Raw genomic sequence first — 113,686 nt, 5'->3', positions numbered from 1 at the left:
AAGCCCAAGCGGCAAGCGTCTTGCGGTATACTGCCGGGTTTTAGTCGCATATCCAGCACAGGTGAAATTCGTGAGCCAGACTACGCCCGCCGTGCCCACCTTCCAGGACCTGATCCTCGCCCTGCAAAAATACTGGGCCGATCAGGGCTGTGTGGTGCTGCAGCCCTATGACATGGAAGTTGGCGCCGGCACCTTCCACACTGCCACCTTCCTCCGCGCCGTGGGTCCGGAAACCTGGAACGCGGCGTACGTGCAACCCAGCCGCCGCCCTACCGACGGCCGCTACGGCGAGAACCCCAACCGCCTGCAGCACTACTACCAGTTCCAGGTGGTCTTGAAGCCCAACCCGGAAAACTTCCAGGAACTGTATCTGGGCTCGCTGCAGGCCATCGGCATCGATCCGCTGGTCCACGACATCCGTTTCGTCGAGGACAACTGGGAATCGCCGACCCTCGGCGCCTGGGGCCTGGGCTGGGAGATCTGGCTGAACGGCATGGAAGTCACCCAGTTCACCTACTTCCAGCAGGTCGGCGGCATCGAGTGCTACCCGGTCACCGGTGAGATCACCTACGGCCTGGAACGCCTGGCCATGTACATCCAGGGTGTCGACTCGGTGTACGACCTGGTCTGGGCCGACGGCCCGTTCGGCAAGGTCACCTACGGCGATGTGTTCCACCAGAACGAGGTGGAGCAGTCGACCTACAACTTCGAACATGCCAACGTCGAGAAGCTGTTCGAGCTGTTCGACTTCTACGAAAGCGAAGCCAATCGCCTGATCGAGCTGCAACTGCCGCTGCCGACCTACGAGATGGTCCTCAAGGCTTCGCACACCTTCAACCTGCTGGATGCCCGCCGCGCCATCTCGGTGACCGAGCGTCAGCGCTACATCCTGCGCGTGCGCACCCTGGCCCGCGCCGTGGCGCAGAGCTACCTGCAGGCCCGCGCCCGCCTCGGCTTCCCGATGGCCAAACCCGAACTGCGTGACGAAGTACTGGCCAAGCTGAAGGAGGCCGAATAATGAGCGCGAAGGATTTCCTCGTCGAACTGGGCACCGAAGAGCTGCCACCCAAGGCGCTGAAAAGCCTCGGTGAAGCCTTCCTGGCCGGCATCGAGAAGGGTCTCAAGGCCGCCGGCCTGACCTACGTCGCCGCGCGCTGCTACGCCGCGCCGCGCCGCCTGGCCGTGCAGATCGACCAGCTCGCCGTGCAACAGCCCGACCGTACCGTGAACCTCGACGGACCGCCGCTGCAGGCCGCCTTCGACGCCAGCGGCAATCCGACCCAGGCCGCCCTGGGCTTCGCCAAGAAATGCGGCGTGGACCTGGAGCAGATCGACAAGAGCGGCCCGAAACTCAAGTTCAGCCAGAGCATCGCCGGCCAGCCGGCCGTGGGCCTGCTGCCGGGGATCGTCGAAACCTCGCTGAACGAGCTGCCGATTCCCAAGCGCATGCGCTGGGCGGCCCGCCGTGAAGAGTTCGTGCGCCCGACCCAGTGGCTGGTGATGCTGTTCGGCGACGAGGTCGTCGACTGCGAGATCCTGACCAGGAAGGCCGGCCGCGAATCCCGTGGCCACCGCTTCCACAATCCGGGCAACGTGCGCATCTCCAGCCCGGCCAACTACCTGGAAGACCTGCGCAGCGCCCACGTGCTGGCCGACTTCGCCGAGCGCCGCGAGATCATCGCCAAGCGTGTCGCCGAACTGGCTGCTGAGCAGAAGGGCACCGCCGTGGTTCCGGCCGACCTGCTGGACGAAGTGACCGCCCTGGTCGAGTGGCCGGTGCCGCTGGTGTGCTCCTTCGAGGAGCGCTTCCTCGCCGTGCCGCAGGAAGCCCTGATCACCACCATGCAGGACAACCAGAAGTACTTCTGCCTGCTGGACGCCAACGGCAAGCTGCTGCCGCGCTTCATCACCGTGGCCAACGTCGAGAGCAAGGCGCCGGAGCACATCGTCTCCGGTAACGAGAAGGTCGTGCGTCCGCGCCTGACCGACGCCGAGTTCTTCTTCAAGCAGGACCAGAAGCAGCCGCTGGAAGCCTTCAACGCCCGCCTGAAGAACGTAGTGTTCCAGGCCCAGCTCGGCACCGTGTACGAGAAGGCCGAGCGCGTTTCCAGGCTGGCCGCCTACATCGCCGAGCGCATTGGCGGTGACGCTACCAACGCGGCGCGCGCCGGCATCCTCTCCAAGTGCGACCTGGCCACCGAAATGGTCGGCGAGTTCCCGGAGATGCAGGGCATCGCCGGTTACTACTACGCTACCGCCGGTGGCGAAGCCAAGGACGTCGCCCTGGCACTGAACGAGCAGTACATGCCGCGCGGTGCTGGCGCCGAGCTGCCGGGGACGCTGACCGGCGCTGCCGTGGCGGTGGCCGACAAGCTCGACACCCTGGTCGGCATCTTCGGTATCGGCATGCTGCCCACCGGTAGCAAGGACCCGTACGCCCTGCGCCGTGCCGCCCTGGGCGTGCTGCGCATCCTCATCGAGAAGCAGCTGGATCTGGATCTGGTCGACACCATCGGCGTGGCCGTGGCCCAGTACGGCGACAAGGTGAAGGCCGAAGGTCTGTCCGAGCAGGTGCAAGACTTCGTCTTCGACCGTCTGCGTGCCCGTTACGAAGACGAAGGCGTGGACGTGGCCGTGTACCAGGCTGTGCGTGCAGTCAAACCGACCGCGCCGCTGGACTTCGACCAACGCGTGCAAGCCGTGCAGGCCTTCCGTCAGCTGGCGGAAGCCGAGGCCCTGGCCGCCGCCAACAAGCGCGTATCGAACATTCTGGCCAAGGCCGAAGGCGAAGTACCTGCCGCCGTCAACGCCAGCCTGTTCGCCGAGACCGCCGAGAAGGCACTTGGCAGCGCCGTGGCAGCCGCCGAAGGTGAAGTGGCTCCGCTGGCCGCGGCTCGCGACTATCGCGCTGCCCTGGCCCGTCTGGCGGCCTTGCGCGCGCCGGTCGATGCCTTCTTCGAGGAAGTGCTGGTCAACGCAGACGACAACGCCGTGAAGGCCAACCGCTACGCGCTGCTGTCCAAGCTGCGCGGGCTGTTCCTCGGCGTCGCCGACATCTCGCTGCTGGGCTGATGCCCGCCTGAAAGCCGGGAGTTCGCAACGGTTCGCCGTGGCGGACTCCCGGCTTTTTCATTTCCGACTTTGAAGCCTGTGAACTTTCCCAGCATGAAGCTACTGATCCTCGACCGCGACGGTGTCATCAACCAGGACTCCGACGCCTACATCAAATCCCTCGACGAGTGGATTCCGATTCCCGGCGCGATCACCGCCATTGCCCGCCTGAGCCAGGCCGGCTGGACCGTGGCCGTAGCCACCAACCAGTCCGGCATCGCCCGCGGCTATTACGACCTGGCGATTCTCGACAGCATGCACCAGCGCCTGCGCGAACTGGTGGCGGAGCAGGGCGGTGAACTCGGCGTTGTCGTCTATTGCCCCCATGGTCCCGACGAGGGCTGTGACTGCCGCAAGCCGAAACCCGGTATGCTGCTGCAGATTGCCCAGCACTACGGCGTGGCATTACGCGGTACCTGGTTCGTGGGTGACAGCCGGGGTGACCTGGACGCCGCGCTGGCCGTCGATTGTCAGCCAGTGTTGGTAAAGACCGGCAAAGGCGAGCGAACCCTGACCAACCCGTTACCCGAAGGCACGCTGGTATTCGACGATCTGGCGGCCGTAGCCGACCAACTTCTTTCCTGAGGACCCATCTCCCATGTCGATAGTGCAGGCCATCAGAACCGTTCTCTTCTACCTGCTGCTGTCGTCCAGCGCTTTCGTCTGGGGCACCCTCAGTCTGCTCATTGCGCCCTTCCTGCCGTACCGCGCGCGCTACCGTTTCATCGCCCAGGCCTGGTGCAAGTTCGCCGTCTGGCTCGCCAGCTGGGTGGTCGGCGTGCGATACGAACTCAAGGGCGTGGAAAACATCCCCGACCAGCCCTGCGTGATCCTCGCCAAACACCAGAGCACCTGGGAGACCTTCTTCCTCACGGGCTACTTCGAGCCGCTGGCTCTGGTGCTCAAACGCGAGCTGCTGTTCGTGCCTTTTTTCGGCTGGGCCATGGCGCTGCTCAAGCCCATCGCCATCAACCGTGAACAACCCAAGGTGGCCCTCAAGCAGATCGCCAAGCAGGGCGATGAGTGCCTCAAGAAGGGCGCCTGGGTCCTGATCTTCCCGGAAGGTACCCGCGTTCCCACCGGCCAGATCGGCAAGTTCTCCCGCGGCGGCGCCTCCCTCGCGGTCAACGCCAACCTGCCGGTACTGCCAATCGCCCACAACGCCGGGCACTGCTGGCCGAAGAACGGCTGGGCGAAATACCCCGGCACCATCCAGGTGGTGATCGGCCCGGCGATGTACGCTGAAGGGGAGGGCGCACGCGCCATCACCGAGCTGAACCAGCGCGCCGAGAACTGGGTCATCCAGGCGCTGCGCGATATGGGCGAGCTGTCCGCGGGCTCGGCGCCTCAGGCGGTAGCCGAAGCCTCCTGATACTTTCCTCAGACAAAAAGAAAGGGCCCCGAAGGGCCCTTTCTTTTTGCCTGGCTATATCTGAACAGCATCAAACGTCCAGGTTGGACACCGCCAGGGCGTTGCTTTCGATGAAGTCGCGGCGCGGCTCCACTGCGTCGCCCATCAGGGTGTTGAACAGCTGGTCGGCAGCGATGGCATCCTCGATGGTCACCTTCAGCATGCGGCGCACGTTCGGGTCCATAGTGGTTTCCCACAGCTGATCCGGGTTCATCTCGCCCAGACCCTTGTATCGCTGGATGCTGTGGCGCTTGGTGCCTTCGGTCATCAGCCAGTCCAGGGCTTCCTTGAAGCTGCTGACGCTCTTCTTGCGCTCACCCTTCTGCACGTACGCGCCTTCTTCCAACAGGCTGTTCAGCTTGCCACCCAACTCGGTTACCGCGCGGTAATCGTTGCTGGCGAAGAAGTCGCGGTTGAAGGTGACGTAGTTCGACAGGCCGTGGGCGACCATTTCGACTTCCGGCAGCCACACGTGACGTTCGCGGTCTTCGCGCAGGCTGACCTTGTAGGTCAGGCCGGACTTCTCGACAGCCTTCAGGCGTGCCTGGAACTGCTCTATCCAGGCCTGCATGGTGGCCTCGTCACCCAGCTTGTCGGCCTCGATACGCGGCAGATAGATGAAGTGCTCGGTCAGGTCCTGCGGGTACAGACGGGACAGGCGGGAAAGGGTGCGCATGACGCCGCGGTACTCGTTGACCAGCTTCTCCAGCGCTTCGCCGGACAGACCCGGAGCGCTTTCGTTGACGTGCACGCTGGCTTCCTCGAGGGCCGACTGGGTCATGTACTCTTCCATGGCCACGTCGTCCTTGATGTACTGCTCCTGCTTGCCACGCTTGACCTTGTACAGCGGCGGCTGGGCGATATAGATGTAGCCGCGCTCGACCAGCTCCGGCAGCTGACGGAAGAAGAAGGTCAGCAGCAGGGTACGGATGTGCGAACCGTCGACGTCAGCATCGGTCATGATGATGATGTTGTGGTAACGCAGCTTGTCGATGTTGTACTCCTCGCGACCGATACCGCAGCCCAACGCGGTAATCAGCGTGCCGACCTCCTGGGAGGACAGCATCTTGTCGAAACGAGCCTTCTCGACGTTGAGGATCTTGCCCTTGAGCGGCAGGATCGCCTGGGTCTTGCGGTTACGGCCCTGCTTCGCAGAACCGCCCGCGGAGTCACCTTCCACTATGTACAGTTCGGAGAGGGCGGGGTCCTTCTCCTGGCAGTCGGCGAGCTTGCCCGGCAGGCCGGCGATGTCCAGCGCGCCCTTGCGACGGGTCATCTCACGGGCCTTGCGCGCGGCCTCACGGGCGCGAGCGGCGTCGATCATCTTGCCGACCACGGCCTTGGCTTCGTTCGGGTTCTCCAACAGGAAGTCGGCAAAGTACTTGCCCATCTCCTGTTCCACGGCGGTCTTTACCTCCGAGGAAACCAGCTTGTCCTTGGTCTGCGAGCTGAACTTCGGATCCGGCACCTTTACCGAAATGATGGCGGTCAGACCTTCGCGGGCGTCGTCGCCGGTGGTGGCGATCTTGAACTTCTTCGCCAGACCTTCCTGCTCGATGTAGTTGTTCAGGTGACGGGTAAGGGCGGAGCGGAAGCCCGCCAGGTGGGTACCGCCGTCACGCTGGGGAATGTTGTTGGTGAAGCAGAGGATGTTCTCGTTGAAGCTGTCGTTCCACTGCAGGGCGACTTCCACGCCGACGCCGTCTTCTTCGCGCTGGCAGTTGAAGTGGAAAACCTGGTTCACCGCGGTCTTGTTGGTGTTCAGGTATTCGACGAAAGCGCGCAGGCCACCCTCGTATTTGAACAGCTCTTCCTTGCCGGCGCGCTCGTCACGCAGGACGATGCCGACGCCGGAGTTCAGGAAGGACAACTCACGGATCCGCTTGGCCAGGATGTCCCAGCTGAAGTGGATGTTGTGGAAGGTTTCCGGGGACGGCTTGAAGTGCACCTCGGTGCCAGAGCCATCGGTATCGCCGACCGGGCGCAGCGGGAACTGCGGCACGCCGTGGTGATAAACCTGTTCCCAGACCTTGCCTTCGCGGCGGATGGTCAGGCGCAGCTCGTGGGAAAGCGCGTTCACCACCGACACACCCACGCCGTGCAGACCGCCGGAAACCTTGTAACTGTTGTCGTCGAACTTACCGCCGGCGTGAAGGACGGTCATGATGACCTCGGCCGCGGAAACCCCTTCTTCCTTGTGGATATCCACTGGAATCCCGCGGCCATTGTCGCGCACAGTGATGGATTCATCGGTGTGAATGGTGATGCTGATCTCGCTGCAATAGCCCGCCAGCGCTTCGTCGATCGAGTTATCCACGACCTCGAAAACCATGTGGTGCAGGCCTGTGCCGTCGTCGGTATCACCGATGTACATGCCCGGACGCTTACGTACGGCATCCAACCCCTTCAGTACCTTGATACTGGAAGAGTCGTAGGTGTTCTCGCTCATTCTTCACTCCCGATGGTAGTGTCCTGAGAGACGCGCCCATGTTCCACGTGGAACATCGACACCGGCGTTTCCGTTTGCCAGCCGTCTTTCAATAAGTGCGGGTCGACGCAGGTGATGAATACCTGGCAACCCAGATCTTCGAGAAGCCGGCACAAAGACAACCGGTGCTTCTCATCCAATTCGGAGGGGAGGTCATCGACCAGATAAACGCATTGGCCGCGTTTGGACTGGTTGATCAAATGCCCCTGGGCGATCCGCAATGCGCAGACCACCAGTTTCTGTTGTCCGCGGGAAAGAATCTCCGCGGCGTTGTGCCCTCCCAGGCGAATTCTCAGGTCCGCCCTTTGCGGCCCCGCCTGGGTGTGTCCCATCTGTTGATCACGCATCAGACTGGTCGACAACACTTCGCTCAGGTCACGATCCTTGTCCCAGCCCCGGTAGTAGCTGAGCGTCAGATCATCGATCTGGATCAACTCGGCCAGAGTCCGCTCAAACTGTGGCTTGAGAGCCTGGATATAGGACCGTCGATACGCATCGATTTCATCGCTCGCCGCACACAATTCGCGGTCCCAAGCAGCCTGCGAAGCACCGTCCAGTTTACCATGTCGAAGCCACGAGTTCCGCTGCCGCAGGGCCTTCTGCAACCTCTGCCAAGCAACCATGAAGCGTTGTTCCACGTGGAACACTCCCCAATCGAGGAACTGCCGGCGAATCTTCGGCGCGCCTTCCAACAGGCGAAAACTATCCGGATTGATCAACTGGAGCGGCAAGGTTTCAGCAAGCTGAGCAGCGCTGCGCGCGTTCTGCCCGTCGATACGAATCTGGAATTCGCCCTGACGATCACGTGAAACCCCCAGGCTGCTATCGAAGCCGTTACCCAGGCGTACCTGACCGAAAACGGTGCAGGCCGGTTCTTCGTACTGGATAACAGGCTGCAGGCGCATGCTGCGGAAGGAGCGGGCCAGGCCGAGCAGGTAGATGGCTTCCAGCACGCTGGTCTTGCCGCTGCCGTTTTCGCCGTAGAGGATGTTGATGCGGGGAGAGGGGGAGAAGGTCACCGGGTGCAGATTCCGCACCGCAGTGACCGAAAGGCGGGTAAGGGACATCGATACGCGTCAGAGGCGCATCGGCATGACGACGTAGGCAGAATCGTCGTTGTCCGCTTCCTGCAGCAGCGCACTGCTATTGGAGTCGGAAAGGATCATGCGCACCTGCTCGGTACCCATGACACCGAGGACGTCCAGCAGATAACTGACGTTGAAGCCGATTTCCAGGCTCCCGCCGTTGTAGTCGACTTGCACTTCTTCTTCCGCCTCTTCCTGCTCCGGGTTGTTAGCCTGGATTTTCAGGAGGCCATTGGAGAGCTGCAGGCGAATACCGCGGTACTTCTCGTTGGACAGAATCGCAGTACGGCTGAACGCTTCGCGCAGCACCTGGCGATCGCCCAGCACCAGCTTGTCGCCGCCCTTGGGCAGTACGCGCTCGTAATCGGGGAACTTGCCGTCCACCAGCTTGGAGGTGAAGGTGAACTCGCCGGTGGTCGCACGGATGTGGTGCTGGCCGAGAACGATGGAAACCTCGCCGTCCTGTTCGGTGAGCAGGCGAGCCAGTTCGAGGATGCCCTTGCGCGGCACGATCACCTGGTGGCGATCCTGCGCTTCCGGCACGCCGTTGCTCAGCGAGCACATGGCCAGGCGGTGACCGTCGGTCGCGACAGCGCGCAGGGTGCCGCCGCCTACTTCCAGCAGCATGCCGTTCAGGTAGTAGCGAACGTCCTGCTGGGCCATGGCGAAGCTGGTGCGATCAATCAGACGGCGCAGCTTGCTCTGCACCAGGCTGAAGGTCAGCGACCCCGGGCCTTCTTCCACGGTGGGGAAGTCATTGGCCGGCAGGGTGGACAGCGTGAAGCGGCTGCGTCCTGCTTTCACCAGCAGCTTCTGTTCGTCGACACGGATGTCGATCACGGCGTCGCTGGGCAGGCTCTTGCAGATATCCATCAGCTTGCGCGCCGGCACGGTGATTTCGCCCGGCTCGGCAGCATCTTCTAGAGTGACGCGACCTACGAGCTCGACTTCCAGGTCGGTACCGGTCAGCGACAGTTGCTGGCCTTCTACGACCAGCAGGACGTTGGAAAGAACCGGCAGCGTCTGGCGGCGCTCGACGACGCCAGCGACCAGCTGCAGGGGTTTCAACAGAGCTTCGCGTTGAATGGTGAAATGCATGGTCTAGTCCCTTGCCTCGTGAGGCTGCGTCAGGTGGTCAGAGTACGCAGCAGGTTCTTGTAGTCCTCGCGGATATCCGCGTCGGATTCCTTGAGTTGAGCGATCTTACGACAGGCGTGCAGCACCGTGGTGTGATCCCGACCGCCGAAGGCCACGCCGATTTCCGGCAGGCTGTGGTTGGTCAGTTCCTTGGAGAGTGCCATGGCAACCTGGCGCGGACGGGCCACCGAGCGCGAGCGGCGCTTGGACAGCAGGTCGGCGATCTTGATCTTGTAGTACTCGGCGACGGTGCGCTGGATATTGTCGATGCTGACCAGTTTGTCCTGCAGGGCCAGCAGGTCCTTCAACGACTCGCGGATCAGTTCGATGGTGATGGGCCGGCCCATGAAATGGGAGTGGGCGATCACCCGCTTGAGAGCGCCTTCCAGTTCACGCACGTTGGAGCGGATACGCTGGGCGATGAAGAACGCGGCGTCGTGCGGCAGCTCCACCTTGGCCTGTTCGGCCTTCTTCATCAGGATCGCCACGCGGGTCTCCAGCTCCGGCGGCTCCACCGCCACAGTCAGCCCCCAGCCGAAGCGCGATTTCAGGCGCTCTTCCAGGCCTTCGATTTCCTTCGGGTAGCGGTCGCTGGTCAGGATGACCTGCTGGCCGCCTTCGAGAAGGGCGTTGAAGGTATGGAAGAACTCTTCCTGGGAACGCTCCTTGCGGGCGAAGAACTGGATGTCGTCGATCAACAGCGCATCGACCGAGCGGTAGAAACGTTTGAATTCGTTGATGGCGTTGAGTTGCAGCGCTTTCACCATGTCGGCGACGAAACGCTCCGAATGCAGGTATACAACCTTGGCATTGGGGTTTTTCTTCAGCAGATGGTTGCCCACCGCATGCATCAGGTGGGTCTTGCCCAGGCCGACGCCCCCATAAAGGAAGAGCGGGTTGTAACCGTGCTTGAGATTGTCCGCCACCTGCCAGGCCGCCGCGCGGGCCAACTGGTTGGATTTACCCTCGACGAAGTTCTCGAAGGTGAAGGTGCGGTTGAGATAGCTGGTGTGCTTGAGCGCACCTTCTACCTGGACATTGCGTTCGGTACGCACGGCAGCCGCCGGCATGGCCGCGGCCAGCGGATCAATGCCCGGACTGGACTCGTCCAGATCAGCAATGGCCTGAACCGGCGCGACCTGAATCGGCTGAGGCTCGGCAACCGACAGCATAACCGGCGCGGGAACAGCAGGAGGAGCAGGGGCCGCGACGGGCTGCGCGACCGGAGCTACGTTGACTTGCGGCGTCGGCACCAGGGCAGGGCGCGGCGTGCGGCTACGGCGGCTGCCGATCAGCAACGAAATCGCTGGAATCTGGCCATTGCCACGCTCCCCCAGCAATTCCAGCAGGCGCCCCATGTACTTCTCGTTGACCCAGTCGAGTACAAAGCGGTTGGGTGCGTAGACGCGCAACTCCTCACCCTCGGTCTCGACCTGCAGAGGCCGGATCCAGGTGTTGAATTGCTGGGACGGCAGCTCATCGCGCAGAAGCTCCACGCACTGCTGCCAAAGTTCTACGGACACGGATATCCCCCAAAAGAAGTCGCAAAGCGAAACAGGCGGCTATTGTATCCCCACCGGACCAACTTATCCACAGTTAAGCGCGCCGGGATGCAAGCAAAATCAAGGTGTTAATGATTTTACCGGCGGTCGGGTAATAGCGTCATGAACCTTGTGGATAACAGCTTGATGGGGCAGGGGAATACCCTGGTGATGCTCCTGTGGAAAAAATCCCTGTGGAAAAAACCGCATTCCATACCCAGCTTTCCAACCGTCTCCACACAAGCACCGCACCCCTTTCCGACAGGGTTATCATTTGCCCCGGGCCGCCTGTTCAAAGGCCCGAACCGAGTTATGCACAGGTGTCCGCCGACCTAAACATAATCATCGCTTCAATCTCTTAAAAAGAAATTTCCCTCCTTTTTATAGATTTTGTATCCGGGTCTGGTTGGAAATTGACCTGACCGCCTGATTTCACTAGAATCGCCGGTCTCTTTAAACGGGGTCACTGCGACCTCATGTCGTTAAACCCAGGTACCGAATCATGAAACGTACTTTCCAACCCAGCACTCTCAAGCGCGCTCGCGTGCACGGTTTCCGCGCTCGTATGGCCACCAAGAACGGTCGTCAGGTTCTGTCGCGTCGTCGCGCCAAGGGCCGTAAGCGTCTGACCGTCTGATTTGTCAGACCCAGGTGGTGAGTCGAGATTTCAGCCGGGATAAACGTCTTCTGACAGCCCGGCAATTCACAGCAGTCTTCGACTCCCCCACCTCCAAGGTTCCCGGCAAGCACATCCTGCTGCTGGCGCGCGAAAACGGTCTCGATCACCCCCGTCTGGGCCTGGTGATCGGCAAGAAGAACGTCAAGCTCGCCGTCGAGCGCAACCGCCTCAAACGCCTTCTTCGTGAATCCTTCCGCCACAACCAGCAGAAGCTGGCTGGCCTGGATATCGTGGTGATCGCGCGTAAAGGCCTCGGCGATCTGGAGAATGAAGAATTGCATCAGCAGTTCGGCAAGCTCTGGAAACGTCTGTTGCGCAACCGGCCCAGCCCGGAACCTTCGACAGAATCTCCGGGAGTGGCCGACAGTTCCCATGCGTAGACTGGCGCTGTTGCTGATCCAGTTTTACCGCTACGCCATCAGTCCCATGATGGGCAGGCACTGTCGTTTCTACCCCAGCTGTTCCTGCTACGCGCAGGAAGCCATCGAAACCCATGGCTTCCTGCGTGGTGGCTGGCTGGCCGCTCGTCGCCTAGGCCGCTGCCACCCCTGGCATCCCGGTGGCTACGATCCGGTACCGCCAGATCCTTCCAAGCCCGCCCCTTCCTCGACGGCCGAGTAACCATGGACATCAAACGTTCAATCCTATTCGTCGCCCTGGCAATCGTGTCCTATGCGCTGGTACTCCAGTGGAACAAGGACTACGGCCAGCCCGAACTGCCGGCACAGACCGCGACCTTCAATCAGACTGAGGGCCTGCCGGACACTTCCGTGCCTGCCGGCAATGCAGCCAACGCCGACGTACCCACCACGCAGAACGCCCAGGCCAGCCTGCCCAACGAGCAGAAACCGGCCGCCGCCAGCGAACAGCTGATCCGCGTGAAGACCGATGTCCTGGACCTGACCATCGACCCGCGCGGTGGCGACGTGATCAAGCTCGGCCTGACCCAGTACCCGCTGCGCCAGGACCACCCTGATGTACCGTTCCCGCTGTTCGAACGTGACAACCAGCGCACCTACCTGGCCCAGAGCGGCCTGACCGGCGCCAACGGCCCGGACGCCGCCGCCAGCGGTCGCCCGCTGTACGCCTCGGCCAAGCCCGTCTACGAACTGGCCGACGGCCAGGACCAGATGGTCGTCGATCTGACTTATGCACAGGACGGCGTCAGCTACATCAAGCGCTTCACCTTCCACCGCGGCCTGAAAAACGACTGCACCGAGAAGGAAAAGGCCCAGAAGAAGCTCGAGTGCATCAACCCCAATGCCTATCAGGTCGGCGTGACCTACCTGATCGACAACCAGAGCGACAAACCGTGGAACGCGTCGCTGTTCGCCCAGCTCAAGCGTGACGCCAGTGTCGACCCGTCCTCCACCACCGCTACCGGCGTTTCGACCTACCTCGGCGCCGCGGTCTGGACCCCTGAAAAGCCCTACGTGAAAGTGTCCATGAAGGACATGGACAAGGAACAGTTCAAGGAAACCGTCCAGGGTGGCTGGGTAGCCTGGCTGCAGCATTACTTCGTCACCGCCTGGGTTCCCGCCAAGGGCGATACCCACAGCGTGATGACCCGCAAGGACGCCCAGGGCAACTACATCGTCGGCTACACCGGTCCCAACCTGACCGTAGCACCGGGTGCCAAGGGCGAAACCAGCATGACCCTGTATGCCGGCCCGAAACTGCAGGCGTACCTGAAGGAACTGTCCCCGGGCCTGGAACTGACCGTCGACTACGGCCCGCTGTGGTTCATTGCCCAGCCGATCTTCTGGCTGCTGCAACATATCCACAACCTCGTCGGTAACTGGGGCTGGTCGATCATCCTCCTGACCATCGTCATCAAGCTGGCCTTCTTCCCGCTGTCCGCCGCCAGCTACCGCTCCATGGCCCGCATGCGCGCCGTGTCGCCGAAACTGGCTGCCCTGAAGGAGCAGCATGGCGACGATCGCCAGAAGATGTCCCAGGCGATGATGGAGCTGTACAAGAAGGAGAAGATCAATCCGCTGGGCGGCTGCCTGCCGATCCTGGTGCAGATGCCGGTCTTCCTCTCGCTGTACTGGGTGCTCCTGGAAAGCGTCGAAATGCGCCAGGCCCCGTGGCTGGGCTGGATCGTCGACCTGTCGGTGAAGGATCCGTTCTTCATCCTGCCGATCATCATGGGCGCCACCATGCTGGTTCAGCAGATGCTCAACCCGACGCCGCCGGACCCCATGCAGGCCAAGGTGATGAAGCTGATGCCGATCATCTTCACCTTCTTCTTCCTGTGGTTCCCGGCCGGTCTGGTCCTGTACTGGGTTGTGAACAACTGCCTGTCCATCGCCCAGCAGTGGTACATTACCCGTCGGATCGAGGCTGCCGCGAAGAAGGCTTCCGCCTGATATCGCAGCCTGACACCGATCGACAAGACGCCCCCTCGTGGGGCGTTTTGCTATGTGGATAACTTGCTTACCCGCGAGCCACGCCAACCACCGCGAGACCGCCGACATGAATGCAGCCCGTGAAACCATCGCCGCCGTCGCCACCGCCCAGGGCCGGGGTGGGGTGGGCATCGTCCGCGTCTCAGGTCCCCGTGCGCGCGCCATGGCCATTACGCTGAGCGGCCGGGAGCCTCAAGCTCGCTATGCCCACTACGGGCCATTCCACGCCGATGACGGCGACGTCATCGACGAAGGCCTGCTGCTGTACTTTCCCGGCCCGAATTCCTTCACCGGTGAAGACGTCCTCGAGCTTCAGGGCCATGGCGGCCCGGTGGTCATGGACATGCTGCTGCAGCGTTGCCTGGAACTGGGCGCGCGCCAGGCCCGCCCCGGCGAGTTCAGCGAGCGCGCCTTCCTCAACGACAAGCTCGACCTCGCCCAGGCCGAGGCCATTGCCGACCTCATCGAAGCCAGCTCAGCCCAGGCCGCACGCAATGCCGTGCGCTCGCTGCAGGGCGAGTTCTCCAAACGGGTGCACAGCCTGACCGACCAGTTGATCGGACTGCGCATGTACGTCGAGGCTGCGATCGACTTCCCCGAGGAAGAAATCGACTTCCTCGCCGACGGCCACGTTCTTTCGCAACTGGATGCGGTGCGCGCCGAACTGGCTTCGGTACTGCGCGAGGCGGGCCAGGGTGCGCTGCTGCGCGACGGCATGACCGTGGTGATCGCCGGTCGCCCCAACGCCGGCAAATCCAGCCTGCTGAATGCCCTGGCAGGGCGTGAAGCAGCCATCGTCACCGACATCGCCGGCACCACCCGCGATGTGCTGCGCGAACATATCCACATCGACGGAATGCCACTGCATATCATCGATACCGCCGGCCTGCGCAGTACCGATGACCATGTGGAAAAGATTGGCGTGGAGCGTGCGCTGAAAGCCATCAACGAGGCGGATCGCGTCCTCCTGGTGGTGGACTCCACTGCCCCAGAGGCCAGCGATCCCTTCGCGCTGTGGCCTGAATTCCTCGACAGCCGCCCGGACCCGGCGCACGTGACGCTGATTCGCAACAAGGCGGATTTATCCACAGAGAACATCGGGCTCGAAGAAAGCGCCGACGGCCACGTCACAATCACTCTGTCCGCCCGTTCCGGCAATGGACTGGATCTGCTGCGCGAGCACCTCAAGGCCTGCATGGGCTTCGAACAGACCGCAGAGAGCAGCTTCAGCGCTCGCCGGCGTCATCTGGAAGCGCTCCGCCAGGCAGGTGAAAGCCTCGAGCACGGCCGCGCACAGCTCACCCTGAGCGGCGCAGGCGAGTTGCTGGCCGAAGACCTGCGTCAGGCCCAGCAGGCGCTGGGCGAGATTACCGGTGCCTTCACGCCGGACGACCTGCTGGGACGCATCTTCTCCAGCTTCTGCATCGGCAAGTAATCCACAACGCTGTTTTCCCCGACCGGTGACGGGTCCGTCTCGCCACCGTGCCTCCTGCTGCCCGGCGATCTTGGTCCCAGGTATCTATCCACAGCCGGAATTTCTCAGAGATACCCTTCATATGGGGCTTACAGGGCTGAAATCTGATATTCCACAGGCCTCGATGAACCCTGTGGAAAAGTCACGTACAGATAGGTTAACAAACCCTGCGCCTGCGAGTGGATAAATCCGCCTGTGGGTAACCTTGCACTTAATCCACAAGGTAGACACGGGAGATCCCCTGCAACCGTACAGAATCGACACAGGGTTGTTAGCCGCTGGAACGCAACCAGTGTCTGGCCTGCAAGCGGTTATCCACAGAAAACGGCTTCACCATACATAAACACAAGCTCTAAAAAGATTTAAAAAGATTCCTCTCTCTTTATTTTCTATAGAGGCATACAGCACCGACTGGCTATTTTTTGTTCAGGCGCCTTCAATCGAAAGCCCTTACCCCCTATACTGTCCGGCTCTCTTCTTTCTCCTTGATCAACAGGCACGAGGTGCGTGGTGGATTTCCCTTCCCGTTTTGACGTGATAGTGATCGGCGGCGGCCATGCCGGCACAGAGGCCGCACTAGCGGCTGCACGCATGGGCGTGAAGACGCTGCTGCTCACCCACAACGTGGAAACCCTTGGCCAGATGAGCTGCAATCCCGCCATTGGTGGGATCGGCAAAAGCCATCTGGTGAAGGAAATCGATGCGCTGGGCGGTGCCATGGCACTGGCCACCGATAAAGGCGGCATCCAGTTCCGCGTGTTGAACAGCCGCAAAGGCCCGGCAGTCCGTGCGACTCGCGCCCAGGCCGACCGCGTTCTCTATAAGGCCGCTGTACGCGAGATCCTGGAGAACCAGCCGAACCTCTGGATATTCCAGCAGGCCTGTGATGACCTCATCGTCGAACAGGATCAGGTACGCGGCGTAGTGACCCAGATGGGTCTGAAATTCCATGCGGATAACGTCGTCCTCACTGCCGGTACTTTCCTTGGGGGACTTATCCACATCGGCCTGGAGAACTACTCCGGTGGCCGGGCGGGTGATCCGCCTTCGATCGCCCTGGCTCGCCGCCTGCGCGAACTGCCGCTGCGTGTTGGCCGCCTGAAGACGGGCACTCCGCCGCGCATCGATGGCCGCAGCGTCGATTTCAGCGTGATGACCGAGCAACCGGGCGATACGCCAATCCCGGTGATGTCTTTCCTCGGCTCCAAGGAAATGCATCCGCGCCAGGTCAGTTGCTGGATCACCCATACCAACACGCGGACCCACGAGATCATCGCGTCGAACCTCGATCGCTCGCCCATGTACTCCGGCGTGATCGAAGGCGTTGGCCCGCGTTACTGCCCGTCGATCGAAGACAAGATCCACCGCTTCGCCGACAAGGACAGCCATCAGGTCTTCCTCGAGCCCGAAGGACTGACCACCCATGAGCTGTACCCGAACGGTATCTCCACCTCGCTCCCCTTCGATGTGCAACTGGATATCGTCCGCTCGATCCGCGGCATGGAGAATGCCCACATCGTCCGCCCGGGCTACGCCATCGAGTACGACTATTTCGATCCGCGCGACCTGAAGTACAGCCTGGAGACCAAGGTCATCGGCGGTCTGTTCTTCGCTGGCCAGATCAACGGCACCACCGGTTACGAAGAAGCCGGTGCCCAGGGGCTGCTCGCCGGCGCCAACGCCGCACTGCGTTCGCAGGGCCGCGAAAGCTGGTGTCCGCGTCGCGACGAGGCCTACATCGGCGTACTGGTCGACGACCTGATCACCCTCGGCACCCAGGAGCCGTACCGCATGTTCACCTCGCGCGCCGAATACCGGCTGATCCTGCGCGAGGACAACGCGGACCTGCGCCTCACCGAGAAAGGCCGCGAACTGGGCCTGATTGACGACGAGCGCTGGGCAGTCTTCGAAGCCAAGCGCGAAGGCATCGAACGAGAAGAACAGCGCCTGAAGAGCACCTGGGTTCGCCCCAATACACCGCAGGGCGATGCGATTGCCCAGCGCTTCGGCACTCCGCTGGCTCACGAATACAACCTGCTGAATCTGCTGGCGCGCCCGGAAATCGACTACGTCAGCCTGGCCGAAGTGACCGGTGCCGGCGCGCAGGACCCGCAGGTCGCCGAGCAGGTCGAAATCCGCACCAAGTACGCCGGCTACATCGATCGCCAGCAGGAAGAGATCGCGCGCCTGCGGGCCAGCGAAGATACCCGCCTGCCTGTGGATATCGACTACCAGTCGATTTCCGGGCTGTCGAAGGAAATCCAGCTCAAGCTCGGTAACGCCCGGCCGGAAACCCTCGGCCAGGCGGGACGCATCCCGGGCGTGACCCCGGCGGCGATCTCCCTGCTGCTGATCCATCTGAAAAAACGCACCTCCGGCCGTCAGCTGGAGCAGAGCGCCTGATGTCCCTGATCTCTTCCCGCCACGCCGAAGAACTCGCGCATGGCATCCAGACGCTCGGCCTGGATATCGACGCTGCCACCCAGCAGCGCCTGCTGGACTATCTGGCCTTGCTGGCCAAGTGGAACAAGGCCTACAACCTCACCGCCGTGCGCGATGTGGATGAAATGGTCTCCCGTCACCTGCTCGACAGCCTGAGCATCGTCCCGCAGTTCGAAGCCGCAGGCGGCGAGCGCTGGCTGGACGTGGGTAGCGGCGGTGGAATGCCCGGTATTCCACTGGCCATCCTGTTTCCCGGTAAATCGCTGACCCTGCTGGACAGCAACGGCAAGAAGACCCGCTTTCTGACTCAGGTTAAGCTGGAGCTCAAGCTCGAAAACCTGCAGGTTATCCACAGCCGCGTGGAAGCCTTCCAGCCCGAGCAGCCATTCAACGGCATCGTCTCCCGGGCTTTCAGCAGTCTCGAAGACTTCACGAACTGGACACGCCACCTGGGCGACACCCAGACCAACTGGCTGGCCATGAAAGGCGTACACCCCAGCGACGAGCTCGCGGCACTTCCGGAAGATTTCCGCGTCGAAGCCGAATGCGCTCTGGCGGTGCCGGGTTGCCAAGGCCAGCGCCATCTGCTGATACTGCGCCGCACTGCATGACGGGGAGTGGGGAAAACCATGGCTAAGGTATTCGCGATCGCCAACCAGAAGGGCGGCGTCGGCAAGACCACGACCTGTATCAACCTCGCGGCATCGCTGGTCGCCACCAAGCGCCGCGTGCTGCTGATCGACCTTGATCCACAGGGCAACGCCACCACCGGCAGCGGTGTGGATAAGTTGTCCCTGGACCATTCCATCTACGACGTACTCACCGGCGAATGCGACCTGGCCCAGGCCATGCAGTTCTCCGAGCACGGCGGCTACCAGCTGTTGCCCGCCAACCGCGACCTCACCGCGGCGGAAGTGGTGCTGCTGGAGATGGACATGAAGGAGCACCGCCTGCGCCACGCGCTGGCGCCGATCCGCGAGAACTACGATTTCATCCTCATCGACTGTCCGCCGTCGCTGTCGATGCTGACGGTCAACGCCCTGTCGGCCTCGGACGGCGTGATCATTCCGATGCAGTGCGAGTACTACGCGCTGGAAGGCCTGACCGACCTGATGAACAGCATCCAGCGCATCGCCGAGAGGCTGAACCCGGCGCTGAAGATCGAAGGCCTGCTGCGCACCATGTACGACCCGCGCATCAGCCTGACCAACGACGTCAGCGCGCAGCTGCAGGAACACTTCGGCGACAAGCTCTACACCACAGTGATCCCGCGCAACGTGCGACTGGCCGAGGCGCCCAGCTTCGGCATGCCGGCGCTGGTCTACGACAAGCAATCCCGCGGTGCCCTCGCCTACCTGGCGCTGGCCGGCGAGCTGGCGCGCCGTCAGCGCGCCGCCCGTACCACCGCCCCCGCCTAAGAGATTAAGGAACCCGCATGGCCGCCAAGAAACGAGGTCTCGGACGCGGGCTGGATGCCCTGCTCAGTGGCTCCAGCGCCGCTACGCTGCAGGAAGAAGCCGTTCAGGTGGACAGCAGGGAGCTGCAACACCTGCCGCTGGACCTGATCCAGCGCGGCAAGTACCAGCCCCGCCGCGACATGGACCCGCAGGCCCTGGAAGAGCTCGCCCAGTCCATCAAGGCCCAGGGCGTGATGCAGCCGATCGTGGTACGCCCGATCGACAAGGGCCGCTACGAGATCATTGCCGGCGAGCGCCGCTGGCGCGCGAGCCAGCAGGCCGGCCTGGACAAGATTCCGGCCATGGTCCGCGAAGTGCCGGACGAAGCCGCCATCGCCATGGCGCTGATCGAGAACATCCAGCGCGAGGACCTCAACCCCATCGAGGAAGCCGCCGCGCTGCAGCGCCTGCAGCAGGAATTCCAGCTGACCCAGCAACAGGTCGCCGACGCCGTGGGCAAATCCCGGGTGACCGTGGCCAACCTGCTGCGCCTGATCGCCCTGCCGGACGAAATCAAGACGCTGCTTTCGCATGGCGACCTGGAAATGGGTCATGCCCGTGCGCTGCTCGGATTGCCCGAGGATCGGCAGGTTGAAGGTGCGCGACATGTTGTCGCACGGGGCTTAACGGTGCGTCAGACTGAAGCACTGGTGCGCCAGTGGCTCAATGCCCCCGAGGATCCTGTCAAAGCGGTCAGGACCGACCCGGACATCAGTCGCCTGGAACAGCGCCTGGCCGAGCGCCTGGGCGCTCCGGTGCAGATTCGCCATGGGCAGAAGGGCAAGGGCCAGTTGGTAATCCGCTACAACTCCCTCGATGAGCTCCAGGGCGTCCTCGCCCACATACGCTGATACGAACGTAGCATGTAGGGGTCGTCGGAAATCACTACCTGACGGTTGAATGGGTATGCGGCGCCCCCTATACTCTGCGCGCAATTTTGTCGGCACAAAGTATGCCAAGTTGTTGATTTGTGAAGCCGACACCAGAGGACTGTGAGCTCGAGATGGAACCCCGCAAGCCCAATCGTTTGCCCTTCCATCGTCAACCGGCGTTTCGCCTGTTGCTCGTCCAACTGGTGGTGCTGCTTATCGGTGCAGCAACCCTGTGGTTTGCCCAGGGATCGGTCGCTGGCTATTCGGGATTACTCGGAGGCCTGATTGCGTGGTTGCCGAATCTGTACTTTGCTCGCAAGGCGTTCCGCTACAGCGGTGCGCGTTCTGCCCAGCTGATAGTCCGGTCCTTTTATGCCGGTGAGGCGGGAAAACTGATTTTGACGGCAGTGCTCTTCGCACTGACGTTTGCAGGTGTGAAGCCCCTGGCGCCCCTGGCGCTGTTCGGCCTCTACCTGCTGACCCTCGCGGTCAGCTGGTTTGCACCCCTGCTGATGCGAAACACATTTACAAGACCTTAGAGCGATTGAGGCAAACATGGCAGCAGAAAGCGCTTCGGGTTACATCCAGCACCACTTGCAGAACCTGACCCTGGGTCGTCTGCCGGATGGTTCCTGGGGGTTCGCCCACACCGCCGAACAAGCCAAGGAAATGGGCTTCTGGGCATTCCACGTTGATACCCTGGGCTGGTCCGTATTCCTCGGCCTGGTGTTCATCCTTATCTTCCGCATGGCAGCCAAGAAGGCCACCAGCGGTCAACCCGGCGGCTTGCAGAACTTCGTCGAAGTTCTCGTGGAGTTCGTCGACGGCAGCGTGAAGGACACCTTCCACGGCCGTAACCCGCTCATCGCACCGCTGGCGCTGACCGTGTTCGTCTGGATCTTCCTGATGAACCTGATCGACCTGGTGCCCGTGGACTTCCTGCCGCTCGCGGCCCAGGCCGTCACCGGCAACGAGCACCTGTTCTTCCGCGCCGTGGCCACCACCGATCCGAACGCCACCTTCGGCATGTCGATCGCGGTCTTCGCGCTGATCATCTTCTACAGCATCAAGGTCAAGGGCATCGGCGGCTTCCTCGGCGAACTGACCCTGCACCCGTTCCACAGCAGCAACATGGTGGTTCAGATCATCCTGATCCCCGTGAACTTCCTGCTGGAGTTCGTGACCCTGATCGCCAAGCCGGTATCCCTGGCACTGCGTCTGTTCGGCAACATGTACGCCGGCGAGCTGATCTTCATCCTGATCGCCGTGATGTTCGGTTCCGGCATTCTCTGGCTGGGCGGCATGGGTGTTGTGCTGAACTGGGCGTGGGCCGTGTTTCACATCCTGATCATCACCCTGCAGGCCTTCATCTTCATGATGCTGACCATCGTCTACCTGTCGATGGCCCACGAAGACAGCCACTGATCCAAAGATTCTATGCGCCCACTCCCCTGCGGGAGTGGGCGTAAGAAGAGCTTCACCACCTTAACTTGCTTCACCTTTAACCAACACGACAAAAAAGTCGGGAGGAAAAATGGAAACTGTAGTTGGACTCACTGCTATCGCCGTTGCTCTGCTGATCGGTCTGGGCGCTCTGGGTACTGCCATCGGCTTCGGCCTGCTGGGCGGCAAGTTCCTGGAAGGCGCTGCTCGCCAGCCGGAAATGGTTCCGATGCTGCAGGTCAAAATGTTCATCGTCGCCGGCCTGCTCGACGCCGTGACCATGATCGGCGTTGGTATCGCTCTGTTCTTCACCTTCGCTAACCCGTTCATTGCTCAGGTTGCCCAGTAATTTCCGCAGCGCGGAAATCTGTGACTGAACAACGAACGAGCGAGGTATTGGCGTGAACATTAATGCAACTCTGATCGGCCAGGCCATCGCGTTCGCCATCTTCGTCCTGTTCTGCATGAAGTTCGTATGGCCTCCGGTCATCGCGGCTCTGCACGAGCGTCAGAAGAAGATCGCCGACGGCCTGGACGCTGCCAACCGCGCGGCTCGTGACCTGGAACTGGCCCACGAGAAAGCGGGTCAGCAACTGCGCGAAGCCAAGGCTCAGGCAGCCGAAATCATCGAGCAGGCGAAGAAGAGCGCTAACCAGATCGTTGACGAAGCCCGTGATCAGGCTCGTGCCGAAGGTGATCGCATGATCGCCCAGGCCAAGGCCCAGATCGAACAGGAACTCAACAGCGTCAAGGACGCCCTGCGTGCCCAAGTGGGTGCCCTGGCTGTCTCCGGCGCCGAGAAGATCCTGGGTGCTTCGATCGATGCCAACGCGCAAAAGCAGCTGGTTGATCAACTGGCCGCCGAGATCTAAGCAGAGGGCGATATGGCAGAACTGACCACATTGGCTCGTCCATACGCGAAGGCGGCTTTCGAGTACGCCCAGGCTCATCAGCAACTGGCCGACTGGTCCGCTGCGCTGGGTGTGCTGGCTGCAGTGTCGCGGGACGACACCGTGCGCCAGCTGCTCAAGGAGCCCCAGCTGACCGCGGCAGCCAAGGCTGACGCGCTGATCGACGTGTGTGGCGACAAGCTCAATGCTCCGGCCCAGAACTTCGTCCGGACTGTGGCTGAAAACAAGCGGCTCGACCTGCTGCCGACCATCTTCGTGATGTTCGAGCAACTCAAGGCCGAGCAGGAAAAGCTGGTCGAGGTCGAGGTCACCAGTGCCTTCGCCCTGGACCAGGAACAGCAGGACAAACTCGCCAAGGCTCTCAGCGCCCGGCTCAGTCGCGAAGTGCGACTACATGCGTCGGAAGACGCGAGCCTGATCGGCGGCGTGGTTATTCGCGCCGGTGACTTGGTAATCGATGGCTCGGTGCGCGGCAAAATCGCGAAACTGGCCGAAGCGTTGAAATCTTGAGTTTGAAGGGGCAGCGGCATGCAGCAACTCAATCCTTCCGAAATTAGTGAAATCATCAAGGGGCGCATCGAGAAACTCGACGTCGCCTCGCAAGCGCGCAACGAAGGCACCATCGTCAGTGTTTCCGACGGCATCGTGCGCATCTTCGGTCTGGCCGACGTCATGTACGGCGAGATGATCGAATTCCCGGGCGGCGTCTACGGTATGGCGCTGAACCTGGAGCAAGACTCCGTCGGTGCTGTGGTACTGGGTGAATACCAGGACCTCAAAGAAGGCATGAACGCCAAGTGCACCGGCCGCATCCTGGAAGTACCGGTTGGTCCGGAACTGCTGGGTCGCGTTGTCGACGCCCTGGGTAACCCGATCGATGGCAAAGGCCCGATCGATGCCAAGCTGACCGACGCAGTCGAGAAAGTGGCACCGGGCGTGATCTGGCGTAAGTCGGTAGACCAGCCGGTGCAGACCGGTTACAAGTCGGTCGACGCCATGATCCCGGTTGGCCGTGGCCAGCGCGAGCTGATCATCGGTGACCGTCAGATCGGTAAGACCGCTCTGGCCATCGACGCCATCATCAACCAGAAGAACAGCGGCATCCGCTGCGTCTACGTTGCCATCGGTCAGAAGCAATCGACCATCGCCAACGTCGTCCGCAAGCTGGAAGAAAACGGCGCCCTGGCCAACACCATCGTGGTGGTTGCCAGTGCTTCGGAATCCGCCGCTCTGCAATACCTGGCTCCGTACTCCGGTTGCACCATGGGCGAATACTTCCGCGACCGCGGTGAAGACGCCCTGATCGTGTACGACGACCTGTCCAAGCAGGCCGTGGCCTACCGCCAGATCTCCCTGCTGCTGCGCCGCCCGCCGGGCCGCGAAGCTTACCCGGGCGACGTGTTCTATCTCCACAGCCGTCTGCTGGAGCGCGCTTCCCGCGTTTCCGAAGAATACGTAGAGAAGTTCACCAACGGCGAAGTGAAAGGCAAGACCGGTTCCCTGACCGCCCTGCCGATCATCGAAACCCAGGCTGGCGACGTTTCTGCGTTCGTTCCGACCAACGTGATCTCCATCACCGACGGTCAGATCTTCCTCGAATCCGCCATGTTCAACTCGGGTATCCGTCCGGCCGTCAACGCCGGTATCTCGGTATCCCGTGTCGGTGGCGCGGCCCAGACCAAGATCATCAAGAAGCTGTCCGGCGGCATCCGTACCGCGCTGGCCCAGTACCGTGAACTGGCGGCCTTCGCCCAGTTCGCCTCGGACCTGGACGATGCGACCCGCAAGCAGCTGGAACATGGTCAGCGCGTTACCGAGCTGATGAAGCAGAAGCAATACGCGCCGATGTCCATCGCCGAGATGTCGCTGTCCCTGTATGCCGCCGAGCGTGGCTTCCTGCAGGACGTCGAGATCGCCAAGGTGGGCGCCTTCGAACAAGCGCTGATCGCCTACTTCCAACGTGAGAACGCCGCTCTGCTGGCGAAGATCAACGAGAAGGGTGACTTCAACGACGAAATCGACGCGGGCATCAAGGCCGGCATCGAGAAGTTCAAGGCCACCCAAACCTGGTAAGCCGCAGCGGGGGTCGTTAACGGCCCCCGCCTGCTAAACCGATAGGTGTGAAATGGCAGGCGCAAAAGAGATTCGCAGCAAGATTGCGAGCATCAAAAGCACGCAAAAAATCACCAATGCCATGGAAAAGGTGGCGGTGAGCAAGATGCGCAAGGCACAAATGCGCATGGCGGCCGGCCGTCCCTACGCGGAGCGCATTCGCCAGGTGATCGGCCATCTGGCCAACGCCAACCCGGAATACCGTCACCCGTTCATGGTCGAGCGTGAAGTCAAGCGCGTCGGCTACATCGTGGTGAGCTCCGACCGTGGCCTGGCTGGCGGCCTGAACATCAACCTGTTCAAGGCGCTCGTCAAGGACATGAGCGGGCAGCGCGATCGTGGCGCGGAGATCGACCTCTGCGTGATCGGCTCCAAGGGTGCATCCTTCTTCAAGAGCTATGGCGGCAACGTGGTTGCAGCTATCAGCCACCTGGGCGAAGAGCCGTCGATCAACGATCTGATCGGCAGCGTCAAGGTCATGCTGGATGCCTACCTGGAAGGTCGTATCGATCGCCTGTACGTGGTTTCCAACAAGTTCGTCAACACCATGACCCAGAAGCCGACCGTGGAACAGCTGATTCCGCTGGTGGCCGAGGACAATGCCGAGCTGAAGCACCACTGGGACTACCTCTACGAACCCGACGCCAAGGCCCTCCTCGACGGTCTGCTGGTGCGCTACGTGGAATCCCAGGTGTACCAGGCCGTGGTTGAGAACAACGCCTGTGAGCAGGCGGCCCGGATGATTGCAATGAAGAACGCTACCGACAACGCCGGTGATCTGATCAGTGGTCTGCAACTGATCTACAACAAGGCACGTCAGGCGGCGATCACCCAGGAAATCTCGGAAATCGTCGGCGGCGCTGCCGCGGTGTAAGAACAGGTTCAAAATTCAGAGGAACCAGACATGAGTAGCGGACGTATCGTTCAAATCATCGGCGCCGTGATCGACGTGGAATTCCCGCGCGATGCCGTGCCGAGCATCTACGAGGCCCTGAAGGTTCAGGGCGTCGAAACCACCCTGGAAGTTCAGCAGCAGCTGGGCGACGGGGTGGTTCGTTCCATTGCGATGGGTTCCACCGAAGGCCTCAAGCGTGGCCTGAACGTGGAAAGCACCGGCGCAGCCATCTCCGTCCCGGTCGGCACCAAGACCCTGGGCCGTATCATGGACGTGCTGGGCAACCCGATCGACGAAGCCGGCCCCATCGGCGAAGAAGAGCGCTGGGGTATTCACCGCGACGCTCCGTCCTACGCTGACCAGGCTGGCGGCAACGACCTGCTGGAAACCGGCATCAAGGTAATCGACCTGGTCTGCCCGTTCGCCAAGGGTGGTAAGGTCGGTCTGTTCGGTGGCGCCGGTGTCGGCAAGACCGTAAACATGATGGAACTGATCCGTAACATCGCCATGGAGCACAGCGGTTACTCTGTGTTCGCGGGCGTGGGTGAGCGTACTCGTGAGGGTAACGACTTCTACCACGAGATGAAGGATTCCGGCGTACTGGACAAGGTAGCCCTGGTTTACGGCCAGATGAACGAGCCGCCGGGCAACCGTCTGCGCGTTGCACTGACCGGCCTGACCATGGCCGAGAAGTTCCGTGACGAAGGCCGTGACGTACTGCTGTTCATCGACAACATCTACCGTTACACCCTCGCCGGTACCGAAGTATCCGCACTGCTGGGCCGTATGCCTTCCGCAGTAGGTTACCAGCCGACCCTGGCCGAAGAGATGGGCGTTCTGCAAGAGCGCATCACCTCCACCAAGAAAGGCTCGATCACCTCGATCCAGGCCGTATACGTTCCCGCGGACGACCTGACCGACCCGAGCCCGGCGACCACCTTCGCCCACCTGGACGCCACCGTCGTACTGTCCCGTGACATCGCCTCGCTGGGTATCTACCCGGCAGTTGATCCGCTGGACTCGACTTCCCGTCAGCTGGACCCGCTGGTCATCGGTCAGGATCACTACGACACCGCTCGTGGCGTGCAGTACGTTCTGCAGCGCTACAAGGAGCTGAAGGACATCATCGCGATCCTCGGCATGGACGAACTGTCCGAAGCCGACAAGCTGCTGGTGGCCCGTGCTCGTAAGATCCAGCGCTTCCTGTCCCAGCCGTTCTTCGTGGCAGAAGTATTCACCGGCTCGCCGGGCAAATACGTCTCCCTGAAGGACACCATCGCTGGCTTCAAAGGCATCCTCAACGGCGACTACGACCACCTGCCCGAGCAGGCGTTCTACATGGTCGGCGGCATCGAAGAAGCCATCGAGAAAGCGAAGAAGCTGTAATCCGTGCGCCCGGCAACGGGCGCTTACGTGAGGCAAGGGTATGGCTATTACTGTCCACTGCGACATCGTCAGCGCCGAAGCGGAGATCTTCTCCGGTCTGGTCGAGCTGGTCGTAGCGCACGGCTCCCTGGGCGATCTGGGTATCGCTCCGGGCCACGCGCCGCTGATCACTGAGCTCAAGCCGGGTCCGATCCGCCTGGTGAAGCAGGGTGGCGAGCAGGAGGTGTACTACATCTCCGGCGGCTTCCTCGAAGTACAGCCGAACATGGTCAAGGTTCTCGCCGACACCGTGATTCGTGCAGGCGACCTCGACGAAGCGGCTGCCCAGACCGCACTGAAGGAAGCTGAGAAGGCTCTGCAAGGTAAAGGTGCAGAGTTCGACTACAGCTCCGCCGCAGCCCGCCTGGCCGAAGCCGCAGCGCAACTGCGCACGGTCCAGCAGGTTCGCAAGAAGTACGGCGGCTGAGCCGCGAGGTCCTTCGGACTTCAGCGACAAATGGGAAAAGGGTAGCCTTGGCTACCCTTTTTCTTTTTATACACTTGGTCTTTTCCCGCTCACCAGGACGGTCCCTCACTCATGTCCCTCGAAATCGTCATTCTTGCTGCTGGCCAGGGCACCCGCATGCGTTCGGCCCTGCCGAAAGTCCTGCACCCGGTTGCTGGCAAACCGATGCTTGCCCACGTGATCGACACCGCGCGCGGCCTCAGTCCGTCGCGTATCCATGTGGTGATCGGCCATGGTGCCGACCTGGTGCGCGAGCGCCTGCAGGCGGATGACCTGAATTTCGTGATCCAGGAACAGCAACTGGGCACCGGCCACGCCGTGGCGCAGGCGGCTCCGTTCCTGAGCGCCGACAATGTGCTGATCCTGTATGGGGACGTCCCGCTGATCGAGCAGCCGACCCTGGAGCGCCTGATGGCCCAAGCCACGCCGCAACAGCTGGCGCTGCTCACCGTCAAGCTGGAGGATCCGACCGGCTACGGCCGCATCATCCGAGATGCCAGCGGCGAGGTTCGGGCCATCGTCGAGCAGAAGGACGCTACCCCCGAGCAACGCGCTATCCAGGAAGGCAACACCGGTATTCTTGCCGCGCCTCGCGAACGCCTGCTGGGTTGGCTGTCGCGACTGTCCAACTCCAACGCCCAGGGTGAGTACTACCTCACCGACGTGATCGCCATGGCGGTCGGCGACGGCCTGCGCGTGGCCACTGCACAACCCCAGGTGGCGATGGAGACCCAGGGCGCCAATGATCGCCTGCAGCTCTCCGAGCTGGAGCGCTTCTTCCAGCAGCGAGTGGCCCGTCGCCTGATGGCCCAGGGCGTGACCCTGATCGACCCGGCTCGCTTCGATGTGCGCGGTGAAGTGAGCGTTGGCCGCGACGTCAGCATCGATATCAACGTGATCCTCGAAGGCCAGGTGGAGATCGAGGACGACGTGCAGATCGGTCCGAACTGCTACATCAAGGACAGTACCCTGCGTCGCGGCGCCATCATCAAGGCCAACTCGCACCTGGAAGGCGCCCACGTCGGCCCGGACAGCGATGTCGGCCCGTTCGCTCGCCTGCGTCCGGGTAGCGTGCTGGAGCGCAAGGTGCATGTGGGCAACTTCGTCGAACTCAAAAACGCCCATCTGCAGGACGGCGTGAAGGTCGGCCACCTGACCTACCTGGGCGACAGTGAAGTGGGTGCACGCACCAACATCGGCGCCGGCACCATCACCTGCAATTACGATGGCGCGAACAAGTGGCGCACCACCATTGGCGAAGATGTCTTCATCGGCTCCAACAATTCGCTGGTAGCGCCTGTGGATATCGGCACCGGAGCCACGACTGGCGCGGGCTCGACCATCACCGCCGAGGTTCCGGCCGGCACCCTCGGCGTTGGTCGCGCCAAGCAGCGGGTGATCGAAGGCTGGAAGCGTCCGGAAAAGATCAAGAAACCCTGATGCAGCTGCCGCCGCCCTGTGGATAAGAACATGGCCGCAGGGCGATCCCCTATCGTTATTCACAGGCCATCCCGCGAACCGCGGAATGGCTGGTTTTGCTGGAGTCTTCCCGGTCATGCTTGGCGTCGCCATCCTGATCTTTCTGATCACCGACCCGTTCGGCAACATTGCGGTATTTCTCGCCGCTCTCAAGTCCGTTCCCGCCGAACGCCGTCTGAAAGTGGCGCTGCGCGAGCTGCTGTTCGCCCTGGGTCTGCTGCTGCTGTTCCTCACCCTGGGCGAGCACATCCTCACCGGGCTTGGGCTGTCCAAGGAAGCCACCGGCATCGCCGGCGGCATCATCCTGTTCGTGGTTGCCATGCGCCTGATCTTCCCCACGCCCCAGGGTGTGCTGGGCGACATGCCGGACAATGAGCCGCTGTTCGTGCCGCTGGCCACTCCCGCGGTGGCCGGGCCCTCCGCGCTGGCGATGCTGATCACCTTGCGCAGCACCTACACTGGTCCGTTGTGGGAGCTGTACCTGGCGGTGATCCTCGCCTGGGCGGCCACCGCCTTCATCCTCATGCAGGCGGCCTTCCTCCAGCGCTTCCTCGGTCTGCGCGGGCTGATGGCCGTGGAACGTCTGGCCGGCATGCTGCTGATCATGCTCAGCGTGAACATGCTCCTGCAGAACGTGCGCAGCTTCCTGCACATCGCTGCCTGATTCGAGACCGCCATGAGATTGCGTGCCCTGACCTTCGCCTTCCTTGCCACCTTGCTCGCCGGCTGCGCCGACAAGGGCCTGCAGATCGATCGCGAACACGTGTCGAGGAACCAGGACAGCCGCATTCAGTACGTCATCGTCCACTACACTTCGGCCGATCTGCCGCGCTCGCTGGCGCTGCTGACCCATGGCGAGGTGAGTGCGCACTACCTGATCGGTGACAACCCGGCGACCATCTACCAGCTGGTGGACGAGAACCGCCGCGCCTGGCACGCCGGCGCCAGCGAATGGCAGGGGCGCACCTGGCTCAACTCCACTTCCATCGGCATCGAGCTGGTGAACCCCGGCTATCGCGATACCCCCAGCGGGAAGATCTGGTATCCCTATCCGGATGCGCAGATCGATGCGCTGATCGCCCTGCTCAAGGACATCACCCGGCGCCAGGGCATCACCCCGGAACACATCCTCGGCCACAGCGATATCGCGCCGCAGCGCAAGGTCGATCCAGGCCCGCTGTTTCCCTGGAAGAAGCTCGCCGAAGCCGGCCTGATCCCCTGGCCGAAACCGGGTGAGCTGGCGCGTCGCCTGACTGAGCTGAACGGCCAGTTGCCGGCTCCGGGCTGGTTCCAGCAGCAGCTGGCGCGCCACGGTTATGCGGTGCCGCTCAATGGGGTGATGGACGAGGAAACCCGCAACGTGATTGCAGCGTTCCAGATGCGCTTCCGCCCGGAGCGCTTCGATGGCGAGCCGGACCTCGAAACCGCCGCACTGCTCTTGGCGGTACCGACGTCCTAGACCGGCAGCAACAGGTAGAAGCGCGAGCCCTTGCCTTGCTGCGAACGCAGCGCGATGCGTCCGCCGTGCAGTTGCACGATTTCCCGACATAGCGCCAAGCCCAGTCCGACACCGCCTTTCTTGCGGCCTACCTGCACGAAGGGTTCGAAGATGCGGCCCTGTTGGCTGAGCGGGATACCGTCGCCGCTGTCCTCCACGGCGATAGCCACACGCTCTTCCTGGCAGCGCGCCTGAAGACGGATGGTGCCGCCTTCAGGCGTATGACGCAGGGCGTTGCCGATCAGGTTGTCCAGTACTCGTTCGATCTGCGTGCGGTCGATATTGATCGGCGGCAGACCCTCGGCGATCTCCAGGTCCAGCTCGATATGCTTGTCCGCGGCTTGACCGACAAAGCGATGGTGCGCCTGGGTCAACAGCCCGCCGACGTCGCACAGCTGCAGTTCCAGCTTCTGGGTGCCGCTCTGGTAGCGCGAGAAATTCAACAGATCGTTGATCAACCGCACCAGGCGGTGCATCTCCTCGTCGACCGTGCGCACCAGGTCGCGCTCGCGTGATTCCTCGGGGAACTTCAGGCGCTCGGCGAGCAGCCCGAAGGCCATGTGCATGCCGGTCATGGGGGTGCGCAGCTCATGGGAGGCGCGAAGCACGAAGTCGTTACGTACGCGTTCGAAAGCGCGTTGCTCGGTGACGTCGCGCACCACCATCACCGCACCTATATTGCGCCCATCGTCATGGCTGACCGGCGACATGCCCCAGGTCAGCAGCCGGCTTTCGCCGCTGACGTCCACGACCAGGTCCTGTGGCGTTTCCTCCAGCAGGTTGCCGCTCAGGACGCGCTGTACCGCCTGGGTCAGCGCCGGATTCTGCAGCAGCGCGCCCAGTTCCTGGCCCTGGGGGTCGCTTTGCGCGAACAGTTGGCGCGTAGCGACGGGGTTGGCGTGCTCGATGCGGCCGTGGCGATCGAGGATCACCAGGCCGTCGTCGATGCTGTCGAGCACCGCCAGCAGGCGCTTGCGACCCGAACCCAGCGCCTCGGTGTTGCTGGCGCGATAGAGGCGCAAGGCCTCCGCCATCAGGCCGAAGCGGCGGCTCAGGGAGGACATCTCGGCGACGCCGGAAACCGGCAGGGTGACGTCAAAGTCGCCCTGGCCAATCTTGTCGGCAGCCTTGGCCAGCGTCTCGATGGGGGCGCCGAAGCGGCGTGCGATGCTGTGAGCGGTGATGAAGCCGACCACCAGGATGGCGATGCCGATCAAGCTGAGCAGGCCGGTGACCAGCAGGACCCGGTCGCGGGAAGCGCGATCATCCTCGCTGATCCTGTCGATGGCGTCTTGATGCAGGGCCTGCAGGCGGCTGCGCAAGTCGTCTAGGGTGCGGCTCAAGTCGCTGTCCGCCAGCAGCTCCGGGCGGCCGGGACCGGGGGTTTCGGTGGCCTCGACGAACAGCCGGTGCGCGTCGGCGATCTCGCTCATGGCCAGCCGCTGGCGGCCGTTGTGCGCCAACAGTCGGCCGCGTTCGAGGGCCTGTGCGAAATGCAGGCGTGCCGCTTCCAGATGTTCCGCGCTCGGGCGCGCGCTGAGGACCTGGACCAGTTCGTCGCCCAGTGCCTGGCGCAAGCGCTGGCTGACCTCAATGGCAGCGAAGTTGCGCTGAATCAGCTGAGCCTGTTCGCGGGCGGTCAGCATCACGCTGAACAGCCCGAGCAGCAGCCCCAGCAACGCTACCGTGATGAGCGCCGAGATGCTCACGAAGAGCCGGGTCCGCAGCGTCATCGGAATCGGCAGTTTCACAGGCTGTACTGCTTGCGCTTGCGATACAGCGTGGAAGCGTCGATCCCCAGGGTCTTGGCCGCCTGGTCAAGGGTGGCGCTGGAGGCCATCACCGCAGCGATGTGGGCTTTCTCCAGCTCCTCCAGGCTCATGGCTTCGCCAATACGCGGAGCGGAGCTGGTGGTCTGTTCGCCAATTGCCAGTTGTTCCACGCCGATAAGCTCGTGGTTGCAGATGATGCTTGCACGTTCGATCACGTTGCGCAGTTCGCGCACGTTGCCTGGCCAGTTGTAACGACGCAGCAGGGCACGCGCCTCATCGGTAAATCCTCGAGCCGGGCGGCCGTAGTCCTTCACGAAACGGGCGAGGAAGCGTTCGGCCAGGCCGATGATGTCCTCTGCGCGCTCTCGCAGCGGAGGCAGGTTGAGCACGATCACGTTCAGGCGGTAGAGCAGGTCCTCACGGAACGTACCCTGGGCGACCATGCCGGCCAGATCGCGATTGGTGGCCGCGAGGATCCGCACATCCGCGTTGCGGGTCACCGGGTCGCCGATGCGCTCGTATTCCTTGTCCTGAATAAAGCGCAGCAACTTTGGTTGCAACGTGATGGGAAAATCACCGATTTCGTCAAGGAACAGCGTACCGCCGTCTGCCTGGCTGATGCGCCCGAGGGTGTTCTCCGTCGCGCCGGTGAACGCACCGCGGCTATGGCCGAACAGCTCGCTCTCCATCAGTTCGGCGGATAGCGAAGGGCAGTTGATGGTTACGCAGGATTTTTTCGCGCGCTTGCTCCAGCCATGGATGGCCCGCGCCAGCTCGCCCTTGCCGGAGCCCGATTCGCCCAGGATGAGGATGTTGGCGTCGGTGGCCGCCACCTGGCGGGCGGTTTCCAGCACGGCGGCCATGGCCGGGCTGTGGGATTCCAGCACATCGCCCTGCTTGCGCATTTCTCCTTCGAGCGCCTCGATGCGCGCGGTGAGCTGGCGCACCTCGAGTTGTTTGGCGGCGGCCAGGCGCAACTGATCGGGACTGCAGGGCTTTACCAGATAGTCGGCGGCGCCGGCCTGCATCGCGTCAACCGCGGTGTCCACGGCGGAATGCGCGGTGACTATCACCACGCGCATCCAGGGTGCCTGCACGCGCATCTGCGCCAGCACGTCCAGGCCGTTGTCGTCACCCAGGCGCAGGTCCAGGAAGCACAGGTCGAAGACCTGGCGCTGCAGCAGGTTCTCTGCCTGCTGCGCGCTACTGGCGGTGGCGACGCTGTAGCCCTCGTCCTCCAGGCAATAGCGGAACGAGCGCAGGATGGCGGACTCGTCATCGACCAGCAGGATGCGGCCTTGCTGTTCAGGCGTTGCGTCCATTCAGCGATTTCCTCGTTGTGTGATTCGTTGTTGTAAGGGGTGCGATTTTTCTTAGTCCAGGGTTTTTCGTGCAAGTTGCAAGAATCTTTCTGTGCCCTCGGGCAGGGTGCACAGGTTCAGGTTATGCACAGGCCATCCAACACATTGAATTACAGGAATTTTATCCACAAAAGGCACTGGCACGCGGCTTGCGGATCCAATCTTGCACCATCGTTTGACGGAGACCGCCATGTCCATGTCGCCCAATCCCAAGATCCTTGCCCTCGCTCTGAGTTCCGCATTGTTCGCCCTGCAACCGATCGCCAGCCACGCCGCCGAGGCTGGCCTGTCGGCCCAACTGGCCGAGGCGCGCCAGGAAGGCTCCATCTGGACGGCCCTCAATCTCAACCGTGAACTCAAGCCTTACACCATCAAGGTGGATGTCGAGAGTGGACGGGCGCAGCTCACCGGCGCGGTGGCCAGCGAGGAACAGAAGGCGCTGGCCGGGCAGATCGCCGGGAGCGTCGAGGGCATCAATGCTGTGGATAACCAGCTGGGCGTCGACGCTGCCCTGGCCGATGCGCAGAAGGCTGATGCCTCCAGACAGGAAGGCGCTGTACAGCGGTGGGACGACGCCACGTTGGCCGCCCGGGTGAAATCCAAGCTGCTGCTGGAGAAGCGCGGCGAAGGCCTGGATATCAAGGTCACCAGCCGGGCGGGCGCCGTCACCCTGGATGGCACCGTGGTCAGCGACGCGGCCAGCCAGCAGGCCGCACACCTGGCGGCGCAGACCGAGGGCGTCAGCTCGGTGGATAACCGTTTGAAGGTTGACCCTGATGCCACCTCGACCCAGCGCTTCGAAAAATCCGTCGGCGATGCCCAGGCCGCCGTCAGCGATGCCTGGATCACCAGCCAGATCAAGGCCGACATTCTTTCGGCCCATGCGCTGGGCGGGCTTTCCATTGGCGTGTCGACCCGCGACGGCGTGGTCACGCTCCGGGGCCAGGTACCCAGCGCCGACGAGCGCCAGCAATTGATCGATTCGGCTCGCAAGACCCGGGGCGTGCGTGATGTGGACGCCACCGCCTTGAAGGTGGCCGGCCAGGCCGCCTGACTCTCACCCTTGCTTTGCAGGAGAACCTGTCATGACCCGCACCACCAGTCAGCTCAACGAACTCATCGAGATCACCCGTGACGGCCAGCGTTTCTACCAGCATGCGATCCAGGAAGTGAAGGATGCCCGCCTGCAGCGGCTGTTCCAGTCGATGGCACAGGCCAAGACCGATGTCATCAACGCCTTGGCCGGAGAGGTGGCGGCCAACCACGAAGACCCGGCCGCCGGCGGCACCTTGCTGGGCAGGCTGCGCCAGGTCTACGCCGATACCCGCGCAACATTGGCCAGTGACGAGGCTGCGAGTTACGTCGCCCAGCTCGAGGAGACCGAAGATCGGATCCTGCATGCGTTCGAGGATGCCCTGCAGAACGGTACGCCGCAGACCCAGGCGCTGCTGCGCGCCGAACTGCCCAAGGTGAGGGCCTGCCACGACGAGATGAGCCAGCTCAAGCATTCGCTGGAGTGATGCGCTTCACAAAGGCACAGGGAGGTGCCCGGAGCTGAAATTGCAAAACGCACGACCTGGGTGGACCCATCGTGCAGGATGCGGCACAAAGGGACTTGAGTACCATATTTAACTAATTGATTTATAAGGGAAAATATCGATTCAGAAGACTGGCATGCGCCGTGCAATTCCTACTGCAAGACAGTCAACGAACCACCCGCGGTGGCGAAGAACCTGAAAGGACCGGAGGACGGGTCCGAGGTTCGACAAACAGTCCGGCGACGGGCAGGAGAAACGGGATGAACAGCGGAACCAACAGCCAAGTGCCAGTCGCGCGTATCGATGTGTGGAGCCGGATCTTCTTCGCTGGCGCCCTGCTGCTGTTGCTGATCAACCAGGTGCAGCTGCAGATGCAGGTATCCCAGGTGAAGGCTGCCAGCGCACCGGTGGCCTATGTCCCGACGGCCTCCAGCGCGCCCGGGCTGTATCGCGAAGCTTCGCGTTATCCACAGACCGCCCCCGCTCACAACCAGACTCAGGTATTGCAAACCCCGCAGGCCCAGGCCCAGACCCAGGTTCAGCCGATGGGGCGGACCCAGAGTGGCTGGGTGTTCTGAACCCGATCGCTGGCGCGCCAATGGCGTGCCCGATATGTCCGCAGTGCCCGGAAACGCCCGGGCGGACAATTCATCCGGAGGCTGCCTTGCAACCGCTCCGGAGCAGGTACCCGAAAGCGGTGCCAAACCGACAACGAGAAGAGGAGAGACCCCATGCTTAGCTGGGCACTGACATTCCTGATCATCGCCATCATCGCCGCGGTCCTGGGCTTCGGTGGCATCGCCGGCGCCGCCACCAGTATTGCCAAGATCCTTTTCGTGATCTTCCTGGTGCTGTTCATCGTGTCGTTCTTCATGGGCCGTCGCCGAGGTTGATGCCCTGAAAACCGGCTGAAAGTGGAACAAGGAGCGTAGCGATGAGCTTTACCCGCAATCTGTTGCTGTCGGTCCTTCTGCTCGGCGCCGGGGCCCAGGCCCTGGCCGCCGAGGCGGACAAGGACGCGCAGTACCGCCTCAACGAGCTGATCGCCAGCGACGAGCAGTACCGAGACACCTGGCAATCGGTAGTGAAGGACGAGAGCCGTCTGCCGGACTGGGTCATGAACCTCAGCGGCACCGCGACCCCGATGCAGGCGGTGGACGAGCAGGGCGACAAATACCTGGTGGGCCAGCTGTGCGAGCAGCACAACTGCGCTGCACAGAGGCTCTATGTGGCCTTCACCTGGGACAAGGACAAGGCCTACGCACTGTATGTGAAGGTTCCTGAAAACCTTCCTGCGGACAAATCGCCGAGCAAGCACGCCAGCTTCCGCTGGCTGGGCGAGCCGAACGATTCGGTGAAAAGGATCCTCGACGACCAGCTCAAGAGCGATCCGAACTGGTACTGATCGCCTTCATGGCGGCAGGCAGGTTCAGAGATTCGCGTACCCAGAAGGCGTACGCACGGCCAAGGGGCCGGGATGTTCGGGATGCGTCAGGTCCTGAATGACCCAGGGGTACAGGGGGTACCTCCGCAATAGCGGGCCGGGCCAGGCAAAGCCTCCGGAACCGGCGCGGGATTCTCGCGCCGGTTCCGGAGCGCTTCATTTCATGTCCGAACCGATTACGGCTTGAAGTTGGCGGCGTCGCGGGCCCAGCCGTCGAGCACCGGTTTCAGGTCGGTGAGATTCAGGTGAGTGCTGGTGTTCTCCAGCGTCTTGCCAGCACCCTTGCGCACGACCTTGGCGACCGGTTTGCTGGTCGCGCCATCCAGCGCCTCGAATTCGACGTAGACCTCAGTGTCCTGGTCCCGGGTGCCCATGGCCGTGGTCGTGGCTGCCACCACCAGGGCAATCGGGATCACTTCGTAAGCCTTGAGACCCTCGGTGGAAATGTTCACGCCGGTGATAGCGGTGCGCAGCACCAGCGTGTCGCGATCAGCCTGCTGGACGATGCGGTAGCGGCTGCCCAATTGCAGCTCCACCTGCTTCTTCAGGTAGTCGGGGATCTCGTCGAGCGTCTTTTGATCGATGTTCTCGTTCGGCTTGGGCGGCGGGTAGTAAACCGGCCGCTCGACCAGGACCGAGCTGTAGTTCTGCAGCTTCAGGTTCGGATCGACCCAGCGCAGCACCGGTTGGCCGCTGGGGGAGGTGGCGGGCTTGAGTTGCGAGTAGTCGCCGAGGAAGCCCGAGTACTGCGAGGTGTCCGGTTTCTGGCTGGAGCAGCCGGCCAGCGCCAGGGCACCGGCGAAGAGCAGGGTGGGTACTACGTAGCGTCGCGTCATGGAGCATCCTTATTCAAAGTTTCACCGCGTTGTGCTTTCACCACATTGAACAACCCATTGCTAACCCGGCTGTCGCGGCGGCGGCAGGGTAGCCGCACGCTGGCTCGAAGCCGGTCGAACTTCACTGATGTCAGTCAATTGGGGCCTTGTGGAAACGACTTACAATCACCCACCGATTCTCGTCGGGCGTTTTGCCCGATTGACGGTCAGCCACCACCTCCACAATGAAGAGCGGAGTCGAGCGACTGATCCACAGCGCCCGCGCTCCAGCCAGCCTTGCCGCCGATGGGCCCTTTGCTCGCCCACGGCCATCCCCCGACGGTCCACAACGTGACCGTACATCCGGAAACAGAAAGCCGCCGTCATCGCGCCCCGGCTTCTTCTCCGATCGATACACGCCATTGATGGCCGATTAGCACCAAGCCTAGACGGCTTTGAAGAGCGCTGCGTGACAGGCGTTGAGGAACCTGTGTCATGCAGAAAATCAAGGTTCCTTCGACCTGGAACCAAGGTTTCAGATGCCTTTTTCCATGCCGATTGTGCATGGGGTAGGCGTTTCCGGCATTAGACGGGAAAAGGGTGGGTGGGAATCATGCGCCCCTTTTTTCGCTGGCCGTCGGCATCCCGATGGCTTTGCGACCCCGACTTCCACAAGAATCAAGGGTGACTCACTATGGGCAAAGCCAAGCTCAGCCTCGCCTGGCAGATCCTCATCGGCCTGGTACTCGGAATCGCACTGGGCGCCGCGCTCAATCATTTCAGCGCGGAAAAGGCCTGGTGGATCAGCAACATCCTCCAGCCGGCCGGCGATATCTTCATCCGCCTGATCAAGATGATCGTCGTACCGATCGTGATCTCCTCGCTCATCGTCGGCATCGCCGGCATGGGTGACGCGAAGAAACTCGGCCGCATCGGCCTGAAGACCATCATCTACTTCGAAATCATCACCACGGTCGCCATCGTGGTCGGCCTGCTGCTGGCGAACCTCTTCCAGCCCGGCGCCGGTATCGACATGAGCACCCTGGGCACTGTGGATATCTCCCAGTACGCGCAGACCGCCAAGGAAGTCGAACACCACCACGCCTTCATCGAGACCATCCTCAACCTGATCCCGTCGAACATCTTCGCGGCCATGGCCCGTGGCGAGATGCTGCCGATCATCTTCTTCTCGGTGATGTTCGGCCTGGGGCTTTCCTCGCTGCCGGCACCGACCCGCGAGCCGCTGGTAAAGATGTTCCAGGGCGTGGCCGAGGCCATGTTCCGCGTCACCCACATGATCATGCGCTACGCCCCCATCGGCGTGTTCGCGCTGATCGCCGTAACGGTCGCCAACTTCGGCTTCGCCTCGCTGCTGCCGCTGGCCAAGCTGGTGGTGCTGGTGTACTTCGCCATCGCCTTCTTCGCCTTCATGGTGCTGGGCCTGGCCGCACGCCTGTTCGGCTTCTCGATCATCAAGCTGATGCGCATCTTCAAGGATGAGCTGGTCCTGGCGTATTCCACCGCCAGCTCCGAGACCGTATTGCCGCGCATCATCGAGAAGATGGAAGCCTACGGCGCGCCCAAGGCGGTGAGCAGCTTCGTGGTGCCCACCGGCTACTCGTTCAACCTCGATGGCTCGACCCTGTACCAGAGCATCGCGGCGATCTTCATCGCCCAGCTCTACGGCATCGACCTGTCCATTGGCCAGCAACTGATGCTGGTACTGACCCTGATGGTCACCTCCAAGGGCATCGCCGGCGTGCCGGGGGTTTCCTTCGTGGTGCTGCTGGCGACCCTGGGCAGCGTGGGCATTCCGCTGGAAGGCCTGGCCTTCATCGCCGGTGTCGACCGCATCATGGACATGGCTCGCACCGCGCTGAACGTGATCGGAAACGCCCTGGCGGTGCTGGTGATCTCCAAGTGGGAAGGCGTTTACGACGCGCAGAAAGGCGCCCGCTACTGGCAGGCCATGCAGAACGGCCGCGTCGAAGCCTTCCTCGAAGGCGAGAGCGCCGACGGCAAGGCAAGCCCCGCCACCCACTGACCCGGAAGGGTTATCCACAAGGCCCCGGCAGCGTCCGGGGCCTTGTCGTTTATGGCGCCGGAGGGGCTCGTGCCGCTATCATCCGGGCCATTCCAAGGGGGACTCTTCATGCTCAACGGCCTGTGGCTGGGCTTTTTCATCGTCGCGGCGGTCACCGCGCTTTCCCGCTGGCTGCTGGGTGGCGAGGCCACCGTATTCGCCGCCATGGTGGAAAGCCTGTTCGCCATGGCCAAGCTGTCGGTGGAAGTCATGGTGCTGCTGTTCGGCACCCTGACCCTGTGGCTGGGCTTCCTGCGTATCGCCGAGAAGGCCGGCCTGGTGGAAAAGCTTGCCGTGCTGCTCGGCCCGCTGTTCCGCCGCCTGATGCCGGAAGTACCCCCCGGCCATCCGGCCATTGGCCTGATCACCCTGAACTTCGCCGCCAACGGCCTGGGCCTGGACAACGCCGCCACGCCCATCGGTCTGAAAGCCATGAAGGCGCTGCAGGAACTCAACCCCAGCAGCACCACGGCGAGCAACGCGCAGGTCCTCTTCCTGGTGCTCAACGCCTCGTCCCTGACCCTGCTGCCGGTGACCATCTTCATGTACCGCGCCCAGCAGGGCGCGGTGGACCCGACCCTGGTATTCCTGCCGATCCTGCTGGCCACCAGCGCCTCCACCCTGGTGGGGCTGCTCAGCGTGGCGGTCATGCAGCGGCTGCGCCTGTGGGACCCGGTGGTGCTGGCCTACCTGATTCCCGGCGCGCTGGCGCTGGGCGGCTTCATGGCGCTGCTGGCGGGGCTCTCCGCCACCGCGCTGGCGCAACTGTCCTCGCTGCTGGGCAACCTGACGCTGTTCGGCATCATCCTGCTGTTCCTGATAGTCGGCTGGCTGAAGAAGGTGCCGGTCTACGAAACCTTCGTCGAAGGCGCGAAGGAAGGCTTCGACGTCGCCAAGAGCCTGCTGCCCTACCTGGTGGCGATGCTCTGCGCCGTTGGCGTGCTGCGTGCGTCCGGTGCACTGGAGATGGCGCTGGACGGCATCCGCTGGGTGGTTGAAGGCGTGGGCTGGGATACCCGCTTCGTCGATGCGCTGCCCACTGCGCTGGTCAAGCCGTTCTCCGGCAGCGCCGCACGCGCGATGCTGCTGGAAACCATGCAGTCCTACGGCGTGGACAGCTTCCCGGCACTGGTGGCCGCCACGGTGCAGGGCAGCACCGAAACCACCTTCTACGTGCTTGCCGTGTACTTTGGCGCCGTCGGTATCCAGCGGGCCCGTCACGCGGTGGGCTGCGCGCTGGTGGCGGACCTGGCCGGCGTGCTGGCTTCCATCGGCGTCTGTTACTGGTTCTTTGCCTGAAGGGCGTGATGGCTCGTCCGGCGTGCCGCCTGTGCCTGGAACAGCAGCCATTCGCGCTGGATCACGCTGTAGGGCACGAAAACGCTCAGGCGTGACATGCCGGCCAGTTCCGGGCGGTTCGCCGGCGGCTTGAACCCTGCCTGGAAACCGATGTTGATTCCCAGCACGCTGCCATCGCTGCCGATCAGCGGCCCGCCGGACATTCCCTTGGCAATGGCCGCGTCGTGCACGCCGTAGCGCTCGCCACTGGCCGAGCCGTCATCGACGAAGGGCACCGGCCAGACCTTGCCCATGCTGCTCATCGGGATCAACAGCGAACTGCTGCCCAGCGCGGTGACAGCCTCACCCGCGCGGAACTCACGCCATCGCGGCAGTTCGCCATCGGCCTTGTGGGCAATGAACAGCAGGTCGCAGCCAGTGCTGCAGCGATAGGCCTGGTTGCGCAGGAAAGGCGTATGGGCGGCGGTCACCGCGTAGTCCGCATTCCATTGCACCGCGGAAGCCACGATAAAGCCTGGGATCGGCGGGCCGGAGAGCACCGAGAAATAGCGGTCGGTCAGGCGACCATCGGTTTCCGGCGAAACCCAGCCGTTGCAGCCGGCCAGGAAAAACAGCAATAGCATTCCCCACACTTTGATCATCTGAAAGCTCTCCCTTTTTTGTGGGAAAAGCTAACTTCTATTTGAGGAATTTTCTTATATAAAAATAAGATTATTACTTGCGGTATTTCTTTAGGAGTTATCTCGAATAATGAAGGTTTCCTACAGATCTTTATGTAGGAAGTTGGTTTTTGAATGAAGCAAATAGTTTTTCAATTAATTTATTCGGATTTTCAAAACTGAGAAGTTGTTCGATTAAACATGGAGTCCGACGAACGGCATCGAAGCTTTCGCCAAGCTTTCAATTCCATGAAATATGGGCCTTTCAGCCATTTTCCGATTGTCGAGCCGAGGCTTTTACACATAGGGTTACAAATAAATCGCTCGTCCGTGGTCTGCCTGGCGCGGATGAGGATCATTCGATTTTCCCTCAGGGAAATCCCCCTGTAACAGCCAGAGTGATGTTCTTATGGCCTCGAACAATTCCAAAGCCAAAGCCGTCTTCCGCGTGGTGAGTGGCAACTTTCTCGAGATGTATGACTTCATGGTGTATGGCTTCTATGCCACCGCCATTGCCAAGACCTTCTTCCCGGGCGATGACCCCTTCGCCTCGCTGATGCTGTCGCTGGCGACCTTCGGCGCCGGCTTCCTGATGCGCCCGCTCGGCGCGATCTTCCTCGGCGCCTATATCGACCGCCATGGCCGCCGTCAGGGGCTGATCATCACCCTCGGCCTGATGGCCGTGGGTACCCTGCTGATCGCCTTCGTGCCGGGCTATGCCACGCTGGGTGTGGCGGCGCCGCTGCTGGTGCTGTTCGGTCGACTGCTGCAAGGCTTCTCTGCTGGCGTGGAACTTGGGGGCGTGTCGGTTTATCTCGCGGAGATCGCGCCACCCGGCAAGCGCGGCTTCTTCGTCAGCTGGCAGTCGGCGAGCCAACAGGTGGCGGTAGTGTTCGCCGGCCTGCTGGGCGTGATCCTCAACCACTGGCTGAGCCCCCAGGACATGGGCGAGTGGGGCTGGCGCGTGCCGTTCTTCGTCGGCTGCCTGATCGTCCCGGCCCTGTTCATCATCCGCCGTTCGCTGGAGGAAACCGCCGAGTTCCAAAAGCGCAAGCATCACCCGAGCCTGGGCGAAGTGCTGCGTTCCATCGGCCAGAACTTCGGCCTGGTGCTGGCCGGGACCGCCATGGTGGTGATGACCACGGTGTCCTTCTACCTGATTACCGCCTACACCCCGACCTTCGGCAGGAACGAGCTGCACCTGTCGGACTTCGACAGCCTGCTGGTCACCATGTGTGTAGGCCTGTCCAACTTCATCTGGCTGCCGCTGATGGGTGCGGTGTCCGACCGGGTGGGGCGCAAGCCGCTGCTGCTGACCGCCACGGTGCTGGCGCTGGTGACCGCCTATCCGATGCTGTCCTGGCTGGTCGCTGAACCGAGCTTCGCCCGCTTGCTGGAAGTCGAACTGTGGCTGTCCTTCCTCTATGGCAGCTACAACGGCGCCATGGTCGTGGCGCTCACCGAAGTCATGCCGGCGGACGTGCGCACCACCGGCTTCTCGCTGGCCTACAGCCTGGCGACCGCGACCTTTGGCGGCTTCACCCCGGCGGTCTGCACCTGGCTGATCCACGCCCTGGACAACAAGGCGGCACCGGGCATCTGGCTCAGTGGCGCGGCGGCCCTTGGCCTGCTCGCCACCCTGGTGCTGTTCCGCAAGGGCGCCCGCATACGCGCCGGGGCTCTGGGCGCCAGCGCCTGAGGCCAGCTGCGACCTTCTGCCTCAGCACGGTTCCGGGCAGCGTTGACCTGAGTCAGGCTCGCCCGGCATCCGCAGGAGAAGGATAGGGTCATCCCAATCCCTCTTCGCCAGCGGAGACCGCGTCATGATCACCCACACTACAGCCGAGCTCGCAGCCCTCGGGGCTGTTGGCGCCGATCACTGGATAGAAACCCTCGAAGACGGCAGCCATGTGCTGATCCGCCCGTTGCGCGCCGAAGACCGCGAGCGCGAGCGCCTGTTCCTCGAGCGCCTGTCGCCCATGACCCGCAAATTCCGCTTCCATGGCGAGGTGAAGATCGACGATCGCCTGCTCGATCGCCTGATGGACGTCGATTACCAGACCACCATGGCTTTCATCGCCCTGACCCATGTGGACGGTGAGTTGCGCGAAGTTGGCATCAGCCGTTACGCCGCTGTGGATAACCAGCAGTGCGAATGTGCGGTCACCATCGCCGATGAATTCAAGCAACTGGGTTTGGATGTCGCGCTGATGCGCCACCTGATCGACGTGGCCAAGCGCAATGGCTTCCACCAGATGTACTCCATCGACTCATCCATGGACCGCGACATGCGAGACATGGCGCGCGAGCTGGGTTTCCGCGCCCAGATCGACCCGGACGACTCCTGCCAGGTCATTCGCCGCCTCGCACTCTGAAGCCTGAAGGCGCTCCGACGGGGTTCAGCCCCGTCGGCGCCACAGCGCCAATGCCAGCAGCCCCACCAGCAACAGCGCGCCCAGGCCCGCCAGCGGATAGACCATGTCGTCATCCAGCAGCGGTTTCTCGATGCGCAGGTAACCTTCATCCTTGAACAGCTGCTTCGCCACGTCGTTGGCGTGGGCCAGGCTGACCTTCGCCAGGCGCTTGTCCTCGTCGGGGAACCTGCCGTCGTCGAAGTCCGCCAGCGCGCCCCAGTAGTAATCCGCCAGTGTCGAATTACCCGGTGTGCTCCAGGCCAGTTGTGCGCGCGCCACGCGCTGGATGCGGGCGAAGCGCTGCGGGTCGAGGCCGTCGTGACGGATCTTCTCCACCAGCTCCCCCAGGGCCTTTTGCGCCACCTCTTGCTCGTCCCGCTCGACATTCGCGTTGAGGCTGAGGAAGCCCTGGTTGGCCCACGCGGTTCGTTCGCTCCAGGGGCCGTAGGACAGCTCGCGGCGCACGCGCAGCTCGGTGTAGAGAGCATCGTTCAGGTAGGCCTGAAGCAGGTCCAGCGTGGCGCCATCGGCCTGTTCCGGCTCCGGGAAGATCCAGTGCAGCACTGCGCTTTCGCCGAACAACCCGGTGATCAGGCTGCGCTGGCGTTCGGCGCTGTTCTTCATCTGCGGCAGATCGCGGCGTTCCGGCGTGTCGTGGTCCACCAGGGCGCCATAGGTGCGGCTCAGGTAGACCGGCAGGCGCGGGTCCAGGTCGCCGACGATGATCAGGGTCATGTTGCCGGGGACGTACCAATCCTTGCGCAACTGCTCCAGCTGCGCCTGGGTGAGGTTATCCACAGGCGCGCGCTCATCGCAGGCGAGCCCCAGCTCCACGGCCAGTTGTTCCTGGCCGGCGCGGCTGACGTTCTGATGGTCCAGCCAGCGCTGCAGGTGCGAATAGTGGCCGCCGTCCTCGCGCACCAATACCTGCTTGGCGGAGTCGATCTTGCGCTGGTCGAGCTGGGTGCGGGTGATGATCTCCAGCAGCAGGTCCAGCACCTGGCGCTGGGTGGCGGCGGGGGACTCGACCACGAAGGCGGTGTCGCCCTCGCTGGTGAAGGCGTTCCATTGGCCGCCCAGGGCCTGCATGCGCGCTTCCAGGTCAGCCTCGTCGCCGCCGTCCAGGCCGCTGAAGAACAAGTGTTCCATCAAATGCGGAAGCTGGCGGTCGCGGCAGCTGAAATCGCTGAAGCCGACGCCGACTATCAGCCGGATCGACACGTGGCCCTTCTCGCGGGTTGGCTTGAACAGAACGCCCATGCCGTTTTCCAGCTGATAGGCCTCGACCGTCTGCCGTTGGTCGGCATGGGACAAGGCGCTGAGCAGCAGGGAGAGCAGGGGGACGAACAACCAACGCATGAGCGGTGTGCCTGAACGCAAAGCCGTGAGGATAGCGGATTGACCGGCTCGAACCCACCACGTTCAACCTTTGTCGGGTGGCGCCTTCGGCGATGGGCCCTGCCCCGCAGGATCACCGTGGCTATCGGACCGCGCCACTGCGCTCAGATCATCTACCCTGACTGATGGACCTGTCGTTCGCTCCAGCCCGGGGCGATCTGGAGGCTACATGCGTGTCCTGATCACCGGCGCCGCGGGGTTTCTCGGCCAGAGCCTGCTCAGTGAGCTTGCCGTCCAGCACCTGGACTGGACGCTCATTGCCGCCGACATGCAACGGATCAAGTCCCAGGGACTGCGCCCGAACATCGAGCCGGTCATGCTGGACCTGAGCGTCGCCGCGCATACGCGGGCTTGCGTGGAACACTGGAAGCCCGATGCGATCGTTCACCTGGCCGCGGTGGTCAACCCGCCGCGGGAGATGACGGCCCAGAAACGCCACTCGATCGAGGTCGGCGGCACGCGCGCGCTGATCGAGGCGGCACGGGATACTGGCGTGCAGCAACTGATAGTCACCAGCTCTGGCGCCGCTTATGGCTTCCACCGCGACAACGCCGAGTGGATCGACGAGTCGCACCCCCTGCGGGGCCATCCGCACCTGCTGCACGCGCGCTGCAAGCAGGAAATCGAGCAACTGCTGGCCAACGCACGGGAACGTTATCCACAACTCAAGCAGTTGGTTCTTCGTCCAGGCACCATCCTCGGTCGACGTGTGCATAACCCCTTGGCGGAACTGTTCGCCCGACCCACCCTTGTCGGCGTGCTGGGGCATCGCAGCCGCTTCGTCTTCATCTGGGATCAGGACGTGGTGAACGTCATTCGCCAGGGACTGGAGCGCGGCAGCGAGGGCATCTACAACCTTGCCGGCGATGGCGCGCTGTCCCTGCGCGAGATTGCCGGTCTGCTCAACAAACCCTACCGCCCGATGCCGGCCAGCCTGATGCGCATGGGCCTGGGACTGCTCAAACCGCTGGGGTTGTCGCGTTTTGGTCCCGAGCAGGTCGACTACCTGCGCTACCGGCCGGTGCTGGACAACCGCCGACTGAAGGAAGAGTTCGGCTATGAACCGCGCTACTCCAGTCGCGAGGCTTTCCTGGCCTATCTCGCTGCGCGGGGGCCGCACGGCTGAACGGAGCGCTGGGGATATCCTGTAGACAACTCTGTTGAAAACCCTGCGGACTCTCGTCTGCAACGAACTCCTGGCGATGTCGCTAACCCGCGGATTGTCGCCGTTGCTGGCGATATTCGCCTGGCGTCAGGCCGGTCCAGTGGCGGAACGCACGGAAGAACACGCTGGGCTCGGAATAGCCGAGCAAGGCGGCGATGTCCGTGGCCGGCAGGTTGCCTTCCCCCAGGTATCGTTCTGCCAGTTGCCGCCGGGTATCAGCCAGCAGCTGTTGATAACTGCTGCCTTCTTCCGCCAGGCGACGTTGCAGGGTGCGTTCGCTCAGGCCGAGCTCGCCGGCCACCGCCGCACGGCCGGGTTCGCCGCGGGTCAGGTGCTCACCGAGCAGGGCAACCACACGCCCACTGACGCTCGCGCTGGGCAGCTTGGCGAGCAGCCCTTCGGCGTGCTGGCGCAACAGGTCGCGAAGCGGCGGGTTGGCCTGTGGCAGCGGAGCGTCGATGAGTGCTCGAGGTAGGCCCAGGGCGTAGTCCGGCGCGTTGAATTGCAGCGGGCAGTCGAAGGCCTTTTCGTAGTCTGAAAGACTTTCCGGCTGGCTGTGCATGAAGCGGCAACCGGCCAGCGGCAGGTCGCTGAGCAGGGCGCGCAGCTGGCGTGCCCAGAAGCCCAGCAGCGCCAGGGCGCGGGCGCGGGTGGCCGGCGGTTCCGGATTCAGTGGGCGATAGCTGACCCAGATGATCTCGGCCTGGGCCTCGATGGACACCTGGCCGCCTTCGCCCACCAGACGCTGGTAGCGCAGCGCCGATTCGAGGGCATCGCCCATCGTGGTGCTCGACTGCAACAGGTAGCCCAGCGCGCTGAAGGATGCCGGCGACAGGGCCCGGCCTATGGCAAGGCCCGGCTCGTCATGCGGCAGGTCGGACTGGATCGCCTGCCACATACGCTCCTGCAGCGCGAAGTCGATGCGCGCATCCGGATCGGCGAGCTGGGATTCGCGAATGCCGCTGACAGCCAGCAGTGCGTCGCGGTTCAGGCCGAGACGCACAGCCGCCAGCAGGATGGCCTGGGTCAGGCTGGCGCTGACCGAGGGAGGGTGTTGGGGGTGAGTGCATGCTTCCATGGCGGCGGATTCTGCCCGAACCCTGGGCGTCGTGATATCAGGACTTTGTAGGGGCTGGCGAAGGTTCTGACAGAACGCTCGCTCAGCCCCGTCGGTCGTCAACCCGTCGCGCTGGAGCCGGGAGAAGCCGGTCGCTGGGGATCCTGTGTCGCCTCGACTTCATGCTCGACGAAGTCCTCGTCTTCCACAGGCTCACCGATTGCCGAACCGCTGGCATCGGGGTTGTCCAGAACAGCATAGGCGATGGCGCAGAACAGCGAGTTCAAGCGCTTCATGTCGCTGATCAGGTCCAGGTGCAGCGAGCTGGTTTCGATGCTCTGTACCACCTGCTGGCGCAGGCGGTCGACGTGCGAGTGGGCGAAGCGCCGTTCCTGCAGGCGGAAACGCTGCTTGGCGCGGCGCAGGCGCCTGGCGCCTTCCTGGTCGCCATTGAGGAACACCGAAAGCGAAAGGCGCAGGTTCGAGAGCAGCTGGCCATGCAGTACGGTGATTTCCTCCAGACCGTGATCGGAGAAGGAGCGGCTGCGCGAAGTCTTCTTGTCCTGCACGGCCCCGAGCATGTGCTCGATGATGTCGCCCGCCTGTTCGAGGTTGATCGCCAGCTCGATGATCTCCGCCCAGCGGCGGCTGTCCGCCTCGCTCAGATCCTCGCGGGGCATGCGCGCCAGGTAGAGCTTTATCGCGGTGTAGAGCGCGTCGACGTCGTCGTCCAGCTTGCGGATCTGCTTGCCCAGCAGCGGGTCCCCGCTGTGGATAACCTGCATCAGGTTGTTCAGCATCTGCTCGACGATGTCGCCCATGCGCAGGGTTTCACGTACCGCATTGACCAACGCCAGGCTCGGCGTATCCAGCGCCGCCGGGTCGAGGTGGCGCGGGCGCACGGTATCTTCCGGGGAATGGCGGTCGGGCATGATGCGCGTGCAGAAGGCTGCCATCTGCCCGGTGAGCGGCAGGCAGGCCAGACAACGGGTGGCGTTGTAGAGCACGTGGAAGGCGATCACCAGTTCGGCGGTGCTGAACTGCCAGTGATCGATCCAGTCCGCCAGCGGGCCTACCAGCGGCAGTACCAGCGCGCAACCGGCGACCTTGAACAGCAGGCTGCCAAGCGCCACTCGGCGGCCGGCCGCATTCTGCGAGGAAGCGCTGATCATCGCCAGGATGCCGCTGCCCAGGTTGGCGCCGACCACCAGGCACAGCGCCACCTTGAGCGAAATCACCTTGGACGCCGCCAGCGTCGCGGTGAGCAGCACGGCGGCCAGGCTGGAATAGGAAATCATCGCGAACAGCGCGCCGGTCAGGGCGTCGAGCATCACGTCGCCGGTGAGGCTGGAGAACAGCACCTTCACGCCCTTGGCCTGGGTCATGGGCTCGGCCGCGGCGACGATCAATTGGAGCGCGAGGATGATCAGGCCCAGGCCGATGAACACCCGGCCGATCTGGCCGAGTCGCGTCTGTTTGCGGCCGAGGAAGAAGATCACCCCGAAGAAGATCAGCAGCGGCGACAGCCAGGACAGGTCAAGGGTCAGCACCCGCGCCATGAGCGCCGTGCCGACGTCAGCGCCGAGCATGATCGCCAGGGCGGGAGCCAGGGCCATCAGCCCGGTCGCGACGAACGAAGTCGCCAGCAGCGCCGTGGCGTTGCTGCTTTGCACCAGCGCGGTGACGCCAATGCCGGCAGCGAAGGCCAGCGGGCGCTTCTCCACGCTGCGGCTGAGGACCTTTCGCAGATTACTGCCGTAGACCCTGAGGATGCCGGTGCGGACGATGTGTGTGCCCCACACCAACAGGGCGACGGCAGAGAGCAGATCGAGCAGTTTGAGCATGTCGGGCCCCCTCGCACTCAAGCGGGCCCGTTGGCGATGCGTCCGTCGACGGACCCTGTAACGACCTCGCCCGCGGCTCCGTACAGACAGCGCGGAGGGCCGAGAAGGACACGGCAACGCTTAGGCGATTGTCACAAGACTGTCATGGTAGACCCTCGTTCTTCCTTGAGGGTTCGCCAAATCGCTGATTTGCCGGGATTCCTGTCTGTCAGTAAAGCCGATCGAAAGCACAAGCGAGAGCCTTTGCGTCGGTTATTTCGCACGGAACGGCGGACGCCAATGTCTAGACTGCCGTCCATTTGCTGAAGAAACCCACTACAGGCCGAGGAGAAGTCCCATGCATTGGTCGTTCCCCCTGCTGGTCGCACTGGCACTCGCCGGTTGCGGCGAGAAATCCGCCCTGCCATTCACCGCCGGCACCGGGCCGCAGCCGCAGTTGCCGGAGCCCCAGAGCAGCCTGCTGCCCACCGTCAACGTCGCCACCGCCACCGGCTGGCCTGTCGACCAGACGCCACGGGCGGCCGAAGGCCTGGAAGTACAGCGCTTCGCCGACAAGCTCGACCATCCGCGCTGGCTCTTCGTGCTGCCCAATGGCGACGTGCTGGTGGCAGAGAGCTCCGCCCCGCCCAAGGAGGAATCCGAAGGCATCAAGGGCTGGGTGGCCGAGAAGATCATGGCCAAGGCCGGGTCCCAGGTGCCCAGCGCCAACCGCATCACCCTGCTGCGCGATGCTGACGGCGATGGCGTGCCCGAACAGCGCAGCGTGCTGCTGCAAGGACTGTTTTCACCCTTCGGCATGGCGCTTGTGGATAACTGGCTATATGTCGCCAATGCCGATGCGGTGGTGCGCTTCCCCTACAAGACCGGCGATACGACCATCGCCGCCAAGGCCGAAAAGGTTGTCGACCTGCCGGGTGGCCCAATCAATCACCACTGGACCAAGAACATCCTCGCCAGCCCCGATGGCCGCTACCTCTACGCTACTGTCGGCTCCAACAGCAACGTCGGCGAGAATGGCCTGGACGCCGAGAAGAACCGCGCGGCGATCCTGCAGATCGACCTGAGCAACCGCAAGGTGCGGCTGTACGCCTCGGGTCTGCGCAACCCCAATGGTTTGGGCTGGGAACCCAACAGCGGCGTGCTGTGGACAGCCGTGAACGAGCGCGACGAGCTGGGCAACGACCTGGTGCCCGATTACATGACCTCGGTGAAGGAAGGCGGCTTCTACGGCTGGCCCTGGAGCTACTACGGCCGGCATGTGGATAAGCGTGTCGAGCCGCCGCGTCCGGACATGGTGGAAAAGGCGTTGGTGCCCGACTATGCCCTCGGTGCCCATACGGCTTCGCTCGGCCTTGCCTTCTATCAGGGCAGCCTGCTGCCGGAGCGCTATCGTGGCGGTGTATTCATCGGCCAGCATGGCTCCTGGAACCGCAAGCCGCGCAGCGGCTACCAGGTGGTGTTCATCCCCTTCGGCGGCGGAAAACCCAATGGCCAGCCAGTGACGGTGCTGGACGGTTTCATCAACGACAAAAACGAAGCCATGGGCCGGCCGGTGGGCGTTGCTGTGGATAAGTTCGGTGGGCTGCTGGTCGCCGACGACGTGGGTAACACCGTGTGGCGCCTGCGGCCGGCTACCGTGAAGTGAAATCTGTAAAGGGAATGGATATGGCCATCGTTCGACGCGTCACCCTGATAGCCCTGCTGCTGGCGCTGGGCGCCTGCAGCAGTCTGTTCGGCACGCGTGATCCGCTGCGCATCGATCTGGTCGGCCTTGAGCCCGCGACGGGGCAGGGCATGGAAGCGCGCTTCACGGTCAAGCTGCGGGTGCAGAATCCCAATGACCAGGCCATCGACTACAACGGCATTGCCCTGGATCTCGCAGTGAACGGCCAACCGCTGGCCAGCGGAGTGAGCGACGCCAGCGGACAGGTGCCGCGCTTTGGTGAAAAAGTGATCAGCGTGCCGGTGAGCATTTCAGCGTTCTCCGCCTTCCGCCAGGCCTGGGGCCTGTCGGGCGGGCCACCGCGCCAGGGCATGCCCTACGAGATCAACGGCAAGCTGGCCGGCGGACTCTTTGGCACGGTGCGTTTCAACGACAAGGGCGTACTCAACTGGCCTGAGCCGGTCGCGCGTCCTTGACGGTTCCGCTGAGCAACTGTGGATAAAAAAACCGGGCTACAGCAGCCCGGTTTTTATTGGAAGCCTGTGAATAGCTCCTGTGGACTATTGCCCTGGAATGTCCTTGCGCAGCTTCACCGGGTTTTCCTTCTTCCCGCGCGCGGTGCGCATGCGGATGTTCAGCGCCTCCACGGCCAGCGAGAAGGCCATGGCGAAGTAGACGTAGCCCTTGGGTACGTGGACTTCGAAGGCCTCGGCGATCAGCACGGTACCGACCACGATGAGGAAGGACAGCGCGAGCATCTTCAGCGACGGGTGCTTGTCGATGAAGTCGCTGATGGCGCCGGCCGCCAGCATCATCACCAGCACCGCGACGATGATTGCCGCGATCATCACCGGCACGTTGGACACCATGCCCACCGCGGTGATCACCGAGTCCAGCGAGAACACGATGTCGATGATGGCGATCTGGATGATGGTGCCGATGAAGCCACCCATCACGCTCTTGGGTTCGCCCTCGGCTTCGTCCTCGCCCTCCAGGCCGTGGAAGATCTCGCTGCTGCTTTTCCACAGCAGGAACAGGCCGCCGAAGAACAGAATCAGGTCGCGTCCGGAGATGCCCTGGCCGAACACCTGGAACAGGTCCGCGGTGAGGCGCATGACCCAGGTGATCGAGAGCAACAGCAGGATGCGCGTGACCATTGCCAGCGCCAGCCCGAAGAAGCGCGTGCGCGGCTGCATGTGCTTGGGCATGCGGCCGACCAGGATGGAAATCATGATGATGTTGTCGATGCCCAGGACGATCTCCAGGGCGGTCAGGGTGAAGAACGCAATCCAGATTTCAGGGCTGGTCAGCCATTCCATTTGAGCGGTACTCGAAGTCAGTCGTTAAAGAGAGGGAAAAGCCCCAACAGCAGGGCCGCGGCGAGAATCGCCAGGCACACCAGCACGGCCCACTTGAGGGTGAAGCGCTGGTGATCGCCGAAATCCACCTTGGCCAGCCCCACCAGCAGGTAGGTGGAGGGGACCAGCGGGCTGAGCAGGTGCACCGGCTGGCCGACGATGGAGGCGCGGGCCATTTCCACCGGGCTGATGCCGTACTGCGCGGCGGCCTGGGAGAGTACCGGGAGCACGCCGTAGTAGAAAGCGTCATTCGACATGAAGAAGGTGAACGGCATGCTCACCAGCGCCGTGATGGTGGCCAGGTAGGGCCCCAGCGCCGGCGGGATCACCGCCAGCAGGCTCTTGGACATGGCTTCGACCATCCCCGTTCCCGAGAGAATCCCGGTGAACACCCCGGCGGCGAAGATCAGCGAAACCACCGCGAGGACGTTCTCGGCGTGGGCGCCGATGCGCTTCTTCTGCTCGATAATGCAGGGATAATTCACGATCATCGCGATACCGAAGGCGATCATGAAGAGAACCGGCATTGGCAGAAGACCGGCGATCAGGGTGCCCATCAGGACCACCGTGAGCACGGCGTTGAACCACAGCAGCTTCGGTCGGCGAGCTTCGGGAAACTGCGAGACGCTGACCTCGGCCATGGCTTCGTGGTCGGTGGGCAGGTGCAGTTCGCCCAGGCGCGCGCGCTCGCGTTTGCCGTAGACCCAGGCCAGGCCGAAGATCGCCGCGATGCCGGCGAGCATGGCCGGGATCATCGGCACGAAGATGTCCGCCGGGTCCACATGCAGCGCGCTGGCTGCGCGGGCGGTCGGCCCGCCCCAGGGCGTCATGTTCAGCACTCCGCTGGAGAGCATGATCAGGCAGGCCATCAGCAGCGGGCTCATGCCCAGCCGGCTGTACAACGGCAGCACGGCGGCCACGCAGATCATGTAGGTGGTCGAGCCGTCGCCATCGAGCGAGACGATCATCGCCAGCGCGGCGGTGCCCATCGACACCTTCAATGGGTCGCCCTTGACCAGCCTGAGGATGCGCCGCACCGCCGGGTCGAACAGCCCGGAATCGATCATGATGGCGAAGTAGAGGATGGCGAACATCAGCATCACGCCGGTCGGCGCCAGGGTGCGGATGCCGTCCAGCATCATCGGCCCCAGGCCCTTGGCGAAGCCGCCTAGCAGGGCGAAGGTGATCGGCACCAGGATCAGCGCGATCAGCGCCGACAGACGCTTGGTCATGATCAGGAACATGAAGGTCGCCACCATGGCGAAGGCGAGGAAAGTCAGCATGGGGATAACTCCGGGTCGGCGCGGGATCAGCAGCGGCTGTGGATAAGCACGCGGGGTGCGGACGGAGTCAGGGCGGGTAGGGACAGGAAGCGGGGCATGGGAGATCACCGATTGTTGTTTTTGTACGCTGCGCGAACGCAGGTCCGGCCGGGAGGACCGAGGCGGCGATGCTAGGGGGTCAAGCTTTCAGCAGGCTTTCGCAGGAATTTCCGCTGACCTGATGGTTTTGCAGGAGCGTGCCACGCCGGCGGCCTGCATACCGATAGTGGGCACGGCCCGCTTCCACAGGTTCGTGCGATTCCTACGCGCAGCCTTTCAGACAGATGCCTGGATCAGTCCCATCACCAGCAGCAGGCTGGCGCCGGCCAGCAGCGTCTGCAGGGTGATGATCCCGGCCATCAGCCCGCTCTCGCCGCCCAGCTGGCGGGTCAGCACGTAGGCGGTCGGGGCTGTGGGCAAGGCGAAGAACAGCACCAGCAGCGCGCTTTCCAGCGCCGGCAGGGCCAGCAGGCGGGCGATGGCGAAGGCCAAAAGCGGCATGGCCAGCAGGCGGATCGCACAGTTCCAGCCCAGCGCCGAGGCTTCCGCGCGCAGTTCCTGCGGCTGCAGCGCCGCCCCGACGCAGAGCAGGCCCAGTGGCAGGCTGGCCACGGCGAGCAGGTTGAACAGCCGGTCCGTGCCACCGGGCAGACCGATGCCCGTCACGTTGAGCAGGGCGCCGGCCACGCAGGCGAGGATCAGCGGATTCTTCACGATGGGCAGCAGCAGCGAACGCAGGCTGATTCCGCGTTCGGCGGTCAGCGCCCACACCGACATCACGTTAACCGTCGGCACCATCAGCGCCAGCATCAGCGCGGCCAGGGTCAGTCCCGGCTTGCCGTACAGGCTGCCGACGGCAGCAAGGCCCAGGTAGGTGTTGAAGCGCAGTACGCCTTGGGCAATGGCGCCGAAGCGCGCGGCGCTCCAGCCGCGCAGGCGCTTGAAGGCCAGCAGGGCGGTCCAGGCAACGCCCAGGCCCAGCATCACCGCCAGCGCCTGGCGGGCAAGGCCGGGGTCGTTCAGCGGTGCGCTGGCCAGGCTGCTGGCGAGCAGCGCGGGGAACAGGATGAAGTAGTTGAGCCGCTCGGCCGCCGGCCAGAAGGCATCGCCGGGAAAACCTTTGCGGCGCAGCACGAAGCCGCCGACGATCAGCGCGAACAACGGCCAGAGGGCCTGGAACAGAGCGGTCACGGCAACCCCGCGATGGTGGTGGGAGCGGGCATCTTGCCGAGGGCGTGGAGGGAAGGGCAAGGCGTGTGGATAAGTTTATCGCTTGCCCTGCAGCGGTTTTCCACAACGACCAGCGCTGTGGAAAACCTTGTCCACAGCGTCAGCGGCGGAATCCGCCTCCGCCGAAGTGGCCGCCGCCGAAATGCCCGCCACCGAAGCCTCCGCTGCCCCATTGGCGCTGGGTCTGGCCGAAGCGCTGCTGGCCGAGTTGGCGTGATTGCCACTGCTGGTCGAGCTGGCTGCGCATATCGCTGCGGTCCTGCTGCACCGGTTGCCAGCCATTGTCAGTGTGCTGCTGCCAACCCCCGTCCTGGGTGTGCTGGTAGACGTTGCCGTCGTGGCCGGCGTAGACGTCGCCGTTTTTCCAGGCCACGGCGTTGCCGGTGCGGCGGTTATAGCTGACACCCTGGTTGTTGTGGTCGTAGCTGCCGCGGCCATCGTCCACGTCGCCGGAGACACCGCGCTCGGCGATGGTGGTGCGACCGGTCTGGGCGTTGTGCTGGATGCCTTGCTGGCCGGCCTTGAAGTCACCGCTGTCCGCGTCGTACGCCACGCCGCTGCGCCCAGCTCCGGACATGCCGGTGGACGGATTGGCGTAGGCGCCACGCCGACCGGCCACTCCCTGGTCGGTATAGGGGTTGAACGCCGCTCCCTGGCTGCCGGCGAACCGGGCGCCGGTGCGCGGGTTGTAGCCGGCGGCGGAGCTGCCTTGCCATTGCGTGCCGGTCCAGCCGTTGTAGCCATAGGCGTGGGTGACGGTGCCCTGGCCCCAGCGCCCGTAGAAGTTGGCCTGGTTGATGTTGGTGTAGCTCCAGCCTCCGGCCGGGTAGGGGCCCCAGTACGGACCCCAGTAGGGTTCCGGCGAGCCCCACCAGGCTCCGGCGGCATAGCCGAAGGCGAAACCGGTCAGCGCGCCCACCGCAAAGCCCGCTCCGTAGCCGTAGGTCGGTGGATAACCGTAGTAAACGGTGCTGCTGACGTAGGCGGGATAGGTGTAGCCGGTGCCGTAGACCACCGTGCCGTCGCTGTTGACCACCACACCCAGGTAGCCCGGCGTGTAGCCGACCACGACGGTTTGCGGGGTGACCGAGTAGATGTGCACGTAGGTCACGTAGTAGACCGGCGAGCTGGGCGGGATGCCGTAGATCGCCGCCGGCACTTCGGTCGCTACCTGCCAGGGGCCGGTGGCGCTGGGGGCGACGAACCAGACGCCGTTGCTCACTGCGAAGAACTGATTGGCCGCGACCTCGATCACGGGTGTCGGCGTGTTCACCGCGTAGTTGAGGGCAGTGCCGGAAATGGGTTGGAAGCTCGGTGCGCCGTCGTAGTTCACCTTCAGCGTCACCTTGCTGCGCGAGACGCTGGCGGTCTGCGGGATGCTCGCGGCAATGGCGGCCTCCTTGGCCTGCGGTGTGCCGGGGACCGACACCAGTACGTTGGCCTTCGGGTCCTTGGCCGAGATCTTCGCGAAGTCGGCGGGCAGGTCCTTGCCCGGCACGTAGGTCCAGGGGCCTTTCTCGCCGGGGCCGCTGAACCAGCGGCCGGACACCAGTACGTACCAGGTGTTGTGGGTCGGGTCGACGAACACCGCGTGGTCGGCGTTCTGCATCGTCAGCAGGCTGACGCCGTCCACGGGCTGCATCTGCGCGGTACCGTCGCTGACGATCAGCTCGGTGGGCTGTGTCGCGACCAGCACCGCCGGCGCCTTCGCCGGCTTCTTGCCGTCCTTGGGCAGCAGGGCGTCCACCGGCCCCGCCTTCTGCGCCAGCTGTTGCGCGCTGACCAGCGCCTTCGGCGGCTGGCTCAGCACCAGCCAGCTGCCGTCCAGCGCCTGGGACGTGTACCAGTTGCCGGCGGCGTTCAGGTAGTGATTGCCCTGGGCGTCGCGCAGGAGCAGCACACGGCTGTTGATAACCCGCTCGAAGTCGCTGCCCGGCAGGGCTTGCCAGTGCGGCTGGCCATCGATCATCACCAGCACGGTCGGGGTGCTGGCGAAGAGGATCTGCGGGGCGTCGTTCTTCACTTCGACGTGGCGCAGCTTGTCCAACTGCTGGTTCACCGCGTAGCTGGCCTGCAACTGGTCGAGGGAGACCGTCAGGCCATCCTTGGGCAAGCGCGCCACCAGGGCATCGCGCACCTTGCCGGCGCTGTCCGGGGCGGTGGGGACTTCGACCTTGTCGATGCGCAGGTCGGTGAGCTGCACCAGGCCACTGGCCTTGTCGATGGCCGCGGCGGCGGAGAACTGCGCCACGCCATAGGTGGGAGCGTCCTTCGCGGCGCCGACGGCGATGGCCGCACGGCCGCTCATGCGAGTGCCGTCCCAGTCCTCGATCTGCGGCTGGAAGATCTGCACATGCTGGTCGCCCAGGGCGAAATCACGGGGCCAGGTCAATTGGACAGCGGCGGATGGTTGGGCGTCGGCGGCCTGTGGAAAAGTCGGTAGCAGCGACAGCCCGATGGCGAGTGCCAGGGCCGACAGGGTGGGGCGTAGAGCCATGATGGACCTTCCTGGAAGAGAGCTGCGATCAACGATAGTGCAGCCGGAAGGGCCTCGCGCGTGTTCGAGTTCGCTCTTGCGCCATGCTGGTGCACTTTCGCCGGCAAGGCAGCTTTTTCTTATGGCGCAACGACATATTTAATAATTTTCCGAGCCTCCCGCTTCGGCCACCATCGGTCTGTCAGACATGTCGCGAGACAAAGCCTTCAGACGCTGGGCCACAGAGCCCGATGCCGCCCATGTCCCGGTTCTACCGGCCTCCTGGCCACTGCCGCAGTAAATCAACAACAAAGCCAAACGGCTGTGGGAGTGCTTCATGATCAAGTCCTTGCTCGTGCGTTCCATCGCGTGTTCCGCCCTGGCTCTCGCCGCCGTTTCCGGCGCGCAGGCCGGCACCCTGTCCATCGGCCACACCACCTGGGTCGGCTACGGCACCCTCTACCTCGCCCGTGACCTGGGCTACTTCAAGGAACAGGGCCTGGACCTGCAGCTGACCACCATCGAGGAAGCCTCGATGTACATGGCGGCCCAGGCCTCCGGCCAGCTCTCCGGCTCCGCCTCCACCATCGACGAAATCCTCAAGTACCGGCCCAAGTTCTGCTTCAAGGCGGTGGCTGCGCTGGACGACAGCCACGGTGGCGACGGCGTGCTGGTGGGCAAGGACGTCACCTCCCTGGCCCAGCTCAAGGGCCAGGAAGTGGCGGTGAATGAAGGCTCCGTCTCGCAGTTCTGGCTGTCCTACCTGCTCAAGCACGCCGGCATGAGCATGGCCGACATCAAGGTGCAGAACATGACCGCCGATGACGCGGCCAGCGCCTTCATCGCCGGCCGCGTGCCCGCCGCCGTGACCTGGGAACCGCACCTTTCGCTGGTTCGCGAAAAGCAGCAGGGCAAGGTGCTGGTGGACAGCTCCACTACCCCCGGCGTGATCGTCGACGTGGTCGCCCTCAACTGCGACGTCATCGAGAAGCAGCCCGAGGACGTGAAGGCCCTGGTGAAAGGCCTGTACAAGGCCGTGCAGTACACCAAGGAGCATCCGGACGAGGCCTACGCGATCATGGCCAAGGGCGTCGGCGGTTACCTCTCCGATCCCAAGGCCCTGGCCGATGCCGCCAAGGGCGTGCGCTTCTACGACAAGGCGATGAGCGAGCAGCTCATCGGCACCCCCGGCAAGCCCGGCGACATCAAGGGTCTGATCCGTCTCGCCAACGAGACCTGGAGCGGCCTGCAGGGCAAGCGCCTGGAAGTCAGCTACGACGACCTGGTCGACCCGCGCTTCGTTTCCGAGTAACCGTCTCACTCTTGTCCCCGCGGGCGGCCTGGCGCCGCTCGCCTGGAGGAATCCGCGATGCCTCGTCGTTCGCAATCCTGGCTCAGCCGTTGCCTGACGCCCAAGGTCGACCTGCCTTTGAAGCTGGTCTGGTCCGCCGGCACCCTGTGCTGGCTGCTCGTGTTCGGCCTGTGGGCCGGGCTTTCCTACGGCGGCGTGGTGCCGGCGATGTTCCTGCCGACCCCGGACGCGGTGCTTGCGGCCGGCGTGCGCCTGGCCAGTGACGGCACCCTCGCCACCCACGTGATGGCCAGCGTCAAGGTGGTGATGATCGGCTTCATCGTCTCCTCGCTGGTGGCGGTGCCGCTGGGGCTGCTGATGGGCAGCTTCCGCATCGTCCAGGCCTTCCTCGAACCGCTGGTGAACTTCATCCGCTACCTGCCGGTGACCTCCTTCGTACCGCTGTTCATCCTGTGGATCGGCATCGGCCTGGAACAGCGCGTCACCGTGATCATCTTCGGCGTGTTCTTCCAGCAACTGGTGATGATCGCCGACGTTTCCCGCGGGGTCGCCAAGGACCTGGTCAACGCCTCCTACACCCTGGGCTGCAACCGCCGCGACGTGGTCCTCCACGTGCTCGGCCCGGCCTCGCTGCCCGGCGTGCTCGACACCCTGCGGGTGACCATGGGCTGGGCCTGGACCTACCTGGTGGTTGCCGAGCTGGTCGCTGCCTCCAGCGGCCTGGGCTACATCAGCCTGAAAGCCATGCGCGGCTTCCAGGTCGACGTGATCTTCCTGGCGATTGCCATCATCGGCCTGCTCGGCCTGATCACCGACCAACTCTTCCGATTCATCCGACTGAAGGTGGCGTCATGGGCGCAGTAGCGATCAAGCAGGAAGAACCAGCCGTGACCGGCCAGCAGGCCGCCAACCCGGCCCGCCTGCGGGTGGAGAACGTCAGCCTGCGCTACCGCACGCCGGAAGGCGGCACCTTCAGCGCGCTGGAGAACGTCTCCTTCGAAGTGCCGGACCAGCAGTTCGCCGTCATCGTCGGCCCCTCCGGCTGCGGCAAGTCGAGCCTGCTCTACCTCACCGCCGGCCTGGCCGAGCCCACCGATGGCGATATCTACGTCGGCGGCCAGCTGGTGGACGGCCCCGGCGCCGACCGCGGCATGGTGTTCCAGAGCTACACCCTGTTCCCCTGGCTCACCGTGCGCCAGAACGTCGAGTTCGGCCTCAAGCGTCGTGGCATGCCGACGGCCGAGCGTCGCGAGATCGTCGATTACTACCTCGACGAAGTCGGCCTGCGCCGCTTCGAGAACAACTACCCCAAGCAGCTCTCCGGCGGAATGATGCAGCGCGTGGCCATCGCCCGCGCGCTGGCCAACGACCCGCAGATCCTGCTGATGGACGAGCCCTTCGGCGCCCTCGACAGCCAGACCCGCATGCAGATGCAGCAACTGCTGCTGCGCGTGTGGGACCACAGCAAGAAGACCGTGGTGTTCGTCACCCACGACATCGACGAGGCCATCCTGCTGGGCGACCGCGTCTACGTCATGGGCGCGCGCCCGGGGCGCATCAAACGCATCCTCGACGTGCCCATCGAGCGCCCGCGCTCGCTGGACATGGTCATGGACCGCCAGTTCATCGAGATGAAGCGCGAAATCCTCGGGCTGCTCCACGACGACCTGGAAGAAGCGCACTGACCTGCCGCCGGCTGGCGCCTCCTGCAGGGCGCCAGCCGATGCGGTGATTCGCTGCAGCACCGTTCGGCCCCCCTTCCCATCGGGAGAGGGTTGGGGTGAGGGGTTCTGCCATTCACGCAAGGACCCAAGGAAACCCCATGTCCAACGACTCCACCTACGACTATCTCATCGTCGGCGCCGGTTCCGCCGGCTGCGTGCTGGCCAACCGCCTGAGCGCCGACCCGGCCGTGCGCGTCTGCCTGCTGGAAGCCGGCGGCAGCGACGCCAGCCCTCGCGTGCAGACCCCGGCCGGCACCATCACGCTGTACAAGAGCAAGGTGTTCAGCTGGAACTTCTACTCCGCGCCGCAGAAGCGCCTGAACAACCGTTCGCTGCATTGCCCGCGCGGCAAGGCCCTGGGCGGCTCCAGCTCGATGAACAGCATGATCTACATCCGCGGCCACGCCTCCGACTACGACCGCTGGGAAGCCGAAGGCTGCCCCGGCTGGGGCTGGAAGGACGTGCTGCCGTTCTTCAAGAAATCCGAACGCAACCTGCTCGGCCAGGACCCGGCGCTGCACGGCACCCTCGGTGAGCTGGTGGTGGACAAGCCGCGCGACCCCAACCCGCTGTCGCAGCTGTTCATCAAGGCCGGCGAGCGTATTGGCCTGCGCCGCAACGATGACTTCAACGGCCGCGAATTCGAGGGCGTGGGCATCTACAACCTGACCCAGAAGGACGCCAAGCGCCTGAGCAGCTACCGCGCCTTTGTCGCGCCGCTGCAGCGCCCCAACCTCAGCGTGCTGACCAACCGCCAGGTGGGTCGCCTGCTGCTCGAAGGCGAGCGCGTCGCCGGCCTCGAACTGCGCAGCGGCGAACGCCTGCTGGCGCGCCGGGAGGTGATCCTCTCGGCCGGTTCCCTCGGCTCGCCGCAGATCCTCCTGGCTTCCGGCATCGGCCCGGCTGCCGAGCTGAAGGCCGCCGGCATCCCGGTGAACCACGACCTGCCGGGCGTGGGCAAGAACCTCCAGGACCACCTCGACGGCCTGGTCACCGTGCGCTCGCCGAGCCCGCTGAGCCTGGGTTTCTCCCTCGGCTCGCTGCCGCAGATCCTGCTCTCGCCGTTCAAGTACCTGCTGGCGAAGAAGGGCTGGCTGACCACCAACTATGTCGAGGCCGGTGGCTTCGCGCGTACGCCGCTGGCCGATTCGCTGGCCGATGTGCAGTTCCACTTCGTGCCCGGCTACCGCAGCCACCGTGGCCGCCTGTTCGAGTGGGGCCATGGCTACGCCGTGCACACCTGCGTACTGCGCCCGAAAAGCATCGGCGAACTGCGAGTGAAGCCGGGTGGCGACATCGAGATCGACTACAACTTCCTCGCCAACGAGGAAGACGGCCGCGTGCTGGTGGAAGGCGTCAAGCTGGCGCGCAGGATCCTCGCCCAGCCGGAATTCGACAATATCCGTGGCGCCGAGATGCTACCCGGCCCGCAGGTACAGACCGACGAGCAACTGCTGGAGCACCTGCGCGAATACGCCGCCACCGTGTTCCACCCGGTGGGCACCTGCAAGATGGGCGAAGACCCGCTGGCGGTGGTCGACCTGCGCCTGCGCGTGCATGGCCTGAAGGGCCTGCGCGTGGTGGATGCGTCGATCATGCCGACACTGATCAGCGGCAACACCAACGCGCCCTGCATCATGCTCGGCGAGCGCGCGGCGGCGATGATCCTGGAGGACAGCCGCGAGCATGCAGCGGCTCCCGCCCACGCCGTGCCAGCCTGATAGCGAAGTCGTAGGGCGGATAACCTGGAACAGGTCATCCGCCGGCTCTTTGCGGCGGATAACGCTGGTGCGTTATGCGCCCTACGGCTCTTCGTAGGAGCAATCTCGCTCCCACAGCCACCGGGAAACTCATTCGTAGGATGGGTGGAGCTTGCGATACCCATCAACACGCATACCGGCAATCGATGGGTATCGCTTCGCTCCACGCCATCCCACAGTGTGCCACAGGCGTGCTCCTGTGGATAACCGCCCTTACAGCCCCAGCTCGCTCAGCGACGGATGATCGTCCGGACGGCGTCCCTGCGGCCAATGGAACAGGCGCTCGTCCTCGCTGATCGGCAGGTCGTTGATGCTGGCATGGCGCTCGAACATCAGGCCGTTCTCGTCGAAGGCCCAGTTCTCGTTGCCGTTGGAACGGAACCAGTTGCCCGAGTCGTCGTGCCACTCGTAGGCGAAGCGCACGGCGATGCGGTTCTCGGTAAAGGCCCAGAGCTCCTTGATCAGCCGGTATTCCTGCTCGCGCACCCACTTGGCGGCAAGGAAGTGCACGATCTGCTCGCGGCCCTGGACGAAGGTCGCGCGGTTGCGCCAACGGCTGTCCGGCGTATAGGCCAGCGAGACGCGGTGCGGATCGCGGCTGTTCCAGCCGTCCTCGGCGAGACGGACTTTCTGGATGGCGGTGTCGCGGGTGAAGGGCGGCAGTGGGGGACGGGCTTCGCTCATGGTGGGCCTCCGAGGGCAGTGGGTGAGGAACCTGGTGCCCATCTTCCGCTGGGTCGGCGGATGGGTAAATGACGGTGATCCCACAGATATTGCCAAGTGCTCCTGAGAACGCTCCTGCTGCCGGTGTTACGCCGATCCCTCTCCCTAACCCTCTAACGAGGCGTCCCTCCCTGAAGGGGAGAGGGGCCGTTCGGTGCAGGATGGAACCTGGATGTCAGCCGGCTGGACTACTCCCTCTCCCTTCAGGGAGAGGGCTGGGGAGAGGGGCTCTTGGCCACAAATCCAGAACTGCCCGCCACCTTGCGCAACCCCACCCGATCCTGGCTCGGACATACGCCGAACTTCGCCCGATAGCTGCGCGACAGATACGAGGGGGTCTCGAAGCCGCAGGCCACGCCGATCTCCAGCACGCTCATGTCGGTCTGGCGCAGCAGCTGGCGCGCCTTGTCCAGGCGCAGGCCGAGGTAGAAGTTCGACGGCGTGTCGTTCAGGTGCAGGCGGAACAGGCGCTCCAGCTGGCGCCGGGTCACCTGGATGCGCTCGGCCAGCTCCAGCGTGGTCAGCGGCGGTTCGCTGTGGCGCTCCATCTCGCCGATCACCTGCACCAGCTTGCGGTTGCTCACTCCGTAGCGGCTGGCGATCTGCAGGCGCTGGTGGTCCTGGCGGGTGCGGATGCGCCCGACCACGAACTGCTCCGACACCTGCACCGCCAGCTCCGGCCCGTGGGCCTGGGCGATCAGGTCGAGCATCAGGTCGATGGACGCGGTGCCCCCGGCCGAGGTGATACGCGGGCCGTCGATCTCGAACAGCTCCTGGGTCGCCTGCACCTGTGGATAAGTCTCCCGGAAGGCATCCAGCGCCTCCCAGTGCACCGTACAGCGCTGGCGCTGCAGCAGGCCGGCCTCGGCCAGGACGAAGCTGCCGGTATCGATGCCGCCCAGGGTCACGCCTTCGCGATCCAGGCGCTTGAGCCAGTGCCGCAGCGCCGGGGTGCAGGCGCGCAGCGGCTCGAAGCCGGCCACCACCAGCAGCGTGTCGCCCTCGCGCAGTGCTTCCAGGCCGCTGTCGGCGTTCATCGACATGCCGTTGCTGGCCAGCACCGGCCCGCCGTCCAGGCTCATCAGGTGCCAGCGGTACAGCTCGCCGCGAAAGCGGTTGGCCACCCGCAGTGGCTCCACCGCGGAGACGAAGCCCATCACGGAAAAACCAGGCAACAGCAGGAACCAGAAGTCTTGGGACATGGCGGGTACCGTGCAGCTTGATGGCAGCGTGCCCATCGTTATGAACCAGGGACGTCGCCCTGGCAATCGGGGAGGTCGCTGCTGTGCAAGAGCTGGTCGCCGCAGTGCGATTCACCAGCCCTGCAGCTGCGTAACTTGATCACCACAGCCCCGTCAGGGGCCGCATGACACACAACAACGATAACCAACGCCGCAAAGGCCTTGAGGGAGAAGTCATGAAGCTATCGATCAAAGCGCTCGGCTGTGCCGCGCTGATGCTCGCCGCCGGCAGCAGCTGGGCCGCCGAGCCCGCCCAGTGCCAGAACGTGCGCATGGGCAGCGTGAACTGGACCGACGTGGTGGCCAGCAGCGCCGTGGCCGAGGCCGTGCTTGACGGCCTGGGCTACAAGGTCAAGCAGACCAGCGCCTCGCAGCAGATCATCCTCGCCGGCATGGCCGACAAGCAACTCGACGTCTTCCTCGGCTACTGGCAACCGACCATGCAGCCGGTGGCCAAGCCCTACCTCGACAAGCAGCAGATCGACGTGATCACCCCGCCGACCCTGCCCGACGCGCAGTCCACCTACGCCGTGCCGAGCTACGTCTACGACGGCGGTCTGAAGACCTTCGCCGACATCGCCAAGTTCAAGGACAAGCTGGGCAACAAGATCTACCTGATCGAGCCCGGCAGCGGCTCCAACCGCATCACCGCGAAGATGATCGCCGACGACAAGTTCGGCCTGAAGGGCTTCCAGATCGTCGAGTCCAGCGAGGCCGGCATGCTCACTGCGGTCAAGCGCGCCATCAAGCGCAAGCAGTGGGTGGTGTTCTTCGGCTGGAAGCCACACCCGATGAACCTGCAGATCGACATGAAGTACCTCACCGGCAGCGACGACGTGTTCGGCCCCGACGAAGGTTCCGCCACCGTCTCGATCATGACCGCCGGTGGCTACCAGGCGCAGTGCGGCAACGTCGCCAAGCTGCTGCACAACCTCAAGTTCAGCAGCGAGCAGGTCAGCCAGGTGATGGTGCCGATCCTCGACCGCAGCCAGCCGGTGGACGCCGCCAAGGCCTGGCTGAAACAGAACCCCGAGCCGCTCAAGGCCTGGCTCGACGGCGTGACCACCTTCGACGGCAAGGACGGCCTCGCCGCCGTCCAGGCCTCGCTCAAGTAACCCTCTCCCAGCAACTCCCTGCGCGTCGCCCGGCGCGCAGTGGGTTCGTTCGACCCGAAGAAGGACTGCCACCGTGAATTACGAAGTCATTGTCACCTGCGCGGTGACCGGCGCCGGCGATACCGTCGGCAAGCACCCGGCCATTCCCGTCACCCCGAAGGAAATCGCCGCCGCCGCCATCGAGGCTGCCAAGGCCGGCGCCACCGTCGCCCACTGCCACGTGCGAGACCCGCAGACCGGCAAGCCGAGCCGCGACGTGAACCTCTACCGCGAAGTGGTCGAACGCATCCGCGAAAGCGACACCGACGTCATCATCAACCTCACCGCCGGCATGGGCGGCGACCTGCAGATCGGCCAGGGCGAGCAACCCCTGGAATTCGGCGCCGGCACCGACCTGGTCGGCCCGCTGGAGCGCCTGAAGCACGTCGAGGAGCTGCTGCCGGAAATCTGCACCCTGGACTGCGGCACCCTGAACTTCGGCGACGGCGATTTCATCTACGTCTCCACCCCGGCCCAGCTGCGCGCCGGCGCCAAGCGCATCACCGAGCTGGGTGTGAAGGCCGAGCTGGAAATCTTCGACACCGGCCATCTCTGGTTCGCCAAACAGATGCTCAAGGAAGGCCTGCTGGAAGACCCGCTGATCCAGATCTGCCTGGGCATCCCGTGGGGCGCGCCGGCCGACACCACGACCATGAAGGCCATGGCCGACAACATCCCCGACGGCCTGACCTGGGCCGGCTTCGGCATCGGCCGCGCGCAGATGCCGATGGTCGCCCAGGCCATGCTGCTGGGCGGCAACGTGCGGGTCGGCCTGGAAGACAACATCTGGCTGGACCGTGGCGTGCACGCCACGAACGGCCAACTGGTCGAACGCGCCATCGAGATCATCGAGCGCCTGGGCGGCCGCGCCCTGACACCGGCCGAAGGGCGCAGGAAGATGAACCTCAAGCCGCGCTGATTCCGAACCTCAACACCGTAGGGCGAATAACTCGGAACGGGTTATCCGCCGCCATACCAGGACGGCGGATAACGCTGCGCGTTATGCGCCCTACGAAGAGCCTGACGACTTTCCGGAGCCACCCATGTCCTTCATCACCCAAATCAAGACCTTCGCCGCCCTCGGCAGCGGCGTTATCGGCAGCGGCTGGGTCGCCCGCGCCCTGGCCCACGGCCTCGACGTCGTCGCCTGGGACCCGGCCCCCGGCGCCGAAGCCGCCCTGCGCGCGCGCATTGCCAATGCCTGGCCGGCGCTGGAAAAGGCCGGCCTCACCCCCGGCGCCTCGCAGGACCGCCTGCGCTTCGTCACCACCATCGAAGAATGCGTGCGCGACGCCGATTTCATCCAGGAAAGCGCCCCCGAACGCCTGGACCTCAAGTGCGAGCTGCACGCCAAGATTAGCGCCGCCGCCAAGCCCAACGCGCTGATCGGCTCCAGCACCTCGGGCCTGCTGCCCAGCGAGTTCTATGCCGACGCCACGCACCCCGAGCGCTGCGTGGTTGGCCACCCGTTCAACCCGGTGTACCTGCTGCCGCTGGTGGAAGTGGTGGGCGGCGAGAAGACCGCGCCCGAAGCCGTGCAGGCCGCGATCCAGGTCTACCAGTCCCTCGGCATGCGCCCGTTGCACGTGCGCAAGGAAGTCCCCGGCTTCATCGCCGACCGCCTGCTCGAAGCGCTGTGGCGCGAGGCGCTGCACCTGGTCAACGACGGCGTCGCCAGCACCGGGGAGATCGACGATGCCATCCGTTTCGGTGCCGGCCTGCGCTGGTCCTTCATGGGCACCTTCCTTACCTACACCCTGGCCGGCGGCAACGCCGGGATGCGTCACTTCATGGCCCAGTTCGGCCCGGCGCTGCAACTGCCCTGGACCTACCTGCCCGCCCCGGAACTGACCGAGACCCTGATCGACCGCGTGGTGGAAGGCACCAGTGAACAGCAAGGCAGCCGCAGCATCGCCGAGCTGGAACGCTACCGCGACGATTGCCTGCTGGCGGTGCTCGGCGCCATCAGGGAAACCAAGTCGAAACACGGCTTCGCCTTCGCCGACTAACCTCTCTGATCACCGCCCACTCGGAACGGCCTCCTCCCTTTTCACGGGGGGGGACGCCTAGTTAGAGGGATGGGGAGAGGGACCTAAATAGAGAGCCGAAAATGCACGCCCTGAAAACCTACGAAACCCCCATCCTCGCCGAGTGGACCGACTACAACGGCCACCTGCGCGACGCCTTCTACCTGCTGCTGTTCAGCTACGCCACCGACGCCCTGATGGACCACCTGGGTCTGGATGCCGAGCATCGCGCTGCGACCCACGACTCCCTGTTCACCCTCGAAGTGCACCTCAACTACCTGCACGAGGTGAAGGAGGACGAGAGGGTCGAAGTGCGCACCCAGTTGATCGCCCATGACCGCAAGCGCCTGCACGTTTTCCACAGCCTGCACCGTGCCGGCGAAGACCTCGCGCTGGCCGCCAGTGAGCAGATGCTGCTGCACGTGAATCTCGAGGGCGGTGCGCGCTCTGCACCCTTCGAAGGTGTGGTGCTCGAGCGCGTGCTGGCGCTGGCCGAAGCCCATCGCCCGCTGCCGCGCCCGGACTACGTCGGCCGCGTCATCGGCCTGCCGGGCTGAGCGGCATGAACCGGCGCTATCCGCTGTCCGACGCCATGCAGGCCTTCGTCGCCGAGACGGAGGCTCATCCGCTGGCCGGCCCGACGCTCGATGCCCAGCGGGAAAACTACGAGCGCATGGCGGCGGCCTTTGCGCCACCGGTTCCGCCGGGCCTGCGGGTCCGCGACATTCGCCCCGAAGGCCTGGTTGAGCTGCGTCTGTACCGGCCCGAAGGTACGCCGCCGGCGAATGGCTGGCCCACGGTCTTCTACATCCATGGCGGCGGCTGGGTGCTGGGCAACGCCCGCACCCATGACATGATCTGCATTCCTCTGGCTGTCGAACTCGGCGCGTTGGTGGTCGCCATCAGCTACCGGCTGGCGCCCGAGCATCCTTATCCCGCCGCCCTCAACGATTGCCTCGATACCTGGCGGCGCATTCACCAGGACGGTCTCGGCGAGCCTGTGGACAAGTCCCGCATCGCTGTAGCCGGTGACAGCGGCGGCGCCAATCTTGCCGCCGCGCTGTGCCTGGCGCTGCGCAATGGCGGCGAAGCCCTGCCGCTGGCCCAGGCGCTGATCTACCCGGCGCTGGGCAACCTCGACACCCCCTCGCGCACCACCTGCGCCGACGCGCCGCTGATGACCCGCGCGGCCGTTGACGAATACCTCGCCGCCTATCTCTCGCGGCCCGCCGATTGGCGCGACCCGCTGGCGCTGCCGCTGCTCGCCGAAGACCTCGGCGGCCTGCCGCCGGCCTTCATCGCCGTTGCCCAGTTCGACCCGTTGCGCGACGACGGTGCGCTGTACCGCGACCGCCTGCGCGAAGCGGGCGTGGCCGTGGATTACTTCCCCGGTGCCGGCCTCGTCCATGGCTGCCTGCGCGCCCGTCGCGTGGCGGAAGTGGACGCCCTGCGCGGCGCCCTGATCGCGGCCCTGCGCCGCAGCCTGAGCTGACAAGGAGAAGAGCATGGAAACGACGCTGGAACGCCCCACCATCGCCGACTGGCGCACTTATCCACAGACTGCCGCGCTGACCTCGCTGCGCCCGCAGGCCAACCGTCTCGACCTGGTCTGGGACGACGGCCGGGTCAGCCCCTTCCATCACCAATGGCTGCGCGACAACTGCCCTTGTGGCGAATGTGTCTACGCGGTTACCCGTGAGCAGGTGCTGGAGATCATCGACGTGCCCGCCGACCTCGCCCCCGAGCGGGCTGCCATCGAACTGGGCTACCTGTGCGTGCACTGGAGCGATGGACACCGCAGCCAATTCGACCCGGGCTGGTTGCGCGCCCATGCCTACGACGATGACTCCCGCGCCGAACGCCTGGCCGCGCACCAGACCACCCGGGTCTGGCGCCGCGACTTCGAAGTGCCGGTGTTCCAGCACGACCAGCTGATGGAGGACGACTCGGCGCTGCTGGAATGGATGCTTGCCCTGCGCGACCTCGGCCTCAGCCGTGTGGACGGCGTGCCCACTGCCCCCGGCTCCCTGCACCGCATCGCGCAGCGCATCGCCTTCATCCGCGAGACCAACTTCGGCGTATTGTTCGACGTGAAGTCCAAGGCCGCCGCCGCCGACAGCAACGCCTACACCGCCTTCAACCTGCCGCTGCACACCGATCTGCCGACCCGCGAGCTGCAGCCGGGGCTGCAATTCCTGCATTGCCTGGTGAACAACGCCGACGGCGGCGACAGCGTGTTCGTCGACGGTTTTGCCATCGCCCAGGCGCTGCGCGACGAAGCGCCGGAAGACTTCCGCACGCTCTGCGAAATGCCCATCGAATTTCGCAACAAGGACCGCCGCAGCGACTACCGCTGCCTGGCGCCGGTGATTGCCCTGGATGCGCGGGGCGAGATCAGTGAAATCCGCATCGCCAACTTCCTGCGCGGTCCCTTCGACGCCCCGGCCGAGCGCATGGAGGCGCTGTATCACGCGTGGCGCGCCTTCCTCACGCTGACCCGCGATCCGCGCTTCCGCCTGCAACAGAAGCTGCGCGCCGGGCAGATGTGGTGCTTCGACAACCGCCGCACCCTGCACGCCCGCACCGCCTTCGACCCGGCCAGCGGCGAACGACACCTGCAGGGCTGCTACATCGATCGCGAAGAACTGCTGTCGCGCATCCTGGTGTTGCAGCGCGAAAGCTGAAGCGGCGAAAGCCGGGCAAAAAAAATCCCCTGCGGCGCCCGACGCGCGGCAGGGGACAAATCGAGCCGATTCGGGCTCTCAGTGTGCGAGGCCCCGCAACCGGCGCCGGTGCCGGATGCGGGGTATGGAATCCAGTCTGCGCGTCGTGCCGCCGCCTCGGTTAGCCGAAAACGACCTGCGCTTGCCCGCCGCGGACATTCCGTCGGACAGGTGCTTGCCGCGCACTTCCGGGCTTACCAGAATCGATGCAGACCCCTGCCGCTCCCAAGGAGACCCGCGATGATGCACGCCGACCTGATCGACCAGGACGATTTCCGCGAACGCCTGCAGGCGCTGGGTTTCGCCGTGCCGCCGGGCATCACTGCCGAGCAGGCCTGCGAGTACGCCGTGCGCGGCCTGACACCGGAGCGCTCGCTGGCGCTGCGCCGCCTGGTGGAGGAAATGCTCGCTGGCAATGCGACCCTGCTGCCCGCCGTGCGCGAGGCGATCTCCCGGCAGTTGCTGCCGGCGTTGGTGCCCAAGCCCTTGTGATCGCTCAAGGCAGGTCCGCGGCTACTTCCAATGGTATGAGCGGGAAGCTGTCGCCAATGGGATCGCCCAGCAAGGCCAGGTAGCGTCGGCCCTGGTCTTCCACCGTGACCTTTCGGCCCGCGTCCAGCGGCAGGGTCGGACAAAGCACGCGCAGTTCGTCCGCCTCGGGCAGCAGCAGGGCATGGCGGGGAGCACTTTCCTGCAGCTTGCTGCGCAGGCTGAGGCGGCAGGGACGCGGCTGCGAGGATAGCCAGCTACCGCGCAACTCATAGTGATCGCCGCCGAGCAGGTGGAGGCTTTCCACTTTTGCCAGCTGCCAGGAACTTCTGGGAGAAAGGCGGATGCCGAGCAGTTCGCCGACCGCAGGCGGTGGCGAGTCTTCCCAGCGTCCACTGAAGTGCTGACCTGTCGTACGAGGCTGTGCCAGTGGCAGGATGGGCGGAAGACCGGGTTTACGTACGGGGCGGCTGAATTCGATGTCCTGCGAGTGCGCGACCACTTCGTCCAACCCGCCACGGCCGCCGGAGTGCTGGGACCAGACATCGCTCGCTTCTTGCTGGCGTTCGAAGTGGCGTGCGTCGAGCTGGGTGTCGTCCGCGACGCCCAGGTGTGCAAGCAGTGCCGGGAAACCCTGGGAGATTTGCCAGGGCTCGGCGTTGGGCTCCACCTCGCTCCAGCAGGCAAGCAGGTGGGCATTGAGGTCGAAGGCCGTGCCCCCTTCGCTGCTGGCGGTGAAGCGCTTGAGCATGTCCCGCAGTTCATCGAGTACCAGGGCGAGTCCGCCCTCACGGCAGGCGATGTCGCGATCAAGGAACGGCTGGTCGTCTTCCCGCTCCAGTCGCCAACGACTTCCAGGTCGTTCCGGTTGGACATGCACGACGGCGGCGAACACCTGGGTCGATTCGATCAGCGCCGGCAGGTATTGCGCGGGAATCTCCAGCGGCCGGGAGCCGGCGATGAGCAGGCAGTGCAGGTAGCCGCCGGCAATGGTCTGGCTCCGCGGTTCGAAGGCTTCGCCGTCCTCGATGGGCAGGTGCTGGACCTCGAGCTTCAGGGCGCGCCTGTAGACCTGGTGCAGCAGCTGCCACAGCCCCGGCGGGGCGGGATGCTGGTTCTGCAGGCAGTTGCAGTGCACTTCCTGCAGGCTGCGCACCATGCGTTGCATCAGCAGGGCGGCGGTCTTGCGCTCGGCGCGGCGGGTGCGCAACAGGTACCAGTAGCCCCTGAGCAGCCGTCGGTGGAGGGCAAGGATGAGCTTTTCCGCCTTGTCGGCCCGTGCCTGTTCGAGGGCACTGGAGTGCTCGCCGAAGAGTTCGGTGAGGTGGCGGCTGACGTCGAATATCTGCGGGCGCAGGCGTTCGAGTTGGCGCAGCAACTGGATGCCGGTCAGGCGCGAGTAGTCCAGTTCGATGGCCGTGCGGTACAGCTCCCGCGTTTGCTGGGCCAGGTAGTCGAGGGCGGTGTCCATGTGTCCCGTGGTTCCGAAGGATGCTGGCGAGCCCTTCGGAGACTGCGGGATTCAGGACATTTTGCGATTCAGACGAATCTGAATGATGGTGAGTCATGCGTCACAGGCATGAAAAAGGGAGGCCACGGGCCTCCCTTTTTTCGTTTCCCGGCAACTCGGGCTCAGAGCACCCGCACGCTGGCGAAGGTGGATTCGCCCTGGGCCTGGCTGAGGGCGGAGATGGCCGAGGAGTTGGGCATGAGGGCCAGGTCCTGCGGGATCGGCATGACCATCACCGGCTGGCCGATGGGCTGGCCCTGGCGCTCGTCGCGCGGGGGGATGCCGAAGTACTCGCGGTAGCACTTGGAGAAGTGCGGCGTGGAGACGAAGCCGCACACCGAGGCGACCTCGATGATCGACATCGACGTCTGCTTGAGCAACTGGCGCGCGCGGATCAGGCGCAGCTTCAGGTAGTAGCGCGACGGCGAGCAGTGCAGGTACTTCTGGAACAGGCGCTCGAGCTGGCGGCGCGAGACGTTGACGTAGACCGCCAGTTCGTCGAGGTCGATGGGCTCCTCGAGGTTGGCTTCCATCAGCGCGACGATTTCCTGCAGCTTGGGCTGGTTGGTGCCGAGCATGTGCTTGAGCGGCACGCGCTGGTGGTCCTGCTCGTTGCGGATGCGCTCGTAGATGAACATCTCGGAGATCGCCGCCGAGAGTTCACGGCCGTGCTCGCGGCCGATCAGGTGCAGCATCATGTCCATCGGCGCGGTGCCCCCGGAGGAGGTGAAGCGGTTGCGGTCGATGGAGAACAACCGGGTGCTCATGGCCACGCGGGGGAAGGCTTCCTGCATGGCGGCCAGGCATTCCCAGTGCACCGAGCAGTCGTAGCCGTCGAGCAGGCCGGCCCGGGCCAGGGCCCAGCTGCCGGTACACACGGCGCCGAGTTTGCGGCCATGGCGCGCCTGGGCCTGGAGGAAGAGGGTGTGTTCGCGGGTGACGCTGCGCTGGATGCCGACGCCGCCGACCACGATCAGCGTGTCCATCTGCGGGGCGCTGTCGCAGGCCGCGTCGGGGGTGATCTGCAGGCCGTCGCTGGCCCACACCTGGCGGCCGTCGAGGCTCAGGGTGTGCCAGCGGTAGAGTTCGCGCCCGGAAAGCTGGTTGGCCATGCGCAGCGGTTCCACCGCCGAGGCCAGGGAGATCAGGGTGAAGTTGTCCAGCAGCAGGAAGCCGATGGACTGCGGAGCTCGGTTTTGCGGGGGAACTCCGGGGTTGAACGCATTCATTCGATCACCTCACGCTAGTCACAGTCGCCTCACGGGAGGCGTTTCTTATGCTTGTTGTTCTGTTCGGGAGTCCGCCTCGGGGGTTGCCCGGCTGCTCCTCTGTTCTCTCTGCCTGTTAACAAGGCAAATGCCGTGCCTAGGTTGAATGGCTGTTCAATTAAAAAAGAAAACGGCATGGGAATGCCGTTTTTGCAGGTTCGGAATGCGACGCCTCGAAGGTCGCAAATACGCATGGATCGGGGCCTGGGGTTTTTGGTAGCACTCACCGGTCACGCGACCGGCGGTGCCCTGCGCGGAACGGTAACGCCCTTGTGTTGTCAGGACGGGCGTACCGCTTGCGCCATCAGGGGGCGCGCCGGGGCTGGCGTGGTCGATCGAGGGTCAGCACTCGATGATGCTGACGGCCAATCCGCCGCGCGAGGTTTCCTTGTACTTGTCGTGCATGTCCGCGCCGGTGTTGCGCATGGTGCGGATCACCTGGTCGAGGCTGATGAAGTGCTGGCCGTCGCCGCGCAGGGCCATCTGGGCGGCGTTGATGGCCTTCACCGCGGCGATGGCGTTGCGCTCGATGCAGGGCACCTGGACGAGGCCGCCGACCGGGTCGCAGGTGAGGCCCAGGTTGTGTTCCAGGCCGATCTCGGCGGCATTCTCCACCTGTTCGGGCGTGGCGCCGAGCACTTCGGCCAGACCCGCCGCGGCCATGGCGCAGGCCGAGCCGACTTCGCCCTGGCAGCCCACTTCGGCGCCGGAGATGGAAGCGTTCTTCTTGCACAGGATGCCGACGGCGGCGGCCGCCAGGAGGTAGTTGGTGACGTCGTCGTCGCTGGCATCGGGGTTGAAGCGCATGTAGTAGTGCAGCACCGCGGGGATGATGCCGGCCGCGCCGTTGGTGGGCGCGGTGACCATGCGCCCGCCGGCGGCGTTCTCCTCGTTCACCGCGAGGGCGAAGAGGTTGACCCACTCCATCGCGGAAAGGGTCGAGCCGATGACGTTGGGCTTGCCGATTTCCTGCAGGTTGCGGTGCAGGCGTGCGGCGCGGCGTTGCACGTTGAGGCCGCCGGGGAGGATGCCTTCGTGGCGCAGGCCGTTGTCGACGCAGTCGCGCATGGCCTGCCAGATGGTCCTGAGGCCTTCGCGGATGTCGGTTTCGCTGCGCCACATGCGTTCGTTGGCCATCATCAGTTCGGACACGCGCAGGTTGTGGCGGCGGCAGAGCATGAGCAGTTCGGCGGCGCTGGCAAAGTCGTAGGGCAGCACGGTGTTGTCGGTGTCGAGGCTGCCGGAGGCGGCCTGTTCCTCGTCGACCACGAAGCCGCCGCCGATGGAGTAGTAGGTGTCGCTGTGCAGCACGTGGTCGCCTTCGATGGCGGTCAGGCGCATGGCGTTGGGGTGGTAGGGCAGGTTTTCTTCGAGCAGGCGCATGTCGCGCACCCAGTCGAAGTGGATCGTCCGGCTGCCGGCCAGCAGCAGTTCGCCGGAGCGGCGCAACTGCGCCATGCGCGGTTCGATCTGGCTGGGGTCGATGCGGTCCGGCCATTCGCCCATCAGGCCCATGATCACGGCGCGATCAGTGCCGTGGCCGACGCCGGTGGCGGACAGCGAGCCGTACAGGCGCACTTCCACGCGGCTGGTGCGTTCGAGCATCTGCCGTTCGCGCAGGGCGCCGACGAACAGCGCGGCGGCGCGCATGGGGCCGACCGTGTGCGAACTGGAAGGGCCGATACCGATCTTGAACAGGTCGAACACACTGATTGCCATGCCGGACTCCGGGCGAGCTGCACATCCATGAGAGAGAGGGATAGGCACGTCCCTGTGCCCGCGATGCCCGGCCATGATCGACCCAAGTCCGGCGCCGGCTGCGTCCATCGACGACGCGGCCGTATCCAATAACGCCGCCTGCGCACCCCACCGGGGCAAGGCGGGAAGCCACCTGTTCCGGGGCCGACGAAAGCTTGCCTCTTTACGACGCGAGCGCTGCGAACCACGACCGGTCGATAGGCGTGGGCGGTCCTGCTGTTCCATGATCCGCCACCGACGAACGGCCGCGTTCGCCCGTATCCACCCCCATTCTCCGCAGTCAGAGGCTGGTCTCATGAAGAGTCTTGTGTCGTCGCTGTTGGCGTTATCCGTGGTACTACCGGGCGCTGTGCGCGCCGCCGAACCCGAATCCTGCGCCGTGGTGCGCTTCGCCGATGTCGGCTGGACCGACATCACCGTGACCACCGCGGTGACCCGCCTGGTGCTCAGCCACCAGGGCTATCGCACGCAGGTGGTGCGGCTGTCGGTGCCGGACACCTACAAGGCGATGTCGGAGAGGAAGGTCGACGTGTTCCTCGGCAACTGGATGCCGAGCATGGCGAACGACATCAAGCCGTTCGCCGACAAGGGCCAGGTGGAGACGGTGGGCGCCAACCTCGAGGGTGCCAAGTACACCCTGGCGGTGCCGCGCTACGCCTATGAGGCGGGCCTGAAGTCTTTTGCCGATATCGCAAAATTCAAGGATCAGCTTGGCGGGCGCCTCTATGGCATCGAGCCGGGCAACGACGGCAACCAGCTGATCCAGAAGATGATCAATGAAAAAGCCTTCGGCCTGGGCGACTTCAAGCTGGTGGAGTCCAGCGAGGCCGACATGCTGGCCTACGTCAAGCGAGCCGGGGCCTTGAAGCAGCCCATCGTGTTCCTGGGCTGGGAGCCGCACCCGATGAATACGCGCATCCAGATGAACTATCTGGAGGGAGGGGATTCCTACTTTGGCCCCAACTTTGGCGGCGCGACTGTCTTCACCAACGTCAGAGCAGGCTATCTTCAGGAGTGCCCCAATGTCGCGCGGCTGCTGAAGAACCTGAAATTCGACCTGGCGATGGAGAACCAGCTGATGGATGCGGTGCTCAACGAGCGACGCAATCCCCGCCAGGCCGCCAAGAGTTGGCTCAAAGCCAATCCGCAGGTCCTCGATGGCTGGTTGCAGGGTGTCGCTCCGAACACATCGGGCGCGGCGCCAGGGGGTCAGAAAACCGCCGCCATGGAGTGATCCGGGCCTCTGGAAGTCGCTGGAACCGGGCCTTTCCACTGGATGCGACATGGCTGGTGCTGAATACGACTTCGCCTGCACTGGATGCGACCCACCCGGTAGGCGACGAAATTTTCCTGTTCCATGATCGTTTACGAAATGACAACAAAAGGACCTGCGCTTCGAGGTCCCACTCATAATTCAGACCGCCGCGCCCCACTGTGGGCAGCGCCGGCGCCCCACCCCGCAGAGGAGTACGCTCATGAAAGGTTGCAAGTCTTTGCTGCTGGCTGCTGTGTCCGTTTGCGCACCGCTGGCGGTTCAGGCCGCTGAACCTGAGTCGTGCGGCACGGTACGTTTCTCCGATGTCGGCTGGACCGACATCACCGTGACCACCGCTACTACCCGTCAGGTGCTCGAGTCGCTTGGCTACACCACCAAGGTCACCATGCTGTCCGTGCCGGTGACCTACAAGTCGCTGGCGAACAAGGATCTGGACGTGTTCCTCGGCAACTGGATGCCGAGCATGGCCAACGACATCAAGCCCTACGCCGACAATGGTTCGGTTGAGACGGTGAAAGCCAACCTCGAGGGCGCCAAGTACACCCTGGCCGTGACCCAGGCCGCCTACGACGGCGGGCTGAAGTCCTTCGCCGACATCGCCAAGTATGCCGACAAGCTGGGCAACAAGATCTACGGCATCGAGCCGGGCAATGACGGCAACCGCCTGGTCCAGGGCATGCTGGACAAGAACCAGTTCGACCTGGGCAAGTTCAAGCTGGTCGAGTCCAGCGAGGCCGGCATGCTCTCGCAGGTCGGGCGTGCCGACCGCCGCAACCAGTGGATCGTGTTCCTGGGCTGGGAACCGCATCCGATGAACACCCGCTTCAAGATGAAGTACCTCGAGGGCGGGGATGACGTGTTCGGCCCCAACTACGGCGGCGCGACCATCTACACCAACGTCCGCAAGGGCTACGTCCAGGAGTGCCCGAACGTCGGCAAGCTGCTGACCAACCTGACCTTTACCCTGGACATGGAAAACAAACTCATGGACGCCGTGCTCAACGGGGGCAAGAAACCCGAAGAGGCGGCAAAAGCCTGGTTGAAGGACCATCCGGAACTGCTCGACGCCTGGCTTGCCGGCGTGACCACCCGTGACGGCAAACCGGCCTTGGCGGCAGCCAAGGTGGCACTCTCGAAATAAAAAGTCGAAGTAAGTGCCGAAGTAATTGCCGTTGGCCGATTCCTCAAGCTTCTGATGGGCCCGCATTATGTTTCTGACTGACCACAAGCTACCGCTGGGCGAGCATATCGCCGCCTTCGTCGACTGGCTTACGCAACACGGCGCGTCGGTGTTCGACAAGATTTCCGACACCCTCGAGTTCCTCATCCACGGCGTCACCAACAGCCTGCTCTGGTTCAACCCGCTGGCGCTGATCGCGCTGATGGTCTTCCTGGTGTTCTACATCCAGCGCAGCTGGGGGCTCGCCGCTTTCGCCCTGGCTTCGCTGCTGCTGATCCTGAACCTGGGGTACTGGCAGGAAACCATGGAGACCCTGGCGCAGGTGATCTTCGCCACGGTGGTGTGTATCGCCATCGGAGTGCCGCTGGGCATCCTGGCGGCGCACAAGCCCTGGTTCTACACCGCTCTCAGGCCGTTACTGGACCTGATGCAGACGGTGCCCACCTTCGTCTACCTGATTCCCACCCTGACCCTGTTCGGCCTGGGCGTGGTTCCGGGTCTGATCTCCACGGTGATCTTCGCCATCGCCGCGCCCATCCGCCTCACCTGCCTGGGTATCCAGGACGTGCCGGCGGAGCTGATGGACGCCGGCAAGGCCTTCGGCTGCTCGCGCTGGCAACTGCTGACGCGCATCGAGTTGCCGCACGCCATGCCGAGCATCGGCGCGGGGATCACCCAATGCATCATGTTGTCGCTGTCGATGGTGGTTATCGCCGCGCTGGTGGGTGCTGACGGCCTCGGCAAGCCGGTGGTCAACGCGCTCAACACGGCGGACATTTCCCTCGGCTTCGAGGCCGGTCTGGCCATCGTCCTGCTCGCCATCCTGCTCGACCGGGTGTGCAAGCAACGTTCGCTGCGGGGGAGGTAAGTACTATGTCGGCGATTCGATTCGAACATGTGGATGTGATTTTCGGCACCCACACCAAGGAAGCGCTCAAGCTGCTGGACCAGGGCCTGGGCCGCGAGGAAATCCTCAAGCGCACCGGCCAGGTGCTGGGTGTCGAGGATGCCTGCCTGGACGTCAATCGCGGCGAGATCTGCGTGATGATGGGCCTGTCGGGCTCGGGCAAGTCGAGCCTGCTGCGCTGCATCAACGGCCTCAACCGGGTCAGCCGCGGCAAGCTGCTGATCGAGCACGAGGGCCAGCAGGTGGATATCGCCAGCTGCTCGTCGGCGACGCTCAAGACCATGCGCACCAAGCGCATCGCCATGGTGTTCCAGAAGTTCGCCCTGATGCCCTGGCTGACCGTCGCCGAGAACATCGGCTTCGGCCTGGAGATGCAGGGACGCCCGGCCAACGAGCGCAAGAAGGTGATCGACGAGAAGCTCGAACTGGTCGGCCTGTCGCAGTGGCGCGACAAGCGCCCGGATTCGCTCTCCGGCGGCATGCAGCAGCGCGTCGGCCTGGCCCGCGCGCTGGCGATGGATGGCGACATCCTGCTGATGGACGAACCCTTCTCCGCGCTGGACCCGCTGATCCGCCAGCAGCTGCAGGACGAACTGCTGGTGCTGCAGCGCCAGCTGCACAAGACCATCGTCTTCGTCAGCCATGACCTGGACGAAGCGCTGAAGATCGGCACCCGCATCGCGATCATGAAGGACGGCCGCATCATCCAGCACGGCAAGCCCGAGGAAATCGTGCTCAGCCCGGCGGACGACTACGTGCGTACCTTCGTCGCCCACACCAACCCGCTCAACGTACTCTGCGGTTCCAGCCTGATGCGTGGCCTGGACCAGTGCCGCCGCCAGGCCGACGAGGTGTGCTTCGACCAGGGACGCGATTGCTGGCTGGGGCTGACCGAGACCAACCAGATCAAGACCGCGCGCCAGGGCAGCAACATCATCGACCTGCAGCAGTGGCGCCCGGGCGACCCGGTGGAGAAGCTCAAGCACGAGCCGACCCTGGTGGACGTCAACATCCGCATGCGCGACGCGCTGCAGATTCGCTACCAGACCGGCCACAAGCTGGTGCTGCAGGAGCAGAGCCGCGTAGTCGGCGTGCTCGGCGACAGCGAGCTGTACCACGCGCTGCTGGGCAAGAACCTGGGCTGATTCTCTCGGCTAGATAAAAAACGCCGGCTCCCTGCGAGGGGAGCCGGCGTTTTTGTTGGGGCTGCGTCCGCGCTGGAGCGCACTTGTAGGACTACCCGGATGGCTCGGCGCTGTCAGTGCTTGAGGTCCGCCAGCCCTTTGAGCAGCGCCTCGTGGAAGCGCTTCGGGTCCTGGATCTGCGGCGCGTGGCCCATGTCGTCGAACTCCACCAGGGTGGCGTTGGGGATGGCCTTGGCGGTCGCCTTGCCCAGTTCGGCGTAGTTGCCCAGCTTGGGCTTGAGCTCGGCCGGGGCGATGTCCTTGCCGATGGCGGTGTTGTCCCTGGTGCCGATCAGCAGCAGGGTCGGCATTTTCAACTGGCCGAATTCGTAGACCACCGGCTGGGTGAAGATCATGTCGTAGAGCAGCGCGGAGTTCCATGCCACGCGCTCGTGGCCGGCGCCGTTGAACAGGCCGGCGAGCATGTTCACCCACTTGTCGTACTCGGGCTTCCACTGGCCGGCGTAGTAGGTCGCCTGCTCGTACTGGCGGATGCTCTCGGCGCTGGTCTTCAGCTCGCGCTCGTACCACTGGTCCGGGGTGCGGTAGGGCACGCCGAGGGCTTTCCAGTCTTCCAGGCCGATGGGGTTGACCATCGCCAGCTGCTCGACCTGCTGCGGGTACATCAGCGCGTAGCGGGTGGCGAGCATGCCGCCGGTGGAGTGGCCCAGCAGGGTGATCCTGCCGATCTTCAGGTGCTCGAGCAGGGCATGGGTATTGGTCGCCAGCTGCTGGAAGCTGTACTGGTAGCGCTCGGGCTTGGTGGATTTGCAGAAGCCGATCTGGTCCGGCGCGACGACGCGGTAGCCGGCGTCGCTCAGGGCCGCGATGGTGGTTTCCCAGGTGCCGGCGCAGAAGTTCTTGCCGTGCAGCAGCACCACGGTGCGGCCGTTGGGCTGCTTCCTGGGCTTCACGTCGATGTAGGCCATGTGCATGTGGTGGCCCTGGGACGCGAAGCTGTAGTGACCGACCGGGTAGGAGTAGTTGAAGCGCTCCAGTTCCGGGCCGTAGGTGGGTTTGGATTCGGCGGCGTGCAGCGGCAGGGCGGCGGCCAACAGCAAGGCGGGTAGCCAGCGTCGGGACATCGGGGAGCTCTCCGGGTGGTTTGGCACGGGTCAGACAGCGGGAACGGCAATAGGTTGGCAGATTTTCTCGGCCGGCGCCGCATCGGCTGAGCTCGATGTGTGCTCGATATCCACGCCGCAAAGCCTGGGTGTAGGGCGTGGTGCCCGATCACTTTGGGTTCGAACCGTAGGATGGGTGGAGCGCAGCGATACCCATGCTGATGGCGTATGGGGCCGATGGGTTTCGTTGCGCTTCACGCCATCCTGCGAGGAGCCGGGGTCAGGCCGCGCTCACGCCCCCGGTCAGCCAGTCGATGAACAGCGAGAACAGCTCCGCCTGGGAGTTGATCGCAAGCTTGGTGTAGAGGTGCTTGCGGTGCATGCGCACGGTTTCCGGGGAGATATCCAGCACCCGCGCGCTGGATTTCACCGAGTGGCCGCGCAGCAGCAGGTGGGCGATTTCCCGTTCGCGCTCGGTGAGCCGGTCGGCGCCGAAGTTCATGAAGGCCGCGCGGATGTGCCGGTTCAGCGGCGCCTGATCGTCCGGCGCGCTGACTTTCACGCCGCGCCCGGCCAGCAGCAGGTCCAGCCCGCCATTGCGCTCGAACTGGCGGAACAGCTCACGCACCAGCGGCAGGGCAGTGGCCAGCAGGTCCAGCTGGGTTTCGCTGAAGCGCGCGCCGCTCTCGCCCTGGTACAGGCACAGCGAGACCTTGCGCGCTTCGCCCAGGTCGATGATGAAGTGGCAGTCCTCGGTGCAGCCGAACTTGAGGTAGTAGGTCTTGTAGTACTCGCTGGCAAAGAAGTCGTCCGGGGCGATGTCGGCCAGCGGATAGAAGCCCTCGGTGAGGCCGTCTTCCATGGCCAGGCAGAAGGGGTCGAGCAGGTAGCCGCGGGCGTAGTAGCGGTCGACCAGCGCCTCGTGGTGTTCCGGGTGGACGCCGCGCTGGTACAGCGGTTGCGGCGGCTGGCCGCGCTGTTCCAGGCCGAGCATCACCGACTCCACCGGCACCAGGCAGCCCAGGGCGTCGGCCAGGCGCTCGACGAAGACGACTTCGCCGACGCTGGCCAGGGCGCGCGCCAGCCCTGCATGCCAGGCATGCAGGGCCGGTGCGTCGGACGTTTCGCTCAGCGCCTGGGATTCGCTCATGTCCGGCAGCATAAAGGGCTGCCGGGGTGTAGGCAAAATCCTCGGATCGATCATCAGTGCCCCGCGTAATCACCGCTGCGCTGAAGGTCCTCGGCAGCCTCCAGGATCGACTCGCGCAGCTTGTCGACGATCTCGTCGACCTGCCCGCGGGTGATGGTCAACGGCGGCGACATCACGTTCAGGTGCACGATCGGCCGCACCAGCAGGCCCTTGGCCTGGGCGCGCAGGTGGATCTTCTCGCCGATGTTCAGCTCCTCGGGGAAGAGCGCCTTGCTGCGCTTGTCGGCGACGAACTCGACGCAGGCCATCAGCTTCTGGCAGCGCACGCTGCCCACCAGCGGCAGGCCGGCCAGCTCCTGCAGGCGCTGCTCCAGGTAGCCGCCGACGTCCTTCACGTGCTCCAGCAGGTTCTCGCGCTCGATGATCTCGATGTTCTTCAGCGCCGAGACACAGCTCACCGGGTGCCCGCTGTAGGTGAAGCCATGGGCGAAGCAGCGGCCCTTGTCGGCCTCGCCGATCACCTTCCAGATGCGCTCGGAGAAGATGCACGCGCCCAGCGGCAGGTAGCCGGAGGTCAGGCCCTTGGCGGTGGTGATGATGTCCGGCTGCATGCCGAACACGTCTTCGGACGCGAAGAAGGCGCCGAGACGGCCAAACGAGGTCACCACCTCGTCGGCGACGTAGAGCACGTCGTATTGCTGGCAGACCTGCCACATGCGCTGGTGGTAGCCCTTGGGCGGAATGATCACGCCGCCCGAGCCCATGATCGGCTCGGCGAAGAAGGCCGCCACCTTATCCGCGCCCAGTTCGAGGATCTTGTCTTCGAATTCCTTCACCAGGAATTCGAGGAAGTCGCTTTCCGTCATCCCTTCCGGCGCGCGGTAGGGGTTGGGGCAGGAAATGTGGTGGATGACGTCCTTGAGGAAATCGAACTCGGCCGGGTGGTCGGCGACCTTGCCGCCCAGGGACATGGTGAGGAAGGTCGAGCCGTGGTAGGCGTTGACGCGGCTGATGATGTGCTTCTTCTCATGCTTGCCGCGGCAGTTCTGGTAGTACTGGATCAGGCGGTAGGCGGTGTCCACGGCGGTGGAACCACCGGTGGTGAGGAACACGTGGTCGAGGTCGCCCGGCGCCAGTTCGGCGAGCTTCTCGCACAGCTGGATGGCGGTGACGTTGGCCATGTCGCAGAAGGGGTTGGAGTAGGCCAGCTGGCGCACCTGCTCGGCGATGGCGTCGGCCATTTCCGCGCGGCCCAGGCCGATGTTGGTGCACCACATGCCGCCCACGGCGTCCAGGTAGCGATTGCCCTTGGTGTCGTAGATGTAGGCGCCCTCGCCGGCGGCGATGTTCAGCGCACCGTTGACCCGGTGGTCGTCGAACACGTGGTAGCCGTGCATGTAGTGGGCCTTGTCGGCGGCGACCAGCTGCTCGTCGTTGAACTGGGCGAAGTAGGCTGGGGTGGTGGTGGTCATCGTCTGTACCTCGGACTTTCGTTATTCGGTTGGGCGTCTGCCCTCTCCCTGACCCTGGCTGCGAGCCCCGCTCCGAAGGGAGAGGGAATGGTTCGGCGCGCTGTGTGGCGCCGAACCTCCTTGTCAGTCATGTTTCTCGTCATTCTCAGGTCGCTGCCATGCTGGCCGGCGGTTCCATCGGGCCCCCGCTCCCTTCAGGGAGAGGGCTGGGGAGAGGGGCTCGGGTGTTGCGTTATCAGGTCCCGGTCTTCACCGCGTTCCAGGTGCGGGTAATCAGGCGGGTCGCCTTGGGCGTCTGCACCTTCTGGGTGAACAGCCGCGCGCGGGTTTCGGCGTCGGGGTAGATCGCCGGGTCGTTGCGTACTTCGGCGGCCAGCAGCGGGGTGGCGGCGGCGTTGCTCGAGGCGTAGCGGATGTAGTCGGCGACGCCGGCGGCCACCTTCGGCTGCAGCATGTATTCGATGAACTTGTGGGCGTTTTCCACGTGCGGCGCGTCGGCCGGGATGTAGAAATCGTCGAACCAGATCAGCGAGCCTTCCTTGGGCACGAAGTAGCCCAGCTTGACCTTGGCGCCGGCCTCGTCGGCGCGGGCCTGGGCGGTGGCGTAGTCGCCGGACCAGGTCATCGCCATGCACTGGTCGCCGTTGGCCAGGCCGTTCAGGTAGCTGGTGGAGTCGAACTTGCGGATGTACGGGCGGATCGATTGCAGCAGGTCCTGGGCGGCCTTGAGGTCCTCGGGCAGCGCGCTGTTGGGGTCGCGCTTGAGGTAGGTCAGGGCCAGCGGGATCACGTCGGTGGGGGAGTCGATGATGGTCACCCCGCAATCGGCGAATTTCGACACGATCTTCGGATCGAACAGCATCGCCAGCGAGCCGATGGGCGCGTCGGGCATGCGCTGCTTGATCTTGTCGATGTTGTAGGTGATGCCGTTGCTGCCCCAGGTGTAGGGCGCCGAATACTTCACGCCCGGATCGTAGTGGTCCAGGTGCTTGAGCACGTCGGCATCGAGGTTGGTCCAGCTGGGCAGCTTGGACTTGTCCAGCGGCTGGAACACGCCCGCCTTGAGCAGCGGCGGCACCAGGGCGGCGTTGAGCACCACCAGGTCGTAGCCCGAGCGGCCGGGCAGCAGTTTGCCCTGCACGGTTTCGTAGGAATCGAAGGTGTCGTAGACCACCTTGATCCCGGTTTCCTTCTCGAAGTCGGCGATGGTGTGTTCGCCGATGTAGTCGGTCCAGTTGTACAGCCGCAGCGTCTTCGCGCCTTCGGCTTCCTCCCCGTGACCCAGTGCCGGCAAGGTCGCCAGCGCCGCGCTGAGTACTGCTGCGAGCGTTTTCTGCATGTCAGTCCCACCTTTGGTTTTCTTATGAATTGGAGTTGTCGCGGATGAAGCCACTGTCGACCAGGGGCGGTGCCCGGACCATTCCCCGAACGGGTAGGTAAGGCTGGCTTCCTGTCGAACAATCGTTCAGATTGGCCACCTGAACCCTGAGGAGCCAGGCATGAACGAGGAAGTCCGCTTTACCCGACTGGAGCCGGAGCAGCGCAAGGCGCTGCTGATCGAGGCCACCCTCGCGTGCCTGAAACGCCATGGCTTCCAGGGAGCCTCCATACGCAAGATCTGCGCCGAGGCCGGCGTCTCGGTGGGGCTGATCAACCACCACTATTCGGGCAAGGACGAACTGGTGGCCGAGGCCTACCTGACGGTTACCGGGCGGGTCATGCAACTGCTGCGCGAAGCCATCGCCGAGGCCGCGCCGGATGCCCGCGCGCGCCTGTCGGCGTTCTTCCGTGCGTCGTTCTGTGCCGAGCTGCTCGACCCGCAACTGCTGGATGCCTGGCTGGCGTTCTGGGGCGCGGTGAAGACGGCCGAGGAAATCAACAAGGCCCACGACCATTCCTACGGCGAGTACCGCGCGTTGCTGGCGCAGGCACTGAACGAGCTGGCGACGGAGGAGGGTTGGGCCGATTTCGATGCCGAACTGGCCGCCATCGCTCTCAGCGCCTTGCTCGACGGCCTGTGGCTGGAGTCCGGTCTGAATCCCAATACCTTCACCCCGGAGCAGGGTGTGCAGATCTGCGAAGCCTGGGTGGATGGCCTCCAGTACGGCGGTCGGCAGCGCTTCTGTCGGGCGTCGGGAGTCTGTTGATCGATTGTTCAGCGGGCGGTAACCTGCCGCCATCTGCAGGACAGTTCCTACAGCTCTACCTCCACGCATAACAAGAATGGCCCCGCCACGAGCGGTGGCCTCAGCAGGGTATTGCGATGACTTCCCGTGTACTGATCGTCGACGACGATCCGGTGATTCGCGAGCTCCTCCAGGCCTACCTCGGCGAGGAAGGCTATGACGTGCTGTGCGCCGGCACCGCCGAGCAGGCCGAGGCGTCGCTCGCCGAAGCCGCACAGGCCGAGCGGCCCATCGACCTGGTGATGCTCGACATCCGCCTGCCCGGCAAGGACGGCCTGACCCTGACCCGCGAGCTGCGCGTACGCTCGGAGGTCGGCATCATCCTGATCACCGGTCGCAACGACGACATCGACCGCATCGTCGGCCTGGAATGCGGCGCCGACGACTACGTGATCAAGCCACTGAACCCCCGCGAGCTGGTGTCCCGCGCGAAGAACCTGATCCGCCGCGTGCGCCACGCGCGCCAACCCGCCGCGATAGCCGCGCCGGGCAGCCGGCAGCAGCACAAGCGCTTCGCCCACTGGACGCTGGACCCGGACCGCCGCCGCCTGATCGACAGCGATGGCAGCGAAACCCCGCTGACCCATGGCGAGTTCCAGCTGCTCGGCGTGTTCCTGCGCAACACCGGCCACACCCTGAGCCGCGACCAGTTGATGGACCAGATCCGCAACCGCGAGTGGCTGCCCAACGATCGTTCCATCGACGTGCTGGTCGGCCGCCTGCGCCGCAAGCTGCGCGACGACCCGGCCGAGCCCGAGCTGATTATCACCATCCACGGCGCGGGATACCTGTTCACCGCCACGCCCGCCGACGCCTGAATGCACCTTGCAGTGAGCGTGTTGCAACGATCTTTCAGCCTCGCGCGGGAACGGCCTTTTCCCCCTCTTCCTTCAGGGAGAGGGCTGGGGAGAGGGCAATCGCCGCTCCTATCGTTGCAGCATGGACTTGGTCTGCTCACGTTGATCTTCTGCACAGCCGTCCAGGCCGCCCAACCCATCCGCTACTGCGACTACCCCGTCTACCCGCCCATTTCCTGGAGCGATGGCCATGAGGTACGGGGGCTGGCGCCGCAGACCGTGCGCAGCGTGCTCGGCGAGTTGGGCTACGAAGTGAAGACCGTGGTGCTGGGCAACTGGAAGCGCTGCCTGCTGGACGCCGCCGAGGGTCGCGTCGACGTGGTGCTCGCCTACCAGACCCCGCAGCGCGACGACGGCCTGCTGTTCTCCCGCGTGCCGGTGCTGCGCGAGGAAGTGGCGATCTTCTACAACCGCCGCAAGCCGGTGCGTTTCGACCAGCTGGGCGACCTCGCCCAGTACCGCGGTGGACTGCTGTTCGGCGAGAGCTACGGGCCGCAGTTCGACCGCTTCGTCGCCGAGCACGGCAACGTCGAATGGGTCTCCGACAGCCGCCAGAACTTCGGCAAGCTGATTCGCCAGCGCATCGACTTCATCGCCCACGAGCGGCGCACCGGCACGCTGTTCGCCGAACAACTGGCCGGTGGGCAGGACATCTTCGCGCTGTCCAAACCGCTCACCGTGGATTACCTGCGCATCGCTGTCTCCCGCCATTCGCCGCTGGCCGCGCGGATGGACGAGATCGACGCGCTGCTGAGGAAGCGCGTGGACGACGGCAGCGTCGCCCGCTGGCTGGAACAGAGCGAGCATGACTACCGCGCCATGCTCGCGGGCGACGGGGTGCCGCGTTGAGGCTGCCCGGCGGCCTGGCCCGGCGCCTGCTGTTGCGGGTGCTGCTGTTCAGCCTGTGCTTCACCGTGCTGGCCAGCGTGGTGCAGCTGTACTTCGAATACCGCCGCGAGATGCGCGACATCGACAACCGGCTGGAGCTGATCCGCGTCGGCTATCTCGCCAGCTTCGAGCGCAGCCTGTGGGATCTCAACCAGGAACAGCTGAACGTGCAGCTGCACGGTCTGGCCGACTTCCCCGACATCGCCCAGGTGCGCCTGCGCAGCGCCGACTTCAACCTGGTGCAGGACGCCGATGAAAAGCGCGGGCCCTTCCGTGTCGAGCACTACGCCCTGGCTTTCCAGCCGCCCGACGGCGAGCGCCGCGACCTCGGCGAGCTGGCAATCAGCATCGACCTTGGGGCCGTCTACCTGCGCCTGCTTCATGGCGGACTGACCAGCCTGCTGTGGATGGGGGTGTTCCTCTGTGGCCTGGCGGTGGCGCTGAGCTGGCTGTTCCACAGCCTGGTCACCCGTCATCTGCGCGCCATGGCCGATTTCGTCCGCGGGCTCACCGGCGGCGACTTGGGCACCGAGCTGGCACTGGACAAGAAACGCTCAGGCGAAGAGGACGAGATCGACACCGTCGCCGATGCCCTCGACGGCCTGCGACGAGCCCTGCGCGCCGAGTTGCGCCGGCGCGAGGCCGACCGCGCGGCCCTGCAGAGCAAGCGCGACGAACTCCAGCGCCGGGTCGAGCGGCGCACTGCCAGCCTGCGTCGCGCCAAGGAGGAGGCCGAGGCTGCCAACCGCGCCAAGAGCCGCTTCCTCGCCACCATGAGCCATGAAATCCGCACTCCGCTCAACGGCATCCTCGGCATGGCCGAACTGCTGCGCGCCGCGCCTTTGGGCGAGCAGGACCGGCGCCGTCTGCAGGCACTGTCCACCGCCGGCGAAGGGCTGCTGGCGATCCTCAACGAGGTGCTGCACTTCGCCAAGCTGGAAGACGGCGCCAGCCGGCCCGAGCCGGTGGACTTCTCCTTGCGCCGTCTGCTCGACGACGTGGTGACCCTGCTGGAGCCGCGCGCCGAGGACAACGGCACCTGCCTGCGCCTGCGTGTCGAACCCCAGGTGCAGGATGGCTGCCGTGGCGCCGAGCAGTTCCTGCGCCAGGTGCTGAGCAACCTGCTGGCCAACGCCGTGAAATTCACCGAGGAAGGCGAGGTGCTGCTGGAGGTCGTCGTGTTGGAGAGCGGCGACGCCGGGCAGCGCCTGCGTTTCAGCGTCACCGACGACGGCATCGGTATCTCCGCCGAGCAGCAGGAGAAGATCTTCCAGCGCTTCACCCAGGCCAGCGATGAGGTGGCGCGGCGCTACGGCGGCACCGGGCTGGGGCTGGCGATCAGCAAGCGACTGGTGCAGGCCATGGGCGGCGAGATCGGCGTGGAGAGCCTGGAGGGCGAGGGCAGCACCTTCTGGTTCGAGATTGTGCTGGCGCCGGGCGTGGTGCCGCGCTCCAGCATGGCCGTCGAGCAGGCGCCGGCATTGGACGTGCTGGTGGTGGAGGACGTCGCCCTCAACCGCGAAGTCGCCCAGGCGTTGCTGGAGCGCGATGGTCATCGCGTGCAGCTCGCCGACGACGCCGAACCCGCGCTGGCGCTCACTGCCGGGCGGCGCTTCGACCTGATCCTGCTGGACATGCACCTGCCGGGGATGACCGGCCTCGACCTGTGCCGGGCGATCCGCGCGCAGCCGGCTGGGCTCAATGCGACCACGCCGATCCATGCCTTCACCGCCAGCGTGCAACCGGGCATGGTCCGCCGCTATTTCGAGGCCGGCATGCAGGGCGTGCTGGGCAAGCCCCTGCGCCTGGACGACCTGCGCCGCGCGCTGGCTGGCGTGGCCTGGGAACTGTTGCCCGAGGCGCTGGATAACGGCCCGCTGGACCGCCAGGTCCTCGATACCCACCGTCGCCTGCTGGGCGAGCACAAGCTGAACGAGCTGCTCGCCAGCCTGTGGAAGCTGCTGGATGAGCAATGGCCATTGCTGCTGGATGCGCTGCGCCAGGACGATGCGGTGGAGGCCGCCAGCCTGGCGCACCGGCTGGCGGGGAGCTGCCGGTCCATGGGCCTGCGCGGGTTGGGGGATGGCCTGGGCGAGCTGGAGGCGGCGGCGCTGGCGGGGAATTCGCTGGCTGATTGGACGCAAAAGCTGGAACAAGAGAGGGCGGTTGCCGCAGAACGTCTGAAGAGCGCTCTGGCGTAAGTTCGGGATGGCATCGATGCCATCGTGGGGCGCCTGACCTGTAGGAGCGAGCTTGCTCGCGAACCCGCCCAGCTTCGGACTCCCCGGGGAAAACCGTTCGCGAGCAAGCTCGCTCCTACGAAAATCAAAAACGCTGAAACCCCCGCGCAGCAAGCCCTGCACAAAATCCTTACATCTTTCTACAACTTCGATCCTGGCGAACAACCCCGTCTTACATCGCCTTCCAATAATCCGCTGGCATCCGTGCCCGAGCCACGGCCTCTGATTGATTGGAGATAACAATAATGATCCAACGTAGAGTTCCGCTCCGTCGCGCCCGCCGTTTCCCGGAGGTGCGCCATGTCTGAGCCGCAAGAGAAGATCCAGCTCACCCGCGCGCTGAAGAGCCGCCACATCTTCATGCTGTCGCTGGGCGGCGTGATCGGCACCGGCCTGTTCATGGGCTCGGGCGTGACCATCGGCTCCGGCGGTCCCATGGGCGCCATCCTCGCCTACCTGGTCGCGGGCCTCTTGATGTACCTGGTGATGGTCTGCCTGGGCGAGCTATCGGTGCAGATGCCCGTCTCCGGCTCCTTCCAGGCCCACGCCACGCGCTTCATCGGCCCGGCCACCGGGTTCATGATCGGCTGGGTCTACTGGATGAGCTGGGCCTCCACCGTGGGCCTCGAGTTCACTGCCGCCGGCATGCTGATGACCCGCTGGTTCCCCGAGGTGCCGATCTGGATCTGGTCGGGCTTCTTCGTGGTCGTGCTGTTCTCCCTCAACGCCCTGGCCACCCGCGCCTTCGGTGAGGCCGAGTACTGGTTCTCGGGCATCAAGGTCGCCGCCATCCTGGCCTTCATCGTGATCGGCCTGCTGGTGATCTTCGGCGCCATCCCGCTGAACAGCGGCGAGGCCGCGCCGGGCCTGCACAACCTGATGAGCGACGGTCTGTTCCCCAACGGCCTGTCCGCCGTGTTCGCGGTGATGATGACGGTGGTCTACGCCTTCCAGGGCTGCGAGATCATGGGCGTTGCCGCCGGCGAGACCGACCAGCCGGAAAAGAGCATCCCGCGCGCCGTGCGCAACGTGGTGTTCCGCGTGCTGATCTTCTACGTGCTGGCGATCGTCGTGCTGTCCTGCATCGTGCCGTGGAAGCAGGCCGGCCTGATGGAAAGCCCGTTCGTGCAGGTATTCGACATGGTCGGCATTCCCTATGCCGCCGACCTGATGAACTTCGTGATCCTCACCGCCATCCTGTCCGTGGGCAACTCCGGCCTGTATGCCTCCACGCGCATCCTCTGGGCCATGTCCAAGACCGGCATGGCGCCGCGCAAGCTGTCGAAACTCAGCGCCCGCGGCGTGCCGCTCTATGCGTTGCTGATCAGCCTCGCCTTCGCCCTGCTGTCGCTGCTCACCAGCATCGTCGCCGCCGACACTCTGTTCATGGTGCTGATGGCGGTGAGCGGGATGTCCGGCACCGTCACCTGGATCGTCATCGCCTACGCCCAGTACCGCTTCCGCCGCGAGCACATGGCCAAGGGCGGCACCGTGGCCGACCTGAAGTACGCCGCGCCGCTGTTCCCGCTGATCCCGCTGGCGTGCATCGCGATCTGCTGCTCGCTGTTCGTGTTCCTCGCCCTGGACCCGACCCAGCGCCCATCGCTGTACTGGGGCTTCGGCTTCATGGCGGCCTGCTACCTAGCGTACTACCTGCTCAAGCGCAAGCGTGGGCAGGTGTTGATGGACGAGGCGGTGCCGAGCATCGGTTGAGTCTGCCTTTGCATCACACCGGGCCCCGCATTGCGGGGCTTTTTTATTGGGTAGGGCAGGTGTAGGAGCCGACCCTGCTCGCGACCCTGCCCAGCGCCGGAGCTGCCGGGAATTAATCGCGGACAGAGTCCGCTCCTACGCTCGCCGCTGACGTGGGAGCGGACTTTGTCCGCGAAAGCCCGCAGGGCCGTTTGTTCGAAGTTGTAACAGGCTTTCGGGGGGAACCATGAGAAACCCCCTCAGGCCCCGCGTCGCGCGGCCTTCCCGTCGATGGACAGGGCGTTACAAGCCACCCATTCGGGTGGATTGCCGGCTTGCTGAACAAGTGTTTAGTATTGGCTCCAACGCTTCATCCGCCTCAGCGAACGACTACAAGAACGAGGGCAGCATGACTCAGCCATCCCCGCTCAGCCGGGTCCAGGACGGCATTGCCTGGATCACCCTGAACCGTCCCGAGCAGCGCAACGCGCTGGACATCCCGACGCTTAAGAACCTGCACGCCCTGCTCGACGCCCATGAGACCGACCCGGCGGTGCGCGTCATCGTGCTCACCGGCCAGGGCCGCAGCTTCTGCGCCGGCGCCGACCTCGCCGAATGGGCCGAGGCCGAAGCCCGTGGCGAGCTGGAAACCTACGGCTGGACCGAAACCGCCCATGCCCTGATGCGTCGCCTGCACAGCCTGGACAAGCCGACCATCGCCGCCGTCAACGGCACCGCCGTCGGCGCCGGGATGGACCTGACCCTGTGCTGCGACTTCCGCGTCGTCGGCGCCTCAGCGCGCTTCAAGGCCGGCTACACCGGCATGGCCTACTGCCCGGACGCCGGCGCCAGCTGGCACCTGCCGCGCCTGATCGGCAGCGAAGCGGCCAAGCGCCTGCTGTTCCTCGACGAGCTGTGGAACGCCGAGCGCGCCCTGAACGCCGGGCTGGTCAGCGAAGTGGTCGCCGATGAACAACTGCTGGAGCACGTCGGCGAATTCGCCGCGCGCCTGGCCGCCGGCCCGACCTTCGCCTTCGCCCAGACCAAGCGCCTGATGCGCGACGGTGCCGCCCGCACCCTGGCCCAGCAGCTGGAGGCCGAACAGGCCGCCGGCCTGCTCTGCGGCCGCAGCGAAGATGCCGCCGAGGCGCTGCGCGCCGTGGCCGAGAAACGCTCCCCCCAATTCAAAGGCCGCTGACGGCTGCAGGTGATGTGATGGACTTCCAACTGACCCAGGAACAGGAAATGCTCGTCGAGGCGGTCAAGGCCTTCGTCGAGAAAGAGCTGCTGCCCTACGAGGAAGAAGTGGACCGCGCCGACGCGGTATCCCCGGAGCTGGCCGCGCAGATTCGCGGCAAGGCCCTGGCCGCCGGCTTCTACGCCTTCAACATGCCCGAGGAAGTGGGCGGCGGCGGCCTGGACTACCTGTCCCAGGCGCTGGTCGAGCGCGAGCTGTCCAAGGTCTCCTGGGCGCTGCACGTGTTCGTCGCGCGTCCCTCGAAGATCCTCATGGCCTGCAAGGGCCAGCAGATCCAGGACTACCTGCTGCCGGTGGTGCAGGGCGAGAAGATCGACTGCTTCGCCCTCACCGAGCCGGGCGCCGGTTCCGACGCCAACTCGATCAAGACCCGCGCCGTGCGTGACGGCGAGGACTTCGTGATCAACGGCTCCAAGCACTTCATCAGCCACGCCGGCCACGCCGACTTCGCCATCGTCTTCGCGGTGACCGACACCTTCGAGCGCAACGGCAAGAAGCGCAACGCCGTGACCGCCTTCCTGGTGGACAAGGGCACCGCCGGCATGACCGTGCGCCGTGGCCCGAAATGCGTGAGCAACAAGGGCTACCACACCTACGAGATCTTCTTCGACGACTGCCGCGTGCCGGCCTCCCAGGTCCTGGGCGAAGTCGACAAGGGCTGGGAAGTGGCCAACGCCTGGCTCACCGCCGGCCGCGTGATGGTCGCCGCCAACTGCGTCGGCCAGGCCCAGCGCGCGCTGGACCTGGCGCTGCAGTGGTCGGCCGACCGCAAGCAGTTCGGTCAGGCCATCGGCAGCTACCAGGGCATCTCCTTCAAGCTCGCCGACATGGCCACGCAGATCCGCGCCGCCGAGCTGATGACCCTGCACACCGCCTGGAAGATGGACCGCGGCAGCATGACCGACGGTGAGGCCGGCATGGCCAAGCTGTTCGCCAGCGAAGTGCTGGGCAAGGTGGCCGACGAGACCGTGCAGATCTTCGGCGGCATGGGCCTGATGGACGAAGGTCCGGTGGAGCGCATCTGGCGCAACGCGCGCATCGAGCGCATCTGGGAAGGCACTTCGGAAATCCAGCGCCACATCATTTCCCGCGAACTGCTGCGGCCGCTGCTGCGCTGAGGTACTGGCGATGAAACGCGAAAACCTCCAGCGCCTGCTGGCGCCCCGGCACCTGGCCTTCATCGGCGGCCGCAGCATGGCGCGCGCGCTCAAGCGCTGCGCCGAAGGCGGCTTCGCCGGCCAGATGTGGCTGGTCAACCCGCAATACGACGAACTCGAAGGCGTGCCCTGTGTGCGCAGCGTCGCCGAGCTGCCCGAAGGCCCCGACGCGGTGTTCGTCGCCACCAACCGCGACCTGACCGTGCAGGCCGTGGCCGAACTGGCCGCGAAAGACGCCGGCGGCGCCATCTGCTACGCCTCCGGCTTCGCCGAGACCGGCGCCGAGGGCGAAGCGCTGCAGCGCCGCCTGCTCGCCAGCGCCGGCGACATGGCCCTGCTCGGCCCGAACTGCTACGGCCTGCTCGACTACCTGCACGGCTCCGCGCTGTGGCCGGTGGCCCACGGTGGGCACATTGTCGAGAAGGGCGTGGCGGTGCTGACCCAGAGCGGCAACTTCGCCTACAACCTGTCCATGAGCGACCGCTCGCTGCCCATCGCCTACATGGCCTCGGTGGGCAACCAGGCGCAGCTGGGCGTGGCCGAGCTGATGGACGTGCTGCTCGACGAGCCGCGCGTCACCGCCATCGGCTTGCACCTGGAAGGCCTGAAGAACGTTCCCGGCTTCGCCCGCGCCGCCTACAAGGCGCTGCAGAAAGGCATCCCGGTGATCGCCCTGAAGACCGGCGTGTCCGAGATCGGCGCCGAGCTCGCGCTCAGCCACACCAGCTCCCTGGCTGGCTCCGATGCGCTGTACGACGCGTTGTTCGACCGCCTCGGGGTGATCCGCGTCAGCGGCCCGGTGAGCTTCATCGAAACCCTCAAGGCGGCCGCCTGCGGCAACCTGCCGGCCGGGCCGAGCCTGGCTGCGCTGGCCTGCTCCGGCGGTGACGCCGGGCTCATCGCCGACTATGCCGAACGCAACGGCCTGAGCCTGCCCAGGCTGGTCGACGCGCAGCGCGCCGAGCTGGCCCAGGTGCTGCCGGACTACGCCAACATCGCCAACCCACTGGATTTCACCACCGCTATCTGGGGCGACGGCCCGGCGCTGGAGCGCATGCTCGACAGCGCCCTGCAGACAGAAGCCGATGCCGCTTTGCTGGTGCTGGACTACCCCGGCGAAGAGACCGGCGAGCGCCCGCAGTGCGACCTGCTGCTGGAGCTTTACTGCGCCGCGCTGGCGCGCCACGGCAAGGTCGGCTTCATCGCCTCCGCTTTGCCGGAGCTGCTGCCCAAGCATGCCCGCGAATTGCTGCACTCCCACGGCGTCGCCGCGCTGCAGGGTGTCGAAGACGGTCTCGCCGCCTGGGGCCGCATCGCCCATTACCGCCGGCGCCGCGAAGCACTGCTGGCCCGCGGTGAAGCCGCGCTGGTGCCGCTCTGCCCGCAGGCCCTCGACGGCGAAGGCCGGTTGCTGGACGAGTGGAATTCCAAGCAGGCGTTGAAACCCTTCGGCCTGCCGCTGCCGCGCGCTGCGCTGAGCACGCCGACGCAAGCCCGCGAAGCGGCCGCCGACGTCGGTTTCCCGTTGGCGCTGAAAGTGGTCAGCGCGCAGCTGCCGCACAAGACCGAGGCTGGAGGCGTGGCGCTCAACCTGCGCAACGAGGCGGCGCTGGAAGCCGCGCTGTTCGACATGCGCGAGAACATCGCCCGCCACGCGCCGGATGTGCCCTTCGACCAGGTGCTGCTGGAGAGCATGGCGAATCCGCCGCTGGCCGAGCTGATCGTCGGTATCAAGCGCGAGAACGGCTTCGGGCTGGCACTGGTGCTGGGTGCCGGCGGCATCCTCGTCGAACTGCTCAAGGACAGCCGCAGCCTGCTGCTGCCGACCACCGACGCGGCGATCCGCGATGCCCTGCTGAGCCTGCGCAGCGCGCCGCTGCTCACCGGCTTCCGTGGCCGCCCGGCGGTGAACCTGGAGGCGCTGGTGGAAGCGATCCGCGCCGTGGCCGACTACGCCTGCGAGCACGTGGACAACCTGCTGGAACTGGACGTGAACCCGCTGCTGGCGGACGCCGAAGGCGCCGTGGCGGTGGATGCGCTGATCCGTACCGCCGAAGGAACGCACAAGGTCAAGCCATAGCCTTGGGGAGCAACCTCATGCAAGAGAACAAGAACCTCACCGGCGGCCAGGCCCTGGTCCGCCTGCTGGCCAACTACGGCGTCGACACCGTGTTCGGCATTCCCGGCGTACACACCCTGGAGCTTTACCGTGGCCTGCCCGGCAGCGGCATCCGCCACGTGCTGACCCGCCATGAGCAGGGCGCCGGCTTCATGGCCGATGGCTATGCGCGCGTCAGCGGCAAGCCGGGCGTAGCCTTCATCATTACCGGCCCGGGGGTGACCAACGCCGCCACCGCCATCGGCCAGGCCTACGCCGACTCCATCCCGATGCTGGTGATTTCCAGCGTCAACCACACCGCCAGCCTGGGCAAGGGCTGGGGCTGCCTGCACGAGACCCAGGACCAGCGCGCCATGACCGCGCCGATCACCGCGTTCTCCGCCGTTGCCCTGACTCCGGAAGACCTGCCCGAGCTGATTGCCCGCGCCTACGCCGTGTTCGACAGCGAGCGCCCGCGCCCGGTGCATATCTCCGTGCCGCTGGACGTGCTGGCCGCGCCCATTGCCCGCGACTGGACCCACGACGTGGTACGCCGCGCCGGTCGTGGCCAACCCAGCGCCGATGCGCTGAAGCAGGCTGTGGATAAGTTCAAGGCGGCCCAGCGCCCGATGATCATCGCCGGCGGCGGCGCGCTGCATGCCGCCGACGCCCTGGCCGCCCTGAGCGAACGCCTGGCCGCACCGCTGTTCACCAGCGTCGCCGGCAAGGGCCTGCTGGCGCCGGAAGCGCCGCTGTCCGCCGGCGCCACCCTGTGCACCCAGGCCGGTTGGGACATGATCGCCGAGGCCGACGTGGTCCTGGCCATCGGCACCGAAATGGCCGACACCGATTACTGGCGCGACCGCCTGCCGGTCACCGGCGAGGTGATCCGCGTCGATGTCGACTCGCGCAAGTTCAACGACTTCTACCCGAGCGCCGTGGCGCTGCTGGGCGACTCCAAGGCCACCGCCGAGGCGCTGCTCGCCGCGCTGCCGAGCGCGCCCCGCGACGCGGCGAAAGCACAATCGCGCATCGCCGAGCTGCGTGCGCAGATCGACGCCGGCCACGCGCCGCTGCAACGCATCCACCAGTCGATCCTGCAGCGCATCGCCAAGGTCCTGCCGGACAACGCCTTCATCGCCAGCGACATGACCCAGCTGGCCTACACCGCCAACTACCTCTACCCGAGCAAGGCGCCGCGCGGCTGGCTGCATCCCACCGGCTACGGCACCCTCGGCTACGGCGTGCCCGCCGGCATCGGCGCCAAGTTCGGCGCGCCGGAGCGTCCGGGCCTGGTGCTGGTCGGCGACGGTGGCTTCCTCTACACCGCCCAGGAGCTGGCCACCGCCACCGAGGAGCTGGACAGCCCGCTGGTGGTGCTGCTGTGGAACAACGACGCGCTGGGGCAGATCCGCGACGACATGATCGGCCTGGACATCGAGCCCATCGGCGTGCTGCCGCGCAACCCGGACTTCGCCTTGCTGGGCCGCGCCTACGGCTGCGAGATGCGCGAGCCGCAAAGCCTGGACGAACTGGAGCGCGACCTGCGCGAAGGCTTCGCCCATCCGGGCGTGACCCTGATCGAGCTGAAACACGCCTGCGCCAAGTAGGTCCGTCGCACCCGCCGGGGCCGTGCAGGCTCCGGCGCGGTCACTGAGCATTTCGAGCCGGCCGCCGCCTGGGCGGGCAGGCTCCAAGGAGATTCCCATGCGCTATTCCAACTTCACCCAACGCATCGCCGGCGACGGCGCCGCCGCCTGGGACATCCACTATCGTGCCCTGGCGCGCATGGAGAAGGGCGACGACATCCTCCTGCTGTCCGTGGGCGACCCTGACTTCGACACCCCGGTGCCCATCGTGCAGTCGGCCATCGACAGCCTGCTGGCCGGCAACACCCACTACGCCGACGTGCGCGGCAAGCGCTCGCTGCGCGAAGCCATCGCCCGCCGCCACACCCAGCGCAGCGGCCAGGCCGTCACCGCCGATGAAGTGGTCGTGCTGGCCGGCGCCCAGTGCGCGCTCTATGCCGTGGCGCAGTGCGTACTCAACCCGGGTGACGAGGTGATAGTCGCCGAGCCGATGTACGTCACCTACGAAGCGGTGTTCGGTGCCTGCGGCGCCAAGGTCATCCCGGTATCGGTGCGTTCCGAGCACGGCTTCCGCGTGCAGGCCGAGGACGTCGCTGCGCTGATCACTCCGCGCACCCGTGCGCTGGCGATCAACAGCCCGCACAACCCCTCCGGCGCGAGCCTGCCTCGGGCCACCTGGGAAAAGCTCGCCGAGCTGTGCGTGAACAACGACCTGTGGATGATTTCCGACGAGGTCTACAGCGAGCTGCTGTTCGACGGCGAACACATCAGCCCCGCCAGCCTGCCGGGCATGGCCGAGCGCACCGCGACCCTCAACAGCCTGTCGAAATCCCACGCCATGACCGGCTGGCGCGTGGGCTGGGTGGTTGGCCCGCGCGAACTCTGTGCACACCTGGAAAACCTCGCCCTGTGCATGCTCTACGGCTCACCGGACTTCATCCAGGACGCCGCCTGCACCGCGCTGGAAGCCAAGCTCCCGGAACTGGCAGCCATGCGCGAGGCCTACCGCCAGCGCCGCGACCTGGTGCTCGACTGCCTCGCCGATTGCGTCGGCGTGCGCGCCCTGCGCCCGGACGGCGGCATGTTCGTGATGGTGGACATCCGCGCTACCGGGCTCTCCGCCCAGGACTTCGCCGATGTGCTGCTGGACCGTCACGGCGTCTCCGTGCTGGCCGGCGAAGCCTTCGGCCCCAGCGCCGCCGGGCACATCCGCCTCGGCCTGGTGCTCGGCGCCGAGCCGCTGCGCGAAGCCTGCCGCCGTATTGCCCTGTGCGCTGCTGAACTGCTGAAGGAAAAACGCTATGCATGACCGCACGCAGCTCTACATCGACGGCGCCTGGGTGGCGCCGCAGGGGCAGGGCGTGGCCGAGGTGCAGAACCCGGCCACCGAAGAAGCCATCGGCCGCGTGCCGCTGGGCGGCGAAGCCGACGTGAACCGCGCAGTGGACGCCGCGCGTCGGGCTTTCCCGGCGTGGTCGCAGACGCCGTCCCATGTGCGCGCCGGCTACATCCGCGCCCTCGCCGAACAACTGAAGAACCGCGCCGACGAAATGGCCGCGCTGATCACCGCCGAGCTGGGCATGCCGGTTCAATGGTGCCGCATGGTGCAGGTCGACGGCCCGATCGAGGGCCTGGAAAGCTACGCCGGGATGGCGGCGCACATGGATGAAGTGCGCGAGGTCGGCAACTCGCTGGTGGTGAAGGAAGCGGTGGGCGTTTGCGCCTTCATCAACCCCTGGAACTACCCGCTGCACCAACTGATCGGCAAGCTCGCCCCGGCCCTGGCCGCCGGTTGCACCGTGGTGGTCAAGCCGAGCCAGGACACCCCGCTGCACGCCTTCCTGCTGGCCGACATGGTCCACGCCATCGGTCTGCCGGCTGGCGTGTTCAACCTGATCAGCGGCCCCGGCTCCAAGGTCGGCGAAGCGCTGGCGCGGCATCCGGATGTGGATATGGTGTCGTTCACCGGCTCCACCGGCGCGGGCGTCAAGGTCTCCGAAGCCGCCGCGCCGACGGTCAAGCGCGTGTGCCTGGAGCTGGGCGGCAAGTCGCCCTTCCTGATCACCGCCGAGGCCGACCTGGCGACCGCCGTGCGCCACGGCGTGCAGGACGTGATGATCAACTCCGGGCAGACCTGCACGGCGTTGACCCGCATGCTGCTGCCCGCAAGCCGCTACGACGAAGCCGTGGAGATCGCTCGCGCAGAAGCCCTCTCGCTGAAGATGGGCGACCCGCTGGACGCCGACAGCTTCCTTGGCCCGATGTGCTCGGCTGGCCAGCGCCGCACCGTGCTCGACTACATCCGCGTCGGGCAGGATGAGGGCGCGCAGCTGGTCTGCGGCGGCGCCGAACGGCCTGCGCATCTGGAGCGCGGGCATTATGTGCAACCGACGATCTTCGCCGGCGTGACCAACCGGATGCGCATCGCCCGCGAGGAAATCTTCGGCCCGGTGCTGTGCCTGATTCCCTATGCCGATGAGGCCGAGGCGATTGCCATCGCCAACGACTCGCCGTTTGGCCTGTCCAGCGCCGTGTGGGCAGGCGACCGCGAAGATGGCCTGCGCCTCGCCCGGCAGATGCGCGCCGGCCAATGTTTCGTCAACGGTGGCGCCTTCAACTATCGTGCGCCTTTCGGTGGCTACAAGCAGTCCGGCAACGGCCGCGAATGGGGCGAGCAGGGCTTGCACGAGTTCGTCGAGCTCAAGGCCATTCAACTCTGAGCGACTGAAGAGCACCCTCTCCCCAGCCCTCGGCTTTGGCATCCTGCGTCTCTCTACCTCCTGCATCCATGCAGTCGTCTCCCGCCAGCGGGAGAGGGAGCCGTTCGGAGTTTCCGGATGGAAGGGAGTTGGCCGGCGAGCACGGGAGTTCCCGTTCGCACCGGACAGTCCCCTCTCCCTTCAGGGAGAGGGTTAGGGAGAGGGCAACGCCCAGCGCCAATACCCGACCATTCAGGACCCGACATGAACGTACTGATCGTCCACGCCCACAACGAGCCGCAATCCTTCAGCACCGCGCTCTACCAGCTCGCCGAGGAAACCCTGCGCGGCCAGGGCCATGAGGTGCAGGTCTCCGACCTCTACGCGATGAACTGGAACCCGGTGGCCAGCGCCGCCGACTTCGGTGCCCGCGCCAACCCCGAGTACCTGGTCTATGCCCTGGAACAGCGCGAAGGCGCCAAGGCCAAGACCATCGCCGCCGACATCCAGGCCGAGCTGGACAAGCTGCTCTGGGCGGACCTGGTGATCTTCAACTTCCCGATCTACTGGTTCTCCGCGCCGGCCATCCTCAAGGGCTGGTTCGACCGCGTGCTGGTCTCGGGCATCTGCTACGGCGGCAAGCGCTTCTACGACCAGGGCGGCCTGGCCGGCAAGAAGGCGCTGGTCAGCGTGACCCTCGGCGGACGCGACCACATGTTCGGCGAAGGTGCCATCCACGGCCCGCTGGAAGACATGCTGCGGCCGATCCTGCGCGGCACCCTGGCCTACACCGGCATGAGCGTGCTGCCGCCCTTCGTGGCCTGGCACGTGCCCTATATCAGCAACGACGCGCGCGTGGACTTCCTGCGCCAGTACCAGGATCGCCTGCAGAATCTGGAGAACGACCAGCCGCTGGAGTTTGTACGCCTGGACCAATTCGACGAGCGCCTCTACCCGCTCCCGCGCTAAACGCTCCTACAAGTTCTGCCTTGTGCCCGGTGTAATGGCTCGCGCTTGGCAATCAGCTGGCCAGCAACGAAAAAGGGCGGCCATCCGCAGATGGCCGCCCCAGGAGAAAAAGTCAGTCGCTGCAGCGGATATGCGCGGGGGAGAAGGCCGTCGATGGGTGTATCGGCGGCCGTACGATGAGCCTGGTATGCCCAACGTTGCTGCAGCGACTTGTCCGGCACTATACGTGGTAACAATCGGCAAAAAACGACCCTATACTGCGATTCAGTTTTGCGGCGCGGACAACAATGGTTGTCGTCTCCTACAGGCGCCTACGATAAGATCAACAGGCAGGGGGAAGCATGGACGTACTTCACGCGATGCGGGCATTCGTCCGGGTGGTGGATGCCGGCAGTTTCACCGCTGCTGCCAACGCCCTGGGGCTATCCACAGCCCAGGTCTCTCGCGTGGTCTCCGACCTCGAAGCCCAGCTTGAGGCGCGCCTGCTGCACCGCACCACAAGACGCCTGGCGCTGACCGAAACCGGCGAGCGCTACCTGCTGCGCTGCCGGGAAATCCTCGCGGATGTCGAAGAAGCCGAAGCCGAGGCCAGCGGCGCGCATCTCAAGCCGCGGGGCCGCCTGCGCGTACATTCGCTGACCGGCCTGGGCCAGCAGCACCTGATCCCGCTGATCTCCCGCTACTGCGAGTCCTTCCCCGAGGTCTACATCGAGCTGACCCTGGCCCAGCGCCAGCCGGACATTCTCGAGGAAGGCCAGGACGTGGTGATCACCCGCGACCGCGAGCTGCCCGACTCCGAGTTCGTCGCCCAGACCCTGGGCACCATCTACAGCGTGCTCTGCGCCAGCCCCGATTACCTCAAGCGGCGCGGCACCCCGACCAGCGTCGCCGACCTGCACCAGCACCAGTGCCTGCGCCTGCAGGACCCGACCTTCCCCGAGGGCTGGGCCTTCGAGGAGGGCAACGAGGAAAGCGTGATCCGCCCGCGCGACACCTTCATGGTCAATGTCGCCGAAGCGCTGACCGGGGCCGCCGCCGCCGGCATGGGCATCTGCCTGCTGCCCAGCTACGTCGCCGCGCCAGCATTGCGCCGCCGTTCGCTGGTACGCGTGCTGCCCGGTCACAGCCTGCATGTGCGGCAGATCTATGCGCTGTACCCGTCGCGGCGCTTCCTCGACGCGAAGATCCGAACCTGGGTCGAGTTCCTCAAGGCGGAACTGCCCCGGGTCTTCGAGGACGATGAAGCAGCGCTCAACGATCCCGTCAACTGGGCGTAAGGCAAAGGGCTAGCGTGGCGGATCGTCGCAGCTGCTCTATGTCGGCATTCTCGGACGATCGACGGGGATTGTTGCTTTTTAGGCAATGCTTTGTTGGTTAGCTAGCTATTTTTCGATCCACTGTTGCGCCGTAACCTTTCTTCAACCCCGCCCAATCGGGTGTTCAGAAAGGATCACCGTCATGTCCCGTTCGCTTTATGTTGCTGCCCTGCTGTCCGTCTGCTCGCTGTCCTTCACCCAGCTGAGCTTCGCCGAAGAATCGCGCCTGATGACCAACAAGATGGTCAAGGCCAACGAAGCCGTGATTGCCCAGCAGCAGGCCCAGTCCGCCGAGCAGACCGCCAAGGCCGCCGCTGGCAGCAACGCCGATTCCTGATCGGCCGCTTCCCCCGGGAGGCCCGGAGCGTGAGCCGGGCTTCTCAACACCTTGCGCCGCATAAGACATGCGGCGTTTTTTTTGCCTGCGCTTCTTGCCGCTCGTCGCACTTTTACAAAAGCTGCAACAGTCTTTCCCTGGCAGCGCTCTGTATCCCTGTCCGTTCGGTCAATATACTTGACCCAACAGCGCGGCTTTCGAGCGGCGCCGTTCCCGGCCTCACTGCCGGCAAGCTTCCCGACGTCGATTCTTGATTGCTCCAGATCGACGTCCGTCTCAAGGCCGCTGCTTTCAGCGGCCTTTTTTTATGCCCGTGGAAAAGCGGTGGTAGGCTGAGCCCATTGCGCGCCGCAGCGCGGATTCGACAAGGATGCCGAGATGACCACTGACAATCCCTTCGCGACACCCCATGCGCCCCTCACTGCTCCCGCTGCCGTTGCGAGTTCGGCTGGCAGGCAGCCCCTGCTGTTCGTCGTCGCCATGACAGTCGCGGCAGCGCTGCTGTTCTTCGGCAGCAATGCCGTGCAGTGGATCGCTGACCTGGGCAGCTATCGCGAGCGCCTGCCGCAGTATCTGCCGACGATGCTGGCGAGCTGGCTGGGCGGGCTGCTCCTGTATGCAGCCGCGGTCCTGCTGCTGGTGCATTACCTGCGCGAGCGCCAGGGCATCCTGCGCTTCCAGCCGCAGGCCGGGTTGCTGGCGGGCTTCGGCGTGGCCTATCTGATTGCCACCCTGGTCGTGAGCACTCTGGTGTCCTACCTGAGCGTGTCGTTCTATCAATGGGCGTTCGAGCAGGACACCCGGACCCTCTGGATGATTCTCTACGGCCAGGCCAACTCGCTGATCAACCTGACACTGGGTTGCCTGCTGCCGCTGTGGCTGGTGCTGCTTGTGGGACGCTCGCGCTCCGAGCGGTTGGCGCCGGGGCAAGGCTTCGCCCTGCCGTCCTGGCAGGTGGCGTTGGGCGTGGCGCTTACCTTCACCGCATTGATCTACAAGCTGCTCGCCGCGCTCAGCTACGGGGCTCTCTACCTATACAGCGGCGCGGATGGTTGGCAGTCGGTCCTGCTGCTGTCGAGTTGTGCGCTGCCGTTTGCCATCGTCATGGCGGCTGTGCAGACACGCCTGCCGCCGCAGCTGTCGCGCTTTGCCGCCGGCCAGGTGCTGGCATGCGCGGCGATCCTGCTGGTGATGTGGTCGGTGGCGATCGTGCTGGTTTCGATCCTGGTGGCCTTCGCCGCCTACAGCTCGCTGAATTCCAGTAGCCTGCCGCTTTACCTGCTGCCGCCGGCGATCCTGCTGCTGGCGCTGCTCTGGCCGCTGGCGCGCTGGTGCACCGGCTGGTTCTTCGCCGAACAGCTGGTTCAGTCCTCGGCCAGGTAATCCCCGCGGCTCAGCCCATGGCGCTGCATCTTCTCGTTGAGGGTGCGGCGCGGCAGGCCGAGCAGTTCCATCACCGCCTTGATGTCGCCCTTGCATTGGCCCAGGGCCTGGCGGATGCACTGCGCCTCGTAGGCTTCCATGCGTTCGAACAGGCCGTTGGCGGCGGGCTCTTCCGGGAGTTCCGCACGGTCCAGGCCGAGCACGTGGCGTTCGGCCGCGTTGGCCAGCTCGCGGACGTTGCCCGGCCAGTCGTGGGCAAGCAGCCGTGCCAGCTCAGTTGCGGATAGCGGTGCGACTTCGCGGCCGAACTTCTCGCTGGCCAGCAGCGCGTAGTGCTCGAACAGCAGCGGGATGTCCTCGCGGCGTTCGCGCAGCGGCGGCAGGCGCAGCTCGGCGACGTTCAGGCGATACACCAGGTCCTCGCGGAAGCGTCCGGCGCGAGCCTCTTCCAGCAGGTCCGGCTTGGTCGCGGCGATGACCCGCAGGTCGACCTTGATGCTCTGGTTCGAGCCCAGGCGTTCCAGCTGCTGCTCCTGCAGCACACGCAGCAGCTTCACCTGCTGGGCCAGCGGCATGCTCTCGATCTCGTCGAGGAACAGGCTGCCGCCGTTGGAATGCTCCAGCTTGCCGATGCGCTTGCCCTGGGCGCCGGTGAAGGCGCCGCTTTCGTGGCCGAACAGTTCGGTCTCGAACAGTTGCTCGGGGATCGCCGCGCAGTTCAGCGCGACGAAGGGCTTGCCGGCGCGCGGGCCGAAGTCGTGCAGGCAGCGCGCGACCAGCTCCTTGCCGCTGCCGGTGTCGCCGCGGATCAGCACGTTCACCGGCGTGCCGGCCAGCGCCATGATCTGCCGGCGCAGGGTTTCCATGGGCCGCGAGACGCCGAGCAGGCGCGATTCGATCTGGTCCTTGAGCGCCGCCTGTTCGCGCAGCTGGCGGTTCTCCTGCACCAGCCGGCGTTTCTCCAGGGCGCGGCGCAGGCTGTCGAGCAGGCGTTCGGGGGTGAAGGGTTTCTCGATGAAGTCGTAGGCGCCCTGGCGCATCGCCTGCACCGCCATGGGTACGTCGCCATGGCCGGTGACCATGATCACCGGCAGGTCACGGTCGATCTGCTGCAGGCGCTCGAGCAGCGCCAGGCCGTCGGTGCCGGGCATGCGCACATCGCTGATGACCACGCCGGGCAGCTCGCGGGAGACGCTTTTCAGGCACTCATCGGCGCTGCTGCACAGGCGCACCTCGAAGCCGGAGAGTTGCAGCCACTGCTGCACGGCGTCGCGGATGGCGGCTTCGTCGTCGACGAAGAGGATGGTCTCGCTCATGGTCTTCTTTCTTCGCTGGCGGCCGGCAGGCTCAGGCGGAACACCGCGCCGCCGGTGGGCTGGTTGGCGGCGCCGAGGCGCCCGCCGAGTTCGTGGACGATGCCATAGGATACCGCCAGCCCCAGGCCCAGTCCTTCGCCCACCGGCTTGGTGGTGAAGAAGGGGTCGAAGACGCTGGCCAGGTGTTCGTCGTCGATGCCCGGGCCGTTGTCGGCCACCTCCAGGCACCATTGGTCGTCTTCGCGGCGCAGGGTCAGCTCGATGCGTGGCCGGTCACTGCTGGCCACCGCGTCCAGGGCATTACGGATCAGGTTGACCAGCACCTGTTCCAGGCGGATCGCGTCGCCCAGCACACAGGCGGGCAGGTCGAGGTGCTGATGGATCTCCACGCCCTCGCTGCGGATGCGCACGGCCAGCAGCTGCAGCGCCTGTTCGATGACGTGGCCCAGCTCGATGCGCTCGCGCAGGCCGCCGGGTGTCTTGCGGGCGAAGGTCTTCAGGTGGCCGGTGAGCGCGGCCATGCGTTCGAGCAGTTCATCCACGCGCACCAGCGCGGCGCGGGCGTCGTCCTGGCGGCCGGCGTCGAGCAGCAGGCGTACGCTGGCCAGCTGCATGCGCTGGGCGGTGAGCGGCTGGTTGATCTCATGGGCCAGCGCGGCGGACATCTGCCCCAGCGCGGCCAGCTTGGCGGCCTGTACCAGCCCATCCTGGGCGGTGCGCAGGGCGGCGGTGCGCTGTTCGACCAGACGCTCCAGCTCTTCCTGATTGCGCTGGCGCAGGCGGGCGAGGCGGCGGCGCTGTTGCAGCCAGAGCACGAGGAACACCAGCGCCAGCCAGACGCCGGCGGCGGCCAGCCGCGCACTGGTGACGTCGGACTGCACGCCGTGGGGATTGCGCAGCAGGTGCAGGGTCCACTCGTCTTCCGGCAGACCGACCGATTGCCAGAGGTAGTCGCCGCTGATGTCCTGGCCATCGACGCGGACCATGCGCGCGTGTTCGCCGAGGGTTTCCAGCGTCCGGTGCGGCAGCGCGCTGAGCGGCTGCTTGTGGTACTGGCGGGTGTCGGCCATCTCGGCGCGGGCCACGGCGTCCAGCGGCATCAGTTCGCGGTAGCGCCAGCGCGGGTGGTTGGCGAGGAACACCACGCCCTTGCTGTCGCTCACCAGCACCACGTCCGGGGTCTGGCTCCACTGGCGTTCGAGGTCGGGGAACTCCAGCTTGACCACGATGGCGCCGAGGAAACGGCCGTCGTCGTCGCGCAGCGCGTTGGACAGGAAGTAGCCGGGAATGCCGCTGGTCACGCCGACCGCGTAGAAGCGTCCGGCGCCCTGGGCAATGGTCTGGCGGAAGTAGGGGCGGAAGCCGTAGTTGTGACCGACGTAGCTGACCGGCAGGTTCCAGTTGCTGGCGGCCACCGCAAGGCCGGTGTGGTCCAGCAGCTCCAGGGTCGAGGAGCGCGCCGCGCCGTTGATTTCCTGCAACTTGAGGTTGAGCCGGTGCTGCAGCTCGCCGGTCACCGGGCCACGCATGGCTGCACGCAGTTCCGGGTCCAGTGCCAGCACGGCGGGGAGGCTGCGGAAGCGCTCGATCAGGGTGTGCAGGGAGTTGGCGTAGAGGCCGAGCTGTTCATGGGCCGCTTCCGCTTCGGCGAGCAGGGCACGGTGCCGCGCCTTCTCGCCCGCCCAGAACACCGACAGCACCAGCCCGGCCAGCAGGAGCAGGCAGATCAGCAGCAGGCGCAGGGGGCGGGTAGGCGACATGTTCGACGGGGTTCGACCAATGGTCGGCGACAATAGCACGTCTTCTGGCTGGTCCGGCGCCCCGCCGCCTCGCTACACTGCCGGCATCCCGATGGAGAGCTCCGATGCAGTTGTCGTCCTGGACCCACGAAGGGTCCGCCGGTTTCACCCTGCGCGGCTGGCGCAGCGAGCCCAGTGGCAAGCCGCTGCTGCACTTCCTGCATGGCAACGGCTTCTGCGGCCGTGCCTACGAGCCGATGCTGAAAATCCTGGCGGAGGATTTCGACCTCTGGCTGTGCGACGTCCAGGGCCATGGCGACAGCGACCACGGCGGGCGCTTCCACGGCTGGAACCGCAACGCGGAGATGGCGGTGGAAGCCTTCCAGGCGGGCAGCAAGATGTTCGGTGACGTGCCGCATTACGCCGCCGGGCACAGTTTTGGTGGCGTGCTCAGCAGCCTGATCCTCGGTCGTCATCCCGCGCTGTTCCGTCGTGCCGTGCTGCTCGACCCGGTGCTCTTCACCCCGGCGATGATCGGCGTGATGGCGCTCTCCGAAGTGCTCGGCCTGCACAAGCGCCGCACCATGGTGCAGAAGGCGCGCTCGCGGCGCAGCCAGTGGCCGGACCGCGAGGCGGCCTACGCCGGCCTGCACGGTCGCGGCATCTTCAAGGGTTGGACAGACGACGCGCTCTGGGCCTACGTGGAGCACGCGATGAAACGCACCGAGGCCGGCGTCGAGCTGAAATGCCGGCCCAGCCGCGAGGCGGAAATCTTCAGCTCCTTCCCCAAGCGCCTGTGGCCGACGCTAAACAAGGTGGTGACGCCGACCCAGGTGCTGTTCGGCGAGCGCACCTATCCCTTCGTGCCCAGGTCCGTGGCGCGCTGGTGTGCTTCGAACACCGTGGTGAGCGGCCAGTGCGTCGACGGCGGCCACTGCTTCATGCAGGAATTCCCCGAGGACAGCGCCGAGCGCGTGTCGCGCTTCCTGCTGGGCCACGAATGAACGACCCGGCCCGCGAGTCCGTCTGGCTGGCGCTGTCCGAGCTGTGGCTGGACACCGAGCTGGACGCGGCGGACCTAGCAGCCATCGCCGGCACCCTGGCGATCAGCGGCCTGACCGTGGAAGAGCTGGAGGCGATCTACCGGCTGGAGGTGGCGCCGGTGGTCTGGAGCAATGCCTGGACGACGGCGGGAGTGTGGGACGGCTTCGATCCGGACTGGCTGTTCGAGGCTTGCCGGCGCAACCAGCGGCGGCGCCGTGGACTCTGGCATCGGTTGCGCTGCCGGGTTCTGCGGCGTGCGATGACCTATGCCACCGAGGACCACTGGCAGAAGATTCGCGTGCAGCTCTAGTCGCCAGCCGCGTTAAGCCGCAGCCTGGCGGTGATGTCAATGCGATATGATGCGGTCTCGGAAGCTTTTCATCCGGCTGGATGTGTTTCCGAGCCATGCCTGCGCTAGCAGGGTCTGAAATCGATGGGAGAGTCTGGTGAAGAAGGAACTTCTGGTCGCTTGTGCACTGCTGGCGCTGCACGGCTGCAGCTCGCACGAAACCAACACCGTGGAAGCGCAGAAATACGACCCCAGCCGCGACGCGCGAATCCGCGTGTTCAATAACAACGCCCTGGCCAGCTACATGTATCCCGGCCAGGCCTGTGGCCAGACCACCGAGGCCACCCGGGTAAACACCTCCGGCCCCTACTGGCGGGCGTTCGGCGCCATGCTCAATGCACACAAGTCCCTTGGCATCGGAATGCCCGAGTCACAGCGCACCCGTGATCCGAAGTATGGCGAGGGGTATCAGGAATTCGTGGTCCCGGCGTCCAGGCCCCTGGTATTCGTGACCTATGTTTCGGCGCCGGGTGTCAGCTGCGCCAAGCGTTCAGTGGAGTTCATCCCGGTTGCCGGGCATTCCTATGAAGCGGGTGTGGGGATCGAGTCGGGGATGTGTTTCCCCGAAGTCAAAGTCCTGCAGGCCGATGGTGTCGGGGCTCCCATCGCGGACCTGAGAGCCTGCAACCTGCAGCTCTAGTCGCCGACCTTCTTGTCCTGGTGCGCGCGGCGCCATTCGTCCAGGCGGATCACTTCACCCTTGGGGCGTGGCGGCGTTGGGGTGTCGTCGAATACGGCGTCGACGATCTCTTCCTCCACCGGTGCGGCGGCAGGATGGAAAGTAGCGACCGGCGATACCGGCATGCGCGGCTCTGGCTCCATGCGGAACGGCGCCAGCTCTACGCGGCCCAGGTGCTGGCCGAACATCGCAATGGTGCCGGCGTAGCGCTCCTGCCCGGTGGCGGTGAACTCGAAGGCGTATTCGCGGGCCAGGCGCAGGTTGCCCCGGCTGTCGCGCTGGAAGCGGAAACGCTGCAGGGCCATGGCGTCATCGAGCAGTTCCACGCCCTCGCGCGCGCAGTGCTGCTTGGCCAGGGCCAGGGCGCGCTCGCGGATGCCATGGGCGCGCCACCACCAGGCGGCGCCCGCAATGACCAGCATGAAGATGAAAAGATTGCCCAGGTCCACTTCGGCTTCCTCGGAATCGGCGCACCAGCTTACTCACTCCGCCGTCGGGCGGCGAGAGCCGGATGTTCACAGCCTGTGAATTGCGCCCCATACTGCCCCATTCTGTAGCAGGACACCGTTATGCGTCGCACTCCCCACGTTCTCGCCATCCAGTCCCACGTCGTCTTCGGCCACGCCGGCAACAGCGCCGCCGAGTTCCCCATGCGACGCGTCGGGGTCAACGTCTGGCCGCTGAACACCGTGCAGTTCTCCAACCATACCCAGTATGGCCACTGGACCGGCCAGGTGCTGCCGCCGGAGCAGATTCCCGCACTGGTGGATGGCATCGCCGCCATCGGCGAGCTGGGCAACTGCGACGCGGTGCTCTCGGGGTACCTGGGCAGTGCCGCGCAGGGCCGTTCGATCCTCGAAGTCGTGCGCCGCATTCGCGAAGTGAACCCGCGCGCCGTTTATCTGTGCGACCCGGTGATGGGCCACCCGGAGAAAGGCTGCATCGTCGCCCCGGAAGTCAGCGAGTTCCTGCTGCATGAGGCAGCCGCCGTGGCCGACTACCTGTGCCCCAACCAGCTGGAGCTGGACAGCTTCTGCGATCGCCAGCCGACCTCCCTGGAAGACTGCGCCGAGATGGCCCGCGGCCTGTTGGTGCGCGGCCCGAAGGCGGTGCTGGTGAAGCACCTGAACTACCCCGGCAAGCCGGCGGATGCCTTCGAGATGCTGCTGGTGACCCTGGACGAGACCTGGCACCTGCGCCGCCCACTGCTGGCCTTCCCGCGCCAGCCGGTGGGCGTGGGCGACCTGACTTCCGGGTTGTTCCTTGCTCGCCTGCTGCTGGGCGACGACCTGCGCAGTGCCTTCGAATTCTGCGCCGCCGCCGTGCACGATGTGCTGCTGGAAACCCAGGCCTGCGGCAGCTACGAGCTGGAACTGGTACGCGCCCAGGACCGCATCGCCCACCCGCGGGTGAGGTTCGAGGCGGTGAAGCTCGGGTGATCGGAGCGCGGTTGCTGGGGCTCGTTACGGGAAAGTTCCGAGCGGGGCATGCCCCCACCCTGACCCTCTCCCAAGGGGAGAGGGGTAGAGCGACGCAGGATGCCCGAGCCGAGGGCTGGGGAGGGCGGGCTCCGGCACCAGACCTCAGGCCGACCGAGGCAACTCGTCGTCGCCGCTGGCCCTTTCGGCCCCCTGACGCTCCACCCGCTCGACCATCCCACGGGCGATTTCCCGCTCGCCCATGATCACCAGGCTGGCGCCGTTCTGCTCCAGGTAATCCACCTCGGCGTCGAAGTGGGCGCGGGCGATGATGTCCAGGTTCGGGTTGATCGCCCGCGCGTGGCTGGAGATCGTCCCGGCCTCGAAGCCGTTGGGGATGGCGATCAGCAGCCAGCGCGCCGAGGTGATGTTGGCCTGGGTCAGGACATCGGGATTGGCGGCGTTGCCGACTACCACGCAGAGACCGTGTTCGCGCAGTTCGGCGGCTTTTTCGCGCTTGTCCTCGATCACCACCAGCGGGACCTTGTCCTTGCGCAGGCGCTCGCTGACCAGCGCGCCGACGCGGCCGTGGCCGATGAGGATCGCGTGATTCTGCTCCAGTACCGGTGGCGGTAGATCCGGAGCTTCCACCTGGACCACGCCCGGATCGGCTTCGGCCTTCTGCTCCTGGCGTGCCTGCAGGCGATCGATGGCGATGAACAGCAGCGGGTTGACCAGGATCGACAGGATCGCGCCAGCCAGCACCAGGTCGCGGCCGGCTTCGGGCAGCAGGTTCAGGGTCACGCCCAGGCCGACCAGGATGAAGGAGAACTCGCCGATCTGCGCGAGGCTGGCGGCGATGGTCAGCGCGGTACTGTTGGGGTGGCCGAACATCCGCACGATGATATAGGCCGCGACCGACTTGCCGAAGACGATGACCAGGAAGGTCGCCAGCACCGGCAGTGGCTCGTGGATCAGGATGGCCGGGTTGAACAGCATGCCGACGGAGACGAAGAACAGCACGGCGAAGGCGTCGCGCAACGGCAGCGAGTTTTCCGCCGCCTCGTGGCTGAGCTCGGATTCGTTGAGGATCATCCCGGCGAAGAAGGCGCCCAGGGCGAAGGACACGCCGAAGATCACCGCCGAGCCATAGGCGATGCCCAGCGCGATGGCCAGCACGGCCAGCGTGAAGAGTTCGCGCGAGCCGGTCTTGGCCACGCGCTCCAGCACCCAGGGCACGAAGCGGCGACCGCCGAGGATCATCACCGCGACGAAGGCGGCGACCTTGCCCAGGGTCAGCAGGATCGGCATCAGCAGGCCGCCGTCGCCACCGTCGGAGGTGCCGCCCAGCGAGCCGGCCAGCGCCGGCAGCAGGACCAGGGTGAGGACCATGGCGAGGTCCTCGACGATCAGCCAGCCGATGGCGATGCGGCCGCGCTTGGTGTCGATCAGCTGGCGCTGCTCCAGCGCCCGCAGCAGCACGACGGTACTGGCCACCGACAGCGCGAGGCCGAAGACCAGGCCGCCGCCGAAGTTCCAGCCCATCATCCAGGCCAGGCCCAGGCCGAGCAGGGTGGCGACGCCGATCTGCACCACGGCGCCGGGGATGGCGATGGCTTTTACCGACAGCAGGTCTTTCAGCGAGAAGTGCAGGCCGACGCCGAACATCAGCAGGATCACACCCAGTTCGGCGATTTCCGTGGACAGCGCCTGGTCGGCGACATAACCGGGAGTGAAGGGGCCGGCCAGGACGCCGGCGAGCAGGTAGCCCACCAGCGGCGAAATACGCAGGCGGTTGGCCAGGGCGCCAAGGACGAAGGCCAGCACAAAGCCGACGGCGAGTGTGGTCAGTAACGGGGTGTGATGCATGGTCTGGGCTCCGGGCACTCAGGGAGCGACCGGACTGCGCATCAGCACCGGGTCGCTCGACGGTGGGTCACGGGGGCAAACCCGCGTACGAAAAGTCTAGGCGTAGTAATGAATTCCTACCTTGCTTTCACGCAAGGGTAACCTGTTGACGCATTAGGAAATTTCCGCGACACGAGGGATTTCTTTTCAGGAAATGTCGTGAACGTCTGTCATTCGTGGCGAAGCTCCGCGTAGCGCTGTTCCAGCTCCTGACGAATTTGCCGACGCTGCTGGGCCTGGGCAAAACGACGTTTCTCGTCCTTGGTCTGTGGGACCAGCTGCGGCACCTCGATCGGTTTGCGCTCGTCGTCCAACGCCACCATGGTGAAGAAGCAGCTGTTGGTGTGGCGCACGGACTTCTCGCGGATGTTCTCGGTGACCACTTTCACGCCGATCTCCATGGAGGTGCGGCCGGTGTAGTTCACCGAGGCGAGGAAGGTGACCAGTTCGCCGACATGGATGGGCTGGCGGAAGATCACCTGGTCCACCGACAGGGTCACCACGTAGTAGCCGGCGTAGCGGCTGGCACAGGCGTAGGCGACCTCGTCGAGGTACTTGAGCAGGGTGCCCCCGTGGACATTGCCGGAGAAGTTGGCCATGTCGGGAGTCATCAGGACGGTCATGCTGAGCTGGTGGTTGCCAGGTTCCATGGAATTCTCTTCGGAATCGTCTGGGGAAAAGGAAAGGGCCTTACTCTGGACAACCTGAGCGCGGCGCGCGACACAGTTTTTTCTATACCGCCGATTGGCGGACGGCACCAGTAGACCCTTCGCCAGTGGCATTTCCGCCGTTCGATCAACGCCCGTAACGAAAACGGGCGACCCCTGGCCGCCCGCTCGTCAACTGCCGGCTCAGCGCCCGGCGGAAAGACCGAAGTCGATGGCCAGGTCCGCGCCGGTGATGGCTTCGGATTCCGGCTTGCAGAGGTACCAGACCAGTTCGGCGACTTCCTCGGGGCGGATGAAGCGCGCCACCTTGCCCTGTGGATAGTCCTTGAGCAGCTCGAGTTTGTAGGCTGCCGGATTGCCCTGGCCATAGCGTTCGGCCTGATAGTCGAGCATCGGTGTGGCGATGTCGGCCGGGGAGATGGCGTTGACCCGCACGCCGGATTCGGCCAGTTCCAGCGCCAGGGTACGGGTGAGCATGGTCAATGCCGCCTTGCTCGCGCAGTAGGCTGCCGAGCCGCGATAGGCCTGGCGGCCGGAATCGCTGGAGATGTTGACGATGCAGCCGTGGTTTTCCTTGAGGTACGGCGTCGCCGCCTGGCACATGTAGAAGGCGGCCTTCAGGTTCACGCCCATGACCAGGTCGAAGTCGTCTTCGTTGAAGTCTTCCACCGGGCCTTCGCGCCAGACGCCGGCGGCGTTCACCAGGGCATCGAGGCGGCCGGTGCGGGCGAGGATGTCG

The 113,686-nt window shown here is 64.9% G+C and carries 101 protein-coding genes (1 of these 101 only partly in view); 71 read left to right on the top strand and 30 right to left on the bottom strand.

Annotated features, from left to right (window positions below; translation table 11 throughout):
• Window positions 1-70 precede the first annotated feature (70 nt).
• From glyQ to MJ122_RS13960, 4 genes are all read left to right on the top strand, one after another.
• Window positions 71-1,018 (top strand): glycine--tRNA ligase subunit alpha, encoded by a 948-nt coding sequence (glyQ, locus tag MJ122_RS13975; RefSeq protein WP_088420661.1) that lies wholly within the window; start codon window positions 71-73, stop codon window positions 1,016-1,018.
• Window positions 1,018-3,072 carry a glycine--tRNA ligase subunit beta gene (gene glyS, locus MJ122_RS13970; RefSeq protein ID WP_239744565.1) on the top strand — a complete coding sequence of 685 codons (2,055 nt, stop codon included), beginning with the start codon at window positions 1,018-1,020 and terminating at the stop codon, window positions 3,070-3,072. Before glyQ ends, glyS begins: the two co-directional genes overlap by 1 nt.
• A 93-nt stretch (window positions 3,073-3,165) precedes the next feature.
• A complete protein-coding gene (gmhB, locus tag MJ122_RS13965) occupies window positions 3,166-3,696 on the top strand; it encodes a D-glycero-beta-D-manno-heptose 1,7-bisphosphate 7-phosphatase (protein ID WP_239744564.1) in 531 nt (176 codons plus the stop codon).
• A gap of 13 nt (window positions 3,697-3,709) precedes the next feature.
• Entirely contained in the window at window positions 3,710-4,483 is a 774-nt protein-coding gene (locus tag MJ122_RS13960) for a lysophospholipid acyltransferase family protein (protein WP_239744563.1), read from the top strand.
• Window positions 4,484-4,553: 70 nt separating this feature from the next.
• On the opposite strand, the gene gyrB is transcribed toward MJ122_RS13960, so the two are convergent.
• The 4 genes from gyrB to dnaA are packed head-to-tail and all read right to left on the bottom strand — an operon-like array spanning window position 4,554 to window position 10,755.
• A complete protein-coding gene (gene gyrB, locus MJ122_RS13955) occupies window positions 4,554-6,971 on the bottom strand; it encodes a DNA topoisomerase (ATP-hydrolyzing) subunit B (RefSeq protein ID WP_239744562.1) in 2,418 nt (805 codons plus the stop codon).
• The gene (gene recF, locus MJ122_RS13950; protein ID WP_239744561.1) at window positions 6,968-8,077 is read right to left on the bottom strand and encodes a DNA replication/repair protein RecF; all 1,110 of its coding nucleotides are present in this window, start codon (window positions 8,075-8,077) and stop codon (window positions 6,968-6,970) included. Before recF ends, gyrB begins: the two co-directional genes overlap by 4 nt.
• 9 nt (window positions 8,078-8,086) lie before the next feature.
• The gene (gene dnaN, locus MJ122_RS13945; RefSeq protein WP_017518853.1) at window positions 8,087-9,193 is read right to left on the bottom strand and encodes a DNA polymerase III subunit beta; all 1,107 of its coding nucleotides are present in this window, start codon (window positions 9,191-9,193) and stop codon (window positions 8,087-8,089) included.
• A gap of 29 nt (window positions 9,194-9,222) precedes the next feature.
• On the bottom strand, window positions 9,223-10,755 hold the full coding sequence (gene dnaA / locus MJ122_RS13940; protein WP_239744560.1) for a chromosomal replication initiator protein DnaA: 1,533 nt from the start codon (window positions 10,753-10,755) through the stop codon (window positions 9,223-9,225).
• A gap of 520 nt (window positions 10,756-11,275) precedes the next feature.
• On the opposite strand from dnaA, the gene rpmH reads away from it, so the two are divergent.
• The 21 genes from rpmH (at window position 11,276) to MJ122_RS13835 (ending at window position 30,298) form a co-directional block, all read left to right on the top strand.
• The gene (gene rpmH / locus MJ122_RS13935; RefSeq protein WP_003100258.1) at window positions 11,276-11,410 is read left to right on the top strand and encodes a 50S ribosomal protein L34; all 135 of its coding nucleotides are present in this window, start codon (window positions 11,276-11,278) and stop codon (window positions 11,408-11,410) included.
• A 14-nt stretch (window positions 11,411-11,424) separates the two neighbouring features.
• A complete protein-coding gene (rnpA, locus tag MJ122_RS13930; protein WP_026079029.1) occupies window positions 11,425-11,832 on the top strand; it encodes a ribonuclease P protein component in 408 nt (135 codons plus the stop codon).
• Window positions 11,825-12,073: a membrane protein insertion efficiency factor YidD gene (gene yidD / locus MJ122_RS13925; protein ID WP_015479779.1), complete on the top strand. Its 249-nt coding sequence runs from the start codon at window positions 11,825-11,827 to the stop codon at window positions 12,071-12,073. The genes rnpA and yidD overlap by 8 nt, the downstream gene beginning before the upstream one ends.
• Window positions 12,074-12,075: 2 nt before the next feature.
• Entirely contained in the window at window positions 12,076-13,824 is a 1,749-nt protein-coding gene (yidC, locus tag MJ122_RS13920) for a membrane protein insertase YidC (protein ID WP_239744559.1), read from the top strand.
• Window positions 13,825-13,930: 106 nt separating this feature from the next.
• The gene (mnmE, locus tag MJ122_RS13915; protein WP_239744558.1) at window positions 13,931-15,298 is read left to right on the top strand and encodes a tRNA uridine-5-carboxymethylaminomethyl(34) synthesis GTPase MnmE; all 1,368 of its coding nucleotides are present in this window, start codon (window positions 13,931-13,933) and stop codon (window positions 15,296-15,298) included.
• Between the two features lie 549 nt (window positions 15,299-15,847).
• On the top strand, window positions 15,848-17,740 hold the full coding sequence (gene mnmG, locus MJ122_RS13910) for a tRNA uridine-5-carboxymethylaminomethyl(34) synthesis enzyme MnmG (protein WP_088420679.1): 1,893 nt from the start codon (window positions 15,848-15,850) through the stop codon (window positions 17,738-17,740).
• On the top strand, window positions 17,740-18,390 hold the full coding sequence (rsmG, locus tag MJ122_RS13905) for a 16S rRNA (guanine(527)-N(7))-methyltransferase RsmG (protein ID WP_239744557.1): 651 nt from the start codon (window positions 17,740-17,742) through the stop codon (window positions 18,388-18,390). The genes mnmG and rsmG overlap by 1 nt, the downstream gene beginning before the upstream one ends.
• A gap of 18 nt (window positions 18,391-18,408) precedes the next feature.
• Window positions 18,409-19,197, top strand: coding sequence for a ParA family protein (locus MJ122_RS13900; protein WP_017518846.1), 789 nt, complete (start codon window positions 18,409-18,411; stop codon window positions 19,195-19,197).
• 17 nt (window positions 19,198-19,214) lie between these two features.
• Window positions 19,215-20,087 carry a ParB/RepB/Spo0J family partition protein gene (locus tag MJ122_RS13895; RefSeq protein WP_239744556.1) on the top strand — a complete coding sequence of 291 codons (873 nt, stop codon included), beginning with the start codon at window positions 19,215-19,217 and terminating at the stop codon, window positions 20,085-20,087.
• Window positions 20,088-20,239: 152 nt separating this feature from the next.
• On the top strand, window positions 20,240-20,647 hold the full coding sequence (locus MJ122_RS13890; RefSeq protein ID WP_088420685.1) for a F0F1 ATP synthase subunit I: 408 nt from the start codon (window positions 20,240-20,242) through the stop codon (window positions 20,645-20,647).
• A 16-nt stretch (window positions 20,648-20,663) separates the two neighbouring features.
• A complete protein-coding gene (gene atpB, locus MJ122_RS13885) occupies window positions 20,664-21,533 on the top strand; it encodes a F0F1 ATP synthase subunit A (RefSeq protein ID WP_017518843.1) in 870 nt (289 codons plus the stop codon).
• A 109-nt stretch (window positions 21,534-21,642) separates the two neighbouring features.
• Complete coding sequence (gene atpE, locus MJ122_RS13880; RefSeq protein WP_003457994.1) at window positions 21,643-21,900, top strand: F0F1 ATP synthase subunit C; 258 nt, start codon at window positions 21,643-21,645, stop codon at window positions 21,898-21,900.
• 52 nt (window positions 21,901-21,952) lie between these two features.
• On the top strand, window positions 21,953-22,423 hold the full coding sequence (locus MJ122_RS13875; RefSeq protein ID WP_017518842.1) for a F0F1 ATP synthase subunit B: 471 nt from the start codon (window positions 21,953-21,955) through the stop codon (window positions 22,421-22,423).
• A gap of 12 nt (window positions 22,424-22,435) precedes the next feature.
• Window positions 22,436-22,972: a F0F1 ATP synthase subunit delta gene (locus tag MJ122_RS13870; RefSeq protein ID WP_017518841.1), complete on the top strand. Its 537-nt coding sequence runs from the start codon at window positions 22,436-22,438 to the stop codon at window positions 22,970-22,972.
• A gap of 18 nt (window positions 22,973-22,990) precedes the next feature.
• Entirely contained in the window at window positions 22,991-24,535 is a 1,545-nt protein-coding gene (gene atpA, locus MJ122_RS13865) for a F0F1 ATP synthase subunit alpha (protein WP_017518840.1), read from the top strand.
• A gap of 52 nt (window positions 24,536-24,587) precedes the next feature.
• Window positions 24,588-25,448, top strand: coding sequence for a F0F1 ATP synthase subunit gamma (atpG, locus tag MJ122_RS13860; protein ID WP_017518839.1), 861 nt, complete (start codon window positions 24,588-24,590; stop codon window positions 25,446-25,448).
• A 30-nt stretch (window positions 25,449-25,478) separates the two neighbouring features.
• Window positions 25,479-26,855, top strand: coding sequence for a F0F1 ATP synthase subunit beta (gene atpD / locus MJ122_RS13855; protein WP_017518838.1), 1,377 nt, complete (start codon window positions 25,479-25,481; stop codon window positions 26,853-26,855).
• Window positions 26,856-26,895: 40 nt separating this feature from the next.
• Window positions 26,896-27,321: a F0F1 ATP synthase subunit epsilon gene (locus MJ122_RS13850; RefSeq protein WP_017518837.1), complete on the top strand. Its 426-nt coding sequence runs from the start codon at window positions 26,896-26,898 to the stop codon at window positions 27,319-27,321.
• Window positions 27,322-27,432: 111 nt separating this feature from the next.
• Window positions 27,433-28,800, top strand: coding sequence for a bifunctional UDP-N-acetylglucosamine diphosphorylase/glucosamine-1-phosphate N-acetyltransferase GlmU (glmU, locus tag MJ122_RS13845; protein WP_239744555.1), 1,368 nt, complete (start codon window positions 27,433-27,435; stop codon window positions 28,798-28,800).
• Between the two features lie 115 nt (window positions 28,801-28,915).
• Window positions 28,916-29,503 (top strand): MarC family protein, encoded by a 588-nt coding sequence (locus MJ122_RS13840; RefSeq protein WP_239744554.1) that lies wholly within the window; start codon window positions 28,916-28,918, stop codon window positions 29,501-29,503.
• Window positions 29,504-29,515: 12 nt separating this feature from the next.
• Window positions 29,516-30,298 (top strand): N-acetylmuramoyl-L-alanine amidase, encoded by a 783-nt coding sequence (locus MJ122_RS13835; RefSeq protein ID WP_239744553.1) that lies wholly within the window; start codon window positions 29,516-29,518, stop codon window positions 30,296-30,298.
• Here the strand turns inward: MJ122_RS13835 and MJ122_RS13830 are convergent.
• Window positions 30,295-32,088: an ATP-binding protein gene (locus tag MJ122_RS13830; RefSeq protein WP_239744552.1), complete on the bottom strand. Its 1,794-nt coding sequence runs from the start codon at window positions 32,086-32,088 to the stop codon at window positions 30,295-30,297. The two genes, MJ122_RS13835 and MJ122_RS13830, sit on opposite strands and share 4 nt — an antisense overlap.
• Window positions 32,085-33,431 carry a sigma-54-dependent response regulator transcription factor AlgB gene (algB, locus tag MJ122_RS13825; protein ID WP_017518832.1) on the bottom strand — a complete coding sequence of 449 codons (1,347 nt, stop codon included), beginning with the start codon at window positions 33,429-33,431 and terminating at the stop codon, window positions 32,085-32,087. The genes MJ122_RS13830 and algB overlap by 4 nt, the downstream gene beginning before the upstream one ends.
• Window positions 33,432-33,660: 229 nt before the next feature.
• Between algB and MJ122_RS13820 the strand changes: the two genes are divergently transcribed.
• The 5 genes from MJ122_RS13820 (at window position 33,661) to MJ122_RS13800 (ending at window position 36,413) form a co-directional block, all read left to right on the top strand.
• Window positions 33,661-34,524 carry a BON domain-containing protein gene (locus tag MJ122_RS13820; protein ID WP_239744551.1) on the top strand — a complete coding sequence of 288 codons (864 nt, stop codon included), beginning with the start codon at window positions 33,661-33,663 and terminating at the stop codon, window positions 34,522-34,524.
• Window positions 34,525-34,555: 31 nt separating this feature from the next.
• Entirely contained in the window at window positions 34,556-34,990 is a 435-nt protein-coding gene (locus tag MJ122_RS13815) for a PA2169 family four-helix-bundle protein (protein ID WP_088420697.1), read from the top strand.
• 278 nt (window positions 34,991-35,268) lie between these two features.
• The gene (locus MJ122_RS13810) at window positions 35,269-35,586 is read left to right on the top strand and encodes a hypothetical protein (protein WP_239744550.1); all 318 of its coding nucleotides are present in this window, start codon (window positions 35,269-35,271) and stop codon (window positions 35,584-35,586) included.
• Window positions 35,587-35,739: 153 nt separating this feature from the next.
• On the top strand, window positions 35,740-35,901 hold the full coding sequence (locus MJ122_RS13805) for a DUF1328 domain-containing protein (RefSeq protein WP_017518828.1): 162 nt from the start codon (window positions 35,740-35,742) through the stop codon (window positions 35,899-35,901).
• 41 nt (window positions 35,902-35,942) lie between these two features.
• On the top strand, window positions 35,943-36,413 hold the full coding sequence (locus tag MJ122_RS13800; protein ID WP_088420701.1) for an inhibitor of vertebrate lysozyme family protein: 471 nt from the start codon (window positions 35,943-35,945) through the stop codon (window positions 36,411-36,413).
• A 215-nt stretch (window positions 36,414-36,628) separates the two neighbouring features.
• Here MJ122_RS13800 and MJ122_RS13795 read toward each other — a convergent pair whose 3' ends face one another.
• Window positions 36,629-37,288 carry a DUF3313 domain-containing protein gene (locus MJ122_RS13795; protein ID WP_088420703.1) on the bottom strand — a complete coding sequence of 220 codons (660 nt, stop codon included), beginning with the start codon at window positions 37,286-37,288 and terminating at the stop codon, window positions 36,629-36,631.
• A gap of 673 nt (window positions 37,289-37,961) precedes the next feature.
• Here MJ122_RS13795 and gltP point away from each other — a divergent pair.
• Window positions 37,962-39,311, top strand: coding sequence for a glutamate/aspartate:proton symporter GltP (gltP, locus tag MJ122_RS13790; protein ID WP_239744549.1), 1,350 nt, complete (start codon window positions 37,962-37,964; stop codon window positions 39,309-39,311).
• Window positions 39,312-39,419: 108 nt separating this feature from the next.
• Entirely contained in the window at window positions 39,420-40,649 is a 1,230-nt protein-coding gene (locus tag MJ122_RS13785) for a spore maturation protein (RefSeq protein WP_239744548.1), read from the top strand.
• Here the strand turns inward: MJ122_RS13785 and MJ122_RS13780 are convergent.
• Window positions 40,631-41,290: a S1C family serine protease gene (locus tag MJ122_RS13780; RefSeq protein ID WP_239744547.1), complete on the bottom strand. Its 660-nt coding sequence runs from the start codon at window positions 41,288-41,290 to the stop codon at window positions 40,631-40,633. The two genes, MJ122_RS13785 and MJ122_RS13780, sit on opposite strands and share 19 nt — an antisense overlap.
• 427 nt (window positions 41,291-41,717) lie before the next feature.
• Here MJ122_RS13780 and MJ122_RS13775 point away from each other — a divergent pair, with 427 nt between their 5' ends.
• Window positions 41,718-43,007, top strand: coding sequence for an MFS transporter (locus tag MJ122_RS13775; protein ID WP_239744546.1), 1,290 nt, complete (start codon window positions 41,718-41,720; stop codon window positions 43,005-43,007).
• A gap of 124 nt (window positions 43,008-43,131) precedes the next feature.
• A complete protein-coding gene (locus tag MJ122_RS13770; RefSeq protein WP_017521434.1) occupies window positions 43,132-43,683 on the top strand; it encodes a hypothetical protein in 552 nt (183 codons plus the stop codon).
• A 24-nt stretch (window positions 43,684-43,707) separates the two neighbouring features.
• On the opposite strand, the gene MJ122_RS13765 is transcribed toward MJ122_RS13770, so the two are convergent.
• Entirely contained in the window at window positions 43,708-45,081 is a 1,374-nt protein-coding gene (locus tag MJ122_RS13765; protein ID WP_088420713.1) for a pitrilysin family protein, read from the bottom strand.
• A gap of 208 nt (window positions 45,082-45,289) precedes the next feature.
• Here MJ122_RS13765 and MJ122_RS13760 point away from each other — a divergent pair, with 208 nt between their 5' ends.
• A complete protein-coding gene (locus MJ122_RS13760) occupies window positions 45,290-46,246 on the top strand; it encodes an NAD-dependent epimerase/dehydratase family protein (protein ID WP_088420715.1) in 957 nt (318 codons plus the stop codon).
• A gap of 82 nt (window positions 46,247-46,328) precedes the next feature.
• Here the strand turns inward: MJ122_RS13760 and MJ122_RS13755 are convergent, their stop codons facing one another.
• Both MJ122_RS13755 and MJ122_RS13750 read right to left on the bottom strand, forming a co-directional pair.
• Window positions 46,329-47,363, bottom strand: coding sequence for an AraC family transcriptional regulator (locus MJ122_RS13755; protein WP_088420717.1), 1,035 nt, complete (start codon window positions 47,361-47,363; stop codon window positions 46,329-46,331).
• 98 nt (window positions 47,364-47,461) lie between these two features.
• The gene (locus tag MJ122_RS13750) at window positions 47,462-49,186 is read right to left on the bottom strand and encodes a Na/Pi cotransporter family protein (RefSeq protein WP_088420719.1); all 1,725 of its coding nucleotides are present in this window, start codon (window positions 49,184-49,186) and stop codon (window positions 47,462-47,464) included.
• A 337-nt stretch (window positions 49,187-49,523) separates the two neighbouring features.
• On the opposite strand from MJ122_RS13750, the gene MJ122_RS13745 reads away from it, so the two are divergent.
• A complete protein-coding gene (locus MJ122_RS13745) occupies window positions 49,524-50,831 on the top strand; it encodes a sorbosone dehydrogenase family protein (RefSeq protein WP_088420721.1) in 1,308 nt (435 codons plus the stop codon).
• A gap of 20 nt (window positions 50,832-50,851) precedes the next feature.
• Complete coding sequence (locus tag MJ122_RS13740; protein WP_088420723.1) at window positions 50,852-51,325, top strand: LEA type 2 family protein; 474 nt, start codon at window positions 50,852-50,854, stop codon at window positions 51,323-51,325.
• 84 nt (window positions 51,326-51,409) lie between these two features.
• Here the strand turns inward: MJ122_RS13740 and MJ122_RS13735 are convergent, their stop codons facing one another.
• The 4 genes from MJ122_RS13735 to MJ122_RS13720 all read right to left on the bottom strand — a co-directional run bounded on the left by MJ122_RS13735 (window position 51,410) and on the right by MJ122_RS13720 (window position 57,256).
• Window positions 51,410-52,168 (bottom strand): TerC family protein, encoded by a 759-nt coding sequence (locus MJ122_RS13735; RefSeq protein ID WP_017521441.1) that lies wholly within the window; start codon window positions 52,166-52,168, stop codon window positions 51,410-51,412.
• Between the two features lie 17 nt (window positions 52,169-52,185).
• Window positions 52,186-53,490: a CitMHS family transporter gene (locus tag MJ122_RS13730; protein WP_239744545.1), complete on the bottom strand. Its 1,305-nt coding sequence runs from the start codon at window positions 53,488-53,490 to the stop codon at window positions 52,186-52,188.
• A 315-nt stretch (window positions 53,491-53,805) separates the two neighbouring features.
• A complete protein-coding gene (locus MJ122_RS13725) occupies window positions 53,806-54,780 on the bottom strand; it encodes an AEC family transporter (RefSeq protein WP_172419267.1) in 975 nt (324 codons plus the stop codon).
• A 79-nt stretch (window positions 54,781-54,859) separates the two neighbouring features.
• Entirely contained in the window at window positions 54,860-57,256 is a 2,397-nt protein-coding gene (locus tag MJ122_RS13720) for a carbohydrate-binding family V/XII (protein ID WP_239744544.1), read from the bottom strand.
• 316 nt (window positions 57,257-57,572) lie between these two features.
• On the opposite strand from MJ122_RS13720, the gene MJ122_RS13715 reads away from it, so the two are divergent.
• From MJ122_RS13715 to MJ122_RS13700, 4 genes are all read left to right on the top strand, one after another.
• Window positions 57,573-58,547 carry an ABC transporter substrate-binding protein gene (locus MJ122_RS13715; protein WP_088420735.1) on the top strand — a complete coding sequence of 325 codons (975 nt, stop codon included), beginning with the start codon at window positions 57,573-57,575 and terminating at the stop codon, window positions 58,545-58,547.
• A gap of 57 nt (window positions 58,548-58,604) precedes the next feature.
• On the top strand, window positions 58,605-59,411 hold the full coding sequence (locus MJ122_RS13710; protein WP_088420737.1) for an ABC transporter permease: 807 nt from the start codon (window positions 58,605-58,607) through the stop codon (window positions 59,409-59,411).
• Window positions 59,399-60,232, top strand: coding sequence for an ABC transporter ATP-binding protein (locus MJ122_RS13705; protein ID WP_088420739.1), 834 nt, complete (start codon window positions 59,399-59,401; stop codon window positions 60,230-60,232). The genes MJ122_RS13710 and MJ122_RS13705 overlap by 13 nt, the downstream gene beginning before the upstream one ends.
• Window positions 60,233-60,369: 137 nt before the next feature.
• Window positions 60,370-61,992, top strand: coding sequence for a GMC family oxidoreductase N-terminal domain-containing protein (locus MJ122_RS13700; RefSeq protein ID WP_088420741.1), 1,623 nt, complete (start codon window positions 60,370-60,372; stop codon window positions 61,990-61,992).
• Window positions 61,993-62,244: 252 nt separating this feature from the next.
• On the opposite strand, the gene MJ122_RS13695 is transcribed toward MJ122_RS13700, so the two are convergent.
• On the bottom strand, window positions 62,245-62,715 hold the full coding sequence (locus MJ122_RS13695; protein ID WP_239744543.1) for a nuclear transport factor 2 family protein: 471 nt from the start codon (window positions 62,713-62,715) through the stop codon (window positions 62,245-62,247).
• Window positions 62,716-62,957: 242 nt separating this feature from the next.
• Complete coding sequence (locus MJ122_RS13690) at window positions 62,958-63,956, bottom strand: GlxA family transcriptional regulator (protein WP_239744542.1); 999 nt, start codon at window positions 63,954-63,956, stop codon at window positions 62,958-62,960.
• Window positions 63,957-64,171: 215 nt separating this feature from the next.
• On the opposite strand from MJ122_RS13690, the gene MJ122_RS13685 reads away from it, so the two are divergent.
• The 7 genes from MJ122_RS13685 to MJ122_RS13655 all read left to right on the top strand — a co-directional run bounded on the left by MJ122_RS13685 (window position 64,172) and on the right by MJ122_RS13655 (window position 70,391).
• Complete coding sequence (locus MJ122_RS13685) at window positions 64,172-65,110, top strand: choline ABC transporter substrate-binding protein (protein WP_239744541.1); 939 nt, start codon at window positions 64,172-64,174, stop codon at window positions 65,108-65,110.
• 73 nt (window positions 65,111-65,183) lie between these two features.
• Window positions 65,184-66,068 (top strand): 3-keto-5-aminohexanoate cleavage protein, encoded by an 885-nt coding sequence (locus MJ122_RS13680; RefSeq protein ID WP_088420749.1) that lies wholly within the window; start codon window positions 65,184-65,186, stop codon window positions 66,066-66,068.
• Between the two features lie 124 nt (window positions 66,069-66,192).
• Entirely contained in the window at window positions 66,193-67,158 is a 966-nt protein-coding gene (locus tag MJ122_RS13675) for an L-carnitine dehydrogenase (protein ID WP_239744540.1), read from the top strand.
• A gap of 101 nt (window positions 67,159-67,259) precedes the next feature.
• Complete coding sequence (locus MJ122_RS13670) at window positions 67,260-67,733, top strand: thioesterase family protein (RefSeq protein WP_239744539.1); 474 nt, start codon at window positions 67,260-67,262, stop codon at window positions 67,731-67,733.
• Window positions 67,734-67,738: 5 nt separating this feature from the next.
• A complete protein-coding gene (locus tag MJ122_RS13665; RefSeq protein WP_239744538.1) occupies window positions 67,739-68,668 on the top strand; it encodes an alpha/beta hydrolase in 930 nt (309 codons plus the stop codon).
• 13 nt (window positions 68,669-68,681) lie between these two features.
• Complete coding sequence (locus MJ122_RS13660) at window positions 68,682-69,860, top strand: gamma-butyrobetaine dioxygenase (protein WP_239744537.1); 1,179 nt, start codon at window positions 68,682-68,684, stop codon at window positions 69,858-69,860.
• 279 nt (window positions 69,861-70,139) lie between these two features.
• The gene (locus MJ122_RS13655; protein WP_017521458.1) at window positions 70,140-70,391 is read left to right on the top strand and encodes a hypothetical protein; all 252 of its coding nucleotides are present in this window, start codon (window positions 70,140-70,142) and stop codon (window positions 70,389-70,391) included.
• A gap of 4 nt (window positions 70,392-70,395) precedes the next feature.
• Here the strand turns inward: MJ122_RS13655 and MJ122_RS13650 are convergent, their stop codons facing one another.
• The 3 genes from MJ122_RS13650 to MJ122_RS13640 form a co-directional block, all read right to left on the bottom strand.
• A complete protein-coding gene (locus tag MJ122_RS13650; protein ID WP_239744536.1) occupies window positions 70,396-71,859 on the bottom strand; it encodes a hypothetical protein in 1,464 nt (487 codons plus the stop codon).
• A 161-nt stretch (window positions 71,860-72,020) separates the two neighbouring features.
• Window positions 72,021-73,127: a GlxA family transcriptional regulator gene (locus tag MJ122_RS13645; protein WP_017521460.1), complete on the bottom strand. Its 1,107-nt coding sequence runs from the start codon at window positions 73,125-73,127 to the stop codon at window positions 72,021-72,023.
• A 381-nt stretch (window positions 73,128-73,508) separates the two neighbouring features.
• Entirely contained in the window at window positions 73,509-74,885 is a 1,377-nt protein-coding gene (locus tag MJ122_RS13640; protein WP_239744535.1) for an L-serine ammonia-lyase, read from the bottom strand.
• 334 nt (window positions 74,886-75,219) lie between these two features.
• Here MJ122_RS13640 and MJ122_RS13635 point away from each other — a divergent pair, with 334 nt between their 5' ends.
• The 4 genes from MJ122_RS13635 to choV all read left to right on the top strand — a co-directional run bounded on the left by MJ122_RS13635 (window position 75,220) and on the right by choV (window position 79,432).
• Window positions 75,220-76,158: a choline ABC transporter substrate-binding protein gene (locus MJ122_RS13635; RefSeq protein ID WP_239744534.1), complete on the top strand. Its 939-nt coding sequence runs from the start codon at window positions 75,220-75,222 to the stop codon at window positions 76,156-76,158.
• A 241-nt stretch (window positions 76,159-76,399) separates the two neighbouring features.
• On the top strand, window positions 76,400-77,341 hold the full coding sequence (locus MJ122_RS13630; protein ID WP_239744533.1) for a choline ABC transporter substrate-binding protein: 942 nt from the start codon (window positions 76,400-76,402) through the stop codon (window positions 77,339-77,341).
• Window positions 77,342-77,408: 67 nt separating this feature from the next.
• On the top strand, window positions 77,409-78,248 hold the full coding sequence (gene choW / locus MJ122_RS13625; protein WP_017521464.1) for a choline ABC transporter permease subunit: 840 nt from the start codon (window positions 77,409-77,411) through the stop codon (window positions 78,246-78,248).
• A gap of 5 nt (window positions 78,249-78,253) precedes the next feature.
• Window positions 78,254-79,432, top strand: a complete 1,179-nt coding sequence (choV, locus tag MJ122_RS13620) for a choline ABC transporter ATP-binding protein (RefSeq protein ID WP_239744532.1) — start codon at window positions 78,254-78,256, stop codon at window positions 79,430-79,432.
• 113 nt (window positions 79,433-79,545) lie between these two features.
• Here the strand turns inward: choV and MJ122_RS13615 are convergent, their stop codons facing one another.
• The 4 genes from MJ122_RS13615 to MJ122_RS13600 all read right to left on the bottom strand — a co-directional run bounded on the left by MJ122_RS13615 (window position 79,546) and on the right by MJ122_RS13600 (window position 84,496).
• Complete coding sequence (locus MJ122_RS13615) at window positions 79,546-80,556, bottom strand: alpha/beta hydrolase (RefSeq protein ID WP_239744531.1); 1,011 nt, start codon at window positions 80,554-80,556, stop codon at window positions 79,546-79,548.
• Window positions 80,557-80,815: 259 nt separating this feature from the next.
• Window positions 80,816-81,685, bottom strand: a complete 870-nt coding sequence (locus MJ122_RS13610; RefSeq protein ID WP_239744530.1) for a helix-turn-helix transcriptional regulator — start codon at window positions 81,683-81,685, stop codon at window positions 80,816-80,818.
• A gap of 53 nt (window positions 81,686-81,738) precedes the next feature.
• The gene (locus tag MJ122_RS13605; RefSeq protein WP_239744529.1) at window positions 81,739-83,157 is read right to left on the bottom strand and encodes an aminotransferase; all 1,419 of its coding nucleotides are present in this window, start codon (window positions 83,155-83,157) and stop codon (window positions 81,739-81,741) included.
• A 235-nt stretch (window positions 83,158-83,392) separates the two neighbouring features.
• Window positions 83,393-84,496, bottom strand: coding sequence for a polyamine ABC transporter substrate-binding protein (locus MJ122_RS13600; protein WP_239744528.1), 1,104 nt, complete (start codon window positions 84,494-84,496; stop codon window positions 83,393-83,395).
• Between the two features lie 160 nt (window positions 84,497-84,656).
• Between MJ122_RS13600 and MJ122_RS13595 the strand changes: the two genes are divergently transcribed.
• From MJ122_RS13595 to MJ122_RS13525, 15 genes are all read left to right on the top strand, one after another.
• On the top strand, window positions 84,657-85,304 hold the full coding sequence (locus MJ122_RS13595; RefSeq protein WP_088420761.1) for a TetR family transcriptional regulator C-terminal domain-containing protein: 648 nt from the start codon (window positions 84,657-84,659) through the stop codon (window positions 85,302-85,304).
• A gap of 110 nt (window positions 85,305-85,414) precedes the next feature.
• Window positions 85,415-86,161 (top strand): response regulator transcription factor, encoded by a 747-nt coding sequence (locus tag MJ122_RS13590; protein WP_088420762.1) that lies wholly within the window; start codon window positions 85,415-85,417, stop codon window positions 86,159-86,161.
• A gap of 132 nt (window positions 86,162-86,293) precedes the next feature.
• On the top strand, window positions 86,294-87,049 hold the full coding sequence (locus MJ122_RS13585; RefSeq protein WP_239744626.1) for a transporter substrate-binding domain-containing protein: 756 nt from the start codon (window positions 86,294-86,296) through the stop codon (window positions 87,047-87,049).
• A complete protein-coding gene (locus MJ122_RS13580) occupies window positions 87,046-89,289 on the top strand; it encodes an ATP-binding protein (RefSeq protein ID WP_239744527.1) in 2,244 nt (747 codons plus the stop codon). Before MJ122_RS13585 ends, MJ122_RS13580 begins: the two co-directional genes overlap by 4 nt.
• Before the next feature lie 339 nt (window positions 89,290-89,628).
• Window positions 89,629-91,041 carry an amino acid permease gene (locus MJ122_RS13575; protein ID WP_239744526.1) on the top strand — a complete coding sequence of 471 codons (1,413 nt, stop codon included), beginning with the start codon at window positions 89,629-89,631 and terminating at the stop codon, window positions 91,039-91,041.
• Window positions 91,042-91,429: 388 nt separating this feature from the next.
• Window positions 91,430-92,218, top strand: a complete 789-nt coding sequence (locus MJ122_RS13570; protein ID WP_239744525.1) for an enoyl-CoA hydratase-related protein — start codon at window positions 91,430-91,432, stop codon at window positions 92,216-92,218.
• A 17-nt stretch (window positions 92,219-92,235) separates the two neighbouring features.
• Entirely contained in the window at window positions 92,236-93,396 is a 1,161-nt protein-coding gene (locus MJ122_RS13565) for an acyl-CoA dehydrogenase family protein (RefSeq protein ID WP_088420767.1), read from the top strand.
• Between the two features lie 10 nt (window positions 93,397-93,406).
• On the top strand, window positions 93,407-95,515 hold the full coding sequence (locus tag MJ122_RS13560; protein ID WP_239744524.1) for an acetate--CoA ligase family protein: 2,109 nt from the start codon (window positions 93,407-93,409) through the stop codon (window positions 95,513-95,515).
• Window positions 95,516-95,532: 17 nt separating this feature from the next.
• The gene (locus MJ122_RS13555; protein WP_239744523.1) at window positions 95,533-97,143 is read left to right on the top strand and encodes a 5-guanidino-2-oxopentanoate decarboxylase; all 1,611 of its coding nucleotides are present in this window, start codon (window positions 95,533-95,535) and stop codon (window positions 97,141-97,143) included.
• A gap of 97 nt (window positions 97,144-97,240) precedes the next feature.
• Window positions 97,241-98,431 (top strand): pyridoxal phosphate-dependent aminotransferase, encoded by a 1,191-nt coding sequence (locus MJ122_RS13550; protein ID WP_239744522.1) that lies wholly within the window; start codon window positions 97,241-97,243, stop codon window positions 98,429-98,431.
• Window positions 98,424-99,842, top strand: coding sequence for an aldehyde dehydrogenase family protein (locus MJ122_RS13545; RefSeq protein ID WP_239744521.1), 1,419 nt, complete (start codon window positions 98,424-98,426; stop codon window positions 99,840-99,842). The genes MJ122_RS13550 and MJ122_RS13545 overlap by 8 nt, the downstream gene beginning before the upstream one ends.
• Window positions 99,843-100,085: 243 nt before the next feature.
• Window positions 100,086-100,790, top strand: a complete 705-nt coding sequence (locus tag MJ122_RS13540; protein WP_239744520.1) for an NAD(P)H-dependent oxidoreductase — start codon at window positions 100,086-100,088, stop codon at window positions 100,788-100,790.
• A 341-nt stretch (window positions 100,791-101,131) separates the two neighbouring features.
• Entirely contained in the window at window positions 101,132-102,067 is a 936-nt protein-coding gene (locus tag MJ122_RS13535; RefSeq protein WP_088420773.1) for a LysR family transcriptional regulator, read from the top strand.
• 181 nt (window positions 102,068-102,248) lie between these two features.
• Window positions 102,249-102,443 carry a hypothetical protein gene (locus MJ122_RS13530; protein WP_017521483.1) on the top strand — a complete coding sequence of 65 codons (195 nt, stop codon included), beginning with the start codon at window positions 102,249-102,251 and terminating at the stop codon, window positions 102,441-102,443.
• A 378-nt stretch (window positions 102,444-102,821) separates the two neighbouring features.
• Entirely contained in the window at window positions 102,822-103,826 is a 1,005-nt protein-coding gene (locus MJ122_RS13525; RefSeq protein ID WP_239744519.1) for a hypothetical protein, read from the top strand.
• Here MJ122_RS13525 and MJ122_RS13520 read toward each other — a convergent pair.
• Both MJ122_RS13520 and MJ122_RS13515 read right to left on the bottom strand, forming a co-directional pair.
• Window positions 103,808-105,142 (bottom strand): sigma-54 dependent transcriptional regulator, encoded by a 1,335-nt coding sequence (locus tag MJ122_RS13520; RefSeq protein ID WP_088420775.1) that lies wholly within the window; start codon window positions 105,140-105,142, stop codon window positions 103,808-103,810. The two genes, MJ122_RS13525 and MJ122_RS13520, sit on opposite strands and share 19 nt — an antisense overlap.
• Window positions 105,139-106,902 (bottom strand): ATP-binding protein, encoded by a 1,764-nt coding sequence (locus MJ122_RS13515; protein WP_239744518.1) that lies wholly within the window; start codon window positions 106,900-106,902, stop codon window positions 105,139-105,141. Before MJ122_RS13515 ends, MJ122_RS13520 begins: the two co-directional genes overlap by 4 nt.
• Before the next feature lie 104 nt (window positions 106,903-107,006).
• Here MJ122_RS13515 and MJ122_RS13510 point away from each other — a divergent pair, with 104 nt between their 5' ends.
• The 3 genes from MJ122_RS13510 to MJ122_RS13500 all read left to right on the top strand — a co-directional run bounded on the left by MJ122_RS13510 (window position 107,007) and on the right by MJ122_RS13500 (window position 108,914).
• The gene (locus MJ122_RS13510; protein ID WP_088420777.1) at window positions 107,007-107,885 is read left to right on the top strand and encodes an alpha/beta hydrolase; all 879 of its coding nucleotides are present in this window, start codon (window positions 107,007-107,009) and stop codon (window positions 107,883-107,885) included.
• Window positions 107,882-108,235: a hypothetical protein gene (locus MJ122_RS13505; protein ID WP_088420778.1), complete on the top strand. Its 354-nt coding sequence runs from the start codon at window positions 107,882-107,884 to the stop codon at window positions 108,233-108,235. Before MJ122_RS13510 ends, MJ122_RS13505 begins: the two co-directional genes overlap by 4 nt.
• Before the next feature lie 136 nt (window positions 108,236-108,371).
• A complete protein-coding gene (locus MJ122_RS13500) occupies window positions 108,372-108,914 on the top strand; it encodes a hypothetical protein (RefSeq protein ID WP_239744517.1) in 543 nt (180 codons plus the stop codon).
• Here MJ122_RS13500 and MJ122_RS13495 read toward each other — a convergent pair.
• Complete coding sequence (locus MJ122_RS13495; RefSeq protein ID WP_239744516.1) at window positions 108,911-109,402, bottom strand: DUF3301 domain-containing protein; 492 nt, start codon at window positions 109,400-109,402, stop codon at window positions 108,911-108,913. The two genes, MJ122_RS13500 and MJ122_RS13495, sit on opposite strands and share 4 nt — an antisense overlap.
• A 120-nt stretch (window positions 109,403-109,522) precedes the next feature.
• Here MJ122_RS13495 and pdxY point away from each other — a divergent pair, with 120 nt between their 5' ends.
• On the top strand, window positions 109,523-110,392 hold the full coding sequence (gene pdxY / locus MJ122_RS13490; RefSeq protein WP_239744515.1) for a pyridoxal kinase PdxY: 870 nt from the start codon (window positions 109,523-109,525) through the stop codon (window positions 110,390-110,392).
• 144 nt (window positions 110,393-110,536) lie between these two features.
• Here the strand turns inward: pdxY and ybaL are convergent, their stop codons facing one another.
• From ybaL to MJ122_RS13475, 3 genes are all read right to left on the bottom strand, one after another.
• Entirely contained in the window at window positions 110,537-112,240 is a 1,704-nt protein-coding gene (ybaL, locus tag MJ122_RS13485) for a YbaL family putative K(+) efflux transporter (RefSeq protein WP_239744514.1), read from the bottom strand.
• A 209-nt stretch (window positions 112,241-112,449) separates the two neighbouring features.
• Window positions 112,450-112,929, bottom strand: a complete 480-nt coding sequence (locus tag MJ122_RS13480; RefSeq protein WP_017521492.1) for an acyl-CoA thioesterase — start codon at window positions 112,927-112,929, stop codon at window positions 112,450-112,452.
• Window positions 112,930-113,130: 201 nt separating this feature from the next.
• Window positions 113,131-113,686, bottom strand: the 3' portion of a protein-coding gene (locus tag MJ122_RS13475) for an SDR family oxidoreductase (RefSeq protein WP_017521493.1). Its footprint extends 203 nt past the window's final position; the window shows 556 of its 759 coding nt (coding positions 204-759); the start codon falls outside the window, past its right edge; the stop codon is at window positions 113,131-113,133.

It is taken from the genome of Pseudomonas sp. DP-17 (assembly GCF_022380625.1).
Taxonomy (GTDB): domain Bacteria; phylum Pseudomonadota; class Gammaproteobacteria; order Pseudomonadales; family Pseudomonadaceae; genus Pseudomonas; species Pseudomonas nitroreducens_A.
The sequence above is the reverse complement of the archived record's forward strand: the minus strand, read 5'-3'. Positions and strand labels throughout refer to the sequence as shown.

Excerpts from the sequence above, each read along its gene's own strand:
- MJ122_RS13840 (WP_239744554.1), top strand. The coding sequence starts at position 28,916 with ATGCTTGGCGTCGCCATCCTGATCTTTCTGATCACCGACCCGTTCGGC.
- MJ122_RS13515 (WP_239744518.1), bottom strand. The coding sequence starts at position 106,902 with ATGTCGCCTACCCGCCCCCTGCGCCTGCTGCTGATCTGCCTGCTCCTG.
- MJ122_RS13525 (WP_239744519.1), top strand. The coding sequence starts at position 102,822 with ATGACCACTGACAATCCCTTCGCGACACCCCATGCGCCCCTCACTGCT.
- MJ122_RS13615 (WP_239744531.1), bottom strand. The coding sequence starts at position 80,556 with ATGTCCCGACGCTGGCTACCCGCCTTGCTGTTGGCCGCCGCCCTGCCG.
- MJ122_RS13660 (WP_239744537.1), top strand. The coding sequence starts at position 68,682 with ATGGAAACGACGCTGGAACGCCCCACCATCGCCGACTGGCGCACTTAT.
- gmhB (WP_239744564.1), top strand. The coding sequence starts at position 3,166 with ATGAAGCTACTGATCCTCGACCGCGACGGTGTCATCAACCAGGACTCC.
- ybaL (WP_239744514.1), bottom strand. The coding sequence starts at position 112,240 with ATGCATCACACCCCGTTACTGACCACACTCGCCGTCGGCTTTGTGCTG.
- MJ122_RS13570 (WP_239744525.1), top strand. The coding sequence starts at position 91,430 with ATGACTCAGCCATCCCCGCTCAGCCGGGTCCAGGACGGCATTGCCTGG.
- MJ122_RS13695 (WP_239744543.1), bottom strand. The coding sequence starts at position 62,715 with ATGAGCGAAGCCCGTCCCCCACTGCCGCCCTTCACCCGCGACACCGCC.
- MJ122_RS13610 (WP_239744530.1), bottom strand. The coding sequence starts at position 81,685 with ATGAGCGAATCCCAGGCGCTGAGCGAAACGTCCGACGCACCGGCCCTG.
- MJ122_RS13630 (WP_239744533.1), top strand. The coding sequence starts at position 76,400 with ATGAAAGGTTGCAAGTCTTTGCTGCTGGCTGCTGTGTCCGTTTGCGCA.
- MJ122_RS13870 (WP_017518841.1), top strand. The coding sequence starts at position 22,436 with ATGGCAGAACTGACCACATTGGCTCGTCCATACGCGAAGGCGGCTTTC.
- MJ122_RS13675 (WP_239744540.1), top strand. The coding sequence starts at position 66,193 with ATGTCCTTCATCACCCAAATCAAGACCTTCGCCGCCCTCGGCAGCGGC.
- MJ122_RS13810 (WP_239744550.1), top strand. The coding sequence starts at position 35,269 with ATGAACAGCGGAACCAACAGCCAAGTGCCAGTCGCGCGTATCGATGTG.
- gltP (WP_239744549.1), top strand. The coding sequence starts at position 37,962 with ATGGGCAAAGCCAAGCTCAGCCTCGCCTGGCAGATCCTCATCGGCCTG.
- MJ122_RS13575 (WP_239744526.1), top strand. The coding sequence starts at position 89,629 with ATGTCTGAGCCGCAAGAGAAGATCCAGCTCACCCGCGCGCTGAAGAGC.
- choV (WP_239744532.1), top strand. The coding sequence starts at position 78,254 with ATGTCGGCGATTCGATTCGAACATGTGGATGTGATTTTCGGCACCCAC.
- MJ122_RS13645 (WP_017521460.1), bottom strand. The coding sequence starts at position 73,127 with ATGAATGCGTTCAACCCCGGAGTTCCCCCGCAAAACCGAGCTCCGCAG.
- atpD (WP_017518838.1), top strand. The coding sequence starts at position 25,479 with ATGAGTAGCGGACGTATCGTTCAAATCATCGGCGCCGTGATCGACGTG.
- MJ122_RS13600 (WP_239744528.1), bottom strand. The coding sequence starts at position 84,496 with ATGCAGAAAACGCTCGCAGCAGTACTCAGCGCGGCGCTGGCGACCTTG.
- MJ122_RS13700 (WP_088420741.1), top strand. The coding sequence starts at position 60,370 with ATGTCCAACGACTCCACCTACGACTATCTCATCGTCGGCGCCGGTTCC.
- yidC (WP_239744559.1), top strand. The coding sequence starts at position 12,076 with ATGGACATCAAACGTTCAATCCTATTCGTCGCCCTGGCAATCGTGTCC.
- MJ122_RS13550 (WP_239744522.1), top strand. The coding sequence starts at position 97,241 with ATGCGCTATTCCAACTTCACCCAACGCATCGCCGGCGACGGCGCCGCC.
- MJ122_RS13540 (WP_239744520.1), top strand. The coding sequence starts at position 100,086 with ATGAACGTACTGATCGTCCACGCCCACAACGAGCCGCAATCCTTCAGC.
- MJ122_RS13705 (WP_088420739.1), top strand. The coding sequence starts at position 59,399 with ATGGGCGCAGTAGCGATCAAGCAGGAAGAACCAGCCGTGACCGGCCAG.
- pdxY (WP_239744515.1), top strand. The coding sequence starts at position 109,523 with ATGCGTCGCACTCCCCACGTTCTCGCCATCCAGTCCCACGTCGTCTTC.
- MJ122_RS13560 (WP_239744524.1), top strand. The coding sequence starts at position 93,407 with ATGAAACGCGAAAACCTCCAGCGCCTGCTGGCGCCCCGGCACCTGGCC.
- MJ122_RS13770 (WP_017521434.1), top strand. The coding sequence starts at position 43,132 with ATGATCACCCACACTACAGCCGAGCTCGCAGCCCTCGGGGCTGTTGGC.
- MJ122_RS13650 (WP_239744536.1), bottom strand. The coding sequence starts at position 71,859 with ATGGACACCGCCCTCGACTACCTGGCCCAGCAAACGCGGGAGCTGTAC.
- recF (WP_239744561.1), bottom strand. The coding sequence starts at position 8,077 with ATGTCCCTTACCCGCCTTTCGGTCACTGCGGTGCGGAATCTGCACCCG.
- MJ122_RS13850 (WP_017518837.1), top strand. The coding sequence starts at position 26,896 with ATGGCTATTACTGTCCACTGCGACATCGTCAGCGCCGAAGCGGAGATC.
- atpG (WP_017518839.1), top strand. The coding sequence starts at position 24,588 with ATGGCAGGCGCAAAAGAGATTCGCAGCAAGATTGCGAGCATCAAAAGC.
- MJ122_RS13780 (WP_239744547.1), bottom strand. The coding sequence starts at position 41,290 with ATGATCAAAGTGTGGGGAATGCTATTGCTGTTTTTCCTGGCCGGCTGC.
- MJ122_RS13715 (WP_088420735.1), top strand. The coding sequence starts at position 57,573 with ATGATCAAGTCCTTGCTCGTGCGTTCCATCGCGTGTTCCGCCCTGGCT.
- MJ122_RS13895 (WP_239744556.1), top strand. The coding sequence starts at position 19,215 with ATGGCCGCCAAGAAACGAGGTCTCGGACGCGGGCTGGATGCCCTGCTC.
- MJ122_RS13750 (WP_088420719.1), bottom strand. The coding sequence starts at position 49,186 with ATGCTCAAACTGCTCGATCTGCTCTCTGCCGTCGCCCTGTTGGTGTGG.
- MJ122_RS13820 (WP_239744551.1), top strand. The coding sequence starts at position 33,661 with ATGTCCATGTCGCCCAATCCCAAGATCCTTGCCCTCGCTCTGAGTTCC.
- MJ122_RS13775 (WP_239744546.1), top strand. The coding sequence starts at position 41,718 with ATGGCCTCGAACAATTCCAAAGCCAAAGCCGTCTTCCGCGTGGTGAGT.
- choW (WP_017521464.1), top strand. The coding sequence starts at position 77,409 with ATGTTTCTGACTGACCACAAGCTACCGCTGGGCGAGCATATCGCCGCC.
- MJ122_RS13535 (WP_088420773.1), top strand. The coding sequence starts at position 101,132 with ATGGACGTACTTCACGCGATGCGGGCATTCGTCCGGGTGGTGGATGCC.
- MJ122_RS13735 (WP_017521441.1), bottom strand. The coding sequence starts at position 52,168 with ATGGAATGGCTGACCAGCCCTGAAATCTGGATTGCGTTCTTCACCCTG.
- MJ122_RS13765 (WP_088420713.1), bottom strand. The coding sequence starts at position 45,081 with ATGCGTTGGTTGTTCGTCCCCCTGCTCTCCCTGCTGCTCAGCGCCTTG.
- MJ122_RS13755 (WP_088420717.1), bottom strand. The coding sequence starts at position 47,363 with ATGGAAGCATGCACTCACCCCCAACACCCTCCCTCGGTCAGCGCCAGC.
- MJ122_RS13745 (WP_088420721.1), top strand. The coding sequence starts at position 49,524 with ATGCATTGGTCGTTCCCCCTGCTGGTCGCACTGGCACTCGCCGGTTGC.
- MJ122_RS13900 (WP_017518846.1), top strand. The coding sequence starts at position 18,409 with ATGGCTAAGGTATTCGCGATCGCCAACCAGAAGGGCGGCGTCGGCAAG.
- MJ122_RS13670 (WP_239744539.1), top strand. The coding sequence starts at position 67,260 with ATGCACGCCCTGAAAACCTACGAAACCCCCATCCTCGCCGAGTGGACC.
- MJ122_RS13510 (WP_088420777.1), top strand. The coding sequence starts at position 107,007 with ATGCAGTTGTCGTCCTGGACCCACGAAGGGTCCGCCGGTTTCACCCTG.
- MJ122_RS13890 (WP_088420685.1), top strand. The coding sequence starts at position 20,240 with ATGGAACCCCGCAAGCCCAATCGTTTGCCCTTCCATCGTCAACCGGCG.
- rsmG (WP_239744557.1), top strand. The coding sequence starts at position 17,740 with ATGTCCCTGATCTCTTCCCGCCACGCCGAAGAACTCGCGCATGGCATC.
- gyrB (WP_239744562.1), bottom strand. The coding sequence starts at position 6,971 with ATGAGCGAGAACACCTACGACTCTTCCAGTATCAAGGTACTGAAGGGG.
- MJ122_RS13595 (WP_088420761.1), top strand. The coding sequence starts at position 84,657 with ATGAACGAGGAAGTCCGCTTTACCCGACTGGAGCCGGAGCAGCGCAAG.
- atpE (WP_003457994.1), top strand. The coding sequence starts at position 21,643 with ATGGAAACTGTAGTTGGACTCACTGCTATCGCCGTTGCTCTGCTGATC.
- MJ122_RS13505 (WP_088420778.1), top strand. The coding sequence starts at position 107,882 with ATGAACGACCCGGCCCGCGAGTCCGTCTGGCTGGCGCTGTCCGAGCTG.
- MJ122_RS13800 (WP_088420701.1), top strand. The coding sequence starts at position 35,943 with ATGAGCTTTACCCGCAATCTGTTGCTGTCGGTCCTTCTGCTCGGCGCC.
- MJ122_RS13565 (WP_088420767.1), top strand. The coding sequence starts at position 92,236 with ATGGACTTCCAACTGACCCAGGAACAGGAAATGCTCGTCGAGGCGGTC.
- MJ122_RS13640 (WP_239744535.1), bottom strand. The coding sequence starts at position 74,885 with ATGGCAATCAGTGTGTTCGACCTGTTCAAGATCGGTATCGGCCCTTCC.
- MJ122_RS13805 (WP_017518828.1), top strand. The coding sequence starts at position 35,740 with ATGCTTAGCTGGGCACTGACATTCCTGATCATCGCCATCATCGCCGCG.
- MJ122_RS13605 (WP_239744529.1), bottom strand. The coding sequence starts at position 83,157 with ATGACCACCACCACCCCAGCCTACTTCGCCCAGTTCAACGACGAGCAG.
- MJ122_RS13760 (WP_088420715.1), top strand. The coding sequence starts at position 45,290 with ATGCGTGTCCTGATCACCGGCGCCGCGGGGTTTCTCGGCCAGAGCCTG.
- MJ122_RS13480 (WP_017521492.1), bottom strand. The coding sequence starts at position 112,929 with ATGGAACCTGGCAACCACCAGCTCAGCATGACCGTCCTGATGACTCCC.
- glmU (WP_239744555.1), top strand. The coding sequence starts at position 27,433 with ATGTCCCTCGAAATCGTCATTCTTGCTGCTGGCCAGGGCACCCGCATG.
- MJ122_RS13655 (WP_017521458.1), top strand. The coding sequence starts at position 70,140 with ATGATGCACGCCGACCTGATCGACCAGGACGATTTCCGCGAACGCCTG.
- MJ122_RS13795 (WP_088420703.1), bottom strand. The coding sequence starts at position 37,288 with ATGACGCGACGCTACGTAGTACCCACCCTGCTCTTCGCCGGTGCCCTG.
- MJ122_RS13685 (WP_239744541.1), top strand. The coding sequence starts at position 64,172 with ATGAAGCTATCGATCAAAGCGCTCGGCTGTGCCGCGCTGATGCTCGCC.
- MJ122_RS13740 (WP_088420723.1), top strand. The coding sequence starts at position 50,852 with ATGGCCATCGTTCGACGCGTCACCCTGATAGCCCTGCTGCTGGCGCTG.
- atpA (WP_017518840.1), top strand. The coding sequence starts at position 22,991 with ATGCAGCAACTCAATCCTTCCGAAATTAGTGAAATCATCAAGGGGCGC.
- yidD (WP_015479779.1), top strand. The coding sequence starts at position 11,825 with ATGCGTAGACTGGCGCTGTTGCTGATCCAGTTTTACCGCTACGCCATC.
- MJ122_RS13690 (WP_239744542.1), bottom strand. The coding sequence starts at position 63,956 with ATGTCCCAAGACTTCTGGTTCCTGCTGTTGCCTGGTTTTTCCGTGATG.
- MJ122_RS13545 (WP_239744521.1), top strand. The coding sequence starts at position 98,424 with ATGCATGACCGCACGCAGCTCTACATCGACGGCGCCTGGGTGGCGCCG.
- MJ122_RS13635 (WP_239744534.1), top strand. The coding sequence starts at position 75,220 with ATGAAGAGTCTTGTGTCGTCGCTGTTGGCGTTATCCGTGGTACTACCG.
- MJ122_RS13530 (WP_017521483.1), top strand. The coding sequence starts at position 102,249 with ATGTCCCGTTCGCTTTATGTTGCTGCCCTGCTGTCCGTCTGCTCGCTG.
- MJ122_RS13785 (WP_239744548.1), top strand. The coding sequence starts at position 39,420 with ATGCTCAACGGCCTGTGGCTGGGCTTTTTCATCGTCGCGGCGGTCACC.
- MJ122_RS13555 (WP_239744523.1), top strand. The coding sequence starts at position 95,533 with ATGCAAGAGAACAAGAACCTCACCGGCGGCCAGGCCCTGGTCCGCCTG.
- MJ122_RS13960 (WP_239744563.1), top strand. The coding sequence starts at position 3,710 with ATGTCGATAGTGCAGGCCATCAGAACCGTTCTCTTCTACCTGCTGCTG.
- MJ122_RS13815 (WP_088420697.1), top strand. The coding sequence starts at position 34,556 with ATGACCCGCACCACCAGTCAGCTCAACGAACTCATCGAGATCACCCGT.
- atpB (WP_017518843.1), top strand. The coding sequence starts at position 20,664 with ATGGCAGCAGAAAGCGCTTCGGGTTACATCCAGCACCACTTGCAGAAC.
- MJ122_RS13720 (WP_239744544.1), bottom strand. The coding sequence starts at position 57,256 with ATGGCTCTACGCCCCACCCTGTCGGCCCTGGCACTCGCCATCGGGCTG.
- mnmE (WP_239744558.1), top strand. The coding sequence starts at position 13,931 with ATGAATGCAGCCCGTGAAACCATCGCCGCCGTCGCCACCGCCCAGGGC.
- dnaN (WP_017518853.1), bottom strand. The coding sequence starts at position 9,193 with ATGCATTTCACCATTCAACGCGAAGCTCTGTTGAAACCCCTGCAGCTG.
- glyS (WP_239744565.1), top strand. The coding sequence starts at position 1,018 with ATGAGCGCGAAGGATTTCCTCGTCGAACTGGGCACCGAAGAGCTGCCA.
- MJ122_RS13730 (WP_239744545.1), bottom strand. The coding sequence starts at position 53,490 with ATGCTGACTTTCCTCGCCTTCGCCATGGTGGCGACCTTCATGTTCCTG.
- algB (WP_017518832.1), bottom strand. The coding sequence starts at position 33,431 with ATGGACGCAACGCCTGAACAGCAAGGCCGCATCCTGCTGGTCGATGAC.
- MJ122_RS13520 (WP_088420775.1), bottom strand. The coding sequence starts at position 105,142 with ATGAGCGAGACCATCCTCTTCGTCGACGACGAAGCCGCCATCCGCGAC.
- MJ122_RS13710 (WP_088420737.1), top strand. The coding sequence starts at position 58,605 with ATGCCTCGTCGTTCGCAATCCTGGCTCAGCCGTTGCCTGACGCCCAAG.
- rpmH (WP_003100258.1), top strand. The coding sequence starts at position 11,276 with ATGAAACGTACTTTCCAACCCAGCACTCTCAAGCGCGCTCGCGTGCAC.
- MJ122_RS13665 (WP_239744538.1), top strand. The coding sequence starts at position 67,739 with ATGAACCGGCGCTATCCGCTGTCCGACGCCATGCAGGCCTTCGTCGCC.
- MJ122_RS13835 (WP_239744553.1), top strand. The coding sequence starts at position 29,516 with ATGAGATTGCGTGCCCTGACCTTCGCCTTCCTTGCCACCTTGCTCGCC.